The organism is Ruegeria sp. CDSC068, from assembly GCF_059610545.1.
This window is the reverse complement of record NZ_JBXWNV010000005.1, coordinates 225,236-337,945: the sequence shown is the minus strand read 5'-3', so window position 1 is coordinate 337,945 and position 112,710 is coordinate 225,236. Positions and strand designations below refer to the sequence as shown.

Annotated in this window: 116 protein-coding genes, 1 tRNA gene, 1 pseudogene and 1 riboswitch (1 of these 119 running past the window's edge); of the genes and pseudogenes, 52 read left to right on the top strand and 66 right to left on the bottom strand. The window is 58.2% G+C overall.

Annotation, left to right across the window (positions count from 1 at the left end):
* On the bottom strand, positions 1–5 hold the 5' end (the start) of the coding sequence (locus AC2FID_RS13065; protein ID WP_496837185.1) for an NADP-dependent malic enzyme. Its footprint begins 2,269 nt before the window's first position; 5 of the gene's 2,274 nt are visible here — the first part of the coding sequence; it begins with the start codon at positions 3–5; its stop codon lies off the left edge, out of view.
* A 185-nt stretch (positions 6–190) separates the two neighbouring features.
* On the opposite strand from AC2FID_RS13065, the gene AC2FID_RS13060 reads away from it, so the two are divergent.
* The 7 genes from AC2FID_RS13060 to upp all read left to right on the top strand — a co-directional run bounded on the left by AC2FID_RS13060 (position 191) and on the right by upp (position 6,589).
* A complete protein-coding gene (locus AC2FID_RS13060) occupies positions 191–895 on the top strand; it encodes a hypothetical protein (protein WP_496754741.1) in 705 nt (234 codons plus the stop codon).
* Positions 858–1,961: a cupin domain-containing protein gene (locus AC2FID_RS13055; RefSeq protein WP_496837183.1), complete on the top strand. Its 1,104-nt coding sequence runs from the start codon at positions 858–860 to the stop codon at positions 1,959–1,961. Before AC2FID_RS13060 ends, AC2FID_RS13055 begins: the two co-directional genes overlap by 38 nt.
* Positions 1,962–2,064: 103 nt before the next feature.
* A complete protein-coding gene (locus AC2FID_RS13050) occupies positions 2,065–2,457 on the top strand; it encodes a cytidine deaminase (protein WP_282119948.1) in 393 nt (130 codons plus the stop codon).
* Positions 2,458–2,461: 4 nt separating this feature from the next.
* On the top strand, positions 2,462–3,769 hold the full coding sequence (locus AC2FID_RS13045; protein ID WP_282119947.1) for a thymidine phosphorylase: 1,308 nt from the start codon (positions 2,462–2,464) through the stop codon (positions 3,767–3,769).
* Positions 3,766–4,977 (top strand): phosphopentomutase, encoded by a 1,212-nt coding sequence (locus AC2FID_RS13040; protein ID WP_496837180.1) that lies wholly within the window; start codon positions 3,766–3,768, stop codon positions 4,975–4,977. The genes AC2FID_RS13045 and AC2FID_RS13040 overlap by 4 nt, the downstream gene beginning before the upstream one ends.
* Complete coding sequence (locus AC2FID_RS13035) at positions 4,974–5,960, top strand: adenosine deaminase (RefSeq protein WP_496837178.1); 987 nt, start codon at positions 4,974–4,976, stop codon at positions 5,958–5,960. The genes AC2FID_RS13040 and AC2FID_RS13035 overlap by 4 nt, the downstream gene beginning before the upstream one ends.
* Complete coding sequence (gene upp / locus AC2FID_RS13030; RefSeq protein ID WP_058274218.1) at positions 5,957–6,589, top strand: uracil phosphoribosyltransferase; 633 nt, start codon at positions 5,957–5,959, stop codon at positions 6,587–6,589. Before AC2FID_RS13035 ends, upp begins: the two co-directional genes overlap by 4 nt.
* 5 nt (positions 6,590–6,594) lie before the next feature.
* On the opposite strand, the gene AC2FID_RS13025 is transcribed toward upp, so the two are convergent.
* Positions 6,595–7,608 (bottom strand): hypothetical protein, encoded by a 1,014-nt coding sequence (locus AC2FID_RS13025; protein WP_113790280.1) that lies wholly within the window; start codon positions 7,606–7,608, stop codon positions 6,595–6,597.
* Between the two features lie 153 nt (positions 7,609–7,761).
* Here AC2FID_RS13025 and AC2FID_RS13020 point away from each other — a divergent pair, with 153 nt between their 5' ends.
* Together AC2FID_RS13020 and AC2FID_RS13015 are read left to right on the top strand one after the other, a co-directional pair.
* A complete protein-coding gene (locus tag AC2FID_RS13020) occupies positions 7,762–8,697 on the top strand; it encodes a DMT family transporter (RefSeq protein ID WP_472724148.1) in 936 nt (311 codons plus the stop codon).
* Between the two features lie 321 nt (positions 8,698–9,018).
* Positions 9,019–9,777 (top strand): Hint domain-containing protein, encoded by a 759-nt coding sequence (locus tag AC2FID_RS13015; protein WP_282119944.1) that lies wholly within the window; start codon positions 9,019–9,021, stop codon positions 9,775–9,777.
* A gap of 63 nt (positions 9,778–9,840) precedes the next feature.
* On the opposite strand, the gene AC2FID_RS13010 is transcribed toward AC2FID_RS13015, so the two are convergent.
* From AC2FID_RS13010 to AC2FID_RS12975, 8 genes are all read right to left on the bottom strand, one after another.
* A complete protein-coding gene (locus AC2FID_RS13010; RefSeq protein WP_496837175.1) occupies positions 9,841–12,042 on the bottom strand; it encodes a 3-hydroxyacyl-CoA dehydrogenase NAD-binding domain-containing protein in 2,202 nt (733 codons plus the stop codon).
* Positions 12,035–12,523: a cupin domain-containing protein gene (locus AC2FID_RS13005; protein WP_170560902.1), complete on the bottom strand. Its 489-nt coding sequence runs from the start codon at positions 12,521–12,523 to the stop codon at positions 12,035–12,037. Before AC2FID_RS13005 ends, AC2FID_RS13010 begins: the two co-directional genes overlap by 8 nt.
* Positions 12,523–13,734 carry an acetyl-CoA C-acetyltransferase gene (locus tag AC2FID_RS13000; RefSeq protein ID WP_058275809.1) on the bottom strand — a complete coding sequence of 404 codons (1,212 nt, stop codon included), beginning with the start codon at positions 13,732–13,734 and terminating at the stop codon, positions 12,523–12,525. The genes AC2FID_RS13005 and AC2FID_RS13000 overlap by 1 nt, the downstream gene beginning before the upstream one ends.
* Positions 13,735–13,745: 11 nt before the next feature.
* Entirely contained in the window at positions 13,746–14,384 is a 639-nt protein-coding gene (locus AC2FID_RS12995) for a glutathione S-transferase family protein (RefSeq protein WP_282153756.1), read from the bottom strand.
* 135 nt (positions 14,385–14,519) lie between these two features.
* Positions 14,520–14,732 carry a hypothetical protein gene (locus AC2FID_RS12990; RefSeq protein WP_058274212.1) on the bottom strand — a complete coding sequence of 71 codons (213 nt, stop codon included), beginning with the start codon at positions 14,730–14,732 and terminating at the stop codon, positions 14,520–14,522.
* A gap of 54 nt (positions 14,733–14,786) precedes the next feature.
* On the bottom strand, positions 14,787–16,568 hold the full coding sequence (locus tag AC2FID_RS12985) for an acyl-CoA dehydrogenase C-terminal domain-containing protein (RefSeq protein WP_496774883.1): 1,782 nt from the start codon (positions 16,566–16,568) through the stop codon (positions 14,787–14,789).
* Between the two features lie 49 nt (positions 16,569–16,617).
* Positions 16,618–17,019 (bottom strand): MerR family transcriptional regulator, encoded by a 402-nt coding sequence (locus AC2FID_RS12980; protein WP_058274210.1) that lies wholly within the window; start codon positions 17,017–17,019, stop codon positions 16,618–16,620.
* Positions 17,020–17,302: 283 nt separating this feature from the next.
* Positions 17,303–17,671 (bottom strand): MerR family transcriptional regulator, encoded by a 369-nt coding sequence (locus tag AC2FID_RS12975; RefSeq protein WP_058275812.1) that lies wholly within the window; start codon positions 17,669–17,671, stop codon positions 17,303–17,305.
* Between the two features lie 117 nt (positions 17,672–17,788).
* On the opposite strand from AC2FID_RS12975, the gene AC2FID_RS12970 reads away from it, so the two are divergent.
* Genes AC2FID_RS12970 through AC2FID_RS12960 form a run of 3 tightly spaced genes read left to right on the top strand, consistent with a single transcriptional unit; the run spans position 17,789 to position 20,049 of the window.
* On the top strand, positions 17,789–18,208 hold the full coding sequence (locus AC2FID_RS12970; protein ID WP_113790396.1) for a PaaI family thioesterase: 420 nt from the start codon (positions 17,789–17,791) through the stop codon (positions 18,206–18,208).
* Positions 18,208–18,726: a PaaI family thioesterase gene (locus tag AC2FID_RS12965; RefSeq protein WP_496837171.1), complete on the top strand. Its 519-nt coding sequence runs from the start codon at positions 18,208–18,210 to the stop codon at positions 18,724–18,726. The genes AC2FID_RS12970 and AC2FID_RS12965 overlap by 1 nt, the downstream gene beginning before the upstream one ends.
* A gap of 6 nt (positions 18,727–18,732) precedes the next feature.
* Positions 18,733–20,049, top strand: coding sequence for an MATE family efflux transporter (locus tag AC2FID_RS12960; protein WP_109313967.1), 1,317 nt, complete (start codon positions 18,733–18,735; stop codon positions 20,047–20,049).
* On the opposite strand, the gene arsC is transcribed toward AC2FID_RS12960, so the two are convergent.
* The 4 genes from arsC to AC2FID_RS12940 are packed head-to-tail and all read right to left on the bottom strand — an operon-like array spanning position 20,046 to position 22,205.
* Entirely contained in the window at positions 20,046–20,387 is a 342-nt protein-coding gene (gene arsC / locus AC2FID_RS12955; RefSeq protein WP_108860207.1) for an arsenate reductase (glutaredoxin), read from the bottom strand. The two genes, AC2FID_RS12960 and arsC, sit on opposite strands and share 4 nt — an antisense overlap.
* Complete coding sequence (locus tag AC2FID_RS12950; RefSeq protein WP_472724142.1) at positions 20,384–21,442, bottom strand: quinone-dependent dihydroorotate dehydrogenase; 1,059 nt, start codon at positions 21,440–21,442, stop codon at positions 20,384–20,386. Before AC2FID_RS12950 ends, arsC begins: the two co-directional genes overlap by 4 nt.
* Complete coding sequence (locus tag AC2FID_RS12945) at positions 21,439–21,870, bottom strand: DUF1330 domain-containing protein (protein WP_496704985.1); 432 nt, start codon at positions 21,868–21,870, stop codon at positions 21,439–21,441. The genes AC2FID_RS12950 and AC2FID_RS12945 overlap by 4 nt, the downstream gene beginning before the upstream one ends.
* Positions 21,867–22,205: a DUF952 domain-containing protein gene (locus tag AC2FID_RS12940; RefSeq protein WP_496837168.1), complete on the bottom strand. Its 339-nt coding sequence runs from the start codon at positions 22,203–22,205 to the stop codon at positions 21,867–21,869. The genes AC2FID_RS12945 and AC2FID_RS12940 overlap by 4 nt, the downstream gene beginning before the upstream one ends.
* A gap of 108 nt (positions 22,206–22,313) precedes the next feature.
* Between AC2FID_RS12940 and AC2FID_RS12935 the strand changes: the two genes are divergently transcribed.
* The 3 genes from AC2FID_RS12935 (at position 22,314) to mnmH (ending at position 25,792) form a co-directional block, all read left to right on the top strand.
* Positions 22,314–23,891, top strand: coding sequence for a bifunctional metallophosphatase/5'-nucleotidase (locus tag AC2FID_RS12935; protein ID WP_282119934.1), 1,578 nt, complete (start codon positions 22,314–22,316; stop codon positions 23,889–23,891).
* Positions 23,892–24,031: 140 nt separating this feature from the next.
* On the top strand, positions 24,032–24,697 hold the full coding sequence (locus AC2FID_RS12930) for an SOS response-associated peptidase (protein ID WP_496837166.1): 666 nt from the start codon (positions 24,032–24,034) through the stop codon (positions 24,695–24,697).
* Between the two features lie 42 nt (positions 24,698–24,739).
* Positions 24,740–25,792 (top strand): tRNA 2-selenouridine(34) synthase MnmH, encoded by a 1,053-nt coding sequence (gene mnmH / locus AC2FID_RS12925; protein WP_496837164.1) that lies wholly within the window; start codon positions 24,740–24,742, stop codon positions 25,790–25,792.
* Here mnmH and selD read toward each other — a convergent pair.
* From selD to AC2FID_RS12890, 7 genes are read right to left on the bottom strand one after another with little or no spacing between them, the layout of a single operon-like run.
* A complete protein-coding gene (gene selD, locus AC2FID_RS12920; RefSeq protein WP_282169198.1) occupies positions 25,783–27,942 on the bottom strand; it encodes a selenide, water dikinase SelD in 2,160 nt (719 codons plus the stop codon). The genes mnmH and selD overlap by 10 nt on opposite strands.
* A gap of 5 nt (positions 27,943–27,947) precedes the next feature.
* Positions 27,948–28,334 carry a Na+/H+ antiporter subunit G gene (locus AC2FID_RS12915; protein ID WP_282169199.1) on the bottom strand — a complete coding sequence of 129 codons (387 nt, stop codon included), beginning with the start codon at positions 28,332–28,334 and terminating at the stop codon, positions 27,948–27,950.
* 7 nt (positions 28,335–28,341) lie between these two features.
* A complete protein-coding gene (locus tag AC2FID_RS12910) occupies positions 28,342–28,611 on the bottom strand; it encodes a K+/H+ antiporter subunit F (protein ID WP_058274196.1) in 270 nt (89 codons plus the stop codon).
* Entirely contained in the window at positions 28,608–29,108 is a 501-nt protein-coding gene (locus tag AC2FID_RS12905; protein WP_432653421.1) for a Na+/H+ antiporter subunit E, read from the bottom strand. The genes AC2FID_RS12910 and AC2FID_RS12905 overlap by 4 nt, the downstream gene beginning before the upstream one ends.
* Complete coding sequence (locus tag AC2FID_RS12900) at positions 29,105–30,649, bottom strand: monovalent cation/H+ antiporter subunit D (RefSeq protein WP_496837160.1); 1,545 nt, start codon at positions 30,647–30,649, stop codon at positions 29,105–29,107. Before AC2FID_RS12900 ends, AC2FID_RS12905 begins: the two co-directional genes overlap by 4 nt.
* Complete coding sequence (locus AC2FID_RS12895; RefSeq protein WP_108860216.1) at positions 30,646–31,005, bottom strand: Na+/H+ antiporter subunit C; 360 nt, start codon at positions 31,003–31,005, stop codon at positions 30,646–30,648. Before AC2FID_RS12895 ends, AC2FID_RS12900 begins: the two co-directional genes overlap by 4 nt.
* Positions 31,005–33,875 carry a monovalent cation/H+ antiporter subunit A gene (locus AC2FID_RS12890; protein WP_496837158.1) on the bottom strand — a complete coding sequence of 957 codons (2,871 nt, stop codon included), beginning with the start codon at positions 33,873–33,875 and terminating at the stop codon, positions 31,005–31,007. Before AC2FID_RS12890 ends, AC2FID_RS12895 begins: the two co-directional genes overlap by 1 nt.
* A 218-nt stretch (positions 33,876–34,093) precedes the next feature.
* Here AC2FID_RS12890 and AC2FID_RS12885 point away from each other — a divergent pair, with 218 nt between their 5' ends.
* Together AC2FID_RS12885 and AC2FID_RS12880 are read left to right on the top strand one after the other, a co-directional pair.
* Complete coding sequence (locus AC2FID_RS12885) at positions 34,094–34,567, top strand: rhodanese-like domain-containing protein (protein ID WP_496754700.1); 474 nt, start codon at positions 34,094–34,096, stop codon at positions 34,565–34,567.
* Positions 34,564–35,379, top strand: a complete 816-nt coding sequence (locus AC2FID_RS12880) for a CE1 family esterase (RefSeq protein WP_496837156.1) — start codon at positions 34,564–34,566, stop codon at positions 35,377–35,379. Before AC2FID_RS12885 ends, AC2FID_RS12880 begins: the two co-directional genes overlap by 4 nt.
* Here the strand turns inward: AC2FID_RS12880 and mdoH are convergent, their stop codons facing one another.
* From mdoH to cbiE, 13 genes are all read right to left on the bottom strand, one after another.
* Entirely contained in the window at positions 35,380–37,248 is a 1,869-nt protein-coding gene (mdoH, locus tag AC2FID_RS12875; RefSeq protein WP_496837154.1) for a glucans biosynthesis glucosyltransferase MdoH, read from the bottom strand.
* Entirely contained in the window at positions 37,245–38,744 is a 1,500-nt protein-coding gene (locus AC2FID_RS12870; protein WP_496837152.1) for an OpgD/OpgG family glucan biosynthesis protein, read from the bottom strand. Before AC2FID_RS12870 ends, mdoH begins: the two co-directional genes overlap by 4 nt.
* The gene (locus AC2FID_RS12865; protein ID WP_496697028.1) at positions 38,741–39,958 is read right to left on the bottom strand and encodes an OpgC family protein; all 1,218 of its coding nucleotides are present in this window, start codon (positions 39,956–39,958) and stop codon (positions 38,741–38,743) included. Before AC2FID_RS12865 ends, AC2FID_RS12870 begins: the two co-directional genes overlap by 4 nt.
* A 32-nt stretch (positions 39,959–39,990) precedes the next feature.
* Complete coding sequence (locus tag AC2FID_RS12860; RefSeq protein WP_496837150.1) at positions 39,991–41,361, bottom strand: tetratricopeptide repeat protein; 1,371 nt, start codon at positions 41,359–41,361, stop codon at positions 39,991–39,993.
* 181 nt (positions 41,362–41,542) lie between these two features.
* A complete protein-coding gene (locus AC2FID_RS12855) occupies positions 41,543–42,727 on the bottom strand; it encodes a CaiB/BaiF CoA transferase family protein (protein ID WP_496837148.1) in 1,185 nt (394 codons plus the stop codon).
* Positions 42,714–44,333 carry a thiamine pyrophosphate-binding protein gene (locus tag AC2FID_RS12850; protein ID WP_496837147.1) on the bottom strand — a complete coding sequence of 540 codons (1,620 nt, stop codon included), beginning with the start codon at positions 44,331–44,333 and terminating at the stop codon, positions 42,714–42,716. Before AC2FID_RS12850 ends, AC2FID_RS12855 begins: the two co-directional genes overlap by 14 nt.
* A gap of 78 nt (positions 44,334–44,411) precedes the next feature.
* Positions 44,412–44,870 (bottom strand): DUF302 domain-containing protein, encoded by a 459-nt coding sequence (locus tag AC2FID_RS12845; RefSeq protein ID WP_496837146.1) that lies wholly within the window; start codon positions 44,868–44,870, stop codon positions 44,412–44,414.
* A 100-nt stretch (positions 44,871–44,970) separates the two neighbouring features.
* Positions 44,971–45,714: a precorrin-6A synthase (deacetylating) gene (cobF, locus tag AC2FID_RS12840; protein ID WP_496837145.1), complete on the bottom strand. Its 744-nt coding sequence runs from the start codon at positions 45,712–45,714 to the stop codon at positions 44,971–44,973.
* Positions 45,707–46,435 carry a uroporphyrinogen-III C-methyltransferase gene (gene cobA / locus AC2FID_RS12835; protein ID WP_282119916.1) on the bottom strand — a complete coding sequence of 243 codons (729 nt, stop codon included), beginning with the start codon at positions 46,433–46,435 and terminating at the stop codon, positions 45,707–45,709. The genes cobF and cobA overlap by 8 nt, the downstream gene beginning before the upstream one ends.
* Positions 46,432–47,760, bottom strand: coding sequence for a cobyrinic acid a,c-diamide synthase CobB (locus AC2FID_RS12830; protein WP_496837143.1), 1,329 nt, complete (start codon positions 47,758–47,760; stop codon positions 46,432–46,434). Before AC2FID_RS12830 ends, cobA begins: the two co-directional genes overlap by 4 nt.
* A complete protein-coding gene (gene cobM / locus AC2FID_RS12825) occupies positions 47,753–48,547 on the bottom strand; it encodes a precorrin-4 C(11)-methyltransferase (RefSeq protein ID WP_058274182.1) in 795 nt (264 codons plus the stop codon). The genes AC2FID_RS12830 and cobM overlap by 8 nt, the downstream gene beginning before the upstream one ends.
* On the bottom strand, positions 48,544–48,912 hold the full coding sequence (locus AC2FID_RS12820) for a cobalamin biosynthesis protein (protein WP_496837141.1): 369 nt from the start codon (positions 48,910–48,912) through the stop codon (positions 48,544–48,546). Before AC2FID_RS12820 ends, cobM begins: the two co-directional genes overlap by 4 nt.
* On the bottom strand, positions 48,909–50,108 hold the full coding sequence (cbiE, locus tag AC2FID_RS12815) for a precorrin-6y C5,15-methyltransferase (decarboxylating) subunit CbiE (RefSeq protein ID WP_496837139.1): 1,200 nt from the start codon (positions 50,106–50,108) through the stop codon (positions 48,909–48,911). Before cbiE ends, AC2FID_RS12820 begins: the two co-directional genes overlap by 4 nt.
* On the opposite strand from cbiE, the gene AC2FID_RS12810 reads away from it, so the two are divergent.
* Positions 50,107–50,856, top strand: coding sequence for a cobalt-precorrin-6A reductase (locus AC2FID_RS12810; RefSeq protein ID WP_496837137.1), 750 nt, complete (start codon positions 50,107–50,109; stop codon positions 50,854–50,856). The genes cbiE and AC2FID_RS12810 overlap by 2 nt on opposite strands.
* On the opposite strand, the gene cobJ is transcribed toward AC2FID_RS12810, so the two are convergent.
* The 8 genes from cobJ to AC2FID_RS12770 form a co-directional block, all read right to left on the bottom strand.
* On the bottom strand, positions 50,829–51,581 hold the full coding sequence (gene cobJ / locus AC2FID_RS12805; protein WP_496837135.1) for a precorrin-3B C(17)-methyltransferase: 753 nt from the start codon (positions 51,579–51,581) through the stop codon (positions 50,829–50,831). The two genes, AC2FID_RS12810 and cobJ, sit on opposite strands and share 28 nt — an antisense overlap.
* Positions 51,578–52,306, bottom strand: coding sequence for a precorrin-2 C(20)-methyltransferase (locus tag AC2FID_RS12800; protein ID WP_496837133.1), 729 nt, complete (start codon positions 52,304–52,306; stop codon positions 51,578–51,580). Before AC2FID_RS12800 ends, cobJ begins: the two co-directional genes overlap by 4 nt.
* A complete protein-coding gene (locus AC2FID_RS12795) occupies positions 52,303–52,932 on the bottom strand; it encodes a precorrin-8X methylmutase (RefSeq protein ID WP_282153726.1) in 630 nt (209 codons plus the stop codon). Before AC2FID_RS12795 ends, AC2FID_RS12800 begins: the two co-directional genes overlap by 4 nt.
* On the bottom strand, positions 52,932–54,059 hold the full coding sequence (gene cobG / locus AC2FID_RS12790) for a precorrin-3B synthase (RefSeq protein WP_496837131.1): 1,128 nt from the start codon (positions 54,057–54,059) through the stop codon (positions 52,932–52,934). Before cobG ends, AC2FID_RS12795 begins: the two co-directional genes overlap by 1 nt.
* The gene (cobN, locus tag AC2FID_RS12785; RefSeq protein ID WP_496837129.1) at positions 54,056–57,349 is read right to left on the bottom strand and encodes a cobaltochelatase subunit CobN; all 3,294 of its coding nucleotides are present in this window, start codon (positions 57,347–57,349) and stop codon (positions 54,056–54,058) included. The genes cobG and cobN overlap by 4 nt, the downstream gene beginning before the upstream one ends.
* Positions 57,350–57,352: 3 nt before the next feature.
* On the bottom strand, positions 57,353–58,408 hold the full coding sequence (gene cobW / locus AC2FID_RS12780) for a cobalamin biosynthesis protein CobW (protein WP_496837127.1): 1,056 nt from the start codon (positions 58,406–58,408) through the stop codon (positions 57,353–57,355).
* Positions 58,405–58,794: a DUF1636 family protein gene (locus tag AC2FID_RS12775; RefSeq protein ID WP_058274172.1), complete on the bottom strand. Its 390-nt coding sequence runs from the start codon at positions 58,792–58,794 to the stop codon at positions 58,405–58,407. The genes cobW and AC2FID_RS12775 overlap by 4 nt, the downstream gene beginning before the upstream one ends.
* Before the next feature lie 84 nt (positions 58,795–58,878).
* A riboswitch (cobalamin riboswitch) is annotated at positions 58,879–59,088 on the bottom strand.
* Between the two features lie 286 nt (positions 59,089–59,374).
* Positions 59,375–59,448: transfer RNA gene (locus AC2FID_RS12770), tRNA-Cys, on the bottom strand.
* A 227-nt stretch (positions 59,449–59,675) separates the two neighbouring features.
* On the opposite strand from AC2FID_RS12770, the gene AC2FID_RS12765 reads away from it, so the two are divergent.
* The 3 genes from AC2FID_RS12765 (at position 59,676) to AC2FID_RS12755 (ending at position 62,682) form a co-directional block, all read left to right on the top strand.
* Entirely contained in the window at positions 59,676–60,329 is a 654-nt protein-coding gene (locus AC2FID_RS12765; RefSeq protein ID WP_282119906.1) for a protein-L-isoaspartate O-methyltransferase family protein, read from the top strand.
* A gap of 95 nt (positions 60,330–60,424) precedes the next feature.
* Positions 60,425–61,843, top strand: coding sequence for a TolC family outer membrane protein (locus AC2FID_RS12760; RefSeq protein WP_282119905.1), 1,419 nt, complete (start codon positions 60,425–60,427; stop codon positions 61,841–61,843).
* A gap of 74 nt (positions 61,844–61,917) precedes the next feature.
* The gene (locus AC2FID_RS12755) at positions 61,918–62,682 is read left to right on the top strand and encodes a hypothetical protein (protein WP_496754643.1); all 765 of its coding nucleotides are present in this window, start codon (positions 61,918–61,920) and stop codon (positions 62,680–62,682) included.
* A gap of 3 nt (positions 62,683–62,685) precedes the next feature.
* Here AC2FID_RS12755 and AC2FID_RS12750 read toward each other — a convergent pair whose 3' ends face one another.
* A complete protein-coding gene (locus AC2FID_RS12750; protein WP_496837124.1) occupies positions 62,686–64,143 on the bottom strand; it encodes a cobyric acid synthase in 1,458 nt (485 codons plus the stop codon).
* Between the two features lie 60 nt (positions 64,144–64,203).
* On the opposite strand from AC2FID_RS12750, the gene AC2FID_RS12745 reads away from it, so the two are divergent.
* Positions 64,204–64,773 carry a cobalamin biosynthesis protein CobQ gene (locus AC2FID_RS12745; protein WP_496837122.1) on the top strand — a complete coding sequence of 190 codons (570 nt, stop codon included), beginning with the start codon at positions 64,204–64,206 and terminating at the stop codon, positions 64,771–64,773.
* 73 nt (positions 64,774–64,846) lie between these two features.
* Here the strand turns inward: AC2FID_RS12745 and AC2FID_RS12740 are convergent, their stop codons facing one another.
* Positions 64,847–65,167 (bottom strand): DUF6280 family protein, encoded by a 321-nt coding sequence (locus tag AC2FID_RS12740; RefSeq protein WP_008757056.1) that lies wholly within the window; start codon positions 65,165–65,167, stop codon positions 64,847–64,849.
* A 218-nt stretch (positions 65,168–65,385) separates the two neighbouring features.
* Between AC2FID_RS12740 and efp the strand changes: the two genes are divergently transcribed.
* Positions 65,386–65,949, top strand: a complete 564-nt coding sequence (gene efp / locus AC2FID_RS12735) for an elongation factor P (RefSeq protein WP_058274164.1) — start codon at positions 65,386–65,388, stop codon at positions 65,947–65,949.
* Between the two features lie 58 nt (positions 65,950–66,007).
* Here efp and AC2FID_RS12730 read toward each other — a convergent pair whose 3' ends face one another.
* On the bottom strand, positions 66,008–66,952 hold the full coding sequence (locus AC2FID_RS12730) for an ABC transporter transmembrane domain-containing protein (protein ID WP_282153716.1): 945 nt from the start codon (positions 66,950–66,952) through the stop codon (positions 66,008–66,010).
* A gap of 106 nt (positions 66,953–67,058) precedes the next feature.
* Entirely contained in the window at positions 67,059–67,796 is a 738-nt protein-coding gene (gene ygfZ / locus AC2FID_RS12725; protein WP_496837119.1) for a CAF17-like 4Fe-4S cluster assembly/insertion protein YgfZ, read from the bottom strand.
* Positions 67,797–67,870: 74 nt separating this feature from the next.
* Between ygfZ and AC2FID_RS12720 the strand changes: the two genes are divergently transcribed.
* Complete coding sequence (locus tag AC2FID_RS12720) at positions 67,871–68,545, top strand: TIGR04283 family arsenosugar biosynthesis glycosyltransferase (protein ID WP_282119899.1); 675 nt, start codon at positions 67,871–67,873, stop codon at positions 68,543–68,545.
* Between the two features lie 7 nt (positions 68,546–68,552).
* Here AC2FID_RS12720 and AC2FID_RS12715 read toward each other — a convergent pair.
* Positions 68,553–69,308: pseudogene (locus AC2FID_RS12715) on the bottom strand (hypothetical protein); the annotation flags it as partial.
* 78 nt (positions 69,309–69,386) lie between these two features.
* Entirely contained in the window at positions 69,387–70,274 is an 888-nt protein-coding gene (locus AC2FID_RS12710) for a MurR/RpiR family transcriptional regulator (protein WP_108860251.1), read from the bottom strand.
* A gap of 136 nt (positions 70,275–70,410) precedes the next feature.
* On the opposite strand from AC2FID_RS12710, the gene AC2FID_RS12705 reads away from it, so the two are divergent.
* The 10 genes from AC2FID_RS12705 (at position 70,411) to AC2FID_RS12660 (ending at position 81,872) form a co-directional block, all read left to right on the top strand.
* Entirely contained in the window at positions 70,411–71,166 is a 756-nt protein-coding gene (locus AC2FID_RS12705; protein ID WP_496837117.1) for an N-formylglutamate amidohydrolase, read from the top strand.
* Complete coding sequence (locus tag AC2FID_RS12700) at positions 71,163–71,747, top strand: TRAP transporter small permease subunit (RefSeq protein ID WP_496754631.1); 585 nt, start codon at positions 71,163–71,165, stop codon at positions 71,745–71,747. Before AC2FID_RS12705 ends, AC2FID_RS12700 begins: the two co-directional genes overlap by 4 nt.
* Entirely contained in the window at positions 71,744–73,063 is a 1,320-nt protein-coding gene (locus AC2FID_RS12695; RefSeq protein ID WP_058274158.1) for a TRAP transporter large permease, read from the top strand. The genes AC2FID_RS12700 and AC2FID_RS12695 overlap by 4 nt, the downstream gene beginning before the upstream one ends.
* A 50-nt stretch (positions 73,064–73,113) precedes the next feature.
* Entirely contained in the window at positions 73,114–74,148 is a 1,035-nt protein-coding gene (locus AC2FID_RS12690) for a TRAP transporter substrate-binding protein (RefSeq protein ID WP_058274157.1), read from the top strand.
* A gap of 148 nt (positions 74,149–74,296) precedes the next feature.
* Positions 74,297–75,982 carry a Na/Pi cotransporter family protein gene (locus AC2FID_RS12685; RefSeq protein WP_058275863.1) on the top strand — a complete coding sequence of 562 codons (1,686 nt, stop codon included), beginning with the start codon at positions 74,297–74,299 and terminating at the stop codon, positions 75,980–75,982.
* A 50-nt stretch (positions 75,983–76,032) separates the two neighbouring features.
* On the top strand, positions 76,033–77,394 hold the full coding sequence (locus AC2FID_RS12680) for a glutamine synthetase family protein (RefSeq protein WP_496837114.1): 1,362 nt from the start codon (positions 76,033–76,035) through the stop codon (positions 77,392–77,394).
* Between the two features lie 129 nt (positions 77,395–77,523).
* Positions 77,524–78,906 carry an aldehyde dehydrogenase family protein gene (locus tag AC2FID_RS12675; protein WP_496837112.1) on the top strand — a complete coding sequence of 461 codons (1,383 nt, stop codon included), beginning with the start codon at positions 77,524–77,526 and terminating at the stop codon, positions 78,904–78,906.
* 67 nt (positions 78,907–78,973) lie between these two features.
* Positions 78,974–80,119 carry an iron-containing alcohol dehydrogenase gene (locus AC2FID_RS12670; RefSeq protein ID WP_496739633.1) on the top strand — a complete coding sequence of 382 codons (1,146 nt, stop codon included), beginning with the start codon at positions 78,974–78,976 and terminating at the stop codon, positions 80,117–80,119.
* 74 nt (positions 80,120–80,193) lie between these two features.
* A complete protein-coding gene (locus tag AC2FID_RS12665; RefSeq protein WP_496837110.1) occupies positions 80,194–81,033 on the top strand; it encodes an EamA family transporter in 840 nt (279 codons plus the stop codon).
* Positions 81,034–81,101: 68 nt separating this feature from the next.
* Complete coding sequence (locus AC2FID_RS12660) at positions 81,102–81,872, top strand: alpha/beta hydrolase (protein WP_496837108.1); 771 nt, start codon at positions 81,102–81,104, stop codon at positions 81,870–81,872.
* An 18-nt stretch (positions 81,873–81,890) separates the two neighbouring features.
* Here the strand turns inward: AC2FID_RS12660 and AC2FID_RS12655 are convergent, their stop codons facing one another.
* The 3 genes from AC2FID_RS12655 to AC2FID_RS12645 form a co-directional block, all read right to left on the bottom strand.
* On the bottom strand, positions 81,891–82,172 hold the full coding sequence (locus AC2FID_RS12655) for a hypothetical protein (protein ID WP_496705047.1): 282 nt from the start codon (positions 82,170–82,172) through the stop codon (positions 81,891–81,893).
* Between the two features lie 726 nt (positions 82,173–82,898).
* A complete protein-coding gene (gene parE, locus AC2FID_RS12650; RefSeq protein ID WP_282119887.1) occupies positions 82,899–84,857 on the bottom strand; it encodes a DNA topoisomerase IV subunit B in 1,959 nt (652 codons plus the stop codon).
* 159 nt (positions 84,858–85,016) lie between these two features.
* Positions 85,017–85,571 (bottom strand): NYN domain-containing protein, encoded by a 555-nt coding sequence (locus tag AC2FID_RS12645; RefSeq protein ID WP_496837105.1) that lies wholly within the window; start codon positions 85,569–85,571, stop codon positions 85,017–85,019.
* A 190-nt stretch (positions 85,572–85,761) separates the two neighbouring features.
* Here AC2FID_RS12645 and AC2FID_RS12640 point away from each other — a divergent pair, with 190 nt between their 5' ends.
* Entirely contained in the window at positions 85,762–86,370 is a 609-nt protein-coding gene (locus tag AC2FID_RS12640; protein WP_496837103.1) for a carboxymuconolactone decarboxylase family protein, read from the top strand.
* Between the two features lie 6 nt (positions 86,371–86,376).
* On the opposite strand, the gene AC2FID_RS12635 is transcribed toward AC2FID_RS12640, so the two are convergent.
* Positions 86,377–87,252: an alpha/beta fold hydrolase gene (locus tag AC2FID_RS12635; RefSeq protein WP_496837101.1), complete on the bottom strand. Its 876-nt coding sequence runs from the start codon at positions 87,250–87,252 to the stop codon at positions 86,377–86,379.
* 126 nt (positions 87,253–87,378) lie between these two features.
* Here AC2FID_RS12635 and ppk2 point away from each other — a divergent pair, with 126 nt between their 5' ends.
* Entirely contained in the window at positions 87,379–88,302 is a 924-nt protein-coding gene (gene ppk2, locus AC2FID_RS12630) for a polyphosphate kinase 2 (protein ID WP_472724094.1), read from the top strand.
* Positions 88,303–88,407: 105 nt separating this feature from the next.
* The gene (locus tag AC2FID_RS12625; protein ID WP_496837100.1) at positions 88,408–89,772 is read left to right on the top strand and encodes an MATE family efflux transporter; all 1,365 of its coding nucleotides are present in this window, start codon (positions 88,408–88,410) and stop codon (positions 89,770–89,772) included.
* Between the two features lie 11 nt (positions 89,773–89,783).
* On the opposite strand, the gene AC2FID_RS12620 is transcribed toward AC2FID_RS12625, so the two are convergent.
* Together AC2FID_RS12620 and AC2FID_RS12615 are read right to left on the bottom strand one after the other, a co-directional pair.
* Complete coding sequence (locus AC2FID_RS12620; RefSeq protein ID WP_108860266.1) at positions 89,784–90,185, bottom strand: hypothetical protein; 402 nt, start codon at positions 90,183–90,185, stop codon at positions 89,784–89,786.
* Positions 90,186–90,195: 10 nt separating this feature from the next.
* On the bottom strand, positions 90,196–91,398 hold the full coding sequence (locus AC2FID_RS12615) for a pyridoxal phosphate-dependent aminotransferase (protein WP_108860267.1): 1,203 nt from the start codon (positions 91,396–91,398) through the stop codon (positions 90,196–90,198).
* A gap of 91 nt (positions 91,399–91,489) precedes the next feature.
* Here AC2FID_RS12615 and AC2FID_RS12610 point away from each other — a divergent pair, with 91 nt between their 5' ends.
* From AC2FID_RS12610 to AC2FID_RS12600, 3 genes are all read left to right on the top strand, one after another.
* Positions 91,490–91,882, top strand: a complete 393-nt coding sequence (locus tag AC2FID_RS12610; RefSeq protein WP_058274142.1) for a helix-turn-helix domain-containing protein — start codon at positions 91,490–91,492, stop codon at positions 91,880–91,882.
* A 35-nt stretch (positions 91,883–91,917) separates the two neighbouring features.
* Entirely contained in the window at positions 91,918–92,136 is a 219-nt protein-coding gene (locus AC2FID_RS12605; protein ID WP_108860430.1) for a succinate dehydrogenase assembly factor 2, read from the top strand.
* 78 nt (positions 92,137–92,214) lie between these two features.
* Positions 92,215–92,712: a MarR family winged helix-turn-helix transcriptional regulator gene (locus AC2FID_RS12600; protein WP_186437453.1), complete on the top strand. Its 498-nt coding sequence runs from the start codon at positions 92,215–92,217 to the stop codon at positions 92,710–92,712.
* Here the strand turns inward: AC2FID_RS12600 and AC2FID_RS12595 are convergent, their stop codons facing one another.
* Genes AC2FID_RS12595 through AC2FID_RS12585 form a run of 3 tightly spaced genes read right to left on the bottom strand, consistent with a single transcriptional unit; the run spans position 92,713 to position 94,561 of the window.
* A complete protein-coding gene (locus tag AC2FID_RS12595) occupies positions 92,713–93,435 on the bottom strand; it encodes a DUF1194 domain-containing protein (RefSeq protein ID WP_496837098.1) in 723 nt (240 codons plus the stop codon).
* Entirely contained in the window at positions 93,432–94,136 is a 705-nt protein-coding gene (locus tag AC2FID_RS12590) for a DUF1194 domain-containing protein (RefSeq protein ID WP_496837096.1), read from the bottom strand. The genes AC2FID_RS12595 and AC2FID_RS12590 overlap by 4 nt, the downstream gene beginning before the upstream one ends.
* On the bottom strand, positions 94,133–94,561 hold the full coding sequence (locus tag AC2FID_RS12585; RefSeq protein WP_496837094.1) for a VOC family protein: 429 nt from the start codon (positions 94,559–94,561) through the stop codon (positions 94,133–94,135). Before AC2FID_RS12585 ends, AC2FID_RS12590 begins: the two co-directional genes overlap by 4 nt.
* A gap of 175 nt (positions 94,562–94,736) precedes the next feature.
* Between AC2FID_RS12585 and thyX the strand changes: the two genes are divergently transcribed.
* The gene (gene thyX, locus AC2FID_RS12580; protein WP_058274136.1) at positions 94,737–95,648 is read left to right on the top strand and encodes an FAD-dependent thymidylate synthase; all 912 of its coding nucleotides are present in this window, start codon (positions 94,737–94,739) and stop codon (positions 95,646–95,648) included.
* 229 nt (positions 95,649–95,877) lie between these two features.
* On the opposite strand, the gene AC2FID_RS12575 is transcribed toward thyX, so the two are convergent.
* A complete protein-coding gene (locus AC2FID_RS12575) occupies positions 95,878–96,084 on the bottom strand; it encodes a cold-shock protein (protein WP_010439113.1) in 207 nt (68 codons plus the stop codon).
* 215 nt (positions 96,085–96,299) lie between these two features.
* On the opposite strand from AC2FID_RS12575, the gene AC2FID_RS12570 reads away from it, so the two are divergent.
* Together AC2FID_RS12570 and AC2FID_RS12565 are read left to right on the top strand one after the other, a co-directional pair.
* Positions 96,300–96,617, top strand: coding sequence for an ArsC/Spx/MgsR family protein (locus tag AC2FID_RS12570; protein WP_282153689.1), 318 nt, complete (start codon positions 96,300–96,302; stop codon positions 96,615–96,617).
* Positions 96,618–96,656: 39 nt separating this feature from the next.
* Entirely contained in the window at positions 96,657–97,025 is a 369-nt protein-coding gene (locus tag AC2FID_RS12565; RefSeq protein ID WP_058275883.1) for a hypothetical protein, read from the top strand.
* 1 nt (position 97,026) lies between these two features.
* Here AC2FID_RS12565 and AC2FID_RS12560 read toward each other — a convergent pair whose 3' ends face one another.
* The 5 genes from AC2FID_RS12560 to thrS all read right to left on the bottom strand — a co-directional run bounded on the left by AC2FID_RS12560 (position 97,027) and on the right by thrS (position 101,720).
* The gene (locus AC2FID_RS12560) at positions 97,027–97,554 is read right to left on the bottom strand and encodes a DoxX family protein (RefSeq protein ID WP_058274133.1); all 528 of its coding nucleotides are present in this window, start codon (positions 97,552–97,554) and stop codon (positions 97,027–97,029) included.
* The gene (locus tag AC2FID_RS12555; RefSeq protein ID WP_496837091.1) at positions 97,551–98,312 is read right to left on the bottom strand and encodes an HvfC/BufC family peptide modification chaperone; all 762 of its coding nucleotides are present in this window, start codon (positions 98,310–98,312) and stop codon (positions 97,551–97,553) included. Before AC2FID_RS12555 ends, AC2FID_RS12560 begins: the two co-directional genes overlap by 4 nt.
* Positions 98,309–99,166 carry an MNIO family bufferin maturase gene (gene bufB / locus AC2FID_RS12550; protein WP_472724086.1) on the bottom strand — a complete coding sequence of 286 codons (858 nt, stop codon included), beginning with the start codon at positions 99,164–99,166 and terminating at the stop codon, positions 98,309–98,311. The genes AC2FID_RS12555 and bufB overlap by 4 nt, the downstream gene beginning before the upstream one ends.
* A 70-nt stretch (positions 99,167–99,236) precedes the next feature.
* Positions 99,237–99,539, bottom strand: coding sequence for a BufA1 family periplasmic bufferin-type metallophore (locus AC2FID_RS12545; protein ID WP_058275886.1), 303 nt, complete (start codon positions 99,537–99,539; stop codon positions 99,237–99,239).
* 222 nt (positions 99,540–99,761) lie between these two features.
* On the bottom strand, positions 99,762–101,720 hold the full coding sequence (gene thrS, locus AC2FID_RS12540) for a threonine--tRNA ligase (protein WP_496761042.1): 1,959 nt from the start codon (positions 101,718–101,720) through the stop codon (positions 99,762–99,764).
* 195 nt (positions 101,721–101,915) lie between these two features.
* Between thrS and AC2FID_RS12535 the strand changes: the two genes are divergently transcribed.
* From AC2FID_RS12535 to AC2FID_RS12515, 5 genes are all read left to right on the top strand, one after another.
* Positions 101,916–102,665 carry an alpha/beta fold hydrolase gene (locus tag AC2FID_RS12535; protein ID WP_496837193.1) on the top strand — a complete coding sequence of 250 codons (750 nt, stop codon included), beginning with the start codon at positions 101,916–101,918 and terminating at the stop codon, positions 102,663–102,665.
* Entirely contained in the window at positions 102,662–103,657 is a 996-nt protein-coding gene (locus tag AC2FID_RS12530) for an alpha/beta hydrolase (protein ID WP_496837088.1), read from the top strand. Before AC2FID_RS12535 ends, AC2FID_RS12530 begins: the two co-directional genes overlap by 4 nt.
* Positions 103,657–104,085 (top strand): VOC family protein, encoded by a 429-nt coding sequence (locus tag AC2FID_RS12525; RefSeq protein WP_282120052.1) that lies wholly within the window; start codon positions 103,657–103,659, stop codon positions 104,083–104,085. The genes AC2FID_RS12530 and AC2FID_RS12525 overlap by 1 nt, the downstream gene beginning before the upstream one ends.
* A gap of 17 nt (positions 104,086–104,102) precedes the next feature.
* Positions 104,103–104,717: a hypothetical protein gene (locus AC2FID_RS12520; protein WP_282169415.1), complete on the top strand. Its 615-nt coding sequence runs from the start codon at positions 104,103–104,105 to the stop codon at positions 104,715–104,717.
* Between the two features lie 83 nt (positions 104,718–104,800).
* Positions 104,801–105,517 (top strand): alpha/beta fold hydrolase, encoded by a 717-nt coding sequence (locus AC2FID_RS12515; RefSeq protein ID WP_496837087.1) that lies wholly within the window; start codon positions 104,801–104,803, stop codon positions 105,515–105,517.
* On the opposite strand, the gene AC2FID_RS12510 is transcribed toward AC2FID_RS12515, so the two are convergent.
* Positions 105,508–106,080, bottom strand: a complete 573-nt coding sequence (locus tag AC2FID_RS12510) for a DUF6151 family protein (RefSeq protein ID WP_496837085.1) — start codon at positions 106,078–106,080, stop codon at positions 105,508–105,510. The genes AC2FID_RS12515 and AC2FID_RS12510 overlap by 10 nt on opposite strands.
* A gap of 17 nt (positions 106,081–106,097) precedes the next feature.
* Complete coding sequence (gene phaZ, locus AC2FID_RS12505) at positions 106,098–107,369, bottom strand: polyhydroxyalkanoate depolymerase (RefSeq protein ID WP_058274101.1); 1,272 nt, start codon at positions 107,367–107,369, stop codon at positions 106,098–106,100.
* Positions 107,370–107,479: 110 nt separating this feature from the next.
* Between phaZ and AC2FID_RS12500 the strand changes: the two genes are divergently transcribed.
* From AC2FID_RS12500 to AC2FID_RS12485, 4 genes are all read left to right on the top strand, one after another.
* Positions 107,480–109,282, top strand: coding sequence for a PHA/PHB synthase family protein (locus tag AC2FID_RS12500; RefSeq protein ID WP_496837083.1), 1,803 nt, complete (start codon positions 107,480–107,482; stop codon positions 109,280–109,282).
* 131 nt (positions 109,283–109,413) lie between these two features.
* Positions 109,414–109,860 carry a phasin family protein gene (locus tag AC2FID_RS12495; protein WP_058274073.1) on the top strand — a complete coding sequence of 149 codons (447 nt, stop codon included), beginning with the start codon at positions 109,414–109,416 and terminating at the stop codon, positions 109,858–109,860.
* A gap of 135 nt (positions 109,861–109,995) precedes the next feature.
* On the top strand, positions 109,996–110,550 hold the full coding sequence (gene phaR, locus AC2FID_RS12490; protein WP_058274099.1) for a polyhydroxyalkanoate synthesis repressor PhaR: 555 nt from the start codon (positions 109,996–109,998) through the stop codon (positions 110,548–110,550).
* 11 nt (positions 110,551–110,561) lie between these two features.
* Positions 110,562–111,320, top strand: coding sequence for a trypsin-like serine peptidase (locus tag AC2FID_RS12485; protein WP_496837081.1), 759 nt, complete (start codon positions 110,562–110,564; stop codon positions 111,318–111,320).
* A gap of 6 nt (positions 111,321–111,326) precedes the next feature.
* Here the strand turns inward: AC2FID_RS12485 and AC2FID_RS12480 are convergent, their stop codons facing one another.
* Complete coding sequence (locus AC2FID_RS12480) at positions 111,327–112,541, bottom strand: DegT/DnrJ/EryC1/StrS family aminotransferase (RefSeq protein ID WP_496837080.1); 1,215 nt, start codon at positions 112,539–112,541, stop codon at positions 111,327–111,329.
* Positions 112,542–112,710: the final 169 nt, after the last annotated feature.

Genomic DNA, 112,710 nt, shown 5'->3' with positions numbered 1-112,710 from the left:
GACATCGGCGACTCAACTCCTCAGAAAATTTGATTTAGTGTTAAACTATTTCCCCGGCTTTGGCTACGCTACGTCATTTTGCAACAGTTTCGCTAAAGTTCACCGACTTCCCGTTGAAAAGCGTCGTATTGCTTTTACATTCGGGCAACTTTGGAGCCAACTTAGACCTGTCGAGCACTGAAAGCCATAAATGAGCTATAAAGACGAAATTCAGGCCGGGACTGCCTTCCCGGCGGAACAAGTTGTGGTTGGCCCGGATCGCGCCGCTTACGTATCGGTTTTGCTGATCGCCATCCTTATCCTTGTCGCCGTCAGTATCTGGCCGGTTCAAGCCCTTGCTCTGAACGAAGAGGGGGGATTGTTCGAAACGATTTCGGCCGCAGCGCTTTTTGCCTCAGGTCTGGCCGCGCTCTGGCGCTATCCCGGCATCACCCGTCTTTATATTGCGCTGGTCTGTCTGTTGCTGGCGGAAAGAGAGCTTGAGGCGGAAATCTATCCAGTCGACAGCCTGCCATATTGGGTCCTTAACGGTTTGGACAGTGTGCTTGATATGACGTCGGTCCGGATTGTTCTGGCCGTCATCGTGATCGGAGGCGCCCTATGGCATGGAGCCCCGACGGCATGGCGGGCGGCAAAGCGACGGGCGCCTTTTTTCGTGATTTTCGTGCTGGCGGGATTGCTGGCGGTAACCGCTCAGCTGCTCGAGGAAGTTTCCGGAATTTACCAGGCAGATCTGTCCACACTTATGACAGTGCGGCTCTTTGTGCTGGAAGAAACGCTTGAGATGTTCTTTTCGATTGGCATTTTGGCCTCTGTTCTGATCGGATGGCCAAAATCCGATGCCGAAGAGACGCTGAATGACCTCGACCTTGAACAACAGCCAGACGCGCGCTGAAATCCGACTGCCCACCAGCGAGCTGCGCGACGATATCCCGTTTTTCACAAAGACCCTCGGAATGAGGATGGATATGATCTATCCCGCTGACGATCCGAGTGTTGCCGTGTTTTCAGGCCACGGGTTGCGCCTTCGGGTTGAGAGGGACGCGCCTGAAGCGGCAGGCACGATCCGCATCCTGACAGACGATCCTGACGGTTTTGCGGGCGGACAGCGGACTCTGGTCGCGCCAAATGGTACACGGGTTGAAATTGACGAGTTGAACCCGCCGATGGTGATGCCTGAAACGGTGCATTCCTTTGTGGTTCGCAGGCTCAAGGATCAGGCACCCTGGATCATCGGGCGGGCGGGGATGCATTACCGCGATCTGGTGCCAGATCGGCTGGGTGGGTCGATCATCGCCAGCCATATCCGTATCCCCGATGGGGGGCCGGTGCCGGATATGGTGCATTTCCACAAGGTCGGGTTTCAACTGATTTTCTGCATCCATGGTTGGGTCGACGTCGTGTACGAGGATCAGGGCGAAAAAATGCGCCTGACAGCCGGGGATTGCTTTATCCAACCCCCAGAAATCCGCCACCGCGTTCTTGAAGCCTCCGATAATGTTCAGGTGATCGAAATCGGTGTTCCCGCCGAACATGTCACCGAAATCGACCACGAGATGGGCCTGCCTACGCCGAATTTCCGCCCGGACCGCGAATGGCAAGGGCAGCGTTTTGTTTATAACAAAGCCGAGAATTCAGAATGGGGACCATTCCGCCTGCCAGGATACATCTGTCGCGACACGACGATTGCCGAGAAAACCAAGGGTGTTGCAGGCGTGCAGGTCGTACGAAAAGGGCAGGGTGAACCGGTCTGGGCGACGCATGACACGGATATCCATTTTACCTTCGTCATGACGGGCGAGGTAACTTTGGAAGGTGAAGGGCGCGACCCCTACCGTCTGGAACAAGGGGATGCGTTCGTGATCCCGCCCGGTATGCGCACCAAACTGTCCGAACCTTCTGATGATGTCGAATTGCTTGAAGTCACCCTTCCAGGAGTCTTCAATACCGATCTGGTCTAGGTGAGAATTTGCCTGGGAATCTTGTACTCGGGGGTTCAACTCCCCGGGCAGTTTCCTTTAGGGTGTGATTTTCTGACCAGTTGATCAAAAATGGGGAATCGCCATGACTTTGAAAGATGCAGCGTTGTCTGTCCGGGAAAAAGCCTATGCGCCTTATTCCAACTTCAAAGTTGGGGCGGCAATCCGGTCCGCCAGCGGTGAGGTCTATTCCGGCTGTAACGTGGAAAACGTGGCTTACCCTGAAGGCACCTGTGCCGAGGCCGGAGCTATTGCCGCGATGGTCGCTGCGGGCGAACAGGAACTGTCCGAGGTCTATGTTGTTGCCTCAAGCCCGCAACCGGTTCCGCCGTGTGGCGGTTGCCGGCAAAAGCTGGCCGAATTTGGCAAGCGGGACGTCAAGGTGACGCTGGCGACCATGGAAGGCGCCGAGTTTGTAACCACGATTGGAAAATTGCTGCCGGGCGCTTTCGACGCCTCGCACATGGAGGACGTGTGACCCCATGGACGCCCGTTCGATCATTGCAAAACTGCGCCGGAATGAGGTGCCGACCGGAGATGAGCTGAACTGGTTCGCGCAAGGTTTGGCCGATGGTGGTGTTAGCGACGCTCAAGCGGGCGCTTTTGCCATGGCCGTCTGTATGGGCGGATTGGGCACCAAAGGGCGCGCCGATCTGACGATCGCCATGCGCGACAGCGGTGATGTGCTCAGCTGGGATTTCGATGGCCCGGTAATTGACAAACACTCGACCGGTGGGGTGGGAGACAGCGTAAGCCTCGTGCTCGCCCCTGCACTGGCTGAGATGGGGGCTTATGTCCCCATGATCTCGGGGCGGGGTCTGGGTCATACTGGCGGTACCCTGGACAAGCTTGAGGCCATTCCCGGTGTCAGCACCCAGATCGGTCAGGACCGCCTGAAGCAGATTTTGCGGGATACAGGCGCGGCCATTGTCGGGGCCACGGGGCAGATCGCCCCGGCAGACAAACGCCTTTATGCGATCCGTGATGTGACGGCGACCGTTGAAAGTCTGGACCTGATCACAGCGTCGATCCTGTCCAAGAAACTGGCCGCCAGCCCCGAGGCTTTGGTGCTGGACGTCAAGGTCGGCAGCGGCGCGTTTATGAAGACGCTGGAGGATGCGCGCAAACTGGCAAAGGCCCTGTCGGAAACTGCGAATGCAGCAGGTTGCCGGACCTCGGCGGTCATCACCGATATGCACCAACCTTTGGCGCCCGCGCTGGGCAATGCGTTGGAAGTGGCCGAGGTGATGAAGGTCATGACGCAAGACCCCTATGCCCCGCTGGCCGAAATCTCGGCCGAGTTGGGCGGGGTTCTGCTGGCGGATGCCGGGATGTTCGCAACCGCCGAAGAAGGGCGCGACAAGATCACGGATGTCATCCGCGACGGTCGCGCGGCGGAACGCTTTGGGCGTATGATGGCAGCCGTAGGCGCGCCACTGCAGTTTGTTGAAAACTGGTCCCGGTACTTGCCAGAGGCCAGCGTGATCCTTGAAGTTCCGGCACCGACCAACGGACACATCACTGCCATTAACGGTGAGGCGCTGGGCCTGACAGTTGTTGCACTGGGCGGCGGACGGCAGGTTGAAGACGACGTCATCAACCCGGCCGTGGGTCTGTCTGACATCGTCCGGCTGGGCGACAAAGTCGAGAAGGGCGCGCCTTTGGCGGTAATCCACGCTTCGCGGGAGGATGCCGCGCGGCGGGCCGCCCAGAGCGTTCTCAGCGCGATCACGATAGGTGCCGATGCCCCGGCAGAGCCCACTCTTGTCCACGAAAGGATTACGCCGTGACCCGCGCGTTTCTTGTGGTGATGGACTCGGTTGGCATCGGCGGCGCGCCGGATGCTGATCGGTTCTTTAATGGCGATGTGTCGGACACGGGTGCAAACACACTGGCCCATATTTCACAGGCCTGCGCCGAAGGGCGGGCTGAAGACGGGCGCTCAGGTCCACTGTACCTGCCAAACTTGGATGCGCTGGGACTGGGGGCCGCAACGCGGTTGGCATCGGGGTCAGAAACGCCGGGGTTGGAGGTCGATCCGTCTGGGCGCTGGGGGTGCGCGAGAGAGCATTCACTGGGCAAGGATACGCCTTCGGGCCACTGGGAGCTGGCCGGTCTGCCGGTGCCGTGGGATTGGCATTATTTCCCGGATACCACGCCAACCTTCCCCGCCGACTTAAGCCAGGCTGCGGCCCAGGCGGCTGGAACAGACGGTATTCTAGGTGATTGTCACGCCTCGGGCACGACCATTATCGCCGAACTAGGGGCCGAGCATATGCGGGCGGGTCGGCCAATCTGCTACACTTCCGCCGACAGCGTGTTCCAGATCGCGGCACATGAGGAGAGCTTTGGCCTCGACCGCCTGCTGGACATGTGCAAGGCGCTTGCCCCGCGGTTGCATGAGATGAAAGTGGGTCGGGTTATCGCGCGACCCTTCACAGGCTCACCTGATCAGGGCTTTACCCGCACCACCAACCGAAAGGATTTTGCCATCCTGCCACCAGCGCCGGTTTTGACCAATTGGGTGCAGGATGCGGGGCGTCGCGTCCATGCGGTGGGTAAGATCGGCGACATTTTCTCGATGCAGGGGATCGACACGCTGCGCAAAGGGTCGGATGCCGAGTTGATGGGCCACTTGTCCGATCTGGTCGATCAGGCCGAAGAAGGCACCCTGACCTTCGCCAATTTTGTTGAATTCGACAGCCTCTATGGCCACCGCCGTGATATCAGCGGCTATGCCCGCGCCTTGGAATGGTTCGACCGCGAGATCGGTTTGATTCTGAACAAGCTGCGCCCGGGCGATCTTATGCTTTTGACCGCCGATCACGGCAATGACCCCAGTTGGATCGGAACCGACCACACGCGCGAACAGGTGCCCGTTCTGATCGCGGGGCAGGGCACGGGCCAAATCGGGGCCGTCGATTTTGCCGATGTCGCTGCAAGTATCGCACACCATCTGAACATTCCGGCACAAGGGCCGGGGAAGAGTTTTCTATGACCGTCGCAGACCTACCCAAAATCGAGTTGCACCTGCACCATGAAGGGGCAGCACCGCCTGAATTCATCCGTCAGCTTGCGCATGAAAAACGCATAGACCTGAGCGGTATCTTTAAATCAGACGGAAGTTATGACTTCCGCGACTTCGCCCACTTTCTCAGTGTCTACGAGGCCGCCTGCGAGGTGCTTAAATCACCCGAGGATTTCCGTCGCCTGACCTTGGCCATTCTGGAGGAGAGTGCTGCGAATGGGGTGGTCTATTCGGAAACTTTCCTCAGCCCTGATTTCTGCGGCGGCGGGGATGTGCACGCCTGGCGTGACTATCTGAACGCCATTCAGGATGCGGCAGACGAGGCCGAGCGCAAGTTCGATATCACCCTGCGCGGCGTTGTCACGTGCGTCCGGCATTTCGGACCCGAACAGGCGAAACAAAGCGCCTATTGCGCAGCGGAAACCGCCGGTGACTGGATCACCGGGTTTGGCATGGGCGGTAATGAGGGCGTCGGGACGCAGGGCGATTACAAATGGGCCTTTGAATGCGCTCGCGAAGCTGGGTTGCGCCTGACCACCCATGCCGGAGAGTTCGGCGGGCCCGAAAGCGTACGCGATGCTGTTCGGGACCTCGGTGTCGAACGGGTCGGCCACGGCGTGCGGGCCATCGAGGACGACGATCTGATCCGGGAACTTGTCGACCGCGAAGTCACGCTTGAAGTCTGCCCCGGTTCCAACGTGGTTCTGGGCCTGTTCCCCGATTTTGCGGCACATCCGATTGCCCGGTTGCGCGATCAAGGTGTGAACGTCACAGTTTCCACCGACGACCCGCCGTTTTTCCATACCACCATGCGGCGCGAATATGAGATGCTGCATCAGGCCTTTGGCTGGGACGCCGAGGATTTTGCGGCCCTGAACGACACAGCCCTGAATGCGGCCTTCTGCGATGATGACACCCGCGAACGGGTCAAGAAAAGACTGGAGAGAACATGAGCGAACACCTGACCGTCGTTGACCACCCGCTGGTGCAGCACAAACTGACGCTCATGCGGGACAAGGGCACCTCGACCGCTGTTTTCCGACAGCTGCTGCGCGAAATCACCCTGTTGCTGGCCTATGAGGTCACGCGTGAACTGAAGCTGACCACCCGCCACATCGAAACCCCAATGGAGGAAATGGACGCCCCCATTCTGGCCGGTAAAAAACTGGCTTTGGTATCGATCCTGCGTGCCGGCAACGGAATGCTGGACGGGGTGCTGGAACTGGTCCCATCAGCGCGTGTGGGTTTTGTCGGGCTGTACCGCGACGAAGAAACCCTGAAACCCGTTCAGTATTATTTCAAAGCGCCCGAAGGCTTAAAAGACCGTCTTGTCATTGCCGTTGACCCAATGTTGGCCACCGGCAACAGCTCGGCTGCGGCGATTGATCTGCTGAAAGAGGCAGGGGCGACCGATATCCGCTTCCTTTGCCTGCTGGCCGCGCCCGAAGGGGTCGCCCGCATGAAAGAGGCGCATCCTGACGTGAACATCGTCACGGCGTCGCTGGATCGCGAGTTGAACTCAAAAGGGTATATCATGCCTGGGTTGGGCGATGCCGGCGACCGGATGTTCGGCACCAAGTAACCGGCCTACTCGCCACAGATATTCTGCAGTCGGACCCAATCGCGGTCCGGCAGCACTTGTGGCAGCGGGCGTCCGGCCATCGGGTCGGCCTCGATCAAGCCCAGAGTGTCTTCCCCCGTGACATCCACAGCATAGGCATATGGCGTTGAAGGCAGCGCCGCCTGGGCGAAAACCTCTAGCAAAGCTTGATCGGACAAAGTTGGGCGCGGTTCTGACAAGACCTGTTCGGTATAGGCGTCAACGATCTCGGGCGTCAGCTCTCCGGTTGTCAGCAGGCGAAACGCCGTAGTTGGGCCGGTTCGGTCCAGTACTTCGTCCAAGGGATCCTGTGCGGCAGCCCGCGCGCGTTCGGCGATGATGTAACCGGCGGCGATGGATGGGTCCTCGTGATCTTCAACCAATGAGCGGTTCAACAGAATGATCCCACCAGGCAGGCCGAGGCTTGTTTGTACCCCAGCGGGCAGAATAACGACCTCTCGCACTCCGGTTCGGGCTGCCAGTTGATCCAACGCAGCCTGTGCATCCTCGGAGGTGCACGAAACACCCGAAACCCGTTCAATTCGGTGCAGGATCGCATCCCCGATATCGTATCGCTTGATCTCGGGGACAACAGAAACGACGTGGCTTTGCAGTGCGGCCGGAACCCAAAACAGCAATAGTGCGGCAACTGCAGCAACCACTCCCGCAACACTAAGCCAGCGCAACCGTCCGGGATGCGGGCGCGACCGATCAATTGCCTTTTGCAAACGGTCGATCGCCGCGATCATCGTGGTCTCTGTTTCTTCCAGCTCCAGCGTTTCGTCGGGGTCGCCGTCCGGGTTAAAGATTGCGGGATAAAGTCCTGGGTTCTGTCGTTCCAGCGCAGCCAATGACCAATGGGTCAATGCCCGATCGTTGAAATCAGAAATCGTCAGCGTTGCTTCGCCAATCGACACCACAACCTCGCGCCGCTGCACGTCGGGCGAGGGGCGCCACAGACCGGTGGCTTCGATCCGTTCGTACTGTTTCAGAGCCGTCATCAAGGTGAAGTTTGCTCGTTATTATTTTGCCCCAGCTTAACATGGTAAATTCAAAGGGCGCAAACCAGTTGCGCCGTCTGCGGTAAATGTGCTGGATACAACGGCGCGCGAAGGATCGGCCTGTCGTGCTCCACTGTTATGCCGAGGTGAATGATGCAGGCGGACACTCAGACGTCACCCATACTGGCATCGGTGCTGATGATCAGCGCGATGGCCATCATCGGGGTGATAGACAACGTGGTGATCCTGTTGGCGGAAACGGTTGGCCTGTGGCAATTCCACCTGAGCCGCGCGTTGCTGATGTTGCCGCTGATCTTTGGTCTGTCGCTATTGGGGCTGGGCAGTATGCGCCCGAAACGATTTGGCCCGGTGATTCTGCGCAGCGTACTGATCACCCTGGCCATGTTGTTCTATTTCGCGTCGCTTGCGGTCATGCCGATTGCGCAGGCGCTGGCCGGGTTGTTCACATCGCCGATCTTTGTCCTGTTGATCTCGGCCCTGGCAATGAAACAACGGATTGGTCCTTGGCGTATCGTTGCGGTTTTGCTGGGGTTTGCAGGGATCCTGTGCGTGCTGCAGCTTGACCCCTACGATTTCGATACCCGCAGCCTGTTGCCGGTCGCCGGGGGCATGTTCTACGCGCTGAGTGCCGTTATCACGCGCAGCCACTGTTCGGATGAAAGCACCGTCGCTCTGTTGGCCGCGATGATCATCACGCTGGGGGCGGCCGGGGGGATCGGTCTTCTGGTTCTCGAGCTGATTCCGGTGGCCGCGCCGGATGGCCCCGACGGCTTCGCCGCCCGGGGGTGGGTCTGGCAGATGCAGCCCGCATTGCTGTGGATCGCAATACAGGCGGTTGGTTCCACGATTGCCGTCTTCATGTTGATCAAGGCCTATCAGGTGGGCGAGCCGTCCTATGTCGCGGTCTTTGAGTACTCGGTCATGATCTTCGGTCCGCTTTTTGCTTTTGCGGCCTTCAGGCAGGCAATCGGGCCGATGCAGATTGCTGGGATTGGCTTGATCGCAATCGCTGGTGCCCTGTTGGGATGGCGTGCAGGGCGCGAGGCTGCTCGGCCAGAACCGGTTTAGCCGTATCCTGAGGCCAGCTTATTGTTTTGAGAGGGCAAGCGGGGATCATTCAGACCTGACCCCGATGGGTGTAACATGACCCGGGCGATTTCAATCGACGGGCTCCGACAGATTCGGCCGCACGCATGAGCGCTGGCGGTCATTATAGTTTCCAAAAGCCCGCCAATATTTCCCAATTTCGCAGTGTTGTTCAAAGAATTGTTGTTTTTCACAGCTTTAAGGACGCAAATTGGGCAACAATGTGTCTAAACAAAGTTGGCCATGTTTAAGTTGTGCTAGTCGTTATGAGTAGTTGTTTTGTGTCAGAAGTGGGTGCGACACGTGTTAAAAGTACAGAGTGTTTTGAGTTATGAGGCCGTTCCGAACCATCAAGTGCAGGACAACCCTGCGGTTTCGCTGAACGCGCGTCGGGGTGGTTTTGTCCACGGAACTAAGATCGCGACGGATCGCGGTTGGCAGCCTGTTGAAGGACTGCAAGCAGGCGATCTGATCCGAACGATGGACAACGGGTTCAGGGCAGTCTCGCGGGTTGCGACCGATTGCATCGCAATCCCTGCCAGTGAGACCAAAGCGGAAAACCTGCCGGTCCGTGTGCCGTCAAACACTTTGTATAATGGCGATCCGGTCTGGTTGATGCCAGAGCAGGGCGTGGCGTTGGATAATACCAAACTGAACCGGGGTCCGATCACGCTGCCGATCAGCATGCCCGTGGTCCCTGCGCGGGTTCTCAGCGGTACGTTCCGGCTTTCGTCCAGCGCGCCATCATTGCTGTTTGAGGTTTGTTCGTTGTTCTTTGAGCAAGACGAAGTGATCTACATTGAGGGCGGCCTGCGCGCCTTTTGTCCTGCGGGCCGCTTTGGGTCGAACAGCCGGCCCGCGAACGCCTCTTACAAGGTGGTCGATGCTGAGCGGACCGAAGATCTGATCGACATGGTCGCGCATAGCAGGGATATAGCAGTGCTTGCAAACTCACTGGGCGCGCTACCGGCGCCGATCATGCAGAACCCGATATTTCCAGCGCGGCCTGTTATGGGCGCGCGACGTCCCGGGCGGCCGGGGCGGCCTGCTCCGATATTCTAATTTATTGAAAGCTATTGATTAAAGAATGGCGCTGGCGCGGTAACCCGCACCAGCGTCTATTTTTTAGGCAGCTTTTGCTTCGGGGTCAAAGCGACCATAGAAGCTCTGGCCTTTCTCAGCCATCTCACGCAGCAGCGGCGGGCAGGCGAAACGTTCACCATACTGTGCCGTCAACTGGTCGCAACGCTCGGTGGCGTAGGGCGTGCCAATGATGTCCAGCCAGCTGAGCGGACCACCCGACCATGGCGCAAAGCCCCAGCCAAGGATCGCACCCACGTCGCCTTCGCGGATGTCCTCTAGAACGCCTTCTTCCAGCGCGCGGACCGCTTCCAGAACCTGCGCGAACATCAGTCGTTCCTGCACTGCGATCAGGTCAGGCTGGTCCTCGGCATGCGGGTATTTCTCCTGCAGACCCATCCAGTACTCGGTACGCTTGCCTTTTTCGTCATAGTCGAAGAAGCCCGCGTTTGCCTTGCGGCCCAGACGGCCCTGTTCTTCCATCCAGAAGATCAGATCATCGCCCGGGTTTTCCGGATAGGCATCGCCCATCGCGGCTTTGGTGGCGCGAGCAATCTTGGCGCCCAGATCAATCGATGTTTCATCGTTCAGCTGAATCGGCCCAACGGGGAAGCCCAGCTGACGCGCGGCGTTGTCAATCAGCACAGGGCTGACGCCCTCGGTGATCATGCGCAAACCTTCGTTGATATAGGGGATGATGCAGCGGTTGGCGTAAAAGAAGCGTGCGTCGTTGACCACGATCGGCGTCTTGCGGATCTGGCGGACATAGTCCAGTGCCTTGGCCACCGCGCGATCACCTGTTTCCTTGCCTTTGATGATCTCGACCAGGAACATCTTCTCGACTGGCGAGAAGAAGTGGATGCCGATGAACTGATCCGGACGCACCGACGCCTTGGCCAGATCGCTGATCGGCAGGGTCGAAGTGTTCGACGCAAAAATGCAATCCTCGGGAATGATCGCCTCGACCTTCTTGGTCATCTCGGCCTTGACGCCCACATCCTCGAACACGGCTTCGATGATCAGATCGCAGCCTTTGAGGTTGTCTAGATCCGGGGTTGCGGTGATGCGACCCAGCATGGCCTCTTTCTTCTCAGCGGTGACCTTGCCGCGCTTCATACCCTTGTCCAGGTAGCTCTCGGTGTAGGCCTTGCCTTTATCCGCGGCCTCTTGGTCACGGTCGATCAGAACCACTTCCATACCGGCCTGAGCTGAGACCAGCGCGATACCGGCACCCATCATGCCCGCGCCCAGAACGCCGATCTTCTTGACCCGCTGATCGGGTACGCCCGCCGGACGCACAGCGCCTTTTTCCAACGCTTCCTTGTTCAGGAACAGCGACCGGATCATCGCACCCGACGACGGGTTCATCAAAACAGATGTAAACCAGCGCGCTTCGATCTTCAGCGCGGTGTCGAAATCGACCAGTGCGCCTTCGTAAACTGCACTCAGCAGAGCCTTAGCCGCAGGGAAGGCGCCTTGGGTTTTGCCGTTCACCATCGCCGACGCGCCGACAAAGTTCATGAAACCGGCTGGGTGGTAGGGGGCGCCGCCGGGCATCTTATAGCCCTTCGCATCCCAGGGTTTGACGATATCCGCGTCCTTGGCGTTCAGCACCCATTCCTTGGCTGCGGCCATTGGGTCGGCTGCGATCTCGTCAATATAACCCGCGCCCTTGGCTTTCTTGACGTCCAGCATTTTGCCTTCCAGCAGCAGCGGAGCGGCGGCAATCGCGCCAACCTTGCGGACCATCCGGGTGGTGCCGCCCGCGCCGGGGAAGATGCCGACCATGATCTCGGGCAGGCCATATTTGGCCTTGGGGTTTTCGGCCGCAAATATGCGATGCGTAGACAGCGGCAGTTCCATGCCAATGCCTGCGGCAGTGCCGGGCAGAACGGTCGCAATCGGCTTGCCGCCCTTCTTGGTCTTGGGGTCCATGCCCGCCATCTCGATCTTGCGCAGTAGGGCGTGCATCTGCATCGTGCCCTCGAACAAGCCTTTTGCCGGGTTGTCGCCCGCCTGTTCCTTCATCACGGCCAGCAGGTTCAGGTCCATGCCGCCTGCAAAGGAGCCTTCCTTACCGGATGTGATAACGATCCCTTTGACGTCTTCATCAGCCAGCGCCTGATCGACCAGATCGCTCAGTTGCGCCAGCCCGTCAAAGGACATCACGTTCATGGTTTTCCCGGGCACGTCCCAGGTAATAATGGCGACGCCGTCTGCGTCTTTGCTCAGAGTGAAATCAGTCATTGTCATCTCCAATCTGGTCAGCCGTCAGCGGGCTGCCATCTTTGCGGGTGAAGGCGAATCCGTTCTCATCATCCTTCACCATCATGTCTATGTCGCTGTAATAGCCGGTCTCGGTCGGGGTCCGTGTGCCCACCACCAGAAAGGTCGCGGGCGCATCGGTTTTGTTCACAAGGTGGTGGCCGTTGGCCTCACCTGCGGGCCAAGCGGCGCAATCGCCGGGCTGCATCTCATGCTCACCATCGTCATCGATCAGCACGCAGGTGCCGCTGAGCATGATGGCAAATTCGTCCTGCTCCATGTGGTAATGGCGCAGCGAAGACATGCCTTGCGGTTCCAACCGCACGATGTTGACCCCGTATTGGGACAGCCCGCCTGCATCGCCCACACGCTGGACGAAACGACCTGCGGTCGCCTCGGCCAGTTTGCCGGGATAGGCCGAGCCACCCTGAAACGGGATCTGAGAGAGATCCAGCTTGGGCATCAGACGCGCTCGATGATCGTCGCTGCACCCATACCGGATGCAATGCAGAGCGTGGCCAGACCGGTTTCCTTGTCCTGACGCTCCAGTTCATCCAGCAGAGTGCCGATGATCATCGCACCGGTTGCGCCCAGCGGGTGGCCCATGGCGATCGAACCGCCGTTGACGTTGACCAAACCGGGGTCGACATCAAACGCCTGCTGGAACCGCAGAACGACTGAGGCAAAAGCTTCGTTCACTTCGAACAGGTCCAGATCACTGATCTTCATTCCGTTGTCGGCCAGAATCTTCTCGGTCACCGGTACCGGGCCAGTCAGCATGATGGTCGGATCGGTGCCAATCTTGGCAGTCGCTTTGATGCGGGCACGTGGCTTGAGGCCGTATTTCTCACCGAATTCCTTGTTGCCGATGAGAACCGCCGCAGCACCGTCCACGATGCCCGAGCTGTTGCCCGCGTGGTGGATGTGGTTGATCTTTTCCAGATGCGGGTATTTCAGCATGGCCACCTTGTCGAAGCCGGGCATCTGTTCGCCCATCATCTGGAAGGCCGGGTTCAGGCCACCAAGGCTTTGCATGTCAGTGCCGGGGCGCATGTATTCGTCGCGGTCCAGAATGGTCAGGCCGTTCTGATCTTTGATGGTGATAACCGATTTCTCAAAGCGGTTGTCTGCCCATGCTTCCGCGGCTCGGCGTTGCGATTCCATCGCCAACGCGTCTGCGTCATCACGGCTAAAGCCATATTCGGTCGCGATGATATCGGCCGAGATTCCCTGTGGCACGAAATAGGTGTCCATCGCCAGCGAGGGATCAACGGCAATCGCTGCGCCGTCGCTGCCCATGGCAACGCGTCCCATCATTTCCACGCCACCTGCGATGTACGCCTGGCCAGCGCCGCCTTTGACCTGGTTTGCTGCCAGGTTCACTGCTTCCATGCCGGACGCACAGAAACGGTTGATCGCCAGACCGGGGATCGACTGGTCCAGGTCCGAGGCCAGAACAGCCGAGCGTGCCAGACAGCCGCCTTGTTCCATCACTTGCGTGACATTTCCCCAGATCACGTCCTCAACGGCGTGGCCTTCCAGATTGTTGCGCTCTTTCATCGCATTCAGGGTCAGGGCGGACAGGCGTACCGAGGTTACCTCGTGCAGACTGCCATCCTTGCGGCCCTTGCCGCGCGGGGTGCGCAGGGCGTCATAAATATAAGCTTCGGTCATGGGGTCTCTCCTTAAGCTCGATCCGACGGTTTGCCGGGCATCAGGTCATAGGGGTGTTTCCAGCCTGGCTGTTCCGACAAGCGGGTCAGCCAGGCGTCGATATGGGGCCAGTCGGCACGGTCAAAGCCGAATGGTTCAGGATAGTACAGATAACTGCAGCAGCTGAGATCGGCATTCGTGACGTCATTACCAACAATCCAATCGCGACCTTCAAGATGAGTGTTCAGAACGTCATAAGCCGCTTTGAGGCGACCTTGATTGAAGGCAATTACATCAGGATTTCGGTGCTGTTCCGGCAGAAAGTTGATCAGGAAACGGGTCAAGCCAGCCATTGAGCTGAGCTTGTGATTGTCCCACAGCACCCAGCGAAGAACGTCGTAGTTCTCATCCCGGTTCTTGCCGCCGAACTTGCCGGATTTCTCAGTCACATAGGCCTGAATGGCACCCGATTGGCTGGTTCGGAAATCGCCATCGACCAGCACGGGCGCTTCGCCCATTTCATTGACTTCGGCGCGGTATTCGGGAGTACGTGTCACGCCTTTGAAGAAGTCTACAAAAACCGGCTCCCAGTCCAGCCCGGACATTTCCAGGGCCAAGGCAGCCTTGTAGCTGTTTCCGCTTTCTCCGAAGCAATGAAGTTCGATTGTCATGCGATCGCCCCTCCCAAGGCGTACGGTGCGAAGTCGAAACTCGCGTATTTCGAGAAAGACGATCCGCTTGGCTGTGCGCCAAAGGGCATTGTCTTGCTGAAAACACGCCCACCTGAGTGAAGGTGGCTGTAGTGTTTAACGCTTGCGGTCATCCAACTCGGAATTGAAGATTCGCAGGCGATGGGTCAGGTTGTCCTCGTTGATCACGCTGTTGAAATTCTCGAATAGAAACGACAGCGCCTCTCCTTCGTCCAATCCAGCATCACGCGCGAACGCCTTGAGCTTGCGATACCCGTCTTCGGTCATTGCGACGGGAAAGCGGCGGGTTAGTCGAAAACGCTTTGGCATGTGGTTCCTCCGGTAAGCTGGGTCCGGGCATTATCGCCCGGACCCAGACTGAGATCAGAAGTTCGCCGCGTCCAGAGCCATGACCGTGTCCGCGCCCGTCTGGATGCGTGCCAGATGCATGCCTGTAGCAGGCAGGCGGCGCGCCATGTAGAAACGGCCGGTGTTGATCTTGGTCTCGTAGAACTCCTTGTCCGACGCGCCGCCATCCAGCGCATCTTGCGCGGCTTTGGCCATCTGCGCCCACATCAAGCCCAAGCAAACATGTCCAAACATGTGCATGAAGTCATAAGAACCGGACAGAGCATTGTTGGGGTTCTTCATGCCTTCCTGCATGAAGTACATGCCAGCGGCCTGCAGGTCTTTGGACGCAGCCTTCAGCGGTTCGATGAAGGCCTTGTCATAGGCTTCGTCTTTACCAGCGTTGTCTTTGCAGAAGGTCTTGACCATGTCGAAGAACGCCATGACGTGCTTGCCGCCGTCTTGCGCCAGCTTACGACCGACAAGGTCCAACGCCTGAACGCCGTTGGCGCCTTCGTAGATCATCGCGATGCGTGCGTCGCGGGTGTATTGCGACATGCCCCATTCTTCGATGTAGCCATGACCGCCATAGACCTGCTGTGCCTGAACGGTCATGTCATAGCCCTGATCGGTCAAAAAGCCTTTGATGACCGGTGTCAGCAGCGAGATCAGTCCGTCCGCATCTTTGTCGTTTGACCGGTGTGCTTTGTCGATCATGGTCGCGCCCCACAGGATGAACGCGCGCGCACCTTCGGTGAAGCTTTTCTGATCCATCAGGTTGCGGCGGATGTCCGGGTGCACGATCAGCGGATCGGCGGGGCCGTCCGGGTTCTTTACACCGGTCACGTCACGGCCCTGCAGGCGGTCTTTGGCGTATTCGACGGCATTCTGGTACGCGGCCTCTGCCTGAGACAGGCCTTGCATGCCCACACCCAGACGCGCTTCGTTCATCATGGTGAACATGGCACGCATGCCTTTGTGCTCTTCGCCCAGCAGCCAGCCGGTGGCTTCGTCATAGTTCATGACGCAGGTCGAGTTGCCGTGGATACCCATCTTCTCTTCGATCTTGCCGACCGAGACACCGTTACGCTCGCCCGGCGTACCATCTTCATTGACGATGAACTTGGGCACGATGAACAGGGAGACGCCCTTGATGCCTTCGGGGCCGCCGGGGATCTTGGCCAACACCAGGTGGATGATGTTGTCAGCCATGTCGTGATCGCCGGACGAGATAAATATCTTTTGGCCCGAAATCTTATAGCTGCCATCGCCTTGTGGTTCTGCCTTGGTGCGCATCAGGCCCAGATCGGTGCCGCAATGCGGTTCCGTCAGGTTCATGGTGCCGGTCCATTCGCAGCTGACCATATTGGGCAGGTATTTGTCTTTCTGTTCGTCGGTTCCGTGCGCCAGGATCGCTGACGCCGCGCCGTGCGTCAGGCCCTGATACATCACGAATGCCTGGTTCGCAGCCGAGAACATCTCGCCAACGGCGGTGCCCAGGACGTATGGCATGTTCTGACCGCCATACTCTTCCGGCATGTCGAGGCCAGTCCAGCCACCTTCTTTCATCTGCTCAAAAGCGTCTTTGAACCCGGTGGGCGTGTATACGATACCGTTTTCCAATCGGCATCCTTCGGTGTCCCCAACCACGTTCAGCGGGTGCAGAACATTGGTGGCCACTTTGCCTGCTTCTTCCAGAACGGCGCCTGTGAATTCGGCTTCAAGCTCGTTGTACCCCGGAACGTCGGAGTCCGAGATTTTCAGTACGTCGTGCAGAATGAACTGCGTATCTTTGGTTGGCGCGTTGTAGACGGGCATGTGAAGCTCCCTTTAATTCATATGTCCGGGTGGTAGGCAGGCGAGGGGGTTACTCGGCAGCCTTTTTGTCTTGTTTGACCGAGGCGATGACTTTCTCGCCCCAGCGCAACTGTTCTTTCAGATCGTCGATCGCCTGGGTCAGTTCCTCACGGCGCGCTTCCATATCTTCCAGGCGCTCGCACGCAATTTCATAGGTGCGTGATATCTGAGTCATCTGTTGGTCGCCGACATGGTAAAGGTCCAGAAGCTGGCGTATTTCTTCAAGGCTGAACCCAAAGCGCTTGCCGCGCAGGATGAGTTTCAGGCGGGCACGATCACTTTTGGTGAACAGCCGTTTCTGACCTTCGCGGATCGGAAACAAAAGCTCTTTGGCCTCGTAAAACCGCAACGTGCGGGGCGTGACATCATATGTCTCGCACATTTCTCGGATGGTCATCAGATCTTCGGTCATGGTTTCAGCACTCTCGTCACTGGCGTCAATGAAAGTCAGTTGCGCAGTCGATGCGCACGTTACAACATGTAGATGACGTTCACGTAATGTGAACGCTGCGTCACAACAGAAGTTTACGTAACTTCCGCGCGCGTCAAGTCGCGGATTTCCGACTTTTTCGGAATTAACGTAACGGAATTTGTGGGTGCCAATTCCCGCAGAGCGACCCAACACACCTTAAGGCATGGCCGAAGTGTGCGAGATTCGCTTCATTTTTTGAGTGCGCGATGGTGCGCCAACGGAATCACTCGAGCGATTTGGCAGTCTGGTCGCGCATCTCGGTCAGGGCATCAATTGCCTCGTCCAATTGCTGTTTTTGCTGGTTCAGTTCGACGATCTGCTTATCCGCGACGTCGACAAATGCACGCATTTGGATCTCGTTGCCTTCATTTTCATAGATCAGCAGCCACTGCCGGATATCTTCCAGCGAAAACCCATATTTGCGGCCGCGCAGGATCAAAGTCATGCGTGCGCATTCCCGCGGACCATAATATCGCGATCTGCCTTCCCGATCGGGTTGCAGCAATTCGATGTACTCATAGTAGCGCAGGGTACGTGGAGTCACATCGTACTCGGCGCACATCTCTTTGAATGACAAACGGTTGTCGGACATTCCTGATCTCCTCTGGCGCAGCCTATGTTCTGTCAGCGGCAAGCGCAACCGGCGGGCTTGCTCTTTTGGCGGACACGGGCTCATAAAGGGATAAACCAAAAGAACGGATTCAAGTACATGGTCGACAAAGCCGCAATTGCGCGCCAGTTCATCGAGGCGATCCCGCATGCAAGGGCGTTGGGTCTGAAGCTGACCTCAATCGGAAATGGCGAAGCGGGTATTACAATGCCGTACAGCAAAGAGCTTGTTGGCGATCCGCGCACCGGGGTGATTCATGGCGGCGCTGTTTTCGCCGCACTGGATACCTGTTGTGGTGCCGCCGTCATGAGCCATCCGTCGGCCCCAGGGGGTACGGCGACAATTGACCTGAGGATCGACTATATGCGGGCGGCAACACCGGGACAGACGATAACGACCCAGGCGACATGCTACCACATCACACGGAACGTCGCCTTTGTGCGCGCGACGGCGATGGACGAAGACGAAGGTCTTCCAGTGGCCACAGCGGCAGGGTCATTCACGGTGGAGGGTCTGTAATGGTGCGTACTCGCCCGGAACCCGTCCAGGTCGTAAAACAACGCCGGGATGCGGCGTTGAACGCGATTGTCGATGGTGTGCCCTACATTCGGTTCCTCGACATCGGCTTTGATCGCCGCGGTGATGAACTGACTGGTGTTTTGAACTTTGACCAGAAACTGATCGGTAATCCGTTACTGCCCGCATTGCATGGCGGCGTCACGGCGGCGTTTCTAGAAGTCACGGCCGTCATCACGCTGAGTTGGGAGTTCTTGCTGCCCAAGATCGAAAGCGGGGAACTGAATGCCAGTGATATCGCCGACTACGAAAAAGTACGTTTTCCAAAGACCGTCGATTTCACCGTCGACTATCTGCGGTCAGGCCTGCCGCGTGATGCTTATGCACGCGCGTTCATCAGTCGGGCCGGGCGTCGCTATGCCTCTGTCCGGGTCGAGGCCTGGCAGGACAATCACGCGAAGCTCTTTGCACAGGCTTCGGGGCATTTCCTGATGCCGCGGCCCACTACCGACGGAAAATAGAAAGCTATGCAGGACGCTTCGGCACCCATTACGCATAAGCGGGTGCTCCGGATTGCAGCGCCGATCGTATTGTCCAATGCGACGGTGCCAATTCTGGGGGCGGTGGATACTGGTGTCGTGGGGCAGTTGGGTCAGGCGGCCCCAATCGGTGCGGTCGGCATGGGAGCCGTTATTCTAGCGACCATCTACTGGGTGTTCGGGTTCTTGCGTATGGGGACAACCGGTCTTGCTGCCCAGGCACGTGGTGCAGGGGACACGGCGGAAACCGGAGCCTTGCTGATGCGCGGGCTATTGTTGGGCGGCGCGGCAGGTTTGTTCTTTATCCTGACACAAGTCTGGTTGTTCTGGGGGGCGTTCGCCCTGTCTCCAGCCAGTCCCGAGGTCGAGTCGCTGACCCGCGCCTATCTGGAGATCCGTATCTGGGGTGCCCCGGCAACGATTGCGCTTTTTGCCGTCACGGGCTGGCTGATCGCGGTAGAGCGCACCAAGGGTGTGTTTGTTTTGCAGATCTGGATGAACGGGCTGAACATCGTTCTGGATCTCTGGTTTGTTCTTGGCCTTGGCTGGGGCGTCGAAGGTGTCGCCATCGCGACGCTGATCGCCGAATGGACCGGGTTGGCGCTTGGTCTCTGGTTGTGCCACGACGCTTTCGCTGGAAATCAGTGGCGCGACTGGCCCAGGATCTTTGACCCAGCGCGTCTGCGCCGAATGATGCAGGTGAACGGCGACATAATGGTGCGTTCGGTGCTTTTGACCGGCGCATTTACCACTTTTTTGTTTGTTGGTTCCGATCTGGGGGACGTCAATCTGGCGGCAAATCAGGTGCTGCTGCAATTTCTTGAGATCACGGCTTTTGCCTTGGACGGTTTCGCATTCTCTGCCGAGGCGCTGGTGGGCAGTGCGGTCGGCGCGCGTGATCGGGCCCAGGTACGGCGCGCGTCGATCATGGCCTCGCAATGGGGCGTCGGAGGTGCGTTTGCCCTGGGTCTTGTGTTTTTTCTGACCGGACCATCCCTGATTGATCTGATGTCAACCTCACCCGAAGTACGGGTTGCCGCGCGCGAGTTTCTGCTCTGGGCGGCCCTTGCGCCGGTGATCGGCGTAGCCAGCTGGATGTTCGACGGTATCTATATCGGGGCGACCTGGACCCGCGCCATGCGGCAGGCGATGATCCAGTCCGTCGCGATCTATGTGGTGGCCCTGTTCCTGCTGGTGCCGACGTTCGGCAACCATGGGCTTTGGGCCGCGCTGATGGTCCTGAACATCGTGCGCGGGGTCACGTTGGGTTGGCGTTACCCTAAGCTGGAAGCGCAGATCGCTTAAAGCAGCGACAGCAGGTTTTCGGGCGGACGACCAATCGCGGCCTTGTCACCGGCAATGGCCAGAGGACGCTCGATCAGGATGGGGTTTTCCGCCATAGACTGGATTAGGTCATCATCGGGTGTCGTTTTCGTCAAGCCTAGTTCCTTGAACCGCTTTTCGCCTGTCCGCATCATCTCGATGGCCGGAATTCCCAATTGGGACAGCACCGCGCGCAGCTCATCAGACGACGGCGCATCCTCCAGATACTTCCGAACCTTGACGGTCGCACCTTTTTCTTCCAGCAACGCCAGACCTGTGCGGGATTTTGAACAGCGCGGGTTATGCCAATATTCAATCACAGCCAGTCCTCTCTTTTGCTGCCAACCGCCTCTGCCACCGAAGTGAACCCGTCTTGCGCCAGCAGTTCATCCAGACCTTCGGCAATTTCTGCGGCCAATGAAATGCCGCCATATACCATGGCCGTATAGAACTGCACAGCCGAAGCCCCGGCGCAGATCTTGGCGTAAGCCTGCTTTGCCGTCCCGATCCCGCCAACGCCAATCAATGGGATTTGCCCGTCGGTCAACTGGCTAAGACGTGCCAGAACGCGGGTCGATTTCTGGAATAACGGTGCGCCGGACAGACCGCCTGCTTCACCCTTATGGGCACTGCGCAGACCTTCGCGTGACAGGGTCGTGTTGGTGGCAATCACCGCATCCACGCCGGTTTCGCGGGCCACATCGGCGATGTCTTGCAATTCGCCTTCGGTCAGATCCGGAGCAATCTTCAGGAAGATTGGCAAGGGGCGGGGCAGTGCGTTGCGCGTCTCAATCACGCCGCTTAGCAACGCACTCAGGGCCGCCTTGCCCTGAAGATCACGCAGTTTTTCCGTATTCGGGGATGAGACGTTGACCGTGGCAAAATCCAGATGCGCGGCGCAATGGGCCAGGACCTTGGCAAAATCGCCGGGGCGGTCGTCGCTGTCTTTGTTGGCACCCAGGTTCAGGCCAATCACCGCGTCCTTTGGGCGGTCAGCCAGACGGCGGGCCATGACCTCCATGCCTTCGTTGTTGAACCCGAACCGGTTGATGGCGGCCATGTCCTGGGTCAGGCGGAACAGGCGTGGTTTCGGGTTGCCGGGCTGCGGGCGCGGGGTCACGGCACCGACCTCAATAAACCCGAACCCTGCGCGGGACAAAGGCGCAAGAACCTCACCATTCTTGTCGAATCCTGCGGCCAGGCCAACGGGATTCGGCAGGTCCAATCCCGCCACTTCGGTGCGCAACCGACTGGAGGTCACTGGACCCGGCGCAGGGGCCAATCCGGCCTTTAGCGCCTTGATCGATAATCCGTGAGCTGTCTCAGGATCCATGCGGTGCAGGGCTGCCAGCCCCAGTTTTTCAGTCAGTTTCATCCGAATGCCTCTCCGCCAATGGTAGGGGCGCATCGTATAAGGCGCGAGGTTTCGACGGCGGCTTGGCGGTGCACCACAGCCATTTGGTAAACCGGGTCCGTCACCATTTCCAGAAACGCGTGCGCTGTGGGATAGCGGGCGATGAATACTGCGTCCCAGTTTTCGTTTTGCGGGCCGATCAGTGTCGTCTGAAACACGCCGCGCCACAGGATCGAAGCGCCAAGGCGCGCTATGATCGGAGCGGTTTCCGAGCCGTACTTGCCGTAAGCCTGCGCGCCGGTCAGCCCGGCATCCACGAGTTTGTGCCCTGCGGGATACTCAGCAGCGTCGCGGAACTTCACCAAGTTCAGCATCTCGATCGGGTGGTCCCGATCAAGGTCCTTGAAGGCCTCAAACTGGGCGCGGTCCGGATCGACGAAATTGGTCATTCCATATCCTTGGGAAACTGGTGAGCGGTTCTATCAAAGGGCAGGGCGCGCGACCAGACAACATCGGTCATTTTGATCTGCCGATAAAGATGCGGGAAAAGCGCGCCACCCCGCGAAACTTCCCATTTCAAGTCGTCGCCCATCGCATCGGCGTCACACGCCAGCAGGGTCAGCCCTTCGACCCCGGCAAAATGTTTGGCGGCTGTTTCTGCCGCCTGCTTGGCAGTCGAGAAGTGAACATATCCGTCAGAGACATCAATCGGCGCCCCGTCTGATGCGCCTTGCGCCTGTAACGTGGCCCATTCATCGGCCCGAAAAATTTTGTAAATCAGCATGCGGTCGTGATGCACCGGGCCACGGGTAGAATCAAGCCGGATTTCCCCCTTTGACTCTCGGCGTTGCGCGTCGCAACATCTCCGCAATTAACAATAGGGAGTTAAACTATGCTCACCCGTCTTTTGACATCTGCCGCCGCGCTTAGCCTGACCGCAGGCATGGCATTTGCCGAGTACAAACTGACGATTCTGCACACCAACGATTTCCACTCGCGTTTTGAGCCGATCAACAAATACGACAGCGGTTGCGGTGATGAAGACAATGCCGAAGGCAAATGCTTTGGCGGTTCCGCCCGCTTGGTCACTGCAGTCGAGGAGGCACGTGGCCGCGCCGAAAACTCGATTCTGGTTGATGGCGGAGACCAGTTTCAGGGATCGCTGTTCTATACCTATTACAAGGGCAAGGTCGCGGCCGAGTTCATGAACAAGCTGGGCTACAACGCGATGACGGTGGGTAACCACGAATTCGACGACGGCCCCGAGGTTCTGCGCGGCTTTATCGACTCGGTCGATTTCCCGGTTCTAATGTCCAATGCGGATATTGCGGACGAAGAGTTGCTGACCAACAAGATCAAGAAATCGACCGTGATCGAAGTTGGCGGCGAAAAGATCGGCCTGATCGGCCTGACACCTATCGACACTGATGAGCTTGCCTCGCCCGGTCCGAATATCTCGTTCTCGGACCCGGTGCCTGCGGTTCAGGCTGAGGTGGATAAGCTGACCGGTGAAGGCGTCAACAAGATCATCGTTCTCAGCCACTCGGGCTACGGTGTGGATCAGCGCGTTGCGCAGGAAACCACCGGAGTTGACGTGATCGTAGGTGGCCATTCGAACACATACCTGTCGAACACCTCGGACAAGGCCGCCGGCCCGTACCCGACCGTGGTAAACGGCGTGCAGATCGTTCAGGCCTATGCCTACGGCAAATTCTTGGGTGAGCTGAATGTGACATTTGACGATGACGGCAACGTCGTCTCGGCTGCTGGCGAGCCGCTGATCATGGACAACTCAGTTACCGAGGATCAGGCCGCTCTGGATCGTATTGCCGAGCTGGCCGTGCCATTGGATGAAATCCGCAACAAAGTGGTTGCAAACTCTGCCGATGCCATCGAAGGCGACCGCGCTATTTGCCGTGTTCAGGAATGCCAGATGGGCAACCTTGTGGCCGACGCAATGTTGGCACGCGTCGCGGATCAGGGCGTTAAGATTGCGATTGCCAACTCGGGCGGTCTGCGGGCTTCGATCGATCCGGGCGACGTGACCATGGGCGAAGTGCTGACCGTGCTGCCGTTCCAGAACACGCTGTCGACCTTTGAGATCAGCGGCCAGGGCGTCATCGATGCGCTGGAAAACGGCGTCAGCCAGGTGGAAGAGGTCAAAGGCCGCTTTCCGCAGGTTGCTGGCCTGACCTTCACCTGGGACCCGGCCGTTGCGCCGAACGAAGGGCGTATCGCTGAGGTCATGGTTGCCGACGGAGACGGGTTTGTTCCCATCGATCCGGCCGCGACTTATCTGGTGGTCACCAACAACTACGTCCGCAATGGCGGTGATGGCTACAAGATGTTCTCGGGTGACGACAAGAACGCCTATGACTTCGGCCCCGATTTGGCAGATGTAACGGCGGAATACCTGGCCGAAAACGCGCCTTACACGCCCTATCTGGATGGGCGGATTAAGCAGAAGTAAATCTGCATCGATAAACAAACCAAAAGGCCGCGTTTGACGCGGCCTTTTCAGTCTTATGGTCAGAAACGGCTTGATGGTGTTCCACTCGGTATCGGCGCGGGCGACATTAACCTACAATTTCTGAAAAAGGGACAAAGCCTATGTGCGGACGGTTTGCCGTAACACTTCCCAACGATGCAATGGCGCAGCTTTTTTCGGCCCGCCCAGCTAACACTTTGCCAGCGGTGCCGAATTTCAACGTCTGCCCGACCAATCAGGTGCATGTGGTGCGCGCGGGCGAAAACGGGCGCACGCTTGATCCGCTACGCTGGGGGTTTTTGCCCCATTGGTACAAGGCGGAAAACGCAGGACCTCTGTTGATCAACGCGCGGGCGGAAACGCTTGCCGAAAAGCCCGCCTTTCGCGCTGCATGCCGCGAACGCCGCTGCCTGATCGCCGCGACGGGGTTCTATGAATGGACCAAGACGGAGCAAGGCGACAGGTTGCCATGGTACATCTTCCGTCAGGACAACGCACCGATTGCCTTTGCCGGTGTTTGGCAGGATTGGGGGCCTGAAGATGCGCGGCAGGGCACCTGCGCCATCGTCACGACGCCGGCCAACCGTCACCTCAGCGCGATCCATCATCGCATGCCTTTGATTCTGGAACCCGATGACTGGCCGCTGTGGCTGGGGGAGGCCGGAAAGGGGGCCGCGCGACTGATGCAGCCGGGGGACGAAGATGTCCTCAGCTATCATCGCGTCAGCCCGACCGTGAATTCGAACCGCGCCAGCGGGCCGGAATTGATTGAACCGATCGAAACTTAGCCCTGCCTTTTCATTCACGGCTTTGCGGGATAGACCTCTGACATGGTTCTGAAATTCGACAGTTTGCCCGATCTATATGCGCATGAATTTGACACGGTGATCGACGTGCGCAGCCCGGCGGAATTTGACGAAGACCACCTTCCCGGCGCCATCAGCCTGCCTGTTCTCGACAACGAAGAACGCGCCCGCGTCGGCACGATCTATGTTCAGGAAAGCCCATTTTTGGCGCGCAAACTGGGGGCCGCGCTGGTGTTTCGGAATGCGGCCAATCACATCGAGAACAGCCTGTCCCATCATGAAGGAGCATGGCGACCTTTGGTGTATTGCTGGCGCGGTGGGCAAAGATCGGGCTCGTTCACATGGATGCTGCAACAGATCGGCTGGCGCGCCGAAGTGGTCGAGGGTGGCTATCGCACCTATCGCCGCTTGGTGAAGCGGTATCTTTATGATGACCCGCTGCCGCATTGCCTGATCGCGCTGGACGGATATACCGGCACGGCGAAGACCGAACTATTAGTGCATCTTGCTGCTCGCGGCGTTCAGGTTCTGGATCTAGAGGGGCTGGCCAACCACCGTGGGTCCTTGCTGGGTGATATGCCCGGTGGACAACCCAGCCAAAAGGCGTTCGAGTCTGCCCTATCGTCTGTGCTGTGCCGTCTGGACATGTCGCGCCCCGTGGTGGTCGAGGCGGAGTCGTCCAAAATCGGGTCTCTGATCCTGCCGCCGACGCTTTGGGCGGCTTTGCGCCAAGCCCCGCGCATCCAGATCACAGCCTCCGTTCAGGCGCGTTCGGACTACTTGGTATCCGCCTATGATGACGTTCTGTCGGACTCTGACCGCCTGCGCGACCGCCTTTCCCCGCTGCGGTTTCACCGCGGGCATGACGTGGTGGACGGTTGGCTGGACATGATTGACGCTGGTGACAAACGCGCACTGACTCAGGCGTTGATCGAGCAGCATTATGATCCTGCATATGCCAAATCTGCCCGAGTGCGCAGTTCAGACGTTATCGCGAATATCCATGCGTCGACGCTGGATCATGCTGGCTTGTCTGCAACAGCAGCGCAGATCGAAGCCATCCTGGATCAGGTTTGAACCCGAAGCCCCGGTGCATCGGTCATGTGCCCAATGATTACGGCAGGATATCCCGCTTCGCGCAAAGCTTCGCAGATTATCTGTCCTTGATCCGCTGGTACCGCGGCCAGTAAGCCTCCGGCAGTCTGAGGATCATACAGCAGGTCAGCTTTGCCGCCCGTCGGTAATTCGGGCGTAATCGCGCGATTGTCTTCGAATAAGGTTGACCGGATGCCCTGCGCGGCCAGTTCCCGCGCGCCATCCATTACCGGAACTGCCGCAAGATCCAGGGCGGCACCACAACCCGAGGCCTCGGTCATGCCCAGCAGGTGCCCCGCCAGACCAAATCCCGTTACATCGGTCATCGCATGTGCATCTGCCAGTACTTCCGAAGCCCGGCCTTGTGGCTGCACCATGTGTGCAACGCCCGCCGCAACCCATTCGCCCTTTGCTGCGCCCGCCATTTCTGCCGCCATCAGAACGCCGCTGCCCAATGGTTTGGTCAGGATCAAAGCATCGCCGGGTTTGGCGCCGGTCAGTGTGATCGGGTCGGCGTCGCACAGACCGGTCAGGGTGAACCCGATCGTCATCTCGTCACCCATCGAGCTGTGGCCGCCGACAATCTCGGCCCCGGCGTCACGGATGACGTCGCTGGCCGTGGTCATAATCTCGGCCATGGTGCGACGCTGAAGGGTTGGCGACATGCGGGGTAGGATGATCGTCGCCGTGGCGGCCTGCGGGCGGGCACCCATGGCCCAGATGTCCCCAAGGGCGTGAACCGCTGCAATGCGCGTCATCAAGGTGGGATCGTCTACGAAGCCGCGCAGATGGTCCGAGGTCATGACCTGCCGCGCGCCTCCGGTCCGCAACAGGGCGGCATCATCGCCAGGCAGTGGTGTCACGTCCGCACGAACAGGGGTGGGCAGATCGGCAAGCGCGGATTGCAACGCGCCGCGCCCGACTTTGGCACCGCAGCCCCCGCACATGGTTTTGTCGCCCAAGGCTTCGATCAAACCAGCCGCGTGATGGCGGGGCAAGGACGGAGGCTTCATCTGCGGCAGGTTGCGAAACTTGTCCATAAAACTCTGGTCGATGTGGTTTTTCCATTTCCACATCAACGGCCCGCTGAACGAGGTCCCCAGCCGCTCCCCCAATGCAGACTTGCCGCCTAGTGATATGAGTTTGAGGTAATCCTTTTGCGGCTCATACCGCCGCATGGCACCTGACCCTAAGGCGGCCCTTAGGTTTTGGTACAATACGGGGGCCTCGCGCACTGCGTAAACTCCGGCTTTGGGGCGAGGGTTTTCGGTCAGATGTGCGCAATCACCCGCCGCAAAAACGGCAGGGTCGCTGGACTGCAATTGAGCGTTGACGCGGATGAAGCCATCCTGAAGATCCAGCCCTGTATTCGCGATCCAGTCATACGGTTTTGCACCGGCTGCGCCGGTCACAAAGCTGGCCGGGATTTGGCGGCCATCCTCTAGCGCGACGTGATCCTGAGCGATGTGCGAAACAGATGCCCGTTCGATCACTTCGATGCCCAGATCAGCCATCGCTTTGCGAATGGTCTGCGCGGACTTGGGGTGGGTCGCCGTCAGGGCATGTGCGCTGTCAATCAAGGTCAGGTGCGCGGTGCGTCCCTTGGTGCGCAAGGCAAAGGCCATAGCCAGGATAAGCTCAGCCCCGGCGACCCCGCCGCCAATCACCGCGACCGTGGCATCACCTGATCCTTCCAGGTACTCTGCCCATCTGGCAGCAAACGGACCCAGCGGTTTGGCGGGAACGGCATGCTGGTCAAAGCCGGGCAGGGCTGGCATGTCCGATGTAATCCCCACATTGACTGAAGCCACGTCAAACGCCACCGGAGGACGGTCTGGCACATGAACCTCGCGCCGGTCTGGGTCGATGCTGGAAACCGCGCCCAGAATGATCCGCGCGCCGGCAAAGCGGGCTAGTTTGACCAGATCTATGTTCAGGTCCTGACGTGCGTAGTGCCCGGCGACAAAGCCCGGCAGCATCCCCGAATATGGCGCCGTGGGGCCGGGGTTGATCACCGTCACCCGTGCGCCGGGCAGGGGGTTCATACCCCACTTGCGCAGCAACAATGCATGAGTGTGACCGCCGCCGATTAGAACCAGATCGCGGGTTAGGGGCAGCGGTGGGTGGTGCATCAAACTCAGGACTTGCTGTGATCAGGGACGTCTTCGACCTGCTCAACAGCGTGCGTGGCCCAAAGTTCGTCCTCGCCCGCATCTGGCAGATCGCTGGGCTTTTCATGACGGTGAATGTGCCATTTGGCAATGAACAGGGCCGTGATCGGCGCCGTCAGGAACAGGAACAGTGTGATCAGAAGCTCGTGCAGCGACAGGTGCTGTTCGATCAGAACCGAGTGGCTGATTGATGCCAGCAACACGCCTCCCACGCCCAGGGTCGTCGCCTTGGTGGGTGCGTGCAGGCGGGACATCGGGTCTTTCAGCTTGATCATGCCGTAGGACCCGACAAAGCCGAAGATGCCTGAGACAACTAGGAAGAAGGCGATCAGAAGTTCTATGATGAAACTCATTCCACCCTCACTCGATGATATTGCCACGCAGCATGAAGCGCGCGTAGGCAACCGTTGAGACAAAGCCCAGCATGGCAATGATCATGGCAGATTCGAAGAACACTTCTGTTCCCAGAGTCAGACCATATAGGATCAACAGAGCGATCGTGTTGATGACCATCGTATCCAGCGCCAGAACGCGGGTGCCGACGCCGTCTGCGGTGATGATCCGCCAAAGGCACATCATAATGGCCGCGCCGAAGCAGGCGAATGCAAAGGCGATTGCAATGTCGATCATTCGAAAATCTCCTTCAGGCGACGCTCATAGCGGCTTTTGATCTGGTCGCGCACGGCATCAGGATCGGGGGCATCTAGACAATGCACCAGCAGGTTATGCCCCTGTGCGGACAGATCGCTGCTGACGGTTCCGGGGGTCATGGTGATCGTACCCGCCAGCACTGTGATAGCTTCAGGTGTGCGCAATTCCAGCGGGATCGAGATCCAGGCCGGCTGACGATCTGCGTCGCGTTTAAACAGGATAATCCGGGCAACGGTGATGTTCGCGATCACGATGTCCCAAAGCACAACCAGGATGTATTCAACGACCATGGGCCAGTTGCGCAGCTTTGGGCGATCAGGCCAATAAGGCTGTGTGATGAAGGGAATGATGATGCCCAGGATCAGGCCAAAGACCAGCGAATTCAGGGTCATGTTGTTGGCCAGCAGGACCCACACGATGGTCAGCAGGAACGTCAGATGCGGGTGCGGGAATATCCGGTGCAGAAGTCTGATCATGTGTCGCCTCCCAATACGGCTGCGATGTAATCTTCGGGTGTGAACAATTGCTCGGCCGTCTTATTGGTATACTCCAGCGCAGGTCCCGCAAACAGGGTCAGCAGCACAAGGCCGATCGCCATTGCGCATACGGCGGTGAAAGCCAGCCCGGGGTTGGGCTCGGGCGCAGGCGCGGGCGGGGTTTCTTCTTCGTTTTCTGGGTCCGTTTCCGTGTTGTGCTGGGCATCATGGCTTTTCCAGAAGATCAACGAGCCCGCTCGGGCAAGGCCAACAATGGTGACGAAGGAACCGATCAAGATTACGGCCCAGATGGCGTTTGCATCCGGTGCGTCCCGTGCGGCGTCCAGCACCAGCAACTTGCCGACAAAACCCGATAGCGGCGGCATGCCCGCCAGTGCAATGGCACCCACAAAGAACAGAGCCGATATCAGACCCGTTTGCGGCATTGGTGCAGTTGGGGCAATCGCGCCGCCCCGGCGTTCCATCACCAGATCGGCAACCAGGAACATAAGCGCAGTGGCCAAGGTGGAATGATACACGTAATACAGTGCCGCCGCTGTGGCCGTTTCCGTGAACAGCGAGATCGCAATCAACAACGTTCCCATCGAGGTGATGGCACAGAACGCCACCATACGCGCAATATGCTGTGTGCCCAGAATGCCGATGGCACCAACGGCCAGCGTCACCAAAGCGGCGGGTTGTAACCAAGCGCCAACAAGGCCCTGCGTTGCCTCAACCTTTGGCCCGAAGCCCAGCGTGTACATCCGCAGGATCGAGTAGGCGCCGACCTTGGTCATGATCGCAAACAGGGCGGCCACTGGCATGGGTGCACTGGCGTAGCTCGCCGGTAGCCAGAAGTGCAGCGGCAAGACAGCGGCTTTGATGCAAAACACCAGCAGCAGCAAAACCGCACCAACCCGCAGCAGGGCGGTGTCATCCGCTGGCAATTCGGCCACCCGCACGGCCAAGTCGGCCATGTTCAACGTTCCGGTGACAGCATAAAGCGTGCCCAAAGCAAACAGGAACAGGGTCGACCCAAGCAGGTTATAGGCCACATATTGCACCCCAGCCTTCAGCCGTACTGCACCGCCCCCATGCGTCATCAAGCCATAGGACGCGATCAGCAGAACTTCGAAGAACACGAATAGGTTAAAGGCATCGCCGGTCAGAAATGCGCCGCAGACTCCCATCAGTTGAAAGTGGAACAGGGCGTGAAAATGTTTACCCCGATCGTCCCAGCCTGAGGCGATCGCATAAAGCACGATCGGCAAAGCCAACAGAGCCGTCAGTAGCACCATCATGGCCGATAGTCGGTCCAGCACCAGAACGATGCCAAAGGGCGCAGGCCAGTTGCCCAGTTCGTAGACCTGAATATCGCCGCCTGCAGCCTGCGCGGTGATAGTCAGGGCTATACCAATTAGGGCTACCACCCCAGCGACCGAAAAGATGCGCTGCAGGTCCAGGTGAAAGCGTAGGACCATGATGATGAACGGGGCCAGGATCGCGGGCAGGACGATTGGCGCAACGATCCAATGGTTCATGCGTCTTCTCCCGGCGCGTCAACGCTGTCATGGGCGTTCATGTCGATATGGTCATCCTTCGAGGACAGGTAGGCACTGAGTGCGATCATCACGATCACAGCGGTCATTCCGAACGAGATCACGATGGCCGTCAGCACCAAAGCCTGCGGCAGCGGATCGGTATAGGGCACCTCTTTGTATTTGTTCAAAACGGCAGGCGCGTCCAAAGCCAATCGGCCCGTTGCGAACAGGAACACGTTCACGGCGTAAGTCAGCAGAGACAGACCCAGAATGACAGGGAAGGTCCGGCGGCGCAGGATCAGGAATATCCCGGCAGCAGTCATGACGCCAACGGCAGAGGCTACGAGCGCTTCCATCAGACCTGCTCCTTGTTTTCTTCTTCTTGCGGCGGATTATCCCGCAATGGGTTGATATCCATCGGGAATTCCTGTGCCATGCCCGGTTGCCACGCGAACCTGGACAGGCTGTCCAGCGCCAGCATCACCGCCCCCAGAACAGCCAGGAAAACGCCGGTGTCAAACAGGATGGCGGTGGCCCATTCGAACTCTTCCAGCGGTGGCCAGTGAATATAGCCAAAATCGCTGGTCAGGAACGGACGATCGTTAAACCACGCACCCAGACCCGTGGCCGCGGCAATCAGCACGCCCCAGCCGATGGAGCCATGGTAGTAGAACCTCTGGCGTTCGATGGCCCAAGTATAGCCGCTTGCCATGTATTGCATCAGGAAGGCGATTGCGACAACAAGGCCCGCGATAAAGCCTCCGCCCGGCTGATTGTGGCCGCGGAAAAAGATATAAGCCCCGACCATCAGCGCGATGGGCATCATCATTCGGGTCACGACCACCATCATCAACGGGTGTGAGTCCCCCGATTGCGGCCAATGCGGTTTCCGGTTCAGCAGATAGCTGCGCACATTGGTGCCCAGAACGGCCTCGGTCAGGGCAAAGATGATCAGCGCGGCAATACCCAGAACGATGATTTCGCCAAAGGTATCAAAGCCCCTGAAGTCCACGAGGATGACGTTGACCACATTGGTGCCGCCACCACCTTTGTACGAATTCGCCAGATGGAATTCCGAAATCGTCGGAAAGGCAAAATCCCGCAGCAGCAGCGCATAGATCAGCGCGCCCGAACCAATGCCCGCCACGACTGAAATAGCCGCGTCGCGCCAGCGGCGCGCGGCGCTGCTGTCCCAGGGCGTATCCGTGGGCAGGAAGTTCAGCGACAGCAGCAGCAGGATCATCGTGACCACTTCGACCGAGATCTGCGTCAGCGCCAAATCCGGGGCGGACAGATAGTTGAAGGCCATCGAAACGATCAGGCCGACAACACCAATCAGCACCAGCGACAACAGGCGATTGCGGTGGAACCACATAATCGCCAGCGTTGCACCGACAAGGCAGATCCATCCGATAAGCGGTATGATCTGAATGGGCAGCGCCCCCCGCGTTTCGGGGCCAATTGTGCCGGTTGTATAGGCATAATAACCCAGCGCGAGGGTGAAGCCGATCATAATGACCGCGTAACGGCTGAGGACGCCGTTGTGCAAAGTATCGGTGATCAAACGACTGAGTCTTGTCAGCACTCCGATCACAGTATCAAAGATCACCTTGGCCTCGGGACGCGGCAGGGCATTCCAGATTTTCTCTTCATGCCGATGCAAGCTCAGCAGGAACAGACCGCCCAGTGTCGCGACCACGGACATATAGAGGGCAGGCGTAAAGCCGTGCCACAATTTCAGCGAATAATACGGCAGCTTCTCACCGCCAATGACCGCGCTGGACACAACAGCGACCAATGGGCCCACGATGGCGGCAGAGTTCAGCCCGATCAGTACCACCAGCACGACAAGGAAGGCAGGCGCCAACCATAGACCGACGGGTGGATCATGCGGATGGGCCGGGTAATCATGCCGCTCCGGGCCCAGGAACACGTGGCTGACAAACCGGAAGGAATAGGCCGCTGAAAACAGCGCCGCCAACAATGCCAGACCCGGCACAAGATAATGAGAGTGCAGCCATGTGGTGTGAACGGTCTCTTCCAGCATCATTTCCTTGGACAGGAACCCGTTCAGGGGCGGTATGCCCGCCATCGACAGCGCAGCGATTGTGCCAATCGTAAAGGTGATCGGCATCAGGTGGCGTAACCCACCCAGCCGCTTGATATCCCGCGTACCAGTTTCGTGATCCACGATCCCTGCGGTCATGAACAGCGCAGCCTTGAACGTGGCGTGGTTGATGATGTGAAATATCGCGGCTACGGCGGCGATCTTTGTGCCAAAGCCCAGCAACATGGTGACCAACCCCAGATGCGACACGGTCGAAAACGCCAGAAGGGCCTTGAGGTCATCCTTGAACAGAGCGATCACCGCGCCCATCAGCATGGTGAAAAGTCCAGTTGTGGCAACAATGTAGAACCAAGCGTCGGTGCCGGCCAAAACGGGCCACATCCGGGCCATCAGGAACAACCCGGCCTTCACCATGGTGGCCGAGTGCAGGTAGGCAGAGACCGGTGTCGGGGCCGCCATGGCGTGGGGCAGCCAGAAATGGAATGGGAATTGCGCCGACTTGGTAAAGCAACCTAGCAGGATCAGGATCAACGCGGGCAGGTAATAGGGTGACGCCTGGATCAGCTCTTTGTTCTGCAAAATTACGCTTAGGTCATAAGACCCGACGATATTGCCCAGGATCAGCATCCCGGCGATCATTGCCAACCCGCCAGAGCCGGTCACTGCAAGCGCCATCCGCGCACCTTGACGTCCTTCGGGCAGGTGTTTCCAATATCCGATCAACAGGAAGGAACTAAGCGATGTGAGTTCCCAAAAGATAAGCAAAAGCAGTATGTTGTCGGACAGAACAATCCCGACCATCGCGCCCTGAAACAGCAGAAGATAGGTGTAGAACTGCCCCATCGGGTCCTCGCGCGACAGGTAGAACCGTGCGTACAGGATGATCAGCAACCCGATCCCAAGGATCAGCAGAGCAAACAGGAAACCCAACCCATCCAGCATGAAATTCGCGTTCAACCCAAGGGCAGGTATCCACTCGAACCGCGCAGTTACAACGTCGCCTCGCATCACAGACGGGATGTGGATCAACAGACCCATCAGCGCCAGAAATGTGGTCAACCCAGCAGCAGAAGCAGCTGCATTTCGTCCTGCCCTGATCAGAAGAGCTGGAAAAACAGCGCCGAGAAAAGGAAGGGCCGCGATGAGGAATAGGGACAAGTGCGATACTCCGTTCTGGGCGGTCAAGTAGTACTGATTTTGTAAGGATAATTTTCTTACTGTCCAGCTAATACAACTCATTTGCCGCGCGCCAACACAGCGAGGCTGCGGCTTTTGCCTGCAAAAATGACGTGAACTTGAACTGCCAGGATAAATTCGGCGCGGATTCCAAATCTGCGCTGTGATAGAAACCCGGAGTCAGGTCAGGAGGGTGCGACGTGGCCCGAAACTTAAACCGATCCCGCAGGTGGATCTTGATTGGAGGCTGTGCCGCAGTGGCGGGGGGATTTGCGATACGCGAATACCGGCTTATTCCGCCTGACTATTCGGGACGGCAACTTAGCGTGCAGGATGCACATACGCAGGCCGTGGCCGGGGACGTGTTGTTGCTGGACATTCGCACCCCGAAAGAGTGGCAGTCCACCGGGATCGGAGAGGGCGCGAAATATTTGGACATGCGCCGTGACGATTTCATTCCCGCTCTGACGCAGCTCGTCAAAGGTGACAAGGGCGCGGCAATTGCGTTGATCTGTGCGCGGGGCGTGCGTTCGGCGCGGTTGAGCAACCGGCTGACCGAGGCAGGATTTACGAATATTATTGATGTGCCCGAAGGCATGTTGGGGTCGGCCGCTGGGCCGGGATGGGTACGCGCCGGATTGCCGGTTCGCGACTACGACAGGAGTGCAGTATGATCCGGGAATTAACACTGGCAACGGGTTTGGCGCTGGTCGGGCAGTCGGGGCTGGCCGCCTGTGCCGATCTGGAGGGTATGTGCGAAACCGCCTCAGGCGGATACCATATCGAATTGCCCGAGGATGAGAACCCGCCACTGGTGGTGTTTCTGCACGGCTATGGTGGCACCGCCACCGGTACATTGAAAAACCGTGGCATGGTGGAACCGCTGCTGGCGCGCGGCTACGCTGTAATGGCGCCAGAAGGGTCGGAGCACAACGGGCGGCAAAGCTGGAACTTCTTTCCGGGTTGGGAAGGACGCGATGAAACCGCCTTTTTGACCGAGGCGGTTCAGGATGCTGCGGATCGGTTTGGCGTTGATACCGACCGGGTTGTCCTAGGTGGGTTTTCGGCTGGTGCTTTCATGGTTTACTACCTCGCCTGCGCCGCGCCCAATACGTTCTCGGCCTATGCGCCTGTCTCAGGCGGGTTCTGGCGCCCGGACCCTGAGGCGTGCGATGGCCCGGTTCGGATGTTCCACACCCATGGCTGGACGGACAACGTGGTGCCTTTGGAAGGGCGATTGCTGGGCGGTGGCCGGTTTCATCAGGGCGATATCTTTGCCGGGCTCGAAATTTGGCGCATCGCTAATGGCTGTATTGATACAAAGCCTAGCGGGTTCTCGACCACCGGCCTATTCATGCGCCGATACTGGAGCGGATGTGACGACGGCAGCGCGCTGGAGTTTGCGCTGTTTCCCGGTGGTCACATGGTGCCCAAAGGCTGGGCCGACATGATGGTTGATTGGTACGAAGGCCTGCCGGGTGGTTGATCACTCGGCAGGGGTCATCACGCCCTTACCTTCGATCACGTTTTTCAACTCGTCCCGATAGCGCCGGGCAGACCGCGTGATTGCGGGTTCGTTGAAGTCCTCCTTCATCCCAACCATACGGCGCGCTGCGCCGGCAGAGACACCGCTGAGCGCGGAAAGAGGGATAGCCAGCGCAAGGCTGATTGCGATCGGAGCCAGCCAGACCGAGACGAGGCCGGATAGGATTCCGACGCTGAGCGCTACTCCGCTGACCGTTTCGACCGTGTGGCAAAGGACCAGCGTGCGCAGGCTGTAGCTGCCGCCATCCCGCGCCTGTGGGGACCAGCCTTTCTGGATACCTAGCGCAGTTCTAAAGACGGCGATCATCTGTTGCACCATCAGAATGGGGGCGTAGAGGATCGACAGAACAACCTCAGCCAGGAATGAGGTCAGGAATTTGCGCCCGCCGCCGAATTCGGCATAGCGCGCACCGCTGAGCGGCAGGGCCAGAACACCAAGCACCTTTGGCGCAAGCAGCATCGCGTACATGACCAGAATGATCAGTACATGGCGGGTTTCCGTCATCTCGGGCCATTGCGGGAACATTGGATTGTCAGGGCTAAAATAATGCAGGACCGAGGCATCCTCACCCTGACCGATCAGCGCCCACATCACCAGCAGCGCAAACCAAAGCGGCGACATCAGATATCCGACTGCGCCGTGGAACATGTGGAACCGTGACACCGACTGGAACCCGGCTGAGCCCAACAGTTTCAGGTGCTGCAAATTGCCCTGACACCAGCGCCGATCGCGCAGGGCGTGATCAATCAGTGTCGGCGGCGTTTCTTCATAAGACCCGCGAATGCGGGGCAGGAAACGCACACCCCAACCGGCCCGACGCAACAGACCGGCCTCGACGAAGTCATGGCTCATGATCAGTTTTTCCTGACCGTTCAATGCCCGCAGTTTCGGCAAACCCGCGCAATTGGCGAATGCTTGGGTGCGGATAATGGCATTATGGCCCCAATAATTGCCTTCCTGACCGCACCAGCGCGCGAGCCCCTCGGCGAAGGCGATGCCATAAACGCCATTGGCGAATTGCTGCATTCGCGCAAAGACCGATTGTGCACCGATCAGCTGAGGATAGCTCTGAATCAATCCAGCACCCGGATCCCGGGCCAATGCGTCGGTCAAACGGGCGATGGCGCGACCGGTCATCAGACTGTCGGCATCCAATACCAGCATGGCATCCCACTCGGCACCCCAGCGGCTGACCCAGTCGGCGATGTTGCCAACCTTGCGGTCGGTGTTTTGTTCGCGACGGCGGTAATACAGTTCCAGCCCGGGGGCGAGGGTGGTACGCAAGGCCTCGACACTGGCTTGCTCCTGTGCCGCGATCTCGGGGTCGCGCGTGTCCGAGAGGATGAACATGGCATAGTGATGCTGCCCACCGCGCGCCTGCAAGTCTTCAAGCATGGTCCGGGCATTGCCCAGCACGTTCCAGGGCACCTCGTTATAGACCGGCATCAAAAGGGCGACACGCAACTGTTGGGCGCGACCTTGACGTACGGGACGCTCCTGCCGGGACAGGGAGACCATGCCCAGCAACACGGTGCAGACCGTGAAGGAAATCCAGAAGAAGTTGAATGAAATCAGTGCCAGAAGGATGGCCTCGATCAGGTTGATGCCTTCGGCGTCGAACCAGTCCGTCATCACCCATAACAGTCCCAGCGTCGCCGCCATTGCGGGCGAAAACGCCAGCGCACGCCAGAACCCGGCCGAGGGACGTTTGGCATCAGGAACCTGTGCATCCCGAAACCCTGCGCTGAAATCCTGCGCGGGCATGGCCAGAGGCGTCTCAGGCGGCATGATATGAAGATCTCTGGTCATGAGGTCCAACGGTATAGCCAAACCTCAGAGGCTGGCTGTTTGTCTTTCAGCAACTGCGCGCGCAATTCGACATGGTCGCGGTCGCCGGGCTCGAACGAAAACGCCAGCCGCAAACCGCCTGTGTCGGGGTTGCGTTGCAGCACACCTTCGGATGTTTCGGCATGCGGCGAGTCTACGAAAATGGTCATCGCCTCTGGGTCTTCGAACAGCTCGCTTTCTTCAAAATCGATGACGGCCAGACGCCCTTCACCAAACGTGTTGTCGCCCATCGCGGTGTTGATCACGCGCGCCATCGGTGTGCGCTGGGGCTCTTCCCCCCAGATCAGGCGATAGGACAGGTCGACCTGGCTGCCAGCCGTATAGGGTTCGGCAGGGCGCCAGTAGGCAACGATGTTATCGTAGATTTCCTGATCCGCCGGAATTTCAACCAGCGTGACCGCACCTTTGCCCCAATCCGCACCGGGTTCGACCCACAGGCTAGGGCGTTTGTGATAATTTGCCTCAAGATCTGCGTAATCCGAGAACTCACGCTTGCGCTGCAACAGGCCAAAGCCGCGCGGGTTGGTGTCGACGAACGACGAAATCTGCAGGCGGGTCGGGTTCGCCAATGGCCGCCACAGAACCTCTCCAGCACCGTTGCGCACCAACAGACCATCGCTGTCGTGTACGGCAGGGCGGAAGTCGTCGAACCGGCTGTGGTTGGTCTGATCGAACAGGAACATCGACGTGCCGGGGGCGATACCCACATGCGTCAGCTCTTCGCGCGGGAACAGCGTGGCTTCGATATCCATCACACAGTCCGCACCGGCGGTGACATTAAACCGATACGCACCGGTCACGCTGGGACTGTCCATCAGCGCGTGTACGACCATGTCGCGCTGACCGGGTTTCGGGCGCTCCAGCCAGAAGCGGATGAATTCAGGGAATTCCTCTCCATCCGGGTCGCCGGTTTTGAGTGCCAGACCACGGGCCGAAAGGCCATAAACTTCATGCAGGCCAATGGCGCGGAAATAACTGGCTCCTTGCCAGACGCAGAACTCATCGGTCTTGCCGGGACGGTGCATTTCGGTGCGCAGACGCAGGCCGGAAAAGCCCAGCGTGTCGTCTATCGGCAGTTCCGGGACATCCTCGGATTTGTCGAACATCTCCAGATCGAATGCGACCGGAGTGGTCATCCCGTTTTCGACGGTTTCGACTTTAACAGTGCGCGGGAAGTACAGGCCAGGCGTAAAGAAATCGACGTTAAAGGGTGTTTCGGTTTCGTACCACAGCGCACGGTCCAATCGGAACCGGATCGAGCGGTATTGCTGATATGTCAGATCCTGCCATTCCTGCGGCACCATCTCGCGTTCCGCATAAGGTCGGCTGGCCAGATCTCGGGCCATCTCAATGACGACATTGCGGTCAAATGGGACCTCACCGCCCGTGGCAAAAGTTGCTGGCGCGAATGCAAGCGCCGAAGTTGAGATCAGAAATGCGCGACGTGTAAAATTCATTTCTTAGACTTCCAAGGTTGTGACTTAAACCAAGCGGCCATGTATGCCACGCCGATGATCATCGCAAAGCCAATCATGTTGGCGACGAAAACACTGGCAACATCCCGCCCACTCAGGTCCAGCCCAACGCCGATAAGTCGTGCCGCTGCCATGGAAAAAACGAATACTGCCAGTGATTGCTGCCCGACTTTGGTGATGACGGTCAGCAGGAATTGCCAGACTTTGGCCGCGGTACCCTGACCGGTTGCAATCAGGCGATGCCCATGTTCCCCGGCGACAACCCAGCCCAGATAGGCGAGTGACAGGAAATGCAGATAGCGGAACAGGCCAAAATCGGTTTTGTCGCGGAACTCTTTCGTCACGGGCCAGACCTTGCGGATTTCGTCAGCCAGATCGGGGGCCGCTGCGTTGATCCATGTGAATACCTTCCACGAACCAAAGGGCATCGAGAAGATCAGGAACAGTGCTGCCGCCCAGATCAAGGTTTTCGATACCGGGGGGGCAGGTATCCAGCCGCGCATGAAGGCGAAACCAGTAAAGAACAGCAGTTGCCAGCCAAAGGGGTTGAAGAACCACTGCCGCTCAGACCACGGTTCGGCTGGGAGGTCCAGAATGTCGGTCTGTGCGACCAGCCAGATCGCGACGGATGTCCCAGCGACGGCCCAGAAACCGAACCGGTAGAGGCCCATAAACATGGGCATCATTGCCAGAACCACCAGATACATCGGCAGGATGTCGAAATAGTTCGGAACATAGGTCAGCGTGAACAAACCCACGATCTGAGGCGCAGGATCGTTGAAGAAGTGCTGCAGGTTCAAAGACGAAACGTAGGTCTTTTCGAACAGCCCTGATTGATCCAGCGCCGCCATTGACATGGCGACAAAGAAGAACAGGCAGATATGCGCCCAGTAGACCTGCCAGATACGGAACGACACGCGGGCCGTTCCAATCCACCACCCCTTGCGCAGGAACGCTCCGCCAAAGGCAATCGCCGACGCCATGCCCGAGCAGAACACGAAAATCTCGGTCGCGTCCGAGAATCCAAACCGCGCGGGAATCCACTTGGCCCATGGATCGTTCGGGATATGTGCGATCAGGATGATGAACATCGCGATGCCGCGATAGAAATCCAGGCGCGGGTCGCGCGTGCGGGCAGGGGCCGCCGCAGAGGCAGCCACTGGCGCAAAATCAGAAGCGGGCGAAACTGTCGCCATACGTATTCTGTCCTTCTTGGTCTTAGTTTTTGTTATTCAGCCGGGACGCTTTGTGCGTCTCCGTTGTCGCGTGCCGCATCGATCAATGTGCGGCGCGCAAGAGCGTAATTGTCTTCGCCCCCGGCTCTTTTGGCGCGACGGTCATCCAGGATGCGCTCGACAGCATCCAGACGGCCGGCGCGCAGGCCGGAATCAATTGTGATGCGCTCGAATACATCACGTTGGGCGTGGCTTCCACCTGCCAGTTGCATACCTGCTCGGGCGTTCGATAAAAAGTCGAAGGCGTCGCCGTAAAGGCCTTCGCCAAAGGCTTCAAGCCCCTTGGCGGCCGCAATGCCCGGATCGGACATGCGGATCGGGGTGTCCCCCTGATTGCGCTGCGCATCTTTTTGAATACGCTGCAACATTTTGCCTGTCGCCTCTGTCCGGTTGTCGCCAGTCAGAGCAAGAAGGTAGTGAAGATCGGCAAAAATCAGACAGCCGTCTTCGGTACGCGCCGCACTGAGATCCGCCAGTTCTTCCCAGCGGTTGCCCACGTTGACGCCCTCAAGCTCAAGCCGTGATAGCAGGGACGTGGCGTTCGAGATATCGCGGTAGTCGTCGGTTTTGTCCTGTCGGATGTAGTTGTCATACAGCTCCATCACCTGATCCACCTGACCCAGATCCAGATGCATCAGCGCCTTGTGCCACCAGACGTGATAGCGGAAGTTGTTGCAGTGGGTCCAAGCCTCTTCGCGTCCTGCCAACCAATCAAGGCCCAGCTGCGCGTTTCCTGTCATCTCATGCACGTGTGCAACGGCGTGCAGACCCCAGGCATCGTCCGACACCATCCACAGCGCCTGCCGACCTGCGATTTCGGCCTTTTCGTAGGCACCGGTTTCTTCCAACGCAAAGGAATGACAGCCCAGCAAATACCCACGACCTGCATGATCGGGTTCGTACGCCGGCAGAACCCGCTCGATCGACCGGCGCATGCCTTCCGCGTCGCCAAGTACAAATCGCGTCGCGTGGCTGAATTTCATTGCCAGCGAGTCTTGTGGGTGGTCGCGCAGAATCTCTTCGAATTTTTGAATGGCTTGCGTGGGCAGGTCAGCCAGATACAGACCCAGCGCTTCGACATACAGTCGCTCGCGCGCTGAGACCGGCTGGCGTTCCATGGCACTGTTGGCGGCTGCCATCGCTTCGACGGCGACCGGCATCATCTCGCGACGGCCCAGCAGGACCATGAACAAGCCTTTGATTGCGTGACCCAGGGCAAAATCGGGCTCAAGCTCCAGAACTTTGCCAAGATGCTGCGGCGTCACGGCGGCATGGGCCATGAACCCAAGCAGAACACCATCCCAGGCCTCGGCACTTGCCGGGTGGCTGAGGGTGTTCATCTGTCCGAAAACGTCTTGCTTCATGTTCATGTTCCGATCCAATCGAGAATATCTACATCACCTGATGTAGCAGAGACTCTGGGTGGGTCGTATCAGTATCGGCCCTGCTCTCGAATTGGTGAAATGCCGTGTGGGCAAAAATTGAAAAAAACCGCCGATTCAATGGCATGTTTCAGCAACATGCCGCCGAAATGGGCAGAGTGTTTCAATCGTCAAAGGGGTGTTCAGCGCGCAAAACGGCCTGCGTATCGGCCCCAAAGACGGGCGGAGCAGCCCGATATGTTACAGGTGTGCGCGACAGTTTCAGCGGATTCCCGATCAGTTGAACATCACCCGGTGCGGCCTGCATCGCGATCTGCATCTGGCGGACTTCGACCTGATCGGTTGAAAAAACCTGATCCAAAGTCTGTACTGGACCAACCGGAACCTTGCGGGCTTCGAGCTGCTCAATCATGGTCTCTGAAGCATGGGTCTTCACCACCGGACGCAGCACGGCGTTTAACGCGTCACGATTTTCCAGCCTAGCTGGGTTGGTGGCGAAACGCGGATCATCCGCCAGATCGGGGTGATCGATGAATTCGCAGAACCGGCGGAACTGACTGTCATTTCCGACGGCCAGAATGACGTGGCCATCGGCGGTTTCATAAACGTCATAGGGTACGATGTTCGGATGCCCGTTACCGCGCCGTTGCGGTACGGTGCCTGAGGTCAGGTAGTTCGCACCTTCGTTGATCAGCCACGCGATCTGCGCATCTACCAGCGCCAGATCAATCTGCTGGCCTTCGCCGGTCTGATCGCGGTGGCGCAGGGCCGCCAGAATGCCGACACTTGCGTACATTCCGCACATCACATCGGCGATGCCCACGCCCACCTTCATCGGCGCGCCATCGGGTTCGCCTGTTAGCGACATGATCCCGCCGTACCCCTGTGCCATCAGGTCATAGCCCGGCTTGGACGCATTTGGCCCGGTCTGGCCGTAACCCGATATCGAGCAATAGACGAGGCTGGGGAAGTCTTGCGACAACGTGGCGTAGTCCAGACCGTATTTCGCCAATCCGCCGGGTTTGAAATTCTCGATCAGAATGTCCGCATGCGAGGCCAACCGTTTGATTTCAGATTGCCCCTCGGTCGTGGTGATGTCGATAGCCACGGATTTCTTGTTGCGGTTGGCCGACATGAAATAAGCGCTTAGATCGGACCGGTTGCCTTGCGCATCTTCGACGTAAGGAGGGCCCCATTGGCGGGTGTCATCCCCGCCGGTCGCGGGGTTTTCGATCTTGATCACGCTGGCCCCCAGATCGCCCAGCAACTGCGTGCAGGTCGGTCCGGCCAAAATGCGACTGAGGTCCAGGATTTTGACGCCCTTCAGCGGTCCTTCAGATCCGGCCATCATAGCCGCCACGGTCAATTTCTGCGGCAATCACGGTGAAGGAGTTGGCTTTCATCGCCTCATTCAGGGCATTGCGCAGTTCCTCGCGGTTGCGAACGGTGTGACCTTTACCGCCAAACGCCCGGCCCATGGCTGCAAAGTCGTGATGGTCGAAATCCACGCCCCTGTTGCCCATCTGGCGCTGGCGCTGTTTCAGCTCGATCAGCGCAAGGCTGGCATCGACAAAGACAAGAAAGATCGGGTTTCCGCCCATTTCGGCGGCAGTCGACAGCTCTCCGGCTACCATCAGGAACCCGGCGTCGCCCGAAAAACTGATGACTGGGCGGTCCGGTTCGGCCAGTTTCATGCCAATCGCCATTGGTACGGCGCAGCCCATGGTACACAGCGCCGAGGACTGGATCAGTCCGCGTTCCTCGGAACAATCCCACATCTGACTCAGCAAGATACGATGCGCGCCACTGTCGGCTGTAGCCAGTGTTTCGGCAGGCAGGGTTGCACGGGTTTCGGCGATGACAGCGGCGGGGCCCCATTCCTCATCGGTCGGGAACGCCTCAGCCAGCGCGGTTTTGACCCGTGTGGGTTCGCCGTCCGGCCACGTTTCGCGGGCAGGGTTGCCCTTTGCCATGGCCTCCAACGTGGCACCCGTATCGGCGACCATATTCAGGCTGGCCTGATGCATATAGTGGTCATTGACCACAGCCGAGATGTCGATGACTCGCTTTTCTTCAGGGTCCCAGACCTCGCGCCAGCCGGGGCGCATCTCGATCGGGTCGTAGCCAAGACACAAGACCAGATCGGATTGTTCCACCAGCGGCAAAAGGTGCGTGTCGGCCAGCGGCGATAGTCCGGCCCCGCCAAGACACAAAGGGTGATCTTCGGGCACAACTCCCTTGGCTTTGTAGGTGGTTACAAAGGGGATGCCGAAATGTTCCAGAAACGCCTGCACGATATTGCGTGACCCGTCATACAGAACGTCCAGCCCGACAATCGCAATGGGTCGTTCCGCGTCAGCCACCCAACGGCGCGCTTTCTCAAGGCAATTACCCTCTGGCGCGACGGCGGCAGCCTTGACAAGTCTCCGCTTCTTGACGCCGGACATCCGCATATCCGCAACCGAGATTGGAACGTCTATATGCACCGGCCCGGGGCGGGGCTGATTGGCCAGCGATACGGCTTTGTCCGCCACGATATCCGCGCCCTGCGCCGTCAGGGTAAATGTGCCCTTGGTGATCGAGCGATAGACCTGTGCGTGATCCATGACCTGATGGGTATAGGTCAGCGCTTCATCCGCATCGACGCAACCGGTCAGCACGATCATCGGCACCCGGTCCTGCAAGGCATTGGCGACCACGTTGATCCCGTTCATCGCACCGGGGCCAAGCGTCGCCACCAGAATGGCAGGCGCACCGTCGCGGTGATGCACAGCCTCGGCCATGAATCCTGCGGCATTTTCGTGCTTGGTCAGGTGAAAGGTGATCCCCGCCTGCTCTAGCGCGTCCACCAACGTCAGAACCTCGCCACCGGGCATACCAAAGGCATGGCGGCATCCGGCCTCGTAAAGTCTTTGGGCCAAAAGGTCCGCGGCGCGGGGCGAAAGGTCCTGCATTAGTTATGCTCCGAAATAATACGTCATTGCAGATTGCGGAGGACGCGTCCGGACGCAAGCTGGTTCACGGCAGTGTGACTAATTGACTGCGGATTCCGCTACTGCCTGAAACTTTTCATCCAGTTCCGTGGCAATTTCTTGCAGTGGCTCACCGCCTTGCTGGGCATAGGGGGCAAAGACGTGGCTTGGGGTTTTGTAGGACAAAGTCGCCGTGCCGTCCGCATTCTCGGTCACGTAGAACCGGATAGGCGCTTCGATCATTGCGTCGACCGAGGTTTCCAGAACCCGCACCGCGTAGTCGTTGTTAAAGGCACCGATTACTAAGTTTCCGGGAATGATGATGCCACGGGCCGCCGCCGCCTTGGTGGGCCCGGCCTGCGTTACAACAATCAGACCGTTTTCTTTGACAGCGGTCTTCGTATCCGCGACCAACGCATCATAGCTTTTGTCGGTGGAATGAACGGCCCAGCCCGACAGCGGTTCTTGCGCCAGCGTGGGAAGGGCCAGTAAACACAGTACGGTCGAAATAGCCTTCATCGTGCTGTCCTCATGGGTATGGGTGAAAAATTGATGCCAGAAACTCGTATTTCGCGCAGTCACAATCCCGTGGGTGGCAGCTGCAAAAGTTGCCTTCGGATCAGTCCACGCGCCTTTTCAGCAGATAAATGTCCATGATCCAGCCATGATCCGCCCGCGCTATTGCCCGCGTTTCGACAATCTGCGACGCTATATCAGCCAAAGAACCGTGGATCAGGATTTCTTCCTTCATACCCACATAAGCGCCCCACCAGATTTCGTAGTCAGCCATCTCAAGGCTTTGAAACGAACACTCGCCGTCCAGCATAACAGCCACTTTTGAAGCGTTTAGCGGCCAGCCTTCATCCCGAATGCGCCGACCGGTGGTCACGACATACGGCGCGCCCAGATCGTTAATCGGTATCGCATGCGCCGCGGTCAGTGCCTGAAGCGCGGTGATACCAGGGATTACGCGCGTCTCCGGTTGGGGTTGCAGCCGCGAGGCGATGCGCAGCGAACTATCGTAAAGCGAGGGATCGCCCCAGATCAAAAGGGCAACCCGCTTTGCATCACGATGCGCCGCGATCGCCTCCTGCCACCGCAGAGCGATGTCATCGTGCCATTCATCAACGCCGCGCAGATAGCCATCATCGGCGCGTCGTTTGGGAATATCAAAATATGCGATCTGTGGCGCGGTGTCGGTCACCTGCGCGATAATCTCTTCCCGCAAACCGGCCAGATCGGCCTTGTTCTCGCCCTTGCGCGGGATCAGGATCAGGTCTGCGTCCCGAATGGCACTAGCGCCTTGAAACGTCAGGTGGTCCGGATTGCCGGTGCCAATACCGATCAGGGTCAGGTCAAACATCGTCAGTCTCTGCAAGCGGGCCGTAAAGGATCAGGGCAGGGGCCGTGCCGATCTCAGCGCCCAACTTGTCCGCCAACTCACCAACCGTGGATCGGAGTAGTACCTGATCCGGGGTCGAAACGGATTCGGCCATCAGCGCCGGTGTTTCCAGCGGCAAGCCATGTTCATTCAGTGTCTTGACCAGCAAAGGAAATGTGCGCTTGCCCATGAATACAACGGTGGTGGCATCTGGGTCGGCAAGCGCGGTCAGATTCAGATCATCGGGCAGTTTGCCACTGACATCGTGGCCGGTGACGAATTGTACGCGGCGCGCCGTGAGCCGCCGTGTCAGGGGAATGCCAGCTGCCGCTGCTGCGGCAACCGCCGAAGGGATGCCAGGGATAATCTCATATTCAATCCTGGCCTCGCGCAGCGCCACCAGTTCTTCTTCCAGACGTCCAAACAGACCGCCATCGCCTGATTTCAGTCGCACAACGCGGGCACCGGTTTTGGCGTAGTCCACCAACAGGCGGCTGACGTGGTCTTGTTTAGGTGACGGGCGACCGGCGCGTTTGCCGACCCCAACAAGGTCCGCATCCTGATGCGCATGGCTCAGGATTGGACCGCTGCTGAGGTCATCGAACAGCACCGCGTCTGCCTTTTGCATCCGGTCCACGGCCTTAAGCGTCAGCAGTTCCGGATCCCCGGGACCGGAGCCAATGAACGAAACGAAACCGCTCATGCCTGGGCCTCGGCGATCAGATGAAAGAATGTTCCGGTCACGTTGCCGCGAATTGATCCGGTTTGTGGTCCCTCAACCCCTTCAGCATCGAACACCCGTGCCAAAGGTGCGTCGGGTTGCTCGAGGATCGAAGAATAGTGAAACTCATGGCCACGCAATATCGTTTCAGCGGCAAAACCTGCCATTGGGGCCAACAATTGCGCCTTGCGATACCCAAGATTGAACTTGCGCTTCTCATAGGACGTCACGAGCCCAAGTAGACCTGCCATTTGATGTCGGACCCCTTCCTTGTCGACCAGAGCTTCACCCAAGGCCATATACCCACCGCACTCACCATGAACGGGTTTTGTCTCCGCGTGTTTGCGCAGACCGCTCAGGAATGAGTCGGAAGCGGCCAAAGTGCCCGCGTGCAGTTCAGGATAGCCACCGGGCAACCAGACCAGATCGGCATCCGTAGCCGGGGCTTCGTTGGCCAGCGGTGAAAACGGCAGGATTTCCGCCCCCGCCGCGCGCCAGCCTTCCAGCAAATGCGGGTAGGTGAACGAAAACGCCGCATCTCGTGCCAGCGCGATCCGCTGTGCTGGAGGCCGCGGCAGCGCGGCTGACGATGGTCCCTTGGGGCCTGAGGAAGCCGCTGCCTTGATCGCCTCAAGATCCACATGCTCGCGCAGGAATGTGGCGTATCCGGCAATCGCGCTTTCCAGATCTGGGTGCTCGACCGCCTGTATCAACCCAAGATGCCGCTCGGGCAGGGTCAGATCTCCACGCCGGGGCAACACGCCCAGAACCGGCAATCCTGCTCGCTCCATACCCAACCGGGTCAGGCGTTCGTGGCGTGGGCTGGCGCAGCGGTTCAGGATCACACCGGCAAAGGGCAGGTCGGGATTGTACATCCGAAATCCCAGCGCAGTGGCCGCCGCAGATTGGGCCTGACCGCCCACATCCAGCACCAGGACCACAGGCCATCCCATACGCTGCGCGGTTTCCGCGCTTGATCCGTGCCCAAGCTCTCCGGGCTTGGCAACGCCGTCGAACAGGCCCATCGAACCTTCGGCCACGACGATATCCGCGCCTTCGGCTTGGGCAGAAATCGCGTTCAGCATCGGATCGGCCATCGCCCAGCTGTCCAGGTTGAACGAGGCGCGTCCGGCTGCGGCACGGTGAAAGGCTGGATCGATATAGTCCGGTCCGCTTTTGAACGGTTGCACCGTCAGGCCATCCTCGGCAAGCGCACGCAGAAGACCCAGCATGACGGTGGTTTTGCCTGTCCCGGAAGACGGCGCAGAAATCAGTAACCCCGGAGGGTTGGTCATCCCGTCATTCATTCTCGGGGCTCCAGCTTGACCATGGACTGTCCGCGCTTTGCGGGCGGTACCGGCGGTCGTAATCTTTTGAATAGAGACAGCTTTCGGCAAAGCCTTCGCCTGCAAGTGCCGGGCCAACCATGATCAGAGCGGTGCGAGAGATACTCTCGTCCAGTGCGTCTTTCAGGGTCGCCAACGTGGCGCGAATGATCCGTTCGTCCGGCCAGCTGGCGCGATATACCACTGCCACCGGGCAGTCTGCTCCATAGGCCGGGGTAAGGTCCGCGATCACGTTGTCCAGATTTCCGATCGACAGGTGAATGGCCAGAGTTGCGCCGGTACGGGCAAAGTTCTCAAGAGTTTCGCCTTCGGGCATTGAAGATGCGCGGCCGGGCGTCCGGGTCAGGACCACAGATTGCGCCAATCCGGGCAAGGTCAGTTCCGTTCCCAGCGATGCAGCCGCTGCGGCGAACGATGGTACACCGGGGGTCACGCTGACCGGAATGCCCATCTCCTTCAATCGCCGGATCTGTTCACCCATTGCCGACCAAACCGACAGGTCGCCGGAATGCAGACGTGCAATGTCATTGCCAGCCTTATGCGCTGCCTCAATCTCGGCCATGATCTGATCCAGATCCATTGGCGCGGTGTTGATGATCTTTGCGCCCTCGGGGCAGTGGGCCAGAATCTCTTCGGGCACCAGCGATCCTGCATACAGGCACACCGGGCACGACGCGATGATATCACGCCCCCGCAGGGTCAGAAGGTCGGCAGCGCCGGGTCCGGCGCCGATGAAATGAACGGTCATGTTTGTCCTCCGATGGCGACGGCGCAGGTTGCAAGCCGGTCGTCCGAAATCTGTCTGGGTGAGGTCAGCCGCGCGCCTGTTCCGGCGGCGGCAAGGGCGGATGCTTCAGCTACGCTGCCGTTGCCATAGATGGCTCGACTGCGGTTTGAGCAGGTGAGAGTGCGCTGTCCCGCCAGATCGGCAGCAGCGATGAAATGCAGGGGCAGGGCAGTCTCTGCGGCAAACTCGGACAGCGCGGCGTGACCTTCCTTGTCGGCAACAGTGGCCAGCGCGTCGACGTTTTGCCCAACGCTGGCCCGCTCAAATACGGCGCGCAGGCTGTCCACGGTCGCAGTTGATGAAAACCCCAAACCTGCGATGATCATAGGATTACGCTCCACTGCACCACCGGATATGCGGATTTCCAACCACGCCGAGGCCCCAGTGCCGAAGCCTGCGCCAGTTCGATACGCAAAAGTTCTCCGCCTAGTTTTTCGTGCCATTGCGCCAGTAAGGCTTCGCTTTCCAGCGTCACAGCATTGGCGACCAACCTGGTGCCGACGGGCAGGGCGGCGTGCAGCCAATTCAGCAATTCGGTACTCAGGCCGCCGCCGATGAATACCACATCCGGAAACCCAAGGCCGTCCAGTGCGGTCGGCGCTGTGCCATGCACGACTTGCAGCCGGTCTTGCCCTAACGTGTCGGCATTTCGGCGAATGCGGTCCGCGCGATCCTCGCGGGGTTCGATCGTGGTTGCGGTCAGGGTCGGGTCGCACATCAGCCACTCGATGCTGATCGAGCCGGTGCCGCCGCCGATATCCCACAGATGCTCGCCGCGCTTGGGGGCCAGTGCCGACAGGGTCAGCGCCCGCACGGGGCGTTTGGTGATCTGGCCATCATTCTCGAAGATATCATCCGGCTTACCCGAGGCCTTGGGCAGCGCCTTTCCTTCACCCGCAACTTCAAGCCCAACGCAGACTGGATGGTCGAACCCGCCCAGCAGGGCTTCGGTCAGCGACACGCTGCGCGACCGTTCGCGGGGGCCGCCAAGGGCTTCCATGACATGCAATTGCGTATCGGCAAAGCCAGTTTCGTTCAGATATGTCGCAAGCTCGGCCACCGCAGCGCCGTTGCGCAGCAGCAGGATGGCGCGCAATCCAGGCGAAAGATGCGGGCGCAGACGAGTCAGCGGGGCGGCGTGCAGACCGAATGTCTGCGTGCTTTCCAACGGCCAGCCCAGACGTGCCGCAGCCAGCGAGAACGTGGACTGACCCGGATGGGCGGTCCATTCTCCGGCGTCGAAGTTGCGCGCGATTACCGAGCCCGCGCCGAACCAGAACGGATCGCCCGAGGCCAGAACAACCGTTGGGTGTCCGCGAAACCCGGTCAGGATCGGCAGGCCGTCGGAAAAAGGCACGGGCCAATCTACGCGCTGTGCCCCTGTGTCGGGGATCAGTGACAAATGGCGCGGCGGGCCCATGATGATTTCGGCACGCTCCAGTACTTGAAGACTTGCGGGTGACAGGCCATCCAGTCCATCTTCGCCCAAGCCCAAAACGCTTAGCCACGGAGCTTCATGCATGACCAACCTCCTGATCCTTGGTGGCACGACCGAGGCCAATGCACTGGCCAAAACCTTGGCCGATCAGGGCATCCCGGCAACCTATTCCTATGCCGGTCGGGTAGACAATCCAAGACCGCAGCCCCTGCCAGTGCGTGTTGGAGGGTTCGGCGGCGTCGAAGGCCTGACCCGTTACCTGGCGGACCACGCGATCACTCATGTAGTCGATGCCACCCATCCCTTTGCCGCGCAAATGAGCACAAACGCCATTTCTGCGTGTCGCGAGGCCGGGGTGCCCCTGGTCGCTTTGACGCGCCCGACATGGCGCGCGCAGGACGAAGATCGTTGGCAGCACGTTTCTGATATAGGCGCGGCGGTTACCGCCTTGAGCGGTCCAAAACGGCGCGTTTTTCTGGCCGTTGGCCGCCTGCATCTTGAAGATTTCGCGGCTCAGCCCCAACATCACTTCTTGCTGAGGCTGGTGGATGAACCGGATGCACTGCCGCTGCCCGATTGCGAGGCGATCGTGTCGCGCGGACCTTTCACTGAAGCAGGGGACCGGGCGCTGATGCTGCAGCATGGAATTGAACTGGTTGTGTCCAAGAACTCTGGCGGCAACGGTGCACGCGCAAAGCTGGATGCCGCGCGCGCTCTGGGCGTACCGGTGCTGATGATCGACAGGCCGACCCTTCCGCAAAGGACCGAATTGTCGAACGTGACGCAGGTTCTGGACTGGTTGGCTCATTCCGGGGTGAACCTCGGGGTATAGACGATCGGCGCGCTGTCACGGTTGATGACGCGCGTCAGGGATGACCCGACAATGACGACGGTTTGCATGTCAGCCATGTCAGGCGTCGCCTCGGCCAGTGTTGAAATCCGGATCGCCTCATCCGCGCGGGATACGGCACGCGCGAACAGGATCAGGCGCTTGGGCTCGCATTCTTCGCGTAGGATTTCCAGTGTTTTTACAAAGCCTTCCGGGCGGGATTTCGAGCGCGGGTTATAAAACGCCATCGCGAAATCCGCCTGCGCTGCTAGGCGAAGACGTTTTTCAACCAGCGACCAGGGTTTCAGATTGTCGCTGAGGTTGATGGCACAGAAATCATGGCCCAGCGGTGCCCCGGCCCGCGCGGATGCCGCCAGCATCGCTGTTATGCCGGGTAGGACATCTATGGGAATGTTACGCCACTCGGAGGGACCGTTCTCTAGGGCTTCGAACACGGCCGCCGCCATGGCGAACACACCAGGGTCGCCAGAAGATACGACGACCACCCGTTTCCCCTCAGCCGCCATCTGCAATGCGTGTTGGGATCGGTCGATCTCGACCCGGTTGTCGCTGGCATGCAGCGTCAAACCAGGGCGCTCGGCCACGCGCGCGACATAGGGGATGTACCCGACCACGTCCGTGGCATCCGTCAACGCAGCTGAAACCTCGGGGGTTACGAGATCTTCGTCACCTGGCCCCAGGCCCGCAATCTTAACCCAACCGCTCATGGCCGCCGTCCCTGACCATGCACGATGATGATCGAGAAATAGGGCGTCACCTTTTCGCATGCCTCGGACAGTTTCGTCACCACCTGGTTCGGCATCTGTGCAAACTCGACGATCCATGCGCGGTCATACAGACCGGCTGTTTTTAGCGCGCGCTTCACCTTGTCGATATTGCGTCCGATTTTCATGACAACCAACGCGTCGGTCTGCGCCATGCGAATTGCCAGATCTTCTTCGGGCAGGGTGCCGACCAGTACTGTCAGCACATCATCGCCCCAGGTGATCGGGTTACCCGTTGCTGTCCATGCGCCGGACATGCCGGTAATGGCTGGCACGACCTCTACATCAGCCTGATCGCGCAAGCGGCTGTAAAGATGCATGAAAGACCCATAGAAAAACGGATCGCCCTCGCACAATACCACCACGTCCTCGCCCTGATCCGACAGAGTCTTCAAGTGCCCGGCGCAGTCCTTGTAAAAGGCCGAGAGCAATTCGTTATAGCGCGGATCATCCAGTGGAATTTCCGTAGTGACTGGGTATTCCATGGGAAACTCAACAGCACTGTCCGGGATCATACCATTGACGATCTTGCGTGCCTGACCGCTGCGACCCGGCTTGCGAAAGAACGCGACGTGGCGCGCATTGCGCAGCAGGCGGTCGGCCCGCACGCTCATCAGGTCCGGATCACCGGGGCCAAGGCCCACGCCGTATATCTTGCCGCCACTCATTCGGCGCGGCTCGCAATGGCGTTTATCGCGGCGACGGTGATGGCGCTGCCGCCCAGACGGCCTTTGACGATGCAAGAGGGTACAGGCTGGGCCTCCCACAATGCGTCCTTGGATTCGACGGCACCGACAAAGCCCACCGGGCAGCCGATGATGGCGGCCGGGCGCGGGCAATCGGGATCCTCCAGCATGTTCAGCAAGTGGAACAGAGCGGTCGGCGCGTTGCCGATAGCGACCAGAGCGCCTTCCAGATGCGGGCGCCAAAGCTCCAGCGCGGCGGCAGAGCGGGTATTGCTCATCTCGGCGGCCAGTGGGCGCACGCGCTCGTCATGCAGGGTGCAGATCACCTCATTTTCGGTAGGCAGGCGGAACCGGGTCACGCCTTCGCTGACCATCCGGGCGTCGCACAGGATAGGCGCGCCATTCTCCAACGCCGTCCGTGCGGCTGGCACGAAACCGGGCGAAAAATGTACGAATTCTTCCAGACCGACCATTCCGGCGGCGTGGATCATGCGAACCGCAACTTGCTCTTCATCGGCGTCAAAACGCGCCAGATCGGCCTCGGACCGGATTGTGGCAAAGCTTTGCTTATAGATCGCTGCGCCGTCGGTTTCGTATTCATAGGGCATCAGGTGAGGTCCATAGTCATAAGTGTTTCGGGTGTCAGCCCGCGTTGGGAGGGCTCATCCCCCGCGCGACCGTTTTTGACAAGATCAAATCGTCCGTTGTTGCCGACCAGTGTGACATTTGCCGGACCCATACGGGCACAGCCTTTGGCGCAACCGGATACATGCAAACTTCCTGGGATTTGGGCGGCCAAGACGCGGGCAACTTCGCGGGTTTCCACCTGAGCTTGCGGGCAGAACGGTGCGCCGGGGCAGGCGTCGGTTGTCATCAGCGGGTCGGTGCCATCAATAACAAAGTCCGGTGCTTGTATCGCCGCCCCGCCTTCCAGCAGGATCAGTCGCCACGGAGTGACGCGCAGGGCAGTGGCTCCGCTGTTTGTAACAAGGTCTAAGAGCTGTCGCGCCGGCAATTGTCCGAACGCCGCGCCATAAAACACACCCAGATCGCAGACGCCGGGCTGCGGCGGTGTGCCGATGTCACCGGGCGCGCTGCCTTGCCACTCCGCTGGCAAATCCTGCGTCGCGGCCACCCGCGCCATGCGGCGGGTTTCTGGCGTGAAACGTTCGGAAAACCATCCGGCCAAGGCGATAAGCCGGTCAATTGCGTTGGTTTCTGTGACCCGGCAGCCAGTCTTGGCCCCGTCGGCGCGCAGGATGAGGCCATCAGTGCCTGCCTCGACCCGGATATCGGCCGAATCCGCCGCCAACAGGCGCTTGGGGCCAGTGTCGATGGCAAAGCCGAATTTGGCGGGCAGAGTCGGCAATTCCTCCAACCGGTCGATCAGTTCCTGTGTCAGCTGTGCGGTTCGATCACCTGATCGATATAGGGGCGACACCAAGATATTGCGTCGCATTTCAATACCGGGCTCAGCATCCAAAAGGTTCAGCGCGGCCAGCTCGGCCAGCAATGCCTGATGATCGTCTTCTTTCACCCCGCGCAGCTGTAAATTGGCGCGGTTGGTCAGGTCGATCGTGCTATTGCCAAATCGCTCGGCCAACTCACAAAGACCACGTGTTTGTTCGGCGCTCAAACGAGTCAGACGCGGGCGCACCCGAACCACCAGACCATCGCCCGACATCATCGGCCGATGCGCACCGGGGCACCAACCCTGAACGACCGGGGCGCTCATCCCAGCCCCTCCAGATCGGCCCGGATTGAGTTGCGGCGGGTGTTCCAAAGGCCCGCGTCCAACAACGCGCGGAACCTGTCCTGCATGGCCTGATACGCGCGCGGGTTGGCCTCCTGCAAAAATGCGTCGACCTCGGTGTCGCCCAAAGTCGCGTCGTGATAGAGGTCGAACAGGTGCGGCGCGACCGTGCCTGACAGATGGGCGAAAGAGGCCATGTGATCCAGTGTCGCCGCAACTTCGGCAGCGCCCCGAAAGCCATGCCTTTGCATGCCTGCAATCCAGTTCGGGTTGGCGGCACGGGCATGAACCACACGGCTGATTTCTTCAGGCAGCGTTCGGGCGCGCGGGCTATCCGGGTTGGTGTTGTCCAGATGGTATAGCTGCGCCGTACCACCGGTGACTGTCTTGGCGGCGGCGAAACCAGCCTCGTGCGTGGCATAGTCGTTGGCCAACAGCAGATCGGTTTCGGTCAGATCCTGCAGGTGCACGAAACTGTCGGCATTCGTGACCCGTTGGGTAATGCCGTCCAAATCTTGTGTGATGTGTTCGCCTTCCAAAGCGAAAGAGCTGGCCTCAAGCCATGCCTCACCCGCCTGCGCGCGGGCCTCATCCGTATAGATTTCGGACAGCTGGGTCATGTTCACGCCATAGCTGCCCGGGGCCGGGCCAAAGACGCGCGCCGCCGGGGCCTGTCCGGCATAAGGGTTCCAGTCCGGGGCTTCATCGCGATCCGACAACGCGCGAACAGCTTGACCATAAAGCGCTGAAAGGGTCGGGAACACATCACGGAACAGGCCTGAGACGCGCAAGGTCACGTCCAGACGTGGGCGACTGAGGTCAGTGATGGGTAGCACTTCGATGCCCGACACCCGCTCGGACCCTTTGTCCCAAACGGGTTTGACGCCCAGCAAGTGCAGCGCCATGGCAAACTCTTCGCCCGCCGTGCGCATCGTGGCTGAACCCCAGAGATCAACGATCAGCCCCTTGGGATAATCGCCCTCTTCCTGCAGGTGTCGCCGCACCAATTCTTCAGCCAGCTTTACGCCTTGGGTATAGGCCGCACGGGTGGGGACTGAGCGCGGATCGGTGGTATACAGATTGCGCCCGGTGGGCAGGACGTCTGACCGTCCGCGGTAGGGGGACCCGGACGGGCCTGCCTCGATCCGTTTGCCTGCTAGCGCGTCGATCAATGCCGTGCGTTCGGCATGGGCAGAAGGAGCCGTGTCAAAATTGGCAGTGGCTTCGGGCACACGTCCAAAGATATGCAGCCCGTCTCCGAACTGGCTTTCCTTGATGTCACAGACGAAACGATCGATCCGGGTGATCGCCTCGGCGATGCAGGTGGCCTGATCGAGACCGAGGTCGTTCTCCAGCCCGATGGCTTGCGCTTCGTCCCGAATATCTTCTTGCAGGCGGTCGCGGCGCTTGGGGTCCAGACCATCTGCGTTCGAGAACTCATCCAGCAGCGATTCCAGCCGAACCATCCGATCCGGGGTACCGCTTTCCTTCATTGGCGGTGGGATATGGCCGAGCGTGACCGCCCCGATCCGGCGCTTGGCCTGCGCGGCCTCGCCAGGGTCGTTGACGATGAAGGGGTAGATGACAGGTAGATCGCCGATCAGTACCTCGGGCCAGCATTCGTTGGACAGCGCCACAGATTTGCCTGGCAGCCATTCCAGCGTACCGTGCGCGCCGATATGGATCAGTGCATCCGCACCAAGACCTTTGCGCAGCCAAAGGTAGAAGGCCACGTAGCTGTGGCGCGGGGTACGCGACAGGTCATGGTAATCGTCATCACGCAACTCGGGCGTGCCGCGTTCAGGTTGCAACGCGACCAGCGCTTTGCCGCGGCGCAGGGCAGTGAAGTGGAACGCGCCATCTGCAAAGGCGGGATCATCTTCGGGCTTGCCCCAGACGGTTTCGAGGTCTGCGCGCAGTTGTTCCGGCAAGTCCGCCAGCGCAGTCAGATATTCGCCAAGCGACCACGTAATCCGCGCATCTAGCAGCGTATCAGAAATCGGCTCTGCAGGCGCAGTGTCATACCCTTCGCCCTGCACGTCGGCCAGCATCGCCTCGGCTGATGCCAGTGCGTCGAGGCCTACCGCATGGGCCATCTGCCAATCTTTGCCGGGATAGGTGGACAGCACCAAGGCGGGCACCTGATCCTCTTTGTGTTTGTCGTTCAGGTTCAGCCAGCCGGTGACCCTGTCGATGATGGCCTCGATCCGTTCCGGTTCAGCCCGGTGAGCAAAGCGGGAATACTCCAGATGGGGGTCGCGTTTGCCCGGTTCCTTGAACGAGGCAATGCCAGCCGAGATCCGACCGTCCACTTCGGGCAGGACGACATGCATCGCTAGATCAGCGGGCGAAAGACCGCGTTCCGCCTCGGCCCAGGCTTTGCGGCGGGACGTTGCGAGAGCAACCTGAAACACCGGCACATTGGCGGCGTCCAGTGGAGAGGTGCCGGATGCGCCTTTGCCCGAGAACGAGGTTGCGTTGATGACGGCCGCCGGGTTCAGCGCCACGACATTTTCGCGCAGCCAATCGGCGGCCAGCGGGGCTTTCAGCGAGGGGGCGAACAGACCGACGGCCTCAAACCCGCGCGCGCGCAGGCTGCGGATCAGGGTAGCGACCGGGGCGGTGTCCGCCGAGGTAAGGTAAGCCCGGTAGAACGTTACCAAGATACGCTTTGCGTCGGTGGTGAACGCTTTATCCGCCGGGATGACGCCGCGATCCGGGCACCATGCACCGCATTCGGGCAGGGTCTTGGCCCCCATCACGGGTCCGGCATAGAGACCCGCCGCAAGCGCCATCTGGGCAAGAGCCGCTTGCGCCGCGACTTCACCGCCGGTGTCACAGAGATGCGCAAGGCGCCGCAGGGTCGAGACGGGCAGGGTGGAGTAGTCATCCAGCCGAGTATCCTCGCGCCCGTCGGCGGGTAGGACGGCCAGCGCGATGCCTTTAGCCTGTGCCAGCGCCAGAACTTGCTGCAAGCCATAGGACCAGTAAGGGACGCCGCCGATCAAACGGATCAGAATGCCCTTGGCGCCCTCGAGCGTTTGCTCGACATAAGTGTCGACAGACAGCGGGTGTTTCAACGCGGTCAGATTGGCCAATCGCATCGTCGGCATGCGACCTTCGGACCCGCCACCGCGATGCCATCCTGCCGCGAAAGCGCCAAGGTCGCTGTCCGAAAAGGACAGCACCACCAGATCCGCCGGGCTCTGACCCAGATCGGTCGGGGTTTCGGTCTCTTCTAACCCGTGGCTTTCGCGGAAGACGACGTGCATGGCTTACTCGGCGGCCTCGGTCACACCCACGAGGATATCGCGGATTGCGGCCTCATTGATGTCGTCATGCTCGGCAATGACCACCAGGCGCGAGCGGCGCTCTTCGCCGGGCTCCCACGGCCGGTCATACTGGTGACGTACGCGGGCACCAACGGCCTGCACCAGCAGACGCATAGGTTTGCCCTGAACGGCGGCATAGCCTTTGACGCGCAGAATGTTCAGGTTATTGGCCAGACGTTCGATATTGGCGACCAGTTCCGCCGGGTCGGTCTGTTCGGGCAACTCGACGATGATGCTTTCGAAATCGTCGTGTTCGTGGTCGTGGTGGCCGTCGTGATGCGACGGGCGCGCATCCATGTCATCCTCGGCGGCGGCTTCGAGGCCCAGCACGACACGCACGTCAACGGCGCCTTCGGCAACCTCGACCACGGGCAGCGGGCGCGGAGCCTCAGCCGCGATGACCTCTTTGGCTTTGGCAACGCCTTCCGGACCGGCCAGATCTGGTTTTGTCAGCAGGATGATGTCGGCGCACGAGATCTGGTCCTCAAACACCTCAGACAGGGGCGTTTCGTGGTCGATCGAGTCGTCAGCCAGGCGCTGGGCGTCCACGGCTTCGACATTTGGTGCGAAACGCCCAGCGGCGACGGCCTCGGCGTCCGCCAGAGCGATCACACCATCAACGGTGATTTTCGAGCGGATATCGGGCCAATCAAACGCCTTGAGCAGCGGTTTGGGCAGGGCAAGACCGGACGTTTCGATCAGGATGTGATCGGGGCGCGGCTCCAGCGCCATCAGCGCCTCAATGGTCGGGATGAAATCATCGGCTACGGTGCAGCAGATGCAGCCATTGGCAAGTTCCATGATGTTTTCCGCCGGGCAATCCGGAATGGCGCAGGATTTCAGGATATCGCCATCCACACCCACATCACCAAATTCGTTGACGATAACGGCCAGGCGCTTGCCCTGCGGATTCTGCATCAGGTGCTTTACCAGCGTAGTTTTGCCCGAGCCCAGAAAGCCGGTGATCACAGTGACGGGGAGTTTTTCAAGGTTGCTCATTTCAGGGCTCCAATCGGGGGAATGCGGGCCGCACAGTTTTTGCGGAAATGTTCGGGGCGCTCGCGCCATTTCACCAGACCGTCTTCAGCGGCCAGATACTTGGTGACGCCTTCAACGATGGTCTCGACATGGTCGGTCTCGTCGAGGTTTTCATAAACGAAGGTCCATCGGGATGGGCCGCCACGCAAAACGATCGAGCATCCCTGATCACAGTTCGACAGACATTCCACCGGTTTCAGGTCGACGCCGTCCGGCAAGCCAGCCTGTTCAAGTGCTTTATGCAGCAAAGTGCCGGGTCGCTGGGCGTCATCTTCGATAGGTAACCCACGGCGACATGTCGTGCAGACCAGCAACTCGACTGGTGCGGTCTCGGTCACGTCTCTCATCCCCCTCATCCTTTATACGGGGGACGGGGTTTCATGCGGGCCACGCGTCTGCACATGGACCCGACACCGGAACACCCCGCCCGGTTTCAACTTCGGGTGCTGGCAGGTCTCCCGGCTTGCGGATGTCAGAGGCGGGCCTCTGTCGGATGTCCCGCCTTCCCGGCCTATTAGGCCAGTGGCTTTGGGCACCCTCTCCGGTCACGGTCGCGGGGGCGGCTGTGCTTGGCGGAATAACCGCTGGCACATTCCCTTTTCATCCATCCGGGGATGGACACCAACGCATGCGACATGCGGCACGAGCAGGGGGCTTGTCAAGCACGACTGGGGTTTGAAAACCCGCTACGTCAGAAAAGCGACTTGCCGAAGTCAGTCAGCGGCATCCGATGCGATCTGATCACGCAGCGAGGCGCAATTCAGCCCGGCCGTCGCAGATGATTCAGCACTTCTCAGTTTGGCAATCAAGTAGTGCGGTTGTGTAAATGGAATCGCTGGACCCGCAATCGCAACATGCATCTGATACTGAACTTTAGGCGTCCGAAATTGCGAAAGCAGCGCAGAAAGCTAAGTGCTTGGAAATAAATGGAGGCGAGTACCGGAATCGAACCGGTGTACACGGATTTGCAATCCGCTGCGTCACCACTCCGCCAACTCGCCTTTTCAAGTAAAATCAAATACTTGCCGTGGTGTGATCGGCGTTTTAGCAGCTTTCGACAGGAGCGTCCAGAGGGGGGAGCGCAAATTTCAGGGCCGGGTGCCAACTTAGTCTTTGGTTGCGACGTTGTATCTTGTGAAGATTGGAAAGTTTCCGTGTCTGGGCCGTTGCCGGTTTTTCAAGGATGTGGCAGAACTCAATCACCCAAGGGAGCAAGATGAGCGATCCAATGACAGATTTCGCAGCCCGCCGCCGGACGATGGTCGATACGCAGATACGTCCTTCTGATGTCACGAAGTTTCCCATCATAGACGCGATGCTGACCGTCAAGCGCGAGAATTTCGTGCCGGACGCGCAGCGCGAAGCGGCATATGTCGAGGGATTGATCGAACTGGGTGATGGGCGCTGCATGTTGGAGCCGCGGACCCTGGCTAAGATTCTGGACATATTGAACATTTCGAACGACGAGTCGGTTTTGGATATTGCTCCGGCCTTGGGGTATTCGACGGCAGTCGCCGCGCGCATGGCACAGCTGGTTGTTGCCGTAGAGGAAGATGAAAATCTGGCGGCCGAATCTCAGTCTATCCTGATGGAGGCGGAGGCTGACAATGCGATTGTCCATGTCGGCCCGCTTGAGCAAGGTGCCCCCGAACATGGGCCCTATGACGTGATTATGGTCCAGGGTGGTGTGGAACAGGTTCCGGATGCGTTGATCGCGCAACTTAAGGACCATGGGCGAATTGCGTGCCTTTTTGTCCAAGGTGCACTGGGGATCGTCCGTATCGGCCATAAATCTGGGGATCGGGTGACCTGGCGGGACGCGTTTAATGCCAATGCACCGATTTTGCAGGCATTTTCCACGAACCGTGTATTTTCGCTATAGTTTTATGGCGGATTGTTCTGCCGCCTTGATTAGTTGAACACAAACGCGCAAACTGTCGGCAGAGCAGCGTAATTTTGATTTGAGAGGATTTCGTTATGAGTTCTATGGCGGGAGGAAAGCTGGTCAAGGCGCTGGCGCTGACTGCGGGGGTCGCACTTAGCTTTGTACCGGGACGGGCCGTTTGGGCCGACAATATTACTGACGCATTCATTGGCGCGTACAATACCAGCGGGTTGCTGGAACAGAACCGCGCATTGTTGCGTGCGGCGGACGAAGACGTGGCAATTGCATTGTCAGCGCTTCGACCGATCATCAACTGGACGGTCGCGATTAGCAGCAACTATAACCGTCGCAACGTCAGCGATGTGGTGACAAGAACCGACCCGAACAACTTCTTTACGGGGCTGACCCTCAGCCAACTGCTCTACGATGGTGGGGCCGCTGTTCTGGGCAAGCAATCGGCGCAAGAAACGGTGCTGTCGACCAGGCAGACCCTTGTTGATATCGAACAGCAGGTTTTGTTCCGCGGTGCCAATGCGTATCTTGAAGTGCTGCTGCAGGAAGAAACCGTACAGATCCGCCTGAACAACGTCGATGTATCGGCAGAGGAACTGCGCGCATCGCAGGACCGGTTTGATGTTGGCGAAGTCACGCGTACGGACGTTGCGCTGTCACAAGCCCAGCTTGCAAGCTCGCAAGCTGATCTGGCCGTTGCACGCGGTAACCTCGACACGGCGCGGGCGGAATACGTGAATGCCGTTGGCAAATCGCCCGGACGCACAGCTGGTCAACCGAGCCTGCCAAATCTGCCAAGCTCGGAACCGCAGGCCGTCAGCCTGGCGCAGCGAAACCACCCCGCCATTCTTTCGGCACAGCATCAGGTGCGTGCCTTCGACCTGATCGTTGCGCAACAGCGCGCCAACCTGGGTCCGAATGTCAGCCTGAACGCCGACGCCGGTATCACTGAGACCTATGACAACGATGACAATATCGAAGACGGCAGTGTTTCGCTGAACTTCAGTCAGCCGATTTACGCTGGTGGCCGTTTGGCCGCAAGCGTGCGCCGCGCCATGGCTACACGGGATGCATCGCGCGCCAACCTGTTGAATGTGCAGAAAGATATCACTCAGGGTGTGACAGATGCCTACGCCCGTTTCCAAGCCGCGTCAGCAAGTTTGCGGGCGTCGACCGAACGGGTGCGCGCATCGCAGGTGGCATTTGATGGTATCCGCGAAGAAGCTACTTTGGGTGCCCGGACCACGCTGGATGTTCTGAACGCACAGCAGGATTTGCTGGACGCGCAACTGGCCGAGGTTGCATCGCGGATCGAGCGATCGCGGGCCGCATACCAGTTAGTGCAGGCACAGGGCCTGTTGACCGCCGAACGTTTGGGACTGGCCGTGCAGATCTATGATCCGACGCTGTACTATAACCTGGTCAAGAAAGCGCCGGCTCAGGTCAGCAGACAAAGCAAGGACCTGGATCGCGTTCTCAAAGCGTTGCGTCGCGACTAAGGGCCAATACTATCTGTTGTGACGACCGGTTTGTTTGGCTACACTCAATCCTGAGGATAGAGCGGTAGAGAACAATGACGGAAAAAGTCGTGAACGGCAGAGTAGAGGACGTGCTGTCCTCGATCAAACGGCTAGTCGGTGAAAGAGGTGAGCAAACCTCGGAGTCGGCGCCTTCAATCGCCCGCAAGCCCGGGCGATTGGTACTTACCGATGCATTGCGAGTCGGCGGAACGTCCAGCATTCAGGACGGCCCGGAGAATGAAGCAGAGGTCAAAGCAGGCTACACGGCCGACGCGTCGGTCAAGCCGATGCTTCTGCGCGCGTGCGACATCGTTAATCGTGAAGACCCCGCCAACAAAGAACAGGCCGCGCCAGAGCCGCCCAAAAACCCGACCAACAGTCTGAGCGCAAAGATCGAAGCCCTAGAAGCGGCGATTGCACGCACTGAGGACCAGTGGGAGCCGGATGGCGAAAGCGAAGACGAGTACTCCGGTACTCCGGCGAAGGCCCTTGAATTCAGCGCGCGCAAAGAATTTACGGATACCGAGGGAAAGAAAGCCGAACCCACTCAGGCAAAGGCCAAAGAAGCTGTCGCGACGACCAAGGCAACTTTCGTTCGCGACCCCGAGGTGATCACCGCACCACCTGTTCACCCAGTCGAAGCAGCAGCGGAAGATTCAGCGATAGCTGGTATTAGCGAAGACGCATTGCGCAAAATGATCGCTGAGGTTGTCCGTGAAGAATTGCAGGGTGTTTTGGGCGAACGTATCACCCGCAACGTCCGTAAGATGGTCCGGCGCGAAATCTACAAAGCCCTGGCCGAGCAGGACCTCGAGTAACACTCAGACGCTTTTGGGCGTTTCTGCAAGCGCCAGAAGGCGGTCCAGATCCATATTTTGTTCAAGGTGGTCGGCCAGCGCGTTCAACGTATCTTCGACCCCGTCTTCATAGGCCAGGTCCGAGGTCACGCCCAATCGCGACAGGTAAGTCGCGCGGAATGCGTCCGAACTGAAGATACCGTGCAGGTAACTACCGCGGATACGACCAGAGGCGTTTGCAGCACCTTCTGGTCGCCCCTCGACCTCTAGCCAAGCGCGGGCGCAATCAGGGCCTTCGGTACGGCCCATGTGGATTTCGTAGCCCGACACCGGTTCTCCTCCGTTAAGGGCGCGGGCCGAAGTGAGCGTTACCTGTTTCTTCCCTGCCATCACGGTCTCAACATCCAGCAGGCCTAACGCTTCAACAGTTCCCGGTTGTCCGTCGACGCCATCCGGATCAGCGATTGTCTTGCCCAGCATTTGATAGCCGCCGCACAGGCCCAGAACATGGCCGCCCCGGCGGACATGGGCATATAGGTCGATATCCCAGCCCTGAGCCCGGAAATAAGCCAGATCGCCAATGGTGGATTTGCTGCCGGGCAGCAGTACCAAATCGGCATCACCGGGCAGGGGGCGTCCTGCTGGCACGATCTCGACCGAGACACCGGGTTCGGCAGACAAAGGGTCGAGGTCGTCAAAATTTGCCATGCGTTCTAACTGCGGAACAACCACCTTGCAGGCCCCGCCAGAGTGGGACCGGATATCCATCATATCCTCGGCTGGCAGTTTCCACGCATCATGGAACCAGGGAACGACGCCCAGACAGGGCCATCCGGTACGCGCAGCGATTTCATCGCGACCATCATCGAAAAGGGATACGTCGCCCTTGAACCGATTGACGGCAAAACCCCGGATCATATCAAGATCACCTGCATCCAATACCGCCTGGGTGCCTACGATCTGGGCAATGACACCCCCGCGGTGAATGTCACCCACCAGAATAACGGGTACGCCTGCAGCGCGCGCAAATCCCATATTGGCGATGTCACCCTTGCGCAGGTTGACTTCGGCCGGGCTGCCCGCGCCTTCGATCAGGACAAGATCCGCGTCGCTGCACAAGCGGTCAAAGCTTTCAAGCGCTGCGCCCAGCAGTTTGGATTTATCCTTGCGGTAATCGCCCGCTTTCATCGTGCCTGCGCGTTGGCCTTGTACGATGATCTGAGCACCAGTGTCGGTTTCCGGCTTCAGCAGAATCGGGTTCATGTCTGTATGCGTCGCACGCCCCGCCGCCAGCGCTTGCAAAGCCTGTGCGCGCCCTATCTCGCCGCCATTTTCGGTGACGGCGGCATTGTTCGACATGTTCTGTGGTTTGAACGGTGCAACACGTAACCCGCGCCGGGTGAAAGCCCGCGCCAGACCGGCCACTAGAACCGATTTCCCGACATTGCTGCCGGTGCCCTGAATCATGATGGACCGAACCATGGCCTGTCTCCTATGTTGACGCGCAGATGACCTGATTTGCGGGCAAAGGAAAAGCCAAAGTTGAACACGCCAGCGCATCTTTTGATCGGAGCTGCCGCCTTTGCCCGCCCAGCCCAGGGACGTATCCTGTGGGCGGCTCTGTTGGGTTCGCTATTGCCGGACCTGTCGCTTTACCTGATGACGGGCACGTCCCTTTACGTACTTGGGATTCCCGCAAGCGTGGTCTTCGACCAGCTTTATTTTTCCGACGGCTGGCAGACCGTGTTTGCTATCGACAATTCCTTTGTCCTTTGGGGGGGTGCCTTGCTTGTCGGGGTATGGATGCGCTGGAAGGTCTGGACCGTTGGGACGTCCGCCGGGTTGCTGCATCTTTCGATGGATTTTCTGTTGCATGCCGGGGACGGGCGGCCACAGTTTTGGCCAATCAGCGATTGGGTGTTTCACAGCCCCGTCAGCTATTGGGACAGCACGCATCACGCCTTATGGGTGGCGCCAATTTCGGCCGTGCTTTGTGTCACGTGTTACGCCATTTTGTGGCGTCGCGGCTTGTCCATCTGGGCGAAAGCGTTCTTTGCCCTGCTGCTGATGGCCGAACTGTGGGTCGCGCGGCAGTGGCTGTTGTTCTTTTGATTGATGGCATAAGAATAAGAAAAGCGCGCTCCCAGCTAGGGAGCGCGCTTTTTCATGCGAAAGTCACCTTGGATCAGGCGGCTTCTGCTTGTTGGGCCGCGTTGCGACGTTCGCTTTCTTCACGCGACAGCGCAACCGAGGTGCGCACACCACGTCCAACGAACTCCATCAGTCCGCCAACAACGCGCTCATTCGGGTCGATACCCGCGCAGGACAGGACCTCGCGACCATCACGAGAGCGCGCCCACCGGGCGATTTGTTCCGGACCATTGCCATATTTTTTGTCATCGGCAATAGCATCATCCAGCGCAGCCAGTACGACAGCCGCGAAAAGTTTGCGTGCACGATTGCCTTGCTCGTTGTTAAAGGCAGTGCCGTCAACGAAATCTCTCATCTCGTCTTCCTTGTTGTTCTTGCTCTTGCATTTTCGGCGTGACGGTTCTTATGACCGATTAAGTGCGATTCGGATACACTTAAAATGCATAGTTGCGTTGCGTCATTTGCATAGCTTGCTGCAGGTGCAGCACTAAGTCTCGTCATCTTGTCAGGTGTGTTCCCGCCAGATATAGGAGCGGGAACTGACGCATCAACCGTTTGTGAAGGATTTAAGTCATGCCCAAGATAAATGGGAACGAAATTCGCCCCGGAAATGTGCTTGAGCATAACGGCGGGCTATGGGCCGCTGTCAAAGTTGACCACGTAAAGCCCGGTAAAGGCGGTGCTTTTGCACAGGTCGAACTGCGCAATCTGCGTAATGGCTCGAAGTTGAACGAGCGGTTCCGCTCGGCTGACAAAGTGGAACGCGTGCGTCTTGAGCAGAAAGACCAGCAGTTTCTGTACGAATCTGACGGCATGCTGGTTTTCATGGATTCCGAGACATATGAGCAGATCGAATTGCCTGCGGAACTGCTGGGCGAACGCCGCCCGTTTCTGCAGGACGGCATGACAATTGTTGTCGAATTTTATGAAAGCGAGGCTCTGAACGCCACGGTGCCTCAGAAAGTGACCTGCAAGATCGTTGAGACCGAGCCTGTGGTCAAAGGTCAGACCGCCGCGAATTCGTTCAAACCGGCCATTCTGGACAACGGTGTCAAAGTCATGGTGCCGCCATTCGTCGGTCAGGATGAGATGATCGTGGTGAACACCGAAACCATGGATTATTCCGAACGCGCCTAACCACGCGTTTGCCAGAGTAAAGAAAAACCGCGTGGACCCGTGCCGCGCGGTTTATTTGTCAGCTGCCCCGTCTGATTTGGCGATACCGTTCGGGGTTGGGGCCAAACAGTTCAAGCATCAGTTCATACTTGATGCGATTGGCGCTGACCTGCCGGTAAAAGGCGATCAGGAATGCCGTGGGGCCCTGAATGCGGCTGAGGCCGCTTGTGGCGGCGACCACGGTGCCGACATCCGTTTTCCCGTTCAGAACCAAATAGCCGCCCAACATCAGGACACCGACTGTTCCGGCTCCGTTTATGACGCTCAGTAGAAACTTGGCCGAAAGTTTCCAGATGAACATCTTGCGCCGTGTTTCGTAGATCTCGTCGAACTGCGCCTCAACCTCGCGCGCGATTTCGTTGATCCGCTCGACATTCAGCTTATCGTTGGCTCCGCGTAAAATCCGGACACGTTCGGCGACAAACACGTTCACCTTGCGTTGGGATACCAGCACGATGATGATCTGCGGCACGATCATCGAAAAGGCGATCATGCCCAGCCCAGGTTGCGTTGACGAGATATAGCCGATCACACTGATCAACGTGCCGATCTGAACGACCGGGTCCGAGAAAGCGCCGCCCGCGAATTTCCCCAGCTCTTCTGCCTCGGCTGAAATCGCCGTGGTCATCGTGCCCTTGCGCATCGTTTCGCCCGAGACATTGATATCTGAGGCACGCAGCAGCAGCCTTTGGCGGATCATGCGGATCAGATCTTCGCCCAACGTTCCTGCGCGATAGCTCAAAAGCCACTTTAGGGCGAGGCTGAGTAAGATGACCGACATCATTCCGACACCCAGGTAGATCAGCCTGTCCGTGCTTACATCGGCCGAGGTCAGGTGGTTGATGATGTCGCGCTGAAACTCCAGCGGAACTGCAGCCAGACCCGCAATCGCAATGGACAGAACGATGAGGATGATCTGCCGTCCGGCGCTGGCGCGCCAGATTGCCCTGTATAGCTGGAACATACGTGCATCCGGATTGCTGATTTCAAACCAGTGTGACAGCGCGGTTGGCTATGTTCAAACCACACCAATTCAGTCGGTTGCTCAGCCGTGCCGGTTCGGCAACACGTTAAGTGTCCAACTGTATGGTGGCGTCACCGGCCTGCATGTCGTTACCCACGCGGTCCAATCGCAAATAGGCGATCCCGCGACCATTGGATTGGGTGAACAATGTACCGGCCGGTTTTCCGCCAGAAGTAATTGCAGTTCCAACCGCTGCAGACCCAGTGACGCTAACGCTGCGCAGACCCTTGCGCAGTTCAGTCTTGTGTTTCATCCGCGCGGTGACTTCTTGCCCGACATAACAGCCTTTCTTGAAGTCCACGCCGTTTAGCGCCTCGAACCCGGCCTCAAGGATATAGCTTTCGGGTGTCAGTTCGATTCCAGTTTCCGGAATGCAGTGTCGCACGCGGATTTCATCCCAATCTGTACCGTTGTCGCTTTCCGCACCCGCTGTAAAGGCCCGCCAGCCCATATCCGGGTGCCTTGGGTCGGGCAGGGCAGCTTCGGGCGCAGGGCCAGTGCCGCGCTGCAGGCTCAGGCCGCTGTCTTCGATGCTGACATCTGCACGCAGCTTGTACATGCCCAACCGTTTGGCAAATCCATCGGCAAGGCCTTCGGCAACATCTAGCAAAACCGTGTCACCCTCGCGCTTCAGGAAGAAGTCCGCCAGGTATTTGCCTTGTGGGGTCAGCAGGGCGGCGTAGACCAGCCCATTGTCCAACCCTGCGATGTCGTTGGTGATCAACCCTTGAAGAAAGCTGTCGGTGTCCGAGCCGCTCAGGCGCAATATACGGCGGTTGGGCATCTGGGTTGTCCTCGTCTTTTCCTCGGACCTCGTGATATAGGGGTTTCCGCTGCCATGACCAGAGGGTTTCCGCCGTGCCTGCGCCGATTAGCATCGTTATCCCGACCCTGAATTCGGACGGGAGCCTTCCCGCGACCCTTGCAGCCTTGATGGAAGGCCTGCATGCGGGGCTGATCCGCGAATTGATCGTCTCGGACGGAGGGTCGGCCGATCAGACGTTAAAGATTGCGGATGAGGCCGGGGCTGAGATCGTGACAGGGCCGCCTTCGCGCGGGGGGCAATTGGCCCGAGGATGCGCCGCAGCCAAAGGGGACTGGCTGCTTGTTTTGCATGCCGACACGGTTTTGCAAGCGGGGTGGGGTAAGGTTGTAGGCGACCATCTTTTCACCGGAACCCCGGCTGCTTTTCGCTTGGCGTTTCGGGCGTCAGGCTTTGCGCCGGCATGGGTGGCGGGTTGGGCCAATCTGCGCAGTCGTCTTTTTGGCCTGCCATATGGCGATCAGGGCCTGTTGGTCCCGAGTGAGATGTATCGAAAGGCGGGGGGCTTTCCTGATCAACCCTTGATGGAGGACGTCGCTTTGGTCCGCAGTTTGCGCGGCATCACTTTGCTGCCCAGCCGGGCAGTTACGAGCGCGGATCGCTATGAGCGTGCGGGCTGGTTGCGTCGGGGAGGGCGGAACCTGTGGACTCTGACGCGGTATTTTCTGGGGGCAGATCCTGCGAAGCTGGCGCAGGACTATCGGCGCTGAGCGACGCGCGCAGCTCGACCACAGATTTGCCCAGACGGAACGGCGCCGCGAAACTGACCAGACATAACGCGATGATCTGCAGTACAAGTATATGCGCATTGTCTTGCAGGTATTCCCATTCGTCCTTCAACTTGCCGACCTGTTCCACCAGATCATCATAGCTTTGCGCCAGGATCAGATAGTCTCCGGCAATCGCGGGAACCTTGCGGCGCATGTTGTCGATCGCGGCCTGTGTTATGTCGTCCAGAGTGGTAAAGACTAGGAACTGATCGATGTTGAACGCATCAGCCTTGTCGGCCATTGCGCGCATTTCGTCCTGTTCGTCTTTTGCCTGACTGCCAAACAAAAAATGCAGCCCCTGCAGTGGCGCGACCTCATTTGTGACTGCGATGAACAATGGCAGGTCGGCATTGCTGGCGGTTGAGGCCGACAGGAATTCAACCTTTTCGCACAGAATGGCAGTATCTGGATCAAAGGCCGGGTCGCAAAACCGCAGCCGGAATCGCGCGGCATCGCGGTCAAAGGCCAGCCCGGCGGCGTAAGCGACGTCTATCTGGCGGTCCAGTCGCGAGCTATCCGAAGTGTAAAGCCCGGCCAAAACCGCGACCAGCGCGCCAACGCCACCCAGCACAACCCAGACGAGGTCCGCGAGTTTCCAGGCACGATGCCCGGCGGGTTTACGGAAAAGAAAGGCGGTGCCAATCGATCCAATCAGAAAGAACAGGATCAAAAGCGGCAGTTGGTTCTGGGTCACGAAACTCATGCCTTCAAAGTGACGGCCTGCCATGCGGCTGGCAACACTCCTCACGCTCAGTTGTTCTGTTTGGGTGGTAAAAAGCCGTTATGAGCCCGAGCTTTGACCGAATTTCCGGAACAGTTTGGTGCGGTCAAAAGCTTGTTCCAGCTCATCCGTGCGCTCTTTAACCGAATCCCACAGCCGTTCTTGTACTTCGGCGATGACGCATTCCATCAAAACCAGAATGGCTGCCATGGAGTCCCACGCGGACGGCACGGCAATGCGCGCAGCAAAGGTGTGTTTGGCCAGCCGATGAATGGGTGAGCGCCACTGATCGGTGAACAGAACAATTTCAGCCTCACGTTCATGGCACAGCTGGCCGATCAGCAGTGACGCGTTTTCATATCGGCGAACATCCAGCGTCACCAGCACATCATCTTTGCGTATGTCCAGCAAGTCATGCGTCCACGATGCCGCAACGGGCAGTAGTCGGACATCCGGGCGGATCATCTGCAGGTGCAGGTACAAGTATTGGGCCAGCGTACCGGTGATGCGGCCGCCGGTAATGAAAATGCGCCTGTTGGGGTCACATAACAGATTGCAGAAGCTGTCGAATTCACCGGGGTCAACCTCATCAATCGTGCGTTTCTGATTGGCGAGAGTCTGTTGGGAATACCGGTTCAGGATGTGTTCTTCGGGCAGGTCGTTCTGCCAAAGGTCACGCTTGGCGACCGGGCCCGAGATCATCTCTTTCACCTCACCCCGCAGGGCGGCCTGAAACTGCGGATAGCCGTCAAAGCCGGTTTTCTGCAGCATTCGTGCGACGGTCGTGGTCGAAACTGAGGCGGTGCTGGCCAGCTCGGTGATGCTGCCAAGGCCAGCCATGGGGTAGTCGTCCAGCAATACACTAACCAGTTGCCGCTCGGATGGGGTCATCTTGTCTTTGTGGGCCAGCAGCCTGTCCGTCACCCGCACGCGGCGTTCCTCCTGCATCTTTTCGATCTTAGTGTGAATAATTTTTCAGCAAGATCAAGAGTGGTGAAATTTAAACAGGAAAAATATTGACAGGTTAAGGTCTCTTGTGGAAATTTTTCCACACGCATCTTAATTGGAATCGCAAGGCGGTATTTTGGACTTCGGAACAGTCGTTCACACGGACACAGTGGATGGTCCCTATTCAGTAATGCTGGTCTGCGAACACGCGTCCAGCCGCATTCCCGCGTTTTTAGGGGATATGGGATTGCCTGTGGACGCGCTTCAAAGCCACATCGCGTGGGATCCGGGGGCATTGGCTGTGGCCAAGCTGATGGCGACGCGCCTGTCGGCACCGCTGGTGTATGGCGGGGTGTCCCGGCTGGTCTATGACTGCAATCGCCCGCCTGAAGCCGCAGGGGCAATGCCGGCGCGCAGCGAGGACTATCAAATCCCAGCGAATGTCGATCTGTCCGAGGAAGAGCGCGAAAGCAGGATTGAGAGCATCTATCGGCCCTTCAGCAGGGCGCTGTCTGACCTGATCTCTCAAAATGGGGATACGCTTAAACTTATGGTGACGGTCCACAGCTTTACACCAATCTACCATGGACAGACGCGTGAGGTGGAACTGGGCATATTACACGGGGTGGATGACCGGTTCGCCCGGGCAATGATGACGACAGTACCCGCCGACCAAACCTATGAGACTCGCTTGAATGAGCCGTATTCGGCGGCGGACGGGGTCGCCCATACCCTTGACGCGCAAGCGCTGCCGAACGGGCTGTTGAACGTCATGATCGAGATCCGCAATGACTTGATTCAAACGTCCGAGCAGCAAGGGGCGATGGCCGATTGCCTGGCGTCATGGACCGCGCGGACCCTTGCAGATTTTCAGAAAGGGGGCGCGGCGTGATCAAGGCGATGGCCTCATATGTCCGGATCGTCGATGCGGTCAACTACCGGATCGGACGGGTCATGATGTGGGGCCTGTTCGTGATGATGGGCATCCTGCTGTGGTCCTCGATCTCGAAGACGTTTTTCGTGCCATCGCATTGGACGCTGGAAATGGCGCAGTTCGCGATGGTGACCTATTACATTATGGGCGGACCGTATTCGATCCAGTTGGGATCGAACGTACGTATGGACCTGTTTTATCACAACTGGAGCCCACACCGGAAAGCGTGGTTTGATGCCTTCACGGTGCTGCTGCTGATCTTCTACCTGGGCGTCTTGTTTTACGGTGGGCTCGGGTCAACGGCCTACAGCCTTGGCTATTGGGGCGATGAACCGGTTTCCTACTTCATTGGCCTTCTGACAGGCACAGAGGAAATCGGGCGGCTTGAACGCTCATCAACGGCGTGGCGGCCTTATATCTGGCCAGTAAAAACCATCATGGTGTTCGGCTTCTTCCTGATGCTGCTGCAGGCGATATCGGAATTCTTCAAAGACATAGCCCGGATCAACGGGCAGGAAATCGGGGTCGTGCGGGCATGAGCCAGGAATATATCGCCATCTTCATGTTCGCGTTGATGATGCTGATGCTGTTCACAGGTCAGCGCGTCTTTGGCGCGATTGGCGCGGTGGCTACCATTGCCGCGCTGGCGCTTTGGGGCACAGGCGGGCAGGACATTACGTTCTCGGCCGCGATGAAGCTAATGAAATGGTATCCGCTGCTGACGCTGCCGATGTTTATTTTCATGGGGTATGTGCTCAGCGAAAGCCGGCTGGCGGATGACTTGTATAAGATGTTCCACGTCTGGATGGGGCCTATCAATGGTGGTCTGGCCATCGGCACCATCGGTCTTATGGTGCTGGTCTCGGCCATGAACGGCCTGAGCGTTGCAGGTATGGCCATTGGCGCGACCATTGCGCTGCCGGAGCTGCTTCGGCGCGGCTACGACAAGACGATGGTGACCGGGGTCATTCAGGCGGGTTCTAGTCTTGGTATTCTGGTTCCACCCTCGGTGGTTCTGGTCCTCTATGCGATGATCGCGCGCCAGCCTGTTGGGCAACTGTGGCTGGCGGGGATTATCCCGGGTCTGCTGATGGCTGCGATGTTCATTCTCTACATCTGGATCCGCTGCCGCATTCAGCCCGAGCTGGGACCCGCAATGGAAGACGCGCATGAGGTGCCGCGGGCCGAGAAGATCCGGCTTCTGGGGGCAGGGGCGCTGCCGCTGATCATCTTTGCGGCCATGATGGTGCCGTTTGTGAATGGCTGGACGTCACTGGTCGAAAGCTCGGCGATCGGAGCGCTGACCGCTCTGGCTGTGTCCGTCATCAAGCGCCGCATGACCTGGAAGATTTTCGAAGACTGCACCAAGCAGACGTTGGCCATTTCCTGCATGTTCATGTGGATCATTCTGGCCGCGCTGGGCTTTGGGGCTGTATTTGACGGGTTGGGTGCCGTAAAAGCCATCGACAATCTGTTCACCGATCAACTTGGCCTGTCGCCCTGGATGATCCTGATCCTGATGCAGCTAAGCTTTATCGTCATGGGCACGTTCCTGGACGATACAGCAATGCTGGTCATCGTGGCGCCGCTGTATGTCCCGCTGGTCGGCGAGTTGGGCTTTGATCTGATCTGGTATGGGGTGCTTTATACGATCACGACGCAGATCGCCTATATGACGCCTCCCTTCGGCTATAACCTGTTCCTGATGCGCGCGATGGCCCCACCCGAGATCACTCTGCGGGACATCTATGGTTCGATCTTTCCTTTTGTCGCGGTGATGGTGCTGGCGCTGACAATCATCATGGTTTTCCCGGAAATCGCTCTGTGGTTGCCCGGGTATGTCTATGGAAATTAACAAGAATGCTCGGTGAACGGGCACAGAAACTTTAACGGAGAGGAATTGACATGACGACAAGACGTAAGTTTCTGAAAACCGCTGGGGTTGGCGTTGCTGCCGCACCACTGGCGACGCCTGCCTTGGCGCAGAACACGATCACATGGCGGATGCAGACCTATGCAGGTCCTGCGCTGGCTGAGCATGTGATTGATCCTGCGATCAAGATGTTCAACCAGATCGCCGGTGACCGGATGCAGATCGAGCTGTTCTATGCCGATCAGCTGGTCCCGACGGGCGAGTTGTTCCGTGCGATGCAGAAAGGCACCATCGACGCGGTTCAATCGGACGATGACTCGATGGCGTCGCCGACCGAAGTCACCGTGTTTGGTGGCTACTTCCCGTTCGCCTCACGCTATTCGCTGGACGTGCCTGTGCTGTTCAACCAGTGGGGCCTGAACGAGATCTGGGACGAGGAATACTCCAAGGTCGGCGTCAAGCACATCAGCGCCGGAGCATGGGACCCTTGCCACTTTGCGACCAAGGACCCGATCAACTCGCTGGCGGATATGAAGGGCAAACGCATCTTCACCTTCCCGACGGCGGGGCGCTTCCTGTCTCAGTTCGGCGTCGTGCCGGTAACCCTGCCGTGGGAAGACATCGAGGTTGCGGTTCAAACGGGCGAACTGGACGGTATCGCTTGGTCGGGCATCACCGAAGACTACACCGTCGGCTGGGCCGATGTGACCAACTATTTCCTGACCAACAACGTGTCGGGTGCCTGGGCGGGTCACTTCTTTGCCAATATGGACCGCTGGAACGAACTACCCGAAGATCTGCAGACCCTGTTCAAGGTTTGCTGTGATCAGTCACATTACTACCGTCAGTGGTGGTATTGGGGTGGTGAGGCCAACCTGCGCGTCAACGGCACCAAGATGCAATTGACCTCTATCCCGGACGAAGAATGGGTAACCGTTGAGGAAGCCGCCGTGAAGTTCTGGGACGAAGTCGCAGCCGAGTCCGAGACCAAAGCGAAAGTTGTCGACATCTTCAAGCGTTACAACGCCGAGATGCTAAAGGCTGGTCGGCCCTATCGTTACACCTAAGAAACCCTTCTTCCCGACGCGTGGGGCACCCCGTGCGTCGGGATTGGACATCAATAAGCGACACCATTTATGCTCTCGTCTGTTCCAAGAATAGAAAAACAAAACCGGAAGCACATTTGTGCGCACCGGTCAGACGAGGTGTGAACATATGGCTATCGCGAGCTTTTTGATTGAGATTTTTGCCGCAACCATGTTGCTGCTATTTGCCGTACGCTTGGTTCGTACCGGTATCGAACGGCGCTTTGGTGCGCTGTTCCAGTCGATCCTGACACGCCACTCCAACAGCTTTGTTGCAGGGGGGGCTGGCATGGTTCTGGCCACGATCCTGCAAAGCTCGGCCGCCGTTACGGTTTTGCTGACCGGTTTCGCTGCGGCGGGGATGGTGACGTTTGGGATGGCGCTGGCGGGTGTTTTGGGCGCGGATTTGGGCGCCGCTTTAGTCATTCAGGTTCTGTCCTATGATCTGGGCTGGCTTCAACCCGCATTGCTGGCGTTGGGCGGTTGGCTGTACCTGAAATCCGAACGGTCGAATGTACGGCTTATGGGCCGGATCGTTCTGGGCGTCGCCTTTATCCTGATCTCGCTTCAATTCCTGCGCGAAGCAGTTGAGCCGATCCGCGAAAGCGCGTTTTTGCCCGCAATCGCGGGGTATCTTGAGACCGATTATTTCAGCGCCTTCATTGTCGGCGCAGTGCTGGCCTTTGTCATGCACAGCTCGGTCGCGACGATCCTGATGTGCGTGGCCTTGGTTCAGATCGGTGCAATTCCCTTTGCCGCCGGGTTGTCGCTGGTGCTGGGAGCAAATCTGGGTTCGGCCTTTATTCCAATGTGGCTGACGCGCGATATGACCGTCTCAGCCCGGCGTATTCCTCTGGCCAACCTCTTATTGCGGGGAAGCGCGGCGCTGGTAATGCTGATCGTCGTGAATGTTGGCGGGTTGCAAGAGGCGCTATTGGTGACGAGCCCGGCGCAGTCTCTAATTTTTGCACATATCGGTTTCAATTTGGCTGTATTCCTGCTGGCCACAGGCTTCGTGAACCAGTTGGAACAGCCGATGGCCGTTCTGATGGCGGAGCCCAAAGCCGAGGCCAATGCGCTGGATCAGTTTTCGGATGCGCTGACACCGCTGGGGGACCCCAGCGGCGAAAGGGCCAGCGTTGCGATGTCCTCGGTGCGTCACGAGCTGTTGCAGATGATCACGCAAGTCGAGCGTATGTTCCGGCCCGTTTTGGATATCTACGAACAGGATGACAGTGACGCGATTTCAGCGCTTTGGCAGCAGGACGAGCGGGTGAATACGCAACTGACCGAGATCCGCCGTTTCGTCGCGCGCATGCCGCGGCAGAATATGAGCAAAGGGCAGATCAAAGCCGCACGAGGGTTGGTCGAATATGCCATCCGTCTTGAAGCTGCGGGCGATGTCGTCTCCAACCGGATGACCCGGACGGCGCAGATCAAACACACCGAACGTTCGGAGTTCTCAGCGCAGGGCTGGAAAGAGCTGAAAGATTTGCACGCGGCCATTCTGGAAAGCTTCTCGCTGGCGCGTCACGTGCTGTTGGTGGACGACATGGATTGTGCCCGACGGCTGGTGTTGGACAAGGCCGAGGTCAAGCGGATGTCCCGCAATAGCCGCAAGGCGCACCTCAAACGGTTGGAGCGCGGTCAGACTGAGAGTTTCCAGTCCTCCGATCTGCACCTGGAAACGCTGCGGTCCATGCGTGATCTGCATGGGCACATCGCCGCCATCGCCTATCCGATCCTCTACAAAAGCGGTCAGGTTCTGGAAACGCGCCTGGTGATGGAAATGGAAAAAGAAGCCAACGATGACTGACGGCAGGTAATCGAAACCGAGGTCTCTGTAAGTGACAAAGGATACCAATGATGGGCAATGATGCGATTTTGGCTGATCTGAAAGCCAAATTCGAGGCGGGCGAGGTCGACACGGTGCTGGTCTGCATGGTGGACATGCAGGGCCGCCTGATGGGTAAGCGGTTTCACGCAGGCCATTTCGTGGCGGGCGCATGGGAAGAGACACATTGCTGCAACTACCTGCTGGCCACAGATCTGGAGATGGCGACACCCGACGGCTATGCCTCGACCAGTTGGGAGCGGGGTTATGGCGATTATGTCATGAAGCCGGACCTGAGCACGCTGCGCCCAGTGCCGTGGCTGGAAGGCACGGCGATGGTGATGTGCGATGTGCTGGATCACCACACCCATGAAGAGGTTCCACACGCGCCTCGGTCTATTTTGAAGAAGCAGGTCAACCGGCTGAAGGCCATGGGCTATGACGCGATGTGCGCCACCGAGCTGGAGTTTTTCCTCTTTGAGAAGAGCTTTGACCAGATCCGCAAGGAAGGGTTCCGCGATCTGGAGCCGATCTCGGGCTATAACGAAGATTATCACATCCTTCAGACCACCAAGGAAGAGCATGTGATGCGCCCGATCCGCAACCATCTGTGGAATGCGGGGATTCCGGTTGAGAACTCGAAAGGCGAGGCCGAGACCGGGCAGGAAGAGCTGAACATCAAATATGCACCGGCGATGGACACGGCCGAATACCACTCGATCGCCAAGAACGCGGTGAAAGAGATCGCCTGGCAACACGGTCACGCGGCGACATTCCTGCCGAAGTGGCACCATGACAAGGTGGGCAGCTCGTCCCACGTGCATCAGTCGCTTTGGGCGGATGGCAAGCCGGCGTTTTATGATGCGGATGACGCGTTGGGTATGTCGGCGCTGATGAAAAGCTATATGGCTGGTTTGTTGAAATACGCCGGTGACTATACCTATTTCATGGCCCCCTACATCAACAGTTACAAGCGCTTCATGAAGGGCACCTTTGCGCCGACACGGATTATCTGGTCGGTGGACAACCGTACGGCTGGCTTCCGTCTGTGCGGCGATGGGACGAAGGCCGTAAGGGTTGAGTGTCGTATTCCGGGATCAGATATGAACCCGTATCTGGCGATGGCTGGCATGTTGGCCGCCGGGATTGCCGGTATTGAAGAAGGCCTGGAACTGCAATCGCCCACCACCGGTGATGTCTATCAGGGAGACACCGGCATGATCCCCGGCAATCTGCGCGCAGCACGGGATGCGTTGCACGGGTCATCGATGCTGCGGGCAGCCATGGGCGAAGAGGTGGTCGATCACTATACCCGCGCGGCGGAAGTCGAGATCGAGGAATTCGAGCGGGTTGTGACGGATTGGGAAATTGCCCGAGGGTTTGAGCGGGCTTGAGATTGGGTCCGGCTGGGGGCTTCGCCCGCCGCCATTGGCGCTCGAACCAATGGCGCACCAATGGCAGCCCCCGGGATATTTGTGGCTAGATGAAGCAGGGTTCCTGTTTCTTTCGGAATTGGAGTGGATATGGGGCAGATGTTGAAATGTGTCTCGCCGATTGATGGATCGGTTTTTGCTGAACGTGAGGTGTTGTCACGGGATGCAGCGTTTGAAGCTGCAGCGCGATCGCGGGCGGCACAGGCAGAATGGGCGGCGCGGCCGTTGCAGGAACGTATCGATCTTGTCATGGCAGGCGTGGCTGCGGTTGGGGCGATGAACGATGAGATTGTGCCCGAGTTGGCGCATATGATGGGTCGTCCGGTACGTTATGGCGGTGAGTTTGGCGGCTTTAACGAGCGTGCGAGCCATATGGCTCAGATTGCCGAGGCGTCTCTGGCTGATATCGCAGTGGGCGAGGATGAAACCTTCAAACGCTATATCAAGCGCATTCCGCATGGCGTGGTCTTTGTAGTGGCGCCCTGGAACTATCCCTACATGACCGCAATCAACACTGTGGCCCCGGCGCTGATCGCGGGGAACACTGTGATCCTGAAACATGCCACGCAGACGCTGCTGGTGGGCGAGCGCATGGCGCAAGCGTTTCATTCCGTGGGTATACCCGAAGATGTGTTTCAGAATGTCTTCCTGAGCCATGACGTGACTAATGGCCTGATCGCAGGCAATGCGTTCGACTTTGTGAACTTCACCGGGTCAGTCGGTGGTGGCCAAGCGATGGAGCGCGCGGCTGCTGGGACATTCACCGGTGTTGGCACCGAGCTGGGTGGCAAGGATCCGGGCTATGTCATGGATGACGCTGATCTGGATGCAGCGGTCGAAACGTTGATCGACGGTGCCATGTTCAACTCGGGCCAGTGCTGTTGTGGGATTGAGCGGATTTATGTTCACGAAAGCCTTTATGACGACTTCGTTGCCAAGGCAGTCGATGTGGTGAAAGGCTATAAGCTGGGCAATCCTCTGGACAGCGATACAACGATTGGTCCGATGGCCAATGTGCGCTTTGCCAAAGAGGTACGCGCGCAGATCGCTGAGGCTGTTGCGGCCGGGGCGGTGGCTCATATCGGCACGTTCCCCGAAGACGATGGCGAGGCCTATCTGACACCGCAGATCCTGACCAACGTCACCCATGACATGCGGGTGATGCAGGACGAGAGTTTCGGCCCCGTGGTCGGCATTATGAAAGTGTCCTCGGACGACGAAGCCATCGCCTTGATGAATGACAGTGAATTTGGTCTGACCGCCAGCCTGTGGACCCGCGATGTAGACCGGGCCGAACGCGTGGGCGATGCGATCGAAACCGGAACCGTGTTCATGAACCGCGCCGATTATCTGGATCCGGGTCTTTGTTGGACTGGCTGCAAGAATACCGGCCGCGGCGGCGGTTTGTCCGTCATTGGCTATCACAACCTGACACGTCCTAAATCCTACCACCTGAAAAAGGTCACGGGCTAAGGGCATCGGCCTGCCCGGTACTGACCCCCTCGGCCGGGCAGGTCTCAAATCACAAAGGAAACCTGACATGTCACTTGTTGGAAACTGGTCGTATCCGACCGCTATCAAATTCGGCGCAGGCCGCATCAAGGAACTGCCCGAGGCATGTGCTGCCGCTGGTATGAAAAGGCCGTTGTTGGTCACCGACAAAGGGTTGGCCGATCTGCCGATCACCGCGGCAACGCTGGATATCATGGAGGCCGCAGGGCTGGGGCGCGGGCTATTCAGCGACGTGGATCCGAACCCGAACGAAAAAAATCTTGAGGCAGGGGTCGCGGCCTACAATGCGGGCGGCCATGATGGTGTGATCGCTTTTGGCGGCGGTTCCGGGTTGGATCTGGGCAAGATGGTTGCCTTTATGGCAGGGCAGTCGCGCCCGGTTTGGGATTTCGAGGATATCGGCGATTGGTGGACTCGCGCCGATGCCGATGTCATCGCGCCGATTATCGCTGTGCCGACCACAGCCGGGACCGGGTCCGAGGTCGGGCGCGCCAGTGTCATCACGAATTCCGAAACCCACGCGAAAAAGATCATATTCCATCCCAAGGTTCTGCCGACAGTGGTGATCTGCGACCCCGAGCTGACAGTTGGCATGCCCAAGTTCATCACGGCGGGCACAGGTCTGGATGCATTTGCGCATTGTGTCGAGGCGTATTCCAGCCCGCATTATCATCCGATGAGCCACGGTATTGCGCTGGAAGGTATGCGGCTGGTCAAGGAGTACCTGCCACGCGCCTATGCAGATGGCACGGATATTGAGGCCCGCGCACAGATGATGAGCGCGGCAGCCATGGGGGCGACCGCCTTTCAGAAAGGTCTGGGCGCGATCCACGCCATGAGCCACCCGATTGGCGCGGTTTTCAACACTCACCACGGCACCACCAACGCGGTTTGCATGCCGACAGTGCTGGAGTTCAATGCGCCAGCTATTGCTGATCGGTTTCAGTCGGCGGCAGCTTATCTGGGAATTGATGGCGGCTTTGATGGCGTCCGCGGTTTTGTCCAGTCGTTCAACGACTCGCTGGGTATCCCAACTAGGCTGTCCGAACTGGGTGTGACCGAAGCTGCAATCCCGGAACTGGTGCAAGGCGCGATCATCGATCCGTCTTGTGGTGGTAACCCAATCGAATTGACAGAGGACAATCTGACCGCTCTGTTCAAGGCTGCATTGTGATCGGTCTTGCTCTGTGCAAGTAACGAAACCGGCCCGTATCTTGGGCCGGTTCTCTCTGCGCGAAAGGTTCGGACGTGACTCTGTTTGTCATTGCCATCATCTTGACGGCTGCGTTGCTGCATGCGGTGTGGAACGCCATCGTCAAAACAGCCGCCGACCGAACGACCACTTTGGGTCTTGTCGCATTTGGGCATGTCATCCCTGCGACAGCGATGATCCTGCTGCTGCCGCTGCCCAGTGCTGAGAGCTTTCCCTATATCCTGATCTCGACCGTCGTGCATTTTGGGTACTACTACATGCTGGGCAAAGCCTATCAGCATGGGGATCTGAGCGTCGTCTACCCGATCGCCCGCGGTATCGTGCCTGCGCTGGTCTCGCTCTGGGCTATGATTCTGGTGGGCGAGGTGCTGCCGCTTCAGGCATGGGGCGGGATCGCTCTGATCGCGCTTGGTATTCAGCTCAGCAGTTGGAGTGCCTTGCGGTCCGGCGTCGGGCGCTGGGCGCTGTGGTTTGCACTGGGTACGGGGTTTTGCATCTCGATTTATTCGGTCGTGGATGGCATCGGGGTGCGATTGTCGGGCAATACGCTCAGCTATTGGGCATGGGGTGCGTTCCTGCATCTGTTCATTGCGGGCTTTGTCGGCATCAAAAAACGGGACACGTTAGCACAGCTTCCAGCAAAGGTCTGGATGATCGGCATCCTGGGCGGGCTGGTGTCGATGACGGCCTATGGTCTGGTGCTTTACGCCAAGAATTTCGCACCACTGGGTGCGGTTTCAGCACTGCGTGAGACTTCAGTGATCTTCGCTGCGCTGATCGGGTTCATCTTCCTGCATGAAGGCAACTGGATGCGTCGCCTTGGTGCGGCCCTACTGATGGCCGTTGGCGTAGCCCTGATTGGTATGTCTGTCTGACGCCGGCGGTCTTGCCGCGCGCGCCTGTCGTCTCGCATAGTGGGGGCAAGTGACAAGAGGGCGTTTTGATGACCAAAGAGATTGTTCTGATCCACGGGGCCTTTGCCGGACCTTGGTGTATGGCGGACTACGCGGGTTTCTTCCGCGCGCGCGGTTGGACGGTGCACACCCCTGCGCTGCGCTTTCATGGTGGGGACCCCAAGGCCGAACCTGACCCCGGACTTACGGATACCAGTGTCGCGGATTATGCCAATGATATTGCCGAGCTCGTGCAGGGCTTGGACAGCAAGCCGGTCATCCTCGGCCATGCCATCGCGGGCGTTGTGGCGCAGCAAGTGGCCGCGCGCGGGTTGGCCAGTGCCATTGTTCTGATCAACCCGAACGCGCCGTGGGGCACCTTGCCCGAAACCGACGATGAACGCGCCATCCCGCGCGCGCTGATGGAGGGTGGGGCGTTCTGGAAGCAACCCATGCGGGTCGAGTTCGACCTGATGGCCCCTTTTGCGTTAAACAAGATGCCCGAGGCGCAGCAGCATGAGGTGTTCGACCAGCTGGGGGCCGAAAGCGGGCGGGTGATGTTCGAGATGTTCTTTTGGATGTTCGACGATCACCACGCGATGAAGGTCGACATCGACAAGGTCGACTGCCCGGTGCTGATCATGTCAGGGACCGAGGACCGCGCCGTCAACCCCGACACCTGCCGTGCTCTGGCCAACATGTACGGGGATCGCGCGACATTTATGCCCGTGAAAAACCACGCGCATTTCCTGTTCATGGAGCCCGGCTGGGAGCATCCCGCCGGCCAGATAGCGAGCTGGCTGGAGGGGAAGGTGGGCTAGAAGGCCCGACCTTTCAGTTCAGCGATTGACCTGAATACCGCTCTCTGGTTTCCACTTCATGGCACCGTCGCCGCCTTTGATACAACGCAGAAGGTGTTCTTCGCGCGTACTGGACGTTTCGGTCACGGTGTTGTTGCCAGAGATCACAACATAGGCGTCCACCGAATAAGCGAGGCCATTGTAATAGCAGAACCGTAACTCTGCCCCGACCGGAATAGGCGATGCGCCGATCAGCGACTGCTGCGCGCTTGCCTGACTGGCCAGCAAGGCAAAGGCCAGCCCGAGGGTTAGTGCTTTCATATTGTCCTCCCGTTCGAAATTTATGTTCGTTCAAATTGGGTCTTGGACGCTCGGATCCTCAAAATTTGTTCTTTGATGACAATTGCGCGCAAGTGTGAACGAGATCAACGGGTTAGGCAAGGGGTTTGCGGGCGCTACCCACATGAACAACCCACACTCAAATCGTTGTATCTTGGCTAGGTAAGAGTTGATGTTTTTTTTGGGGTGTGAACGCTGGGCCGTTCACTTTCGATTGGAACCGCGTGCACCAAGATTGCCGTTAATCACAAACTATCTTTCTACGCATACCCCAGCTCTCTACGTTCGTGCCCATAGTCAGAATCGACGTTGTCTTGCCAGTCCAAGTTATCTCAAAGTCGTACACCTTTATCTCATGAATAAATAACTCGTTGTTTGACTTCCGTTTTATTGAGACAGCGTATGGTGAGGGACTAAATCCTGATCGCGTAAATTCCGGAGAGGATGCCCGATAGTAATTTTCGAGGAATTCCTGAAAAGACGCAGGTTCTCCCCTCCTTATGATTTTCCATTCGTGCCAAGTTCGCGCAATATCACATTCGTCGATAGGCTCGATTATCCAGTCACGAGGAATAACGGCCGCAGACACTGCAAGGCCACCTAGTACAACGAAAAGCGCGATTTGAGCTGTTCTTACAATAGCCAATTGGATTTCAAAGGTCCCTTTAAGCCGATTTTAGGCTGAAATACCTGATTTTGAGGAAAACCTCACACATCCAACTCCTCCACAAACCGCGCGTTTTCCTGAATGTACTGGAACCGCAGTTCGGGTTTTTTGCCCATCAGGCGCTCGACCAGATCGCCGGTCTCACCGGGTTCGTCCTCGTCGATGGTGACGCGGATCAATTTCCGGGACGCGGGGTCCATTGTGGTCTCTTTCAAGTCCTTAGCGTCCATCTCACCCAGACCCTTGAAGCGCGAGACGTCGATCTTGCCCTTGCCGCCCAGACCTTTCTCAAGCCACTCGTCGCGCTCGGCCTCGTCCAGACAGTAGACGCGTTTAGCGCCTTGCGTCAGGCGATACAGGGGCGGGCAGGCCAGATACAGGTGGCCCGTGTCGATCATCGGGCGCATCTGGGTAAAGAAGAACGTCATCAACAGCGCCGCGATATGCGCCCCGTCCACATCCGCGTCAGTCATGATTATGATCTTGTCATAGCGCAAGTCGTCGACATTGAACTTGGTGCCAAGACCGACACCCAGCGCCTGCGTCAGATCGTTGATCTCGGCATTGGTGCCCAGCTTGGAACTGGCTGCGCCCAGCACGTTCAGGATCTTGCCGCGCAGGGGCAAAAGGGCCTGCGTTTTGCGGTTGCGACCCATCTTGGCCGAGCCGCCCGCAGAATCTCCTTCGACGATGAATAATTCCGTTCCGTCGCGTGTTGAACTAGAACAGTCCACCAACTTGCCGGGGAGACGAAGTTTTTTAGTGGCGGACTTACGTTGTGTTTCTTTCTCGGCGCGTCGGCGCAGACGTTCTTCGGACCTCAGAATGAGGAAATCGAGAATAGCACCGGCGGATTTCGTGTCCGCGGCCAGCCAGTTATCGAAATGGTCGCGGACCGAATTCTCTACCAACCGTTGTGCTTCGACCGTGGCGAGGCGGTCTTTGGTCTGGCCCACGAATTCCGGCTCGCTGATAAAGCAGGACACCAGCGCGCAGCCACCAGTGATCAGGTCGTCGCGGGTAATCTGCGCGGCCTTCTTGTTGTTGATCAGTTCGCCATAAGCCTTGATCCCTTTCAGGACTGCAGCCCAGAACCCGGCGACATGAGTGCCGCCTTCGGGGGTGGGGACAGTGTTACAGTAGGACTGGATGAACCCGTCACGCGAGGGCGTCCAGTTGATCGCCCATTCGACCTTGCCTGCTGCACCGAATTTTTCCCGAAAGTCCACGGTGCCAGCAAAAGGTTGCTCGGCATAGGTGGACGAGCCGTTCATCGTTTCCTTCAGGTAGTCCGACAGCCCGCCGGGAAAGTGGAAGCTGGCCTCGGTTGGCGTTTCGCCATCGTCGATATGGGATTTCCAGCGGATTTCGACGCCCGAGAACAGGTAGGCTTTGGAGCGGATGGATTTAAACAGCCGCGCCGGTTTGAACTTGTGATGGCCAAAGATTTCGGCATCTGCGTGGAACGTCACAGTGGTGCCACGTCGATTGGGGGCCGCGCCAACCTTTTCGACCGGACCCAACGGGACCCCGCGCGAGAACCGCTGTTCGAACAGAGTCTTGTCCCGCGCCACCTGCACGACCATCGAATCCGACAAGGCGTTGACCACGGATGCACCCACACCGTGCAGACCGCCCGAGGTCTGATATGCTTTCCCCGAGAATTTGCCGCCCGCATGTAGGGTGCAAAGAATGACTTCAAGCGCCGATTTGTCCGGGAATTTGGGATGCGGATCAATCGGGATACCGCGCCCGTTGTCTCGCACCGTCAGTGCGTAATCTGCGTGCAGCTCGACCTCAATCCGGTTGGCGTGACCTGCGACCGCTTCGTCCATCGAGTTGTCGAGGATTTCGGCCACCATATGGTGCAGCGCACGCTCATCCGTGCCGCCGATATACATACCGGGGCGTTTGCGGACCGGTTCCAGCCCTTCAAGCACCTCGATCGAGGAGGCGTCATAGGTATTGGTCGCTTCTGGCGTCAACAGATCGTCGGGCATGGGTGCTGCTCTTGTTTTTGGGTTTGGTCCCATTATGGCAGGGGATGTGGTCCGGGGGAAGGGGCGCGCGAAGTGTTGTGTGCGGTTTGTCGGCTGTGGTGCGCCGTGATTGGGAGCCGAGGTTGAAACGCTACATGTTTGACAAGGCTGGAACCACGGTCACAACGCCAGCCAGAGAGCCCCATTCCGATAGCCACCCTGCACAAGCTCTTTGGCCGGCAGCACATCCGGATAATCGTCAACCCAGTCGCGAAAACGGTCGTTTGTGACAATGGTAGCACTTAGGTCGCGAGCGACCTGTAGAACAAGTGGGTCGGCTGGCGTTCCCTTGGGGGCGACCATAACGCGGTCAACGGGCAACCCAAGCAGTGAGGCAAGGGCTTTGTCATTCATGTAGCGATCCGAGATTTTGTAGCCGACATTTGCATCGAACACGACGCCGGGCGTCAGGCCGGAGGCGGTCAAAGCATCGACAACTTCTTGCACGGTGGCAATGTCCGGAATGCCCTCTCGCCAGTGCAAAATATTTGATCCATCAACCACGGCCCAGTTCTCCGGCGCTTTCGATCTGCGCAACCATTTTCCAAGCAGCAATATCGCGCTTGCAACGGTGCAAAGCCCTGCGACCATTGCCCAATCAGAAAAAGCAGGGCGGGACAGTGCCGCGAACAGGCCGCAGATTGACAGGACAAACAAGAACAGAGGAAGGCGCATCGCTGGAAAATCAATATAGTGAAACGGGGTGTCGCCAGTTCTTTATCAGGTGGCGGTGGAGAATGCCCAGAGCGTTCTCATTGCGGTCACGTGAAATGTTCCAGGAAAACGTGGCCTCCAAGGCCTCGCATTGTTTCTGCATTCTGTTTAGGTTTGGCTGCAAAAGCAAATGGATACGGGAGGCAAAGAGATGAGTTGGATCAGAACCATCCCTTTCGATGAAGCAACAGGAAAACTCAGGAAACTTTACGACCGTGTTACTGGCCCCGGCAACAATGTCGACAACATCATGATGGTGCATTCTTTGCGGCCACATTCGATGGAAGGTCACATGGCCATGTACAAGAACGTGCTGCACCATTCCGCCAACACGATCCCGAAGTGGTTTCTTGAGGTGTTGGGCGTGTGGGTCAGCGCGCTGAACAAATGCAGCTATTGTGTCGAGCACCATTACAGCGGTTTGCAGCGTTTGTTGGGCGATCCGGAGCGTAGCCAGGCAATTCGCGCGGCGATTGAGGCTGGCACACCAGAGGAGGCCCCGTTGGATGCGGCTCAGATTGAGGCCATGCGTTACGCGCGCAAACTGACTGAGGCCCCGGCGGAGTTGAAACAGCAAGACGTGGAAGCCCTGCGTAAGGCCGGCTGGGACGACGGTGAGATCCTCGAAATCAATCAGGTCTGCGCGTATTTCTCTTATGCGAACCGGACCGTTTTGGGGCTGGGGTGTTCAACGGATGGCGACATATTGGGCCTGTCGCCCAACAACTCGGATGACCCGGCGGATTGGGGGCACCATTAAACGGATTTAGCGCGCCATCCAACCAAGGATTGCCTGCGCCACCGCTTTGGGTTGTTGGTGATGCAGCCAGTGATCAGCGTTCGGAATGTCGATGCGCGTCAGGTCCGGCGCGTAGTCTTCCAGCCCCTCAGTCGACTCTGGCAGCAACGCCTTGTCTTCACGCCCCCACAGCAACAGGTGGGGGCAGCGAACCATCAACCGGTCCTTCGGCAGCTCTGGCAGATCCGTGCGCGGTGCGCCGGGTTTCGCAACCACCAGCGGTGACGCGCGGTACCAGTTCAACATGGCCTCCAGCCGCCCGGGCCGCGCCCATTCTGTACGATAGGCCTGCATTTGCTGGTCCGTCAGCCAGTCTGTCCCCATCCCGAAACGAAAAAACCGTTCAAGCTTGGCAAAATTGTCCGCCGACAAACGCTCCTCTGCGTCTGGTGCGCGCAAGGCATTGATGTATTGCGAAGCCTCGGATTGCGCGCCCCCTGCGGCCATGGCCCGTTGGAAGGGCACTGGGTGCACGCCGTTGGCGATGATCAACCGGTCCACCAGATCCGGGCGGAACATGGCCAAACCATAGGCCACAGACGCTCCCCAATCGTGGCCAAGAACACAAACCGGACGGGCGAGCCCCTCGATCAGCGTCACCATGTCCGAGACCAGTCGCGACAGGGCATAATGGCCGACGCCCTCTGGCGCCCAGCTTTGCCCGTAACCGCGTTGATCGGGGGCGATGCAATAGAAGTGGGAAGACAGATGCGGGGCCAGGTCCTGCCACGCGCCGCTATATTCGGGAAACCCGTGAAGCATCAACAAGGGCGGAAGGTCGGGGTCCCCCCAGCTGCGCAGACGGAACCTCTGGCCGTTAAGATCAATGAACTTGTTTTTCATAGCCGAAGCCCTGTGTTGTACCTGAAGCACACGCCCAGAAAGATGTAAAAGTTTGACACCAATCAAAGCGTGTTTTTCACCCGACTGCTAGGCGTTTTCCCGGACAGTGAGACAAGGAGAACCTGAATGGAAGTAGTGACGCAGATCGAGAATGTGCAAGACCCTGCTAACCTGTCGGCGATAGCCAAAACCTCACCGGCTGAGCCTAGCCCCGAGAGAATTCGTCAGGCCTTTGAAAGCGGCAAATATCCTTATGATCGCAAGATGGCGCGCAAAGCTTATGAGGCGGAGAAGGCGCAACTGCAGGCAGAATTGCTAAAAGTACAACATTGGGCACAGGAAACCGGCCAGCGGTTTGTCTTGCTGTTCGAGGGCAGGGATGCCGCAGGCAAAGGTGGAACGATCAAACGCTTTATGGAGCACCTGAACCCACGCCAAGCACGTGTCGTTGCGCTGAATAAACCCACCTGGGAAGAGAAGGGACAGTGGTACTATCAGCGCTATGTTCAGGAACTGCCCACGGTCGGCGAAATGGTTTTCTACGATCGGTCCTGGTACAACCGCGCCGGGGTTGAACGGGTCATGGGTTTTTGTTCGCCCAACGAGTATCTCGAGTTCATGCGCCAAACGCCCGAGCTGGAGCGGATGCTGGTGCGCTCGGGCATCCAGCTCTACAAATACTGGTTTTCGGTCACGCAACCTGAACAGCAACGCCGGTTCAAAAGCCGCGAAACCGATCCTCTGAAACAGTGGAAACTGTCACCAATCGACAAGGCCAGCCTTGATAAATGGGACGATTATACCGAGGCCAAGGAGGCGATGTTCTTTTATACCGATACCGCCGACGCCCCGTGGACCATCGTGAAATCGAACGACAAAAAGCGCGCGCGCCTGAATTGCATGCGCCACTTCCTGTCTACGCTGGACTATCCGGACAAGAACCATGAAATCGTCGACAGCCCCGATCCTTTGATCGTCGGCCAGGCGCATCACGTGATCCAGCACTCGGAACATATTCTGGGCAATTCACTGCATCCTGAAACCGTGTGACAGGAGTCCTCTCAGGTAACATTTGAACCTGTGGGTGTAGTCTCAAGGTGAAATTTCGTCGTTCGCCTCTTGTCCCGGCCTCGGGCCGGGCATAAGGCTGTTCGGATGAGTAAGGTGATGACATATGGTGGCCACTTCCGGGCCATTTCTGTACTGGGCCTGCCGCTGATCGGCGGGCACCTGGCCCAATTTGCTATTGGGCTGACGGATACGGTCATGCTGGGTTGGTACGGTGTCGAGGCGCTGGCCGCCGTGACCTTGGCCAGCAGCTATTTCTTTGTGCTGTTCCTGTTTGGGGCCGGATTCGGTTTGGCTGTTATGCCAATGGTGGCGACGGCTGCGGCTGAAGAAGACGAAACAAGTATTCGCCGTACAACGCGCATGGGGTTGTGGTTGTCGCTTATCTACGCGGCCGTCATGATGCCAATGCTCTGGTGGTCGTACCCTATTTTCCTTGCGTTGAAGCAGGACCCGCAAGTCGCTGAAACCGCGTCCCAGTACCTAAGGGTTGCTGGGTGGGGCCTAATTCCGGCGCTTTTGGTCATGGTGTTGAAATCCTATCTGGCCGCGTTAGAGCGGACCCAGATCGTGCTCTGGATCACCGTGGCCGCTGCAGTGGTCAACGCGATCACCAACTATGCCCTGATCTTCGGCAATTGGGGAGCCCCTGAGCTGGGTGTGATGGGGGCCGCCATCGCGTCGGTTGTCACTCAGGTCGTATCGTTGGTTTGCGTGGTGATCTACGCCATGCGCGTTTTGCCCGAACATAGCCTGTTCCAAAGGTTCTGGCGTCCGGACTGGGAGATGTTTCTGAGCGTTCTCCGCCTGGGCGTGCCGATTGGCCTGACGACCCTGTCCGAGGTCAGCCTGTTCGCAATGTCAGCGATCATGATGGGCTGGCTGGGTCAGGTTCCACTGGCGGCACATGGCATTGCACTTAATTTGGCATCCGCGACGTTCATGGTGCATCTGGGGCTGTCAAACGCTGCGACGATCCGGGCAGGGAACGCGTTGGGCCGGAAAGATAGGCCACATCTGGAACGCGGCGCGATTGCGGTGACGGGGATGTCTTTGGTGATCTCGGTCCTGACTGTCATCCTGTTCCTAGTCTATGCCGAGCCTTTGATTTCCCTGTTCATGGAACCGGATGACCCGCAGCGTCCGGAAATCCTGAAGATCGGTACAGGTCTGCTGGCCATGGCGGCTTTGTTCCAATTGGTGGACGGGGCACAGGTCATTGCGCTTGGCCTCCTGCGTGGTTTGCAGGATGCAAAGGTCCCGATGGTCATGGCCGCGCTCAGCTATTGGGGCGTGGGGATCACGTCCTCGTACTACTTTGGCTTCGTATTGGGCATGGACGGAATCGGAGTCTGGCTCGGCCTTGTTCTGGGCCTGGCCTGCGCGGCGGTTATGCTGATGGCGCGGTTCTGGATGCGCTCGGTCCGCGAAGTTGGTGTGCCCGCCGAGTAAGATTCGGCGGGTCAGTCTTTGCCGAAGCGGTCTGCCTTTTTTCGCACCAGGACAGAACGTAGGTCATGCATGGCCAGCAGCAACCGGTCGGTTACGTCCTCAAGCTGCTCTGGTGTCGCCTTGGATTGCGCCCATTGCGTGGTGAGGTTCAGATAATCAACCGCGCGGTGAATGTCGTCGATGTCGCGCTGGGCCAGCAACGCTTTGCGCGCCTCCATCCAACGGGCAATCTCGGCCTTGTCGGCGTCGGACAACGTGCGTTGGCCTTGCGGTTTCACCTCGCCATTGCGGATGTTGATGACCGCGATCTGATCCATCTCGATCCGGCGCTGGCGGTTTTCAGTGTCGATCCTGAAAACCGCCGCACCATTCTCGCGAACGCGGAAATAATATTCGGGCAATTCCGACGTCATTTGCGCTTACTCAAGTCAACGATGCGCAAAAGCGCTGGATGCGGGTGCAAGCTTCGGTCAGCGCCTCGTCCGAGGTCGCATAGCTGACCCGAAAGTTTGGCGACAGGCCAAAAGCCGCACCGAACACGACGGCCACGTCTACCTCTTCCAGCAATGCGGTGGCAAACGCCTCATCCGAGTCGATCACAGTGCCTGCGGGGGTGGTTTTGCCAATTAGCCCGGCAATGGATGGATAGACGTAGAACGCCCCCTCGGGCGTCGGGCAGCTGATGCCGTCGATTTCGTTCAGCATGCGAACAACCAGATCACGGCGGCGTTTGAACGTTTCGTTGTTGGGGGCCAAAAAGGACTGCGTCCCGTTTAGTGCCTCAACGGCCGCCCATTGGCTGACCGAGCAGGGGTTCGAAGTCGATTGCGATTGGATCTTGCGCATGGCGGCGATAACCTCGACCGGTCCTGCCGCGTAACCAATGCGCCAGCCAGTCATCGCATAGGCTTTGGAGACACCGTTACAGGTCAGCGTCCGGTCATAAAGGCGGGGCTCGACTTCGGCCGGGGTGCAGAATTCGAACCCGTCATACGCCAGATGTTCATACATGTCGTCGGACATGACCCAAACATGCGGATGCCGCATCAGGACGTCGGTTAGTTCTTTCAACTCTTCACGGCTGTAGCCTGCACCGGTGGGGTTCGACGGTGAGTTGAAGATAAGCCACTTGGTCTTCGGCGTGATCGCAGCCTCAAGCTGATCTGCAGTCAGTTTGAAGTTTGTCTGGATCGAAGTTTCCGCGATTACCGGAGTGCCTCCGGCCAATAGCACCATATCCGGATAGCTAACCCAATAGGGCGCAGGGATCACAACCTCATCGCCTTCGTTCATCGTGGCCATCAGGGCATTGTACAAGGTTTGCTTGCCGCCGGTGCCGACCGAAATCTGCGCGGGCGTATAGTCCAACCCGTGGTCACGCTTCATCTTGGCGCAGGCAGCCTGTTTCAATTCAGGGATGCCGTCAGGCGCGGTATATTTGGTCTTCCCGGCTGCGATGGCTGCAACTGCCGCGTCCTTGATGTTTTGCGGGGTGTCGAAATCGGGCTCGCCCGCGCTTAGGCCGATGACATCGCGCCCGGCAGCTTTCAATTCGGCCGCTTTAGCGGTTATCGCAATGGTGGGCGATGGTTTCACGCGTGACAGTGTCGCAGAAAGGAAACTCATGGTCGGCCTCGATTTGTATGTTCAGCTTGACTGTCATAGGGTGCGCTCGAATGACGATCAAGCGATATGAATAATGGAATTGGAGAGCCCGATGAACGACGAGAATGACTGGTACGGACCGGACTCTGCGACATTCGGGGACAGGCTGGCAGGGGCACGCGAAGCGGCTGGTATGACCCAGGCCCAGATGGCCCGCAGGCTTGGCGTGAAAAAGACAACAATTGCAGCCTGGGAAAATGATCTGTCCGAGCCGCGCGCGAACCGTCTTTCCATGATGGCAGGCATGGTCAATGTGTCGATCATGTGGTTGCTGACCGGTGAAGGCGAAGGCATGGATGCCCCCGTCGAAGCGGAAGAAGGCGCACCCGAGCTTGCGGATGTCGTGGCTGAGCTGCGTTCCATTCGCGGTGAAATGCGCGCCAGCGCCGAGCGGGCCGCGAAGCTGGAGAAAAGGGTGCGTCTGATGCTGGAGCAGGGTCGGTGAACGAACCACGGGACGTTCGTATAAAGCGGCTGAAGATGCGATCCATGCGGCGTGGGATCAAAGAAATGGATCTGATCCTGTCAGCCTATGCTGACCGAAATCTGACGGCCATGGAGCCGTCGGATCTGGATAATTATGATGCGTTGCTGCACGAAAACGACCAGGATCTTTATCAGTGGGTCACAGGGCAGGTGCAGCCGCCCGAAACCTATTCCGAATTGATCTCGGACATCGCGCAGACCTTTCAAAAATAAAAGAAAATCCGGCTTAACCGATTTTTCGGGATTTCCATTCATCCTGCCTGAAACAGCGCGACTGAATCGGAGGATCGGATGAGTATGGAAATGCAGGTCTCCGCGCCGGGAACCAAAGGGTTCATGACCAGCTATCTTGAGGCACTTGCCTTGGTGGAACGGCTGCACCGGTTGCTATTGGACGTCATCAAGGATGAGTTTGAGCGTGTCGGCGTATTGGAGATCAACGCCGTGCAGGCATTGCTTTTGTTCAATATCGGCGACCATGAAGTCACCGCGGGTGAATTGAAAAGTCGTGGGTATTATCAGGGCAGCAACGTCAGCTACAACCTGAAGAAACTGGTCGAAATGGGGTACATGCACCATCAAAGATGCGAGATCGACCGCCGTTCCGTAAGGGTTCGATTGACCCCACGCGGTCGTGAAATACGCGATGTCGTATCCGAGTTGTTTTTGCGCCACGCTGAGGGGCTGCAAAATCGCGGCGTGTTGGGGCTGGAAGGCATCGACGACATCACCACATCCCTGCGTCGGGTCGAGCGGTATTGGACGGACCAAATCCGGTACATCTATTGATCAGGGGCGCAGGGAATCTGTGGCGTCGGACAGGGTTAGCCCCTCCAGCTCGCGTATCAGTTTTCGGGTCATCGCGTCCTCATAGGCCTCAAAGCCCAAAGCGACTTCGATGAAGGCTCCGGGCCCCAGAATAACCCATGTGTTGTAATAGGCGGAAAGCTCACCGACCTGGACATAGCGTTTGTCGCCATGACTGGGATCGTCTGCTCCGATCACGAGCCCGTTGATCGTGATGCCGGTGTTTTCCAGTTCGGCTTTCACGCTGCGTGGATGAGGGCCCAGATTGTGCTTGCCGTCCCCTGACAGATCCAACGTGCGTTTCCAGCAGTTCGGTTGCTGCGACAGTAGATTGGCTCCGAACCGCATTGCCGACCCAACGGCAGTGCCCTGTGGTGCGTTACCCCGCGTGACGGTCTTCAATTGGTCGCTGATCCGTGCAAGATCTTGTGCCGTGCGGATCTCAGTCCAGTTTACCAACATGCGTTGATGACGGGGCTCGCTCCATTCGTAGATCGCCAATCGCACAGGCGCGCCGATGTCGGACAGGATCAGTTGAACAACTTCAGGGCGTTGCAAGGCCGCAGCCAGACCGCCGGTTTGCAGCCTGTACTCGCGGCTGTCGACGGAACCGGACACATCCAGGCCCAAAGCTAGCGCTTGCCTGCATTCCGCTGCGACAGGGGAGGCCAGTAGGGAAAGAATGGTGGCCAGGAGGCGGATCATTGATGTGCACCCTCCTGCAAAGCACCGATCTGCAACCCTTTCAATTCTCGTTCCAGCTTGCGACGCATCGCGCGCTCAAAATCTTCGAACCCTTGCGCGATTTCCAGAAACGCACCGGGGCCGTGCAGAACGTTGTTCTCGAAGAACGGGATGAGGAACAGCTCTCCTTCAAAGTCTGCAGCGTTGATTACCAACCCGTTGACCACGACGTTTTGAAAGGGAAAGTGCCGGTATGCAGAGTCCGGCCCATAGCCGTCATTGTTTGAGCCATCCCCGGACAGATCGATAGTTTGGAACAGGCAGGGCGGTGCTTGCTGCATCAAAGTCGCGCCAAATGCCAAGGCATAGCCCATTGCTGTGGCTGAGCCACTATCCGAACGAACAGATTGTTGCACTGTTGAGGCTGCGACCAGCAGATCGGCCTCAGTGTTGATCATGGTCCAGTTTAGAACTACGCGTTGTGTGGTGCGTCCGCTCCACTCATACACGGCCAGCGCTACCGGTGCGGGCGAGGAAAAAAACGCCTCGACCACTTCTGGTGCGATCAATGCAGCCGCAAGACCCTGCCGTTGCAAAACGTCTTCGTTCTCGTCCACGGAAGTCGAGATATCCATAGCGAGTGCCAGTGCAAGCCGGCAGGTCTCGGCCCGAAGGGGGCTGGCCAGAACGGCCAGACCCAGTGTTATCAGCCAGCGGATCACCAGGTGCCGGTGCTTTCCATGCTGGCCCAGGGCTCGGCCGGTTCCAGCGCTTCGCCGTTTTGCAGCAGTTCGACCGAGATATTGTCCGGAGACCGCACAAACGCCATACGCCCGTCACGCGGGGGGCGATTGATCACAATGCCGTTGTCCTGCAAGTGCTGGCAAACCTCATAAATGTTGTCGACCCCATAAGCGAGATGCCCGAAATGTCGGCTGTCGCTGGGCAAAGTGTCATCCCCATCCCAATTGTGGGTCAGCTCGATCGGCCGATCCTCTTGTCCCGGAGGGGCCATGAAGATCAGCGAAAACCGGCCTGCTTCGCTGTCATAACGGCGGGTTTCCTCCAGGCCCAGCAGTTCATAGAACGCCATCGACTTCTCCAGATCCTTCACGCGGACCATGGTGTGAAGATATGTCAGCCCCATTGTGGCTTCCTTTCTATTCAGGTGATGGGCTGCAGCTTAGCGCGCGGGCCAAGCGTGTCGAGGGGCAGGGCGGACACAATTTGGAATTTGCGACGCTTGGTGCACATGTCGCGGTTCCGGTCTGGGAATTGCCGATATATAGTGGTGGGCGACTCATTGCTGGAAAGGAAATTTCATGCCGCTGTCCTCTGACCAACTGGCCGAGATCGAAGCGCAACGGGCGCAATCGCATCCAACACGCCGCGTTGTGGCTGAGGGGATGGAAGACCACCTCTATACCGCGCATCAGGTGCTGGATCACGGCTTTGTACGCGTCATTGACTACATGGGGGATGACGCAGCAATTTGTCAGGCGGCACGCGTATCTTACGGCAAAGGCACCAAATCGGTGCAGAATGACGAGGGGCTGATCCGCTATCTGATGCGGCACTGGCACTCGACCCCGTTCGAGATGTGCGAGATCAAGCTGCATGTCAAACTGCCGGTCTTTGTCGCCCGACAGTGGATTCGTCACCGGACCGCAAATGTGAATGAGTATTCTGCGCGGTATTCTATTCTGGACCGAGAGTTTTATATCCCTGCACCGGACCACGTGGCCGCACAATCCGAAGTGAACAATCAGGGTCGCGGCGACGCCCTGCAAGGGGAAGAGGCAGCCCGCGTTCTAGAAATGCTCAAGGCCGACAGCGCGCGGTGTTATGACAATTACGAAGCCATGATCAACCAGGATGGTCAACAGGGGTTGGCGCGAGAACTGGCGCGGATGAACCTGCCTGCGAATATCTACACGCAGTGGTACTGGAAGGTGGACCTGCACAACCTGTTCCATTTCCTGCGTTTGAGGGCCGATCCACATGCTCAGTACGAAATCCGCGTTTACGCCGACATGATGTGCAAGATCGTCGCCGACTGGGTGCCCTTCGCGTATAGAGCGTTCGAAGATTACCGTTTGGGTGCGGTCAACCTTTCGGCGCAGATGGTTGATAGCCTGCGACGCATGTTGGCCGGTGAAACTGTGACGCAGGAAAACTCGGGCATGACGGCACGGGAATGGCGCGAGTTCGAGGCTGTCATTCGCGAGGGTTAAAGCCGACAGAACTCTTTCTTCTGATGTCATGACGCCTTTTTGAGTGGTTCATGACATCAGTCATCAGTGTGATGCGTGAACGCTCGGAAATCGTGGTGTTCGGCTAAAACGAAAGCACTCATGCCGATACCAAACCGACGCGAGGGTAAGGTTTCAAACCCTTGAGAATGGACAACGGCCGGAAATTGGCCGTTGGCCTGCTTTTAGTACCCGCAGATGACGGGGTGTTTTATAACGGCTTCAAATCAGAGGCCATTTGTCGGCCGTCGCGTCCGTCTTCCAACTCATACGAGACTTTCTGATTGTCAGCGAGTCCGGTCAGACCGGACCGTTCTACGGCCGAGATATGAACAAAAACGTCCTTGCCACCTTCGTCAGGGGCAATAAACCCATAGCCTTTCGTGGTATTAAACCATTTCACGGTGCCAGTTGGCATTTCCCGTGTCTCCTTCTACTTACACGTTGTCCCACAAATTGGTGGGGGCAGTGGTTGACGCAACCACAACGCATCACCGCTTCGCCCACACGACGCAGCCCGAATTGTGTGTTTCGTCTTTTTCAACATTGCACGGTGAAGTAAAAAATCAAGAATAACTGGATGTAGCAGGCAAAAATGCCAAAAATTCATACAAGTACAGGAACGGTCCCAAAATGCGTCTATATGGCCTGAAAAACTGTGATACTTGCCGTAAGGCATTGAAAGAAATTAAAAATATTGAATTTGTAGACGTTCGCGCGCAAGGAGTTCCCGATTCTGTCCTGACAGAGGCGTTTGCTACGTTCGGCGAAGCTTTGCTCAATACCCGGTCAACAACTTGGCGTGGATTGGACGCGGAACAACGCACGCGACCACCTTTGGAGTTGCTGAAGGAACACCCGACTTTGATGAAGCGCCCCTTGATCGAAGATGACGGTACGTTGTTGTTGGGCTGGACCGCGAAAACCAAGGCAAGCCTTGGCGTTGCCTGATCGGGCGCTTATGTGTCTGACGTAAATGTGAGGGTTTAAATGCGCAACGCATCAATGATTTTGGGCGTCATTGCCGGTTTGATCGGAATGATTGTTGGCTTTTTTGGCTATGGCTATATCGAATTCATAAACCATTACGGCGAGATCGAAGGCCTTGCTGAGCAAGTGGACAACGTACAGTTCATCCAGACCGCTTCCATTATTGCGCCTTTGCTGGCCATCGCGGGGGGCGCAATGGCCCATGCGCGGGCTCTGATCGGTGGAATATTGCTGCTGATCTCAGCCGTCGGGATGTATTTCGCGTTTGGATTCAACGTCTTCACGATGTTTCCGGTGGCCTTTGCCGCCGTGGCAGGCATCCTTGGGCTGGCCGCGGGAAAACCGGACGAGCCCAAGGCACATTTCTAGGTCATTTCACGTGCAGGGCCCGGTCGACAGACAAGGGGCCTGCGCCGTTGATCACGATAACGAGCAGCACGAAAGTCCAGAGCGTCCGCTGGTCCAGCACATTTGGTGCGGCGGTAAAAAAGCTTCCCAGCGCTGCGCCATGCCCGGTGACGTCGACAATTGTCTGAACCCAGACAAAACCGATCATACCCAAGGCCGCCAGCCGGGACAGAAGGCCCACCAGAATCAAGGCCGGCAGCAGAAACTCAGCCCAGGTGCCGGCAACTGCGATCACCCAATAAGAAAAGCCGAGTTGTGAACTGTCATAGCTGACGGCTTCCATTGCTTTGGGAAAAATCTGGACGTATGCACCGTCAGACGGGAACAGGAAACCCAAAATGCCACTGCCAAGTTTAGTGGTTGCTGAGTTCCAATAGTAGACAAGCAGCGTCGCGGCAAAAACCACCCGGGCCAGTGTTGGCGTGAGCCAGCCAGAGGTCATTTCTAGCCGTCCCAGGGTATTATTGTGAAAAGAGATCAGGGCAGTCATGTTGCCAGCCTTTCGATAGACACAGAAGTAATCGCGCCGCCCTGCAAAAGCAGCGCCAGAGTGGCCCCAAGGTCAAATTCGGGGAATTCGGCAGAGGTTTGTTCAAATGCCTCGCCAATGGTAAGCCCGGCCTGAACGTGGGCGATCCAGTCCGCTCCGCCTTTGGGCAGCAAATGCGGGGCCGGGTCGAATTCGGGTCGGGTGATCAGGATATCTTCGGACCCGGGTGCAGGTTTGGGTGCACCCTCTTCGGAATTGAAGCGCCAGATCGAAAACAGTGGCCAATCTGACCGAAGAACCTTCATGGATGGCGCAAATTCTAGCTTTGCCAAAACGATCTCTTCCGGTGGGATGGCCAGCGCATCGGGCCGTGCGGCCTGGCTATCGGCAGAGTGGTAGGATCGGCGCAGTGCCAGTTCCAGACGCGCCACGTCGGCAAGGTAGCCAAGGTGCGACAACTGCTCCATCCCGGCAAGAAATTCGGGGAATTCCTCACCGTAGAACATCATCAGCGGTGAAGACGGGGGGTGTTTGCGCAGGAAAAGCCCGGCAAGCCCATCCATGTTCTGAGGCCCCAGCAGTCGTGCGATCACGGGAAAGGCTTGATGCATCGCCTCGGTCAGCGAAACAGCCACGTTGTTGCGGTAAACGCTGAACCGCCGCCCGGCGGGGCGTTCTGTGGCATCCCACAAACCGTCCGGAACAGCCGCCGACGGGTCAAGCAGGGCTGCGCGGAACGTGGTTTGCGAAACGCTCATGCGGGGATGCGGTCCAGTGCCGCCTGAGCCCGATCTGCTTCGGCCCGAAGAATGGACCAGTCGGGTACGTCCGTATCCCATTCGATCAGAACGGGTTTGGGGCCGGAACGGTCCAACACGTAATCCAGCAACGTCCACACCGGATCAACGACTTCGCGACCGTGGCTGTCGATCAGCAAGGGACGACCATGGTCGTCTTCGTCTTCGTCATGACCGCCAAGGTGTATCTCGTGGACGTTGTCCAGCGGGTAGGCGTCGATGTAGCTCTGCGGAGAGAAGTCCAGATTGGTGGCCGACACGAAGACATTGTTCACATCCAGCAAAAGACCACATCCTGTCCGACGTGCGATTTCCCGCAGGAAGTCAGGCTCGGACCATGTACTTTCTTCAAAAGCCAAATAGCTGGATGGGTTTTCCAGCAGCATTTGCCGCCCCACGGTTTCATGAACCTGGTCTATATGTGCGCAGATTCGCTCCAGCGTTTCGTCCGTGTAGGGCAGGGGCAGAAGATCGTTCAGGAAATGACTGTCATGGGTCGACCAGGCCAGATGCTCGGAAAAGCTGGCCGGATTCAGCCACCCCACCAAGTGTTTCAGACGCACCAGGTGAGCGGGGTCCAAGGGGCCTTCTCCACCGATCGAGAGGCCAACGCCGTGGACGGAAATGGGGAACTTTTCAGAGAGGTGGCGCAATTGAGCCAGCGGCCTGCCGCCATCACCCATGTAGTTTTCGGCATGGATCTCAAGCCAGCCGACCGGATGCGCATGGTCCAGAATCTGGTCGTAATGCTGGGGTTTATACCCGACCCCCGGTGCCGCGGGCAGCCTGTTTGATCGAAGTGAACTATCCAGCATGTGCAAATCCTCCGGTCACGAAAAGAGGCGGGCGATAGGGCCCGCCCCTCCGACTCTCAGATGCTTGGGCTTATGCCGGCAGGTCGCGCTCCAGCGGTTCCAGCGAACCTTCGCGCGCTGCGCCATCTGCCGACTTGGGCAGTTCGATATCGGCGCAGGTTCCAGCGTCGACCAGAGTCCAGGCATTGCCCTGATAGTCAACGGTCGAGGTGCCCGCGCAGGTGGTGCCGGGGCCAGCGGCACAGTCGTTCTGACCGGCCAGCGAAACGCCATAGCATTTCTCTTTGGCTTGTGCGGAGGCGGTTGTGGCTACGCCAGATACGGCTGCTGCAACTGCGCTTGCGATAACCAGGGTTTTTGCGGTGTTCGACATCTCGGTAATCCCTTTTGATGACTGCGTATGTCTTCTTGTGACAATGACAAAGGTAGTAGCTAAATCGGGGCAGGTGAATTCACGAGCCCGTGTCTCACAACCCCGTCAAAGAGCGTAATGCCCTCTTGAAGGTTAACAAACTGTTTTTGAAATGAAAAATGGAAAATGTTTCAATCCGACCCCGAAATTGGGGTCGGATTTCGGGCAATTTGTCGCCGAATGTTACAGAAGATCAGGCGGCGTCGCGGCCAATGACAGCTCTTTTGTTACAGCCTCAAGAGATTGAACTTGTGTCTGTTTTTCGCCAAGGCGGCGCACACTTACGGTACGCTCTTCAACTTCGCGGTGACCGACTGCCAGAATGATCGGCACCTTGCCGACCGAGTGCTCACGAACCTTGTAGTTGATCTTTTCGTTGCGAATATCCGCCTCGGCCCGCACGCCAGCAGCCTTGAGCGTTTCGACAACCTCCAAAACATAGTCATCCGCCTCGGACGTGATCGAGGCGACCACAACCTGACGCGGGGCCAACCAGAACGGCAGTTTGCCAGCATGTTCCTCGATCAGGATACCGATGAAGCGTTCGAACGAGCCCAGGGTTGCACGGTGCAGCATGAACGGACGGTGCTTGGCACCGTCGGCACCGATAAAGTTCGCATCCAAACGCTCCGGCAAGTTTGGATCAACCTGCAGGGTGCCGCACTGCCATGTCCGGCCGATCGCGTCGGTCAGTGTGAATTCCAGCTTGGGGCCATAGAACGCGCCTTCGCCTTCCAGAACCTCATAGTCATAGCCCGCTGCCTTACAGGCATCACCCAGCGCCTTTTCGACCAGATCCCAGCTTTCGTCCGATCCGATCCGTTTTTCCGGTCGGGTCGACAGCTTGATTGTCCAATCATGGAACCCGAGGTCAGCATAGACCTTGGACAGGAACGCAATGAACTTGGCGGTCTCAGATTCGATCTGTTCCTCGGCGCAGAAGATATGGCCATCGTCCTGCGTGAAACCACGGACCCGCATGATCCCATGCAAAGCGCCCGAGGGTTCGTACCGGGCGCACGATCCAAACTCCGCCATACGCAGGGGCAGGTCGCGATAGGACTTCAAGCCCTGATTGAACACCTGCACGTGGCACGGGCAGTTCATTGGCTTCAGCGCGTTGATCGCCTTTTCGCGGGCGTGTTCTTCGTCGACTTCGACGATGAACATGTTCTCTTGATATTTGTCCCAGTGGCCAGACGCTTCCCACAGCTTGCGGTCCACGACCTGCGGCGTGTTCACTTCGACATAGCCGTCTCGTTCCTGCATCCGGCGCATATAGTCCTGCAGGGTGGTGTAGATCTTCCAGCCGTTCGGATGCCAGAAGATCTGGCCCGGCGCTTCTTCCTGCATGTGGAACAGGTTCATCTCGCGGCCCAGCTTGCGGTGATCACGCTTGGCAGCCTCTTCCAGCATATGCAGATGCGCTTTAAGCTTTTCCTTGCCGGTGAAGGCCACGCCATAAATGCGCTGCAGCATTGCGCGGTCGCTGTCGCCACGCCAATAGGCTCCAGCAATGCTCATCAGCTTAAAGGCGTCGCCCGGCAACTGGCCGGTATGCTGCAAGTGCGGGCCACGGCAGAGATCCTGCCAGTGGCCGTGCCAGTACATGCGAAGCGGTTCGTCACCCGGAATGGCTTCGATCAGCTCGACTTTATAAGGCTCGTTATTGGCCTTGTAGAATTCGATTGCGCGCTGACGGTCCCAAATTTCGGTGGTCACGGGATCGCGCTTGTTGATGATCTCTTTCATCTTTTTCTCGATAAGGCCGAGATCTTCGGGGGTAAACGGTTCTTCCCGGTCGAAATCATAGTACCAACCGTTGTCAATCACGGGGCCGATGGTGACCTTGGTTGCAGGCCAGATTTCCTGTACCGCGCGCGCCATCACGTGCGCCAGATCGTGACGGATCAGCTCGTTGGCCTGTTCCTCATCTTTCATGGTGTGGATGGCGATCTGCGCGTCAGATTCGATGGGCCACTGCAGGTCCCAGTGCTGGCCGTTCACGGTGGCCGAGATGGCCTTTTTGGCCAATGAGTTTGAGATATCAGCAGCGACCTGAGCTGGCGTGACGCCTGCGTCATAGGATCGTGCATTGCCATCGGGAAAAGTAAGGGAGACTGACTGTGAGTCCAGGGCCATATCGGCTCTCCTCGTCGGTTTGGCGCCCACTGAACGCCCGGTTGCGGGTTATGTGTGTTCGATCCATTTGGCAGTTGCAGCATGACCTGTCAAGCATCCAGCCGCGTTGGGGCTGACGCGGCGGGAGGTTCGAATTCGGGAATTGCAGCCACCGGGCAGCCGTGCATGATGAACCCCAAAAGGAAAGAGGGCGACATGGCAGCGACGGATTTTCTGGAAACGGCACAAGGGCGGCGGCTGGCTTATCACAAAAGCGATGGGGCAGGGCCGACGGTTGTATTTTTGGGCGGGCTGAAGTCTGACATGGAGGGCACCAAGGCGGTGCATCTTGAGGCTTGGGCCAAGGCGCGCGGTCAGGCATTCCTGCGGTTCGATTACTCGGGCCATGGCGAGAGCTCGGGCAAATTTGAGGACGGATGCATCGGCGACTGGCACGAGGATGCTTTGGCCGCGGTAGCTGCCCTGACCGATGGGCCACTGATCGTGGTCGGGTCGTCGATGGGCGGCTGGCAAGCGCTTTTGCTGGCGAAGGCAATGCCGGATCGGATTGCAGGTGTGGTGACCATCGCCGCCGCGCCTGATTTCACTGAAGACGGGTACTGGGCATCGTTTTCTGACACGCAAAAACAGGTGTTGGAAACCGAAGGGTATGTTGAATTACCCTCTGACTATATGGAGCCTTATATCATCACGAAACGCATGATTGAGGACGGAAGACAGCAGTTGGTTCTGCGGGATGCAATTAATCTTCAGTTTCCGGTACGTTTTCTGCAAGGGACTGCAGATACTGCTGTTTCCACTGCAACAGCTGTGCGTCTGGTGGAACATGCCACCGGTTCAGATATGCGCCTGCTCTTGGTCAAGGATGCAGACCACAGGTTCTCGGACGGGCCATGCCTGGAAATCATCGAAAACGCCGTGCTTGAAGTGATGAGCGCGCAATGATCCGGGGGGTGGGCAAAGCCATCGGGCGTGTTCTTCTGGTGCTGGTCGCGGCTGGTGCCCTGATCTATTGGTTCGGTCCGCGCGAAGAAGTGAACCTGAACCCGACATTTGAACCGCGCAAGTTTGGCGAAGGGGTGCAGGTCTATTTCGAAAGCGTCGAGTCCGCTTTCGATGACATCACTGCTGGTGTCGAGAAACGGGTTGTCTGGCAAGACGGGTTCAAGGAACAGCGCACCCCGGTTTCCATATTGTATTTGCATGGGTTTTCCGCCTCGTCCGAGGAAGTTCGCCCTGTCCCGGACATGGTCGCCGATGCGTTGGGGGCCAATCTGGTCTACACCCGCTTGCAGGGTCATGGGCGCGGCGGGGAGGCGATGGCCGAAGGCACCGCCTCGGGCTGGATGCAGGATATGGCCGAAGGGTTGGCCGCCGCCCGTGCAGTGGGCGATCAGGTCGTCGTGATTTCAACCTCGACCGGCGGAACACTGGCTGCGGCGGCGACATTGGACGATGCACTGATAGAAAACGTAGCCGGTTTGGTCTTTGTTTCTCCGAATTTTGGTGTGAACACGCCCGGTGCCTGGATACCGGGCCTTCCATGGGCGCGAAGCTGGTTGCCATTGATCATGGGGGAAGAACGGGACGTCTCGGGGCCGGATCCCGAGAAGAACAAGTACTGGTCGTCGGTTTATCCGTGGGAGGCAGTTGTGCCTATGACCGCCTTGGTTGAAACTGTTTATGCCATGGACTTCTCGCAGGCGCGTGTCCCGGCGTTGTTCTGGTTCTCGGACGATGATCAGGTTGTGCGCCCGGACTTGACCCACAAGGTGGCCGAAGCTTGGGGCGGACCTGCTAGTGTTCATACGGTTACGATGGGGCCGGGCGATGACCCATCGTCCCATGTCATTGCCGGACGTTTGATGTCTCCGGGACAGACTGATGCTGCGGTCGCTGGTATTTTGGCATGGTTGAAAGAGCATGGGATCGAATGATGGAACAGCGCGTCAGCCTAATCACTGTCGGGGTGGAAGACCCTGAAACCGCCGCTGCATTCTATGAAAAGATCGGCTGGAAACGTGTCGACAGCCCGGACGGTGTGATTGCCTTTGATCTGATCGGGCAGACGCTGGGGCTGTATCCTCTGCCGGCACTTGCCGATGAGATTGGTGTTGACGTGGGCACCTTGGGCCGTGGGGCGCTGACGCTTAGCTATAACTGCCGGTCAAAGGAAGATGTCGCGCTGGTTTTAAGCAAGGTTCAAGCCGCTGGTGCCGAGGTTCTTAAACCGGCCTCGGATGTGTTCTGGGGCGGGCATCACGGTTATTTCCGCGCACCCGAAGGCACGATCTGGGAGGTCGCTTTCAACCCGTTCTCACCTCTGGCCCCTGATGGGGCGTTTCGTTGGAACGGGTACGGGTGATGCGTAAGCCGGGTAGCATGTGGAGCCTTGAAAACCTTGGCCGCGTGCGCCTGTCCAAGCACTTTTTCATGCGGGATTTTCTTTATTCTGAGATCGGAAATTTCCATGAAAAACAGAACCTTCCCGACAACCCTGATCTTGCCATCGAAACCGGCGGCGCCTTTTGCCAGACGTTACTTGACCCGTTAGAGGAGACGTTCGGCCGCGTGGCGGTTCGATCTGGTTATCGGTCGCCGTCGTTGAATCAATATGGCAATGAAAACCGGCTGAACTGCGCCCGAAACGATAATCCACTGGAGTGCCATATCTGGGATTGGGGCACCGGCGATGATCGGATTGCCGGGGCGTCGATTGTCATTCCGTGGTTCGCGGATCGTTACGCGGAAGGCCGGGATTGGCGCGATCTGGCGTGGTGGATGCACGATCATATGGAGTATTCCGAGATTTGGTTTTTCCCAAAACTCTGTGCTTTCAATCTGGTGTGGCGGCCAATTCCCCTAAGGCGTATCGACAGCTACATCGCCCCGCGCGGGTGCCTGTTGCGTGCGGGCGAAAATCCGGGCGAAGACCTGAAAACTCGTCAAAAGCGCTATGCGGATTTTCCCACGTTTCGCGGCATTGCCTATCCGTGAAGTTTAACTTGCCGACGCCGATAAAACCTCTCATCCTGCTAAAAACGAAGCCGCCGAAGAAGCTGAGATGAAGGAGGCCGCGATTGATCGAGCCGCTGGTTTTATTGCCCGGATTGATGTGCGATTCTAGGGTATTCGCCCCTCAGATCGCGCACTTTTCTCGTCAACGCGCGGTCACGGTTGCACCGGTTTCGTTGGGCGAGCGGATCGAAGAAATTGCCTCGGGCCTTCTGGATCAACTGCCACACCGCTTTGCGCTTGCGGGGTTTAGTATGGGTGGTGTGGTGGCTCTTGAACTTATTCGTCGCGCACCCGACCGGATTTCGCGCCTGTGCCTTATGGCCACCGATGCGCAGTCCGACACGCCGCAGATCGCGGCGACACGAGAAGAGTATATGGTTGGTGCCAAGGCCGGGCGGCTTGAAGAGGTTATGCGAAAGATCCTTGGGTCAGATACGTTGGCCCCTGGGCCAAGGCGCGTTCCCATTCTGAGTGACGTGACTGCCATGGCATTGGATCAGGGGGCAGATGTGTTCGAACGCCAGATGCGCGCTTTGCAGCGGCGTCCGGATCAGCAAGGTGCGCTGCGAATGATCAAGGTTCCCACGCTGGTCTTGTGTGGGGCGCATGACCTGCTGACACCAGTAAGAAAGCACGCATTTATGGCAGATCTGATCCCAAATGCGGAACTAAATGTGGTTGAGGACGCGGGGCATTTGCCAACGCTCGAAGCGCCTCAGGTTGTCAATGAAGCACTTGAGAACTGGTTAAACATGCCTGCGCGAACCACTTATGGGTAAAGGGCTGCACGCTCGGATTTGCTGAGGATCACAGGCTCAACAACCGGGTCGAAGGTACCTGGGTCGAAGAAGGGTGTGTTCTTCCAACTGCCTGACATCCGCGATTTCGCGACGCGGATCGCCAGCCCGTATACGGCCGACCCAATCTTTTCATGGGTCTGTTTGCCGTGGCCTTTGGGAATAAACCCGCGCGTGGTGATCGGCCCCAACCCACTTGGGTCGGGGATACGTTTAACGATAAAACCTGCGAATGGGAACTTCGGCGTTGTTGGTGTGGTCGCCAGTGGCGCATTGCAGCAACTGGCATACCAGCGCATCATCCCTTTGGGGCTCAGTTGCATCAGCGCGAGATGCTCGGCACCGCCGTCGAAAAGGATCTCTTCCGGAAGCATCTGCAGGATTTCAACAGGACCGGGGGCAGGATCGGGTTGCCCAAAGTACAACTGAGCCGCGCGGCAATCGTGACAGTAGCACACGACATGTGTGCCGTGTTTCACGCCTGCGGCGCTGATCCGTCCATATAGGGAACCGCAAGAGCAGGAAAATGGGGTGTCTTTCGCCACTTTCCTGCTCATGATTTTTAAGCCACTTTGTTTTTGTTTGCGGCGCGACGCTTTGGTTTGCGCGTATTTGCATTCATGAAGTCAATCACAAGCGGCCGGATGTTATCCCGCCAGCTGCGGCCTGCAAAAATGCCATAGTGACCCGCTCCGGGTTCGACGTGGCTTGCCTTTTTTGCATCCGGCAAACCGGTGCAGAGTTCAAGCGCGGCAATACACTGGCCGGGCGCTGAGATATCATCATTTGCGCCTTCAACCGTTTTGACCGCAACATCGGTGATTTTGCCGATATCGACCTTGTGACCTGCGACAACGAACTCATTGCGGGCGATCTCGCGGTCTTTGAACACGCGCTCGACCGTGGAAAGGTAAAACTCGGCGGGCATGTCCATGACCGCCAGATATTCATCGTAAAAGCGGTTATGCGCATCGTGATCGGACGCTTCGCCTCGCATCACGCGCTGGATCTGATCGGTGAACGCTTTGGAGTGGCGATCTCCGTTCATCGACATGAAGGACGCCAATTGCAGCAAGCCTGGGTATACCATGCGGCCGACGCCTTTGTATTTGAAGCCGACGCGCTGGATCATTGTTTCTTCCAGCTGTCCCATGGTCACACGACGGCCGAAATCGGTCACGTCGGTCGGGGTTGCATCAGGGTCAACCGGACCACCGATCAGGGTCAATGTGTTGGGCTGGGCCTTGGGCTCGACCTCGGCCAGATAAGCGGTTGCGGCAAGCGTCAGAGGAGCGGGCTGGCAAACGGCAACAACATGAGTGTCCGGGCCCAGCTCTTTCATAAAATCGACAAGATACAGCGTGTAGTCCTCGACATCGAACTTGCCTTCGGAAACAGGGATATCACGCGCATTATGCCAGTCGGTTACGTAAACCTCACAATTGACCAGCAGGCTTTTGACCGTGGAACGCAACAAAGTCGCGTAGTGGCCGGACATTGGCGCTACCAGCAGCACCTTGCGGGGTTGTTCTTCGCGTCCATTGACGCGAATATGGATCAGGTCGCCAAATGGGCGCTCCATTACGGGAACAATATCAACAAGGTGGTCTTTGCCATCCTCACACGTGAACGTTCGAATACCCCAGTCCGGCTTTGCGATCATGCGCTGAAACGTGCGCTCGGTCACTTCGCCCCATGCGGCCATCATGCTGAAAGCCGGGTTGGGGATCATGGAGAACAGTGGGTAGGACGCCATAGCACTGGCCGTTGCCCCCATCCATTGGTTCGTGTTGCGCATGGTTTCCATAAGGTCGTAGGTCATCATGTAGCGCATTTAGGGGGCCTCCTGGCTGCCGGTGTGAGTGTCGGACCATTCGTCGCTTTGCTCCCCAAGCCCACGACGATTATTCTGCGTAGCAGCGAGGTTAAGGGGGAATTGTTAAAATGACAACAAGTGAACACCGGACGCCGGAGCTATCCCCGGAACACCTTGAGAGGCTTAAAGAAAATATGGACAAGGTGGAGGAGCTTTCGAAGCGACTTGTTGATGCGATGTCGGGAAAGAAGGGACATAACCCTGCTTTGGACGGTCCGAATCAAGAGCTTTATGCAAAGGCAGCATCGGCGTATTGGGCTGAAGCGATGCAAAATCCCGCGCGGCTTATGGAGCAGCAGATCGAGTTCTGGGGTCAGTCTGTTATGAACTTTGCCGAGGCGCAGCAGGCGCTGGTGGGCAGCGAGGCAGAAGAGGCCGCATCCGGACCCCGGGACAAGCGGTTTTCCAACCCCTTGTGGGAGACCAATCCGTATTTCAAATTCATCCGTCAGCAGTATCAGACAAATGCCGAAGCGATTTCGCAGGCGGTTGCCTCGGTCGAGGATCTGGAATTGAAGGACAAGCAACGGCTGGCGTTCTTCTCGCAGCAGATCATCGACATGATGTCTCCGACGAACTTTCTGGCGACCAACCCGGATGCGCTGGAAAAGGCGGTTGAGACGGAAGGTCAGTCACTGATCCAGGGTCTGGAAAACCTGGTGGCCGATCTCGAGGCCAATGATGGCGAGATGGTTGTGAAGCTGGCCGATGACAGCGCCTTTGAGGTGGGCGGCAATATCGCGACGACGCCCGGCGATGTGGTCTATCGCAACCGGTTGATGGAGCTGATCCAATACAAACCGGCGACCGAGACGGTGCATGAAACGCCGCTGGTGCTGTTCCCGCCGTGGATCAACAAGTTCTACATTCTGGATCTTAAGGCGCAGAACAGCCTGATCAAATGGGTGACCGAGCAGGGTTATACCCTGTTTGTGGTCAGCTGGGTGAACGCCGATGAATCCCATGCCGACATCGGCATGGAGGATTATATCCAGGACGGATTCCTGACTGCGATCGAAGAGGTTAAGGCGATCTGCAAGGTCAAACAGGTCAACGCTGTCGGTTACTGCATCGCGGGCACCACGCTCAGCTTGACGCTGTCGCTGCTCAAGCAGCGCGGCGACAAGTCGATTAAGTCGGCCACGTTCTTCACGGCCCTGACCGACTTTGGCGATCAGGGAGAGTTCACGCCTTTCCTGCAGAACGACTTTGTGGATGGGATCGAGGATCAGATCTCGGAGGACGGTGTTCTGAAAGCGTGGATCATTGGGCGCACGATGTCGTTTCTGCGCTCAAAGGACCTGATCTATGGGCCTGCGATCCGCAGTTATATGATGGGCGAAACGCCCCCCGCGTTTGATCTGCTGTTTTGGAACGGGGACGGGGCCAATCTGCCGGGCCGCATGGCGGTGCAGTACTTGCGCGGCCTATGCCAACGTAATGACTTCGTCACCGACGGGTTCGAATTGCTGGGGCATAAGCTGCACGTGCACGACGTAGACGTGCCTCTGATGGCGATCACTTGCGAGACCGATCACATCGCAGCCTGGAAGGCGTGTTATCGCGGGGTGCAGCAGATGGGGTCGCGGTCGAAGACCTTCATCGTCTCGGAGTCGGGGCATATTGCGGGCATCGTGAACCCGCCCAGCAAAAAGAAATACGGTCACTACACAAACACCGACCTGAAGGCAGATCCGGAGACCTGGTTGAAAGAGGCCGCGTATCACGAAGGCTCTTGGTGGCCCCGGTGGGAGGCCTGGCTGAAGAAGCGGTCGGGTAAACAGGTGCCCGCGCGTGCGACCGGCGATTCGGCCCATCCTGCCCTGGCTCCGGCGCCTGGGACCTATGTGCGGGTCAAGGCAAGTATTTGATTTCAATGCGCCTTGCAGAAATATGCCGCAGCGCAGCAAGAAAAATCTTGCAATGCTGCGCTGCGGCAACCATATTGTCCTCAAGCTGAAGAAAACCGGGGTGGGCCCGGTTCGGCAAAAGGATTTTAGACATGGCAAAGACGCAAGACTTCACCGCGACCCTGAAAGACGTTATGGGCGCGTTCCCTGTTGACACCACCGCTCTGGAAGGTGCTTTCAAATCGACCGCGACGCTGAACGAAAAGCTGTCGGGTGTTGCACTGGAAGCGGCTGAAAAGTCGGCTGAGATCTCGAACAAATGGACCAAGGACACCCTGGCCAAGCTGACCGAGATGTCGAAAGCCAAGGCAGAGCCTGCAGACTACGCCAAAGCGGCCACCGACTTCGCCAGTGCATCGGCTGAAGTTGCAGCTGAAAACATGGCGGCCTTCGCAGAGATCGCGAAAAAAGTTCAGTCCGAAACCGTTGAGCTGCTGATGGCGGCTGGCAAAGACGTCGCCGAAGACACAACCGCGGCTGTCAAAAAAGCCACCAACGACGTGACCGCAGCTGCCAAGAAAGCAACTGCCGCCAAGTAAGCAAACGCCGCGAGGCGCACCCACTCCTCCCAATCGGTGCTATCGCGCAGGGCAGGTCGAAAGACCTGCCCTTTCTTTTTGTGCTGCGCTCGCATAATCTCTGCTGCAATGCATCATCCTTGGGGAGGGTAAACGGTGTCGGAACAAGAAAAACCACTGTTGATCAAACGTTATGCCAGCCGTCGGCTGTATAACACCGAGACCAGCGACTACGTCACACTTGAAGATATCGCGTCATTTATTCGGGACGGGCGCGAAGTGCAGATCATTGACCTTAAATCTGGTGATGATCTGACGCGGCAATATCTGCTGCAAATTATTGCTGAACACGAAAGCCGCGGCGAAAATGTGCTGCCGGTCAACGTGCTGAACGATCTGGTGCGCAGCTACATGCTGCCGGGTGGCGGTGTGATGCCGCAATTCCTGCAAAGCTCATTCGAGATGCTGCGGGAAAACCAGAGCAAGATGATGGAAAACATGAGTGCGATGAATCCGATGTCTCAGATGCCGGGATTTGATGCAATGCAGGCCCAGCAGCAAGCATTCCTGAAAGCTATGACTGGTGGTCTGTCCGGCGGATGGTCCGGCCCGGACAAAGACGATGACGCCAAATCCGAGCCTAAGGAAGATTTGGACGACATCAAAAAACAGTTGGCGGAACTGCAGCAAAAGCTGTCCAAGCTTAACTGACGCGGCCAAAGATGCGCTGGTTGATCCTGAGTATCACGATACTTTGGATGCAACCCGCGTTGTCGCAGGGCATTTTCTCAGACCAGTGGTCCCAAATTTGTACATTGGGGACACGGGCCGCAGCCGGATGTGATGCGATTCGTGCACGCGAAATTCTGGCGGCCGATCAGCCACCGTGGCGCGCGATTGGACGTGTTAATTTTGCCAGTCGGGATCAGAAGTCCCATTGCACCGGGGTTCTTGTTTCGGACAATCTTGTCCTGACTGCGGCGCATTGCCTGTACAACACACCGCGTCAGCGGTGGATTCCACCCTCAAGCATCCGTTTTGCCGCCGGTTATCAGCGCGGAGAAGCCGCTGCGGTTTCAGGAGTGAAAGCGTATCGGGTTCATCCTGAACAGGGCGTTGAAGGCCGGTTTGATGACAGATCAAACTTGGATTGGGCGGTTCTGGAACTCAGTGCACAGATTGGGCAGCAGGTCGGTTATCTACCCCTGGCGGATGATAGCGCCACTAGCACGTTTGTTGCGGGGTATCCCGGTATCCGGCCCCATGTGCTGAGCAAAACAAAGACCTGCCAGCCGCGCCGCCATTCAAGCGGGGTTTTGCTGGCGACATGTCCTGTCATGATGGGGGATTCTGGTGCGCCTTTGTTGGTCGAGATGGACACTGGATTGCAGGTTGTCGGAATCCTATCCCGCGTGGCCGCAACCCCCAAGGGGATCACAGCGCTGTTTTTGCCGGTCGATCTGTTTGACCTTGGACCCTAGTCGCCGTCAGGTTCCGTACACCGGAACCGGGCCTGTAACCTCGCCCACAGACGCCAGCAGGATATCCGAAATCACATCCAGCTCTTCGCGCGTCAGGCGCACAGGCAGTCGGACATCGCAGGCCTTCATAAGCATTGCGCGGGTTTGCGGTAGCTCGAACTTTTCCGGCAGGAATTGCCAGTTCCAGAATGCGCGTGCGTTATCCTGACTCAGGCCAAAGACCTGAACCTTGACGCCACGCGCCTCAGTCGCCGCAGCGAAGGCGCGGATATCGTTGTCGTCCATATCCACCAGGTTGAACTGTATGGAATCCGGTGCCCGGCGTTCGGGCTCCAGAGGGGCAGGGACGTCGATATGGGGCGATGTATTCAACCGGTCTGCAACATAGTCGTGGTTGGACAGGCCGTCACGCACACGACGCGCAAGTTCCGGGATTTGTGGCCGGATTACTGCAGCGCTGAGATTGCTCATCCGCAAGTTATAGAGCGGCAATTGGTTCTGCCAGCGGGCAAATGCCTGCTCCAACTCGGGCGAGTTGTCGCCTTGCGGTCCCTTATGCTTCTTCCAGTTATGTTCATACGCGCCCGACATGATCACGGCTTGCGCCACCAGATCGGCGTCGTCGGTGATCAGAATACCGCCTTCGCCCGCGTTAATCATCTTGTAGGACTGGAACGAGAAACAGCCGATCTTGCCGATCGTGCCAATATTGCGCCCGTGCCAAGTTGTGCCTAGCGAGTGCGCCGCGTCCTCGATCACAGGGATGTCGCGTGCGTCACACAGCGCCATGATGGCATCCATGTCCGAGGTGTGGCCGCGCATATGGCTGATGATCACGGCCTGAACGCCGTCCAGCTTGGCCTCGAAATCGGCCATGTCGATGCGATAATTTTCACCGACTTCGCACAGCACCGGAATGCAGTCTGCATGCACGACCGAAGACGGAACGGCGGCGAAGGTGAAGCCGGGGATCAATACCCGCGCATCCCGCGGCAGGCCGAACGCTTTGAGGGACAGGAACAGAGCGGCCGAGCAGGAGGATACCGCCAGGGCATATTTACTGCCCAGCAATTTGGCAAATTCGGCCTCAAGCAAGGCAACCGGCGCGTCCTGCGGCGCGGTATAGCGAAACAGATCGCCTGACTGCATCAGGGCGTCGATGGCTTCTTTTGCTGCTGGGGGGATGGGTTCGGCGGCATGAACGTTTGGCGGAAGCGTCATATTTGATTTTCCCAAATTCTATCTTTGGGAAAGATAAAGCTATTTTTTCAGCAATCCAACCCTTCAATCGCCCATGGGGCGAAATTTCACCGATCTGTCAAATTCGGATGCTCTGAGGGATTACGGAGCTTCGACCGGCCAGCTTTTGGTCTTGCAGCCGACGCGAAAG

Coding starts and splice junctions, on each gene's coding strand:
- AC2FID_RS13060 (WP_496754741.1), top strand. CDS start 191: ATGAGCTATAAAGACGAAATTCAGGCCGGGACTGCCTTCCCGGCGGAA.
- AC2FID_RS13055 (WP_496837183.1), top strand. CDS start 858: ATGACCTCGACCTTGAACAACAGCCAGACGCGCGCTGAAATCCGACTG.
- AC2FID_RS13050 (WP_282119948.1), top strand. CDS start 2,065: ATGACTTTGAAAGATGCAGCGTTGTCTGTCCGGGAAAAAGCCTATGCG.
- AC2FID_RS13045 (WP_282119947.1), top strand. CDS start 2,462: ATGGACGCCCGTTCGATCATTGCAAAACTGCGCCGGAATGAGGTGCCG.
- AC2FID_RS13035 (WP_496837178.1), top strand. CDS start 4,974: ATGACCGTCGCAGACCTACCCAAAATCGAGTTGCACCTGCACCATGAA.
- upp (WP_058274218.1), top strand. CDS start 5,957: ATGAGCGAACACCTGACCGTCGTTGACCACCCGCTGGTGCAGCACAAA.
- AC2FID_RS13025 (WP_113790280.1), bottom strand. CDS start 7,608: ATGACGGCTCTGAAACAGTACGAACGGATCGAAGCCACCGGTCTGTGG.
- AC2FID_RS13020 (WP_472724148.1), top strand. CDS start 7,762: ATGCAGGCGGACACTCAGACGTCACCCATACTGGCATCGGTGCTGATG.
- AC2FID_RS13010 (WP_496837175.1), bottom strand. CDS start 12,042: ATGACTGATTTCACTCTGAGCAAAGACGCAGACGGCGTCGCCATTATT.
- AC2FID_RS13005 (WP_170560902.1), bottom strand. CDS start 12,523: ATGCCCAAGCTGGATCTCTCTCAGATCCCGTTTCAGGGTGGCTCGGCC.
- AC2FID_RS13000 (WP_058275809.1), bottom strand. CDS start 13,734: ATGACCGAAGCTTATATTTATGACGCCCTGCGCACCCCGCGCGGCAAG.
- AC2FID_RS12995 (WP_282153756.1), bottom strand. CDS start 14,384: ATGACAATCGAACTTCATTGCTTCGGAGAAAGCGGAAACAGCTACAAG.
- AC2FID_RS12990 (WP_058274212.1), bottom strand. CDS start 14,732: ATGCCAAAGCGTTTTCGACTAACCCGCCGCTTTCCCGTCGCAATGACC.
- AC2FID_RS12985 (WP_496774883.1), bottom strand. CDS start 16,568: ATGCCCGTCTACAACGCGCCAACCAAAGATACGCAGTTCATTCTGCAC.
- AC2FID_RS12980 (WP_058274210.1), bottom strand. CDS start 17,019: ATGACCGAAGATCTGATGACCATCCGAGAAATGTGCGAGACATATGAT.
- AC2FID_RS12975 (WP_058275812.1), bottom strand. CDS start 17,671: ATGTCCGACAACCGTTTGTCATTCAAAGAGATGTGCGCCGAGTACGAT.
- AC2FID_RS12970 (WP_113790396.1), top strand. CDS start 17,789: ATGGTCGACAAAGCCGCAATTGCGCGCCAGTTCATCGAGGCGATCCCG.
- AC2FID_RS12965 (WP_496837171.1), top strand. CDS start 18,208: ATGGTGCGTACTCGCCCGGAACCCGTCCAGGTCGTAAAACAACGCCGG.
- AC2FID_RS12960 (WP_109313967.1), top strand. CDS start 18,733: ATGCAGGACGCTTCGGCACCCATTACGCATAAGCGGGTGCTCCGGATT.
- AC2FID_RS12950 (WP_472724142.1), bottom strand. CDS start 21,442: ATGAAACTGACTGAAAAACTGGGGCTGGCAGCCCTGCACCGCATGGAT.
- AC2FID_RS12945 (WP_496704985.1), bottom strand. CDS start 21,870: ATGACCAATTTCGTCGATCCGGACCGCGCCCAGTTTGAGGCCTTCAAG.
- AC2FID_RS12940 (WP_496837168.1), bottom strand. CDS start 22,205: ATGCTGATTTACAAAATTTTTCGGGCCGATGAATGGGCCACGTTACAG.
- AC2FID_RS12935 (WP_282119934.1), top strand. CDS start 22,314: ATGCTCACCCGTCTTTTGACATCTGCCGCCGCGCTTAGCCTGACCGCA.
- AC2FID_RS12930 (WP_496837166.1), top strand. CDS start 24,032: ATGTGCGGACGGTTTGCCGTAACACTTCCCAACGATGCAATGGCGCAG.
- mnmH (WP_496837164.1), top strand. CDS start 24,740: ATGGTTCTGAAATTCGACAGTTTGCCCGATCTATATGCGCATGAATTT.
- selD (WP_282169198.1), bottom strand. CDS start 27,942: ATGCACCACCCACCGCTGCCCCTAACCCGCGATCTGGTTCTAATCGGC.
- AC2FID_RS12915 (WP_282169199.1), bottom strand. CDS start 28,334: ATGAGTTTCATCATAGAACTTCTGATCGCCTTCTTCCTAGTTGTCTCA.
- AC2FID_RS12910 (WP_058274196.1), bottom strand. CDS start 28,611: ATGATCGACATTGCAATCGCCTTTGCATTCGCCTGCTTCGGCGCGGCC.
- AC2FID_RS12905 (WP_432653421.1), bottom strand. CDS start 29,108: ATGATCAGACTTCTGCACCGGATATTCCCGCACCCGCATCTGACGTTC.
- AC2FID_RS12900 (WP_496837160.1), bottom strand. CDS start 30,649: ATGAACCATTGGATCGTTGCGCCAATCGTCCTGCCCGCGATCCTGGCC.
- AC2FID_RS12895 (WP_108860216.1), bottom strand. CDS start 31,005: ATGGAAGCGCTCGTAGCCTCTGCCGTTGGCGTCATGACTGCTGCCGGG.
- AC2FID_RS12880 (WP_496837156.1), top strand. CDS start 34,564: ATGATCCGGGAATTAACACTGGCAACGGGTTTGGCGCTGGTCGGGCAG.
- mdoH (WP_496837154.1), bottom strand. CDS start 37,248: ATGACCAGAGATCTTCATATCATGCCGCCTGAGACGCCTCTGGCCATG.
- AC2FID_RS12870 (WP_496837152.1), bottom strand. CDS start 38,744: ATGAATTTTACACGTCGCGCATTTCTGATCTCAACTTCGGCGCTTGCA.
- AC2FID_RS12865 (WP_496697028.1), bottom strand. CDS start 39,958: ATGGCGACAGTTTCGCCCGCTTCTGATTTTGCGCCAGTGGCTGCCTCT.
- AC2FID_RS12860 (WP_496837150.1), bottom strand. CDS start 41,361: ATGAAGCAAGACGTTTTCGGACAGATGAACACCCTCAGCCACCCGGCA.
- AC2FID_RS12855 (WP_496837148.1), bottom strand. CDS start 42,727: ATGGCCGGATCTGAAGGACCGCTGAAGGGCGTCAAAATCCTGGACCTC.
- AC2FID_RS12850 (WP_496837147.1), bottom strand. CDS start 44,333: ATGCAGGACCTTTCGCCCCGCGCCGCGGACCTTTTGGCCCAAAGACTT.
- AC2FID_RS12845 (WP_496837146.1), bottom strand. CDS start 44,870: ATGAAGGCTATTTCGACCGTACTGTGTTTACTGGCCCTTCCCACGCTG.
- cobF (WP_496837145.1), bottom strand. CDS start 45,714: ATGTTTGACCTGACCCTGATCGGTATTGGCACCGGCAATCCGGACCAC.
- cobA (WP_282119916.1), bottom strand. CDS start 46,435: ATGAGCGGTTTCGTTTCGTTCATTGGCTCCGGTCCCGGGGATCCGGAA.
- AC2FID_RS12830 (WP_496837143.1), bottom strand. CDS start 47,760: ATGAATGACGGGATGACCAACCCTCCGGGGTTACTGATTTCTGCGCCG.
- cobM (WP_058274182.1), bottom strand. CDS start 48,547: ATGACCGTTCATTTCATCGGCGCCGGACCCGGCGCTGCCGACCTTCTG.
- AC2FID_RS12820 (WP_496837141.1), bottom strand. CDS start 48,912: ATGATCATCGCAGGTTTGGGGTTTTCATCAACTGCGACCGTGGACAGC.
- AC2FID_RS12810 (WP_496837137.1), top strand. CDS start 50,107: ATGACCAACCTCCTGATCCTTGGTGGCACGACCGAGGCCAATGCACTG.
- cbiE (WP_496837139.1), bottom strand. CDS start 50,108: ATGCATGAAGCTCCGTGGCTAAGCGTTTTGGGCTTGGGCGAAGATGGA.
- cobJ (WP_496837135.1), bottom strand. CDS start 51,581: ATGAGCGGTTGGGTTAAGATTGCGGGCCTGGGGCCAGGTGACGAAGAT.
- AC2FID_RS12800 (WP_496837133.1), bottom strand. CDS start 52,306: ATGAGTGGCGGCAAGATATACGGCGTGGGCCTTGGCCCCGGTGATCCG.
- AC2FID_RS12795 (WP_282153726.1), bottom strand. CDS start 52,932: ATGCCCTATGAATACGAAACCGACGGCGCAGCGATCTATAAGCAAAGC.
- cobG (WP_496837131.1), bottom strand. CDS start 54,059: ATGAGCGCCCCGGTCGTTCAGGGTTGGTGCCCCGGTGCGCATCGGCCG.
- cobN (WP_496837129.1), bottom strand. CDS start 57,349: ATGCACGTCGTCTTCCGCGAAAGCCACGGGTTAGAAGAGACCGAAACC.
- cobW (WP_496837127.1), bottom strand. CDS start 58,408: ATGAGCAACCTTGAAAAACTCCCCGTCACTGTGATCACCGGCTTTCTG.
- AC2FID_RS12775 (WP_058274172.1), bottom strand. CDS start 58,794: ATGAGAGACGTGACCGAGACCGCACCAGTCGAGTTGCTGGTCTGCACG.
- AC2FID_RS12765 (WP_282119906.1), top strand. CDS start 59,676: ATGACAGATTTCGCAGCCCGCCGCCGGACGATGGTCGATACGCAGATA.
- AC2FID_RS12760 (WP_282119905.1), top strand. CDS start 60,425: ATGAGTTCTATGGCGGGAGGAAAGCTGGTCAAGGCGCTGGCGCTGACT.
- AC2FID_RS12755 (WP_496754643.1), top strand. CDS start 61,918: ATGACGGAAAAAGTCGTGAACGGCAGAGTAGAGGACGTGCTGTCCTCG.
- AC2FID_RS12750 (WP_496837124.1), bottom strand. CDS start 64,143: ATGGTTCGGTCCATCATGATTCAGGGCACCGGCAGCAATGTCGGGAAA.
- AC2FID_RS12740 (WP_008757056.1), bottom strand. CDS start 65,167: ATGAGAGATTTCGTTGACGGCACTGCCTTTAACAACGAGCAAGGCAAT.
- efp (WP_058274164.1), top strand. CDS start 65,386: ATGCCCAAGATAAATGGGAACGAAATTCGCCCCGGAAATGTGCTTGAG.
- AC2FID_RS12730 (WP_282153716.1), bottom strand. CDS start 66,952: ATGTTCCAGCTATACAGGGCAATCTGGCGCGCCAGCGCCGGACGGCAG.
- ygfZ (WP_496837119.1), bottom strand. CDS start 67,796: ATGCCCAACCGCCGTATATTGCGCCTGAGCGGCTCGGACACCGACAGC.
- AC2FID_RS12710 (WP_108860251.1), bottom strand. CDS start 70,274: ATGCAGGAGGAACGCCGCGTGCGGGTGACGGACAGGCTGCTGGCCCAC.
- AC2FID_RS12695 (WP_058274158.1), top strand. CDS start 71,744: ATGAGCCAGGAATATATCGCCATCTTCATGTTCGCGTTGATGATGCTG.
- AC2FID_RS12690 (WP_058274157.1), top strand. CDS start 73,114: ATGACGACAAGACGTAAGTTTCTGAAAACCGCTGGGGTTGGCGTTGCT.
- AC2FID_RS12685 (WP_058275863.1), top strand. CDS start 74,297: ATGGCTATCGCGAGCTTTTTGATTGAGATTTTTGCCGCAACCATGTTG.
- AC2FID_RS12680 (WP_496837114.1), top strand. CDS start 76,033: ATGGGCAATGATGCGATTTTGGCTGATCTGAAAGCCAAATTCGAGGCG.
- AC2FID_RS12675 (WP_496837112.1), top strand. CDS start 77,524: ATGGGGCAGATGTTGAAATGTGTCTCGCCGATTGATGGATCGGTTTTT.
- AC2FID_RS12670 (WP_496739633.1), top strand. CDS start 78,974: ATGTCACTTGTTGGAAACTGGTCGTATCCGACCGCTATCAAATTCGGC.
- AC2FID_RS12660 (WP_496837108.1), top strand. CDS start 81,102: ATGACCAAAGAGATTGTTCTGATCCACGGGGCCTTTGCCGGACCTTGG.
- AC2FID_RS12655 (WP_496705047.1), bottom strand. CDS start 82,172: ATGAAAGCACTAACCCTCGGGCTGGCCTTTGCCTTGCTGGCCAGTCAG.
- parE (WP_282119887.1), bottom strand. CDS start 84,857: ATGCCCGACGATCTGTTGACGCCAGAAGCGACCAATACCTATGACGCC.
- AC2FID_RS12645 (WP_496837105.1), bottom strand. CDS start 85,571: ATGCGCCTTCCTCTGTTCTTGTTTGTCCTGTCAATCTGCGGCCTGTTC.
- AC2FID_RS12640 (WP_496837103.1), top strand. CDS start 85,762: ATGAGTTGGATCAGAACCATCCCTTTCGATGAAGCAACAGGAAAACTC.
- AC2FID_RS12635 (WP_496837101.1), bottom strand. CDS start 87,252: ATGAAAAACAAGTTCATTGATCTTAACGGCCAGAGGTTCCGTCTGCGC.
- ppk2 (WP_472724094.1), top strand. CDS start 87,379: ATGGAAGTAGTGACGCAGATCGAGAATGTGCAAGACCCTGCTAACCTG.
- AC2FID_RS12625 (WP_496837100.1), top strand. CDS start 88,408: ATGAGTAAGGTGATGACATATGGTGGCCACTTCCGGGCCATTTCTGTA.
- AC2FID_RS12620 (WP_108860266.1), bottom strand. CDS start 90,185: ATGACGTCGGAATTGCCCGAATATTATTTCCGCGTTCGCGAGAATGGT.
- AC2FID_RS12615 (WP_108860267.1), bottom strand. CDS start 91,398: ATGAGTTTCCTTTCTGCGACACTGTCACGCGTGAAACCATCGCCCACC.
- AC2FID_RS12610 (WP_058274142.1), top strand. CDS start 91,490: ATGAACGACGAGAATGACTGGTACGGACCGGACTCTGCGACATTCGGG.
- AC2FID_RS12605 (WP_108860430.1), top strand. CDS start 91,918: ATGCGATCCATGCGGCGTGGGATCAAAGAAATGGATCTGATCCTGTCA.
- AC2FID_RS12600 (WP_186437453.1), top strand. CDS start 92,215: ATGAGTATGGAAATGCAGGTCTCCGCGCCGGGAACCAAAGGGTTCATG.
- AC2FID_RS12595 (WP_496837098.1), bottom strand. CDS start 93,435: ATGATCCGCCTCCTGGCCACCATTCTTTCCCTACTGGCCTCCCCTGTC.
- AC2FID_RS12585 (WP_496837094.1), bottom strand. CDS start 94,561: ATGGGGCTGACATATCTTCACACCATGGTCCGCGTGAAGGATCTGGAG.
- thyX (WP_058274136.1), top strand. CDS start 94,737: ATGCCGCTGTCCTCTGACCAACTGGCCGAGATCGAAGCGCAACGGGCG.
- AC2FID_RS12575 (WP_010439113.1), bottom strand. CDS start 96,084: ATGCCAACTGGCACCGTGAAATGGTTTAATACCACGAAAGGCTATGGG.
- AC2FID_RS12570 (WP_282153689.1), top strand. CDS start 96,300: ATGCGTCTATATGGCCTGAAAAACTGTGATACTTGCCGTAAGGCATTG.
- AC2FID_RS12565 (WP_058275883.1), top strand. CDS start 96,657: ATGCGCAACGCATCAATGATTTTGGGCGTCATTGCCGGTTTGATCGGA.
- AC2FID_RS12560 (WP_058274133.1), bottom strand. CDS start 97,554: ATGACTGCCCTGATCTCTTTTCACAATAATACCCTGGGACGGCTAGAA.
- AC2FID_RS12555 (WP_496837091.1), bottom strand. CDS start 98,312: ATGAGCGTTTCGCAAACCACGTTCCGCGCAGCCCTGCTTGACCCGTCG.
- bufB (WP_472724086.1), bottom strand. CDS start 99,166: ATGCTGGATAGTTCACTTCGATCAAACAGGCTGCCCGCGGCACCGGGG.
- AC2FID_RS12545 (WP_058275886.1), bottom strand. CDS start 99,539: ATGTCGAACACCGCAAAAACCCTGGTTATCGCAAGCGCAGTTGCAGCA.
- thrS (WP_496761042.1), bottom strand. CDS start 101,720: ATGGCCCTGGACTCACAGTCAGTCTCCCTTACTTTTCCCGATGGCAAT.
- AC2FID_RS12535 (WP_496837193.1), top strand. CDS start 101,916: ATGGCAGCGACGGATTTTCTGGAAACGGCACAAGGGCGGCGGCTGGCT.
- AC2FID_RS12530 (WP_496837088.1), top strand. CDS start 102,662: ATGATCCGGGGGGTGGGCAAAGCCATCGGGCGTGTTCTTCTGGTGCTG.
- AC2FID_RS12525 (WP_282120052.1), top strand. CDS start 103,657: ATGGAACAGCGCGTCAGCCTAATCACTGTCGGGGTGGAAGACCCTGAA.
- AC2FID_RS12520 (WP_282169415.1), top strand. CDS start 104,103: ATGTGGAGCCTTGAAAACCTTGGCCGCGTGCGCCTGTCCAAGCACTTT.
- phaZ (WP_058274101.1), bottom strand. CDS start 107,369: ATGCGCTACATGATGACCTACGACCTTATGGAAACCATGCGCAACACG.
- AC2FID_RS12500 (WP_496837083.1), top strand. CDS start 107,480: ATGACAACAAGTGAACACCGGACGCCGGAGCTATCCCCGGAACACCTT.
- AC2FID_RS12495 (WP_058274073.1), top strand. CDS start 109,414: ATGGCAAAGACGCAAGACTTCACCGCGACCCTGAAAGACGTTATGGGC.
- AC2FID_RS12485 (WP_496837081.1), top strand. CDS start 110,562: ATGCGCTGGTTGATCCTGAGTATCACGATACTTTGGATGCAACCCGCG.
- AC2FID_RS12480 (WP_496837080.1), bottom strand. CDS start 112,541: ATGACGCTTCCGCCAAACGTTCATGCCGCCGAACCCATCCCCCCAGCA.